This is a genomic window from Leucobacter sp. CX169 (genome assembly GCF_017161405.1).
Classification (GTDB): domain Bacteria; phylum Actinomycetota; class Actinomycetes; order Actinomycetales; family Microbacteriaceae; genus Cx-87.
Genome location: NZ_CP071051.1, coordinates 1,322,863 through 1,437,773, shown reverse-complemented (window position 1 = coordinate 1,437,773; position 114,911 = coordinate 1,322,863). Strand labels below are relative to the sequence as shown.

101 protein-coding genes, 9 tRNA genes and 1 other RNA gene (2 of these 111 only partly in view) are annotated in these 114,911 nt (G+C 66.5%); 41 read left to right on the top strand and 70 right to left on the bottom strand.

Features of this window, described 5'->3' with window-relative positions; all coding sequences use genetic code 11:
- The 4 genes in view from JW030_RS06465 to pgl are tightly spaced (each overlapping or abutting the next) and all read left to right on the top strand, a layout consistent with a single transcriptional unit that may run on beyond the window.
- Positions 1–1,229, top strand: the 3' portion of a protein-coding gene (locus JW030_RS06465) for a glucose-6-phosphate isomerase (RefSeq protein WP_188044772.1). The gene continues 430 nt to the left of window position 1, outside the view; the window shows 1,229 of its 1,659 coding nt (coding positions 431–1,659); the start codon falls outside the window, past its left edge; the stop codon is at positions 1,227–1,229.
- A complete protein-coding gene (gene zwf, locus JW030_RS06460) occupies positions 1,226–2,752 on the top strand; it encodes a glucose-6-phosphate dehydrogenase (protein ID WP_188044773.1) in 1,527 nt (508 codons plus the stop codon). Before JW030_RS06465 ends, zwf begins: the two co-directional genes overlap by 4 nt.
- Complete coding sequence (locus JW030_RS06455; protein WP_188044774.1) at positions 2,749–3,774, top strand: glucose-6-phosphate dehydrogenase assembly protein OpcA; 1,026 nt, start codon at positions 2,749–2,751, stop codon at positions 3,772–3,774. Before zwf ends, JW030_RS06455 begins: the two co-directional genes overlap by 4 nt.
- Positions 3,771–4,490: a 6-phosphogluconolactonase gene (gene pgl / locus JW030_RS06450; protein ID WP_241095590.1), complete on the top strand. Its 720-nt coding sequence runs from the start codon at positions 3,771–3,773 to the stop codon at positions 4,488–4,490. The genes JW030_RS06455 and pgl overlap by 4 nt, the downstream gene beginning before the upstream one ends.
- Before the next feature lie 94 nt (positions 4,491–4,584).
- On the opposite strand, the gene JW030_RS06445 is transcribed toward pgl, so the two are convergent.
- The 10 genes from JW030_RS06445 to uvrA form a co-directional block, all read right to left on the bottom strand.
- On the bottom strand, positions 4,585–4,950 hold the full coding sequence (locus tag JW030_RS06445) for an RNA polymerase-binding protein RbpA (protein WP_188044775.1): 366 nt from the start codon (positions 4,948–4,950) through the stop codon (positions 4,585–4,587).
- Between the two features lie 69 nt (positions 4,951–5,019).
- Positions 5,020–5,271, bottom strand: coding sequence for a preprotein translocase subunit SecG (gene secG / locus JW030_RS06440; protein ID WP_188044776.1), 252 nt, complete (start codon positions 5,269–5,271; stop codon positions 5,020–5,022).
- A gap of 97 nt (positions 5,272–5,368) precedes the next feature.
- Entirely contained in the window at positions 5,369–6,157 is a 789-nt protein-coding gene (gene tpiA / locus JW030_RS06435) for a triose-phosphate isomerase (RefSeq protein ID WP_188044777.1), read from the bottom strand.
- Positions 6,154–7,356: a phosphoglycerate kinase gene (gene pgk, locus JW030_RS06430; RefSeq protein WP_188044778.1), complete on the bottom strand. Its 1,203-nt coding sequence runs from the start codon at positions 7,354–7,356 to the stop codon at positions 6,154–6,156. The genes tpiA and pgk overlap by 4 nt, the downstream gene beginning before the upstream one ends.
- Before the next feature lie 46 nt (positions 7,357–7,402).
- Positions 7,403–8,419 carry a type I glyceraldehyde-3-phosphate dehydrogenase gene (gap, locus tag JW030_RS06425; RefSeq protein WP_188044779.1) on the bottom strand — a complete coding sequence of 339 codons (1,017 nt, stop codon included), beginning with the start codon at positions 8,417–8,419 and terminating at the stop codon, positions 7,403–7,405.
- Positions 8,420–8,552: 133 nt separating this feature from the next.
- Positions 8,553–9,182, bottom strand: coding sequence for a superoxide dismutase (locus JW030_RS06420; RefSeq protein ID WP_188044780.1), 630 nt, complete (start codon positions 9,180–9,182; stop codon positions 8,553–8,555).
- A 145-nt stretch (positions 9,183–9,327) separates the two neighbouring features.
- Positions 9,328–10,302, bottom strand: a complete 975-nt coding sequence (whiA, locus tag JW030_RS06415; protein WP_188044781.1) for a DNA-binding protein WhiA — start codon at positions 10,300–10,302, stop codon at positions 9,328–9,330.
- Positions 10,303–10,411: 109 nt separating this feature from the next.
- A complete protein-coding gene (rapZ, locus tag JW030_RS06410) occupies positions 10,412–11,287 on the bottom strand; it encodes an RNase adapter RapZ (RefSeq protein ID WP_188044782.1) in 876 nt (291 codons plus the stop codon).
- Positions 11,284–13,209 (bottom strand): excinuclease ABC subunit UvrC, encoded by a 1,926-nt coding sequence (gene uvrC / locus JW030_RS06405; protein ID WP_188044783.1) that lies wholly within the window; start codon positions 13,207–13,209, stop codon positions 11,284–11,286. The genes rapZ and uvrC overlap by 4 nt, the downstream gene beginning before the upstream one ends.
- A complete protein-coding gene (gene uvrA / locus JW030_RS06400) occupies positions 13,209–16,121 on the bottom strand; it encodes an excinuclease ABC subunit UvrA (protein WP_188045023.1) in 2,913 nt (970 codons plus the stop codon). The genes uvrC and uvrA overlap by 1 nt, the downstream gene beginning before the upstream one ends.
- A gap of 127 nt (positions 16,122–16,248) precedes the next feature.
- On the opposite strand from uvrA, the gene JW030_RS06395 reads away from it, so the two are divergent.
- Both JW030_RS06395 and JW030_RS06390 read left to right on the top strand, forming a co-directional pair.
- Positions 16,249–16,833 (top strand): GNAT family N-acetyltransferase, encoded by a 585-nt coding sequence (locus JW030_RS06395; protein WP_188044784.1) that lies wholly within the window; start codon positions 16,249–16,251, stop codon positions 16,831–16,833.
- A gap of 32 nt (positions 16,834–16,865) precedes the next feature.
- Entirely contained in the window at positions 16,866–17,264 is a 399-nt protein-coding gene (locus JW030_RS06390; protein ID WP_188044785.1) for a VOC family protein, read from the top strand.
- Position 17,265: 1 nt separating this feature from the next.
- Here the strand turns inward: JW030_RS06390 and JW030_RS06385 are convergent, their stop codons facing one another.
- The 10 genes from JW030_RS06385 to JW030_RS06340 all read right to left on the bottom strand — a co-directional run bounded on the left by JW030_RS06385 (position 17,266) and on the right by JW030_RS06340 (position 30,978).
- Positions 17,266–17,883 carry a GyrI-like domain-containing protein gene (locus JW030_RS06385; protein WP_188044786.1) on the bottom strand — a complete coding sequence of 206 codons (618 nt, stop codon included), beginning with the start codon at positions 17,881–17,883 and terminating at the stop codon, positions 17,266–17,268.
- A gap of 12 nt (positions 17,884–17,895) precedes the next feature.
- The gene (uvrB, locus tag JW030_RS06380; RefSeq protein WP_188044787.1) at positions 17,896–19,965 is read right to left on the bottom strand and encodes an excinuclease ABC subunit UvrB; all 2,070 of its coding nucleotides are present in this window, start codon (positions 19,963–19,965) and stop codon (positions 17,896–17,898) included.
- A gap of 117 nt (positions 19,966–20,082) precedes the next feature.
- Entirely contained in the window at positions 20,083–20,499 is a 417-nt protein-coding gene (gene ndk / locus JW030_RS06375; RefSeq protein ID WP_188044788.1) for a nucleoside-diphosphate kinase, read from the bottom strand.
- An 82-nt stretch (positions 20,500–20,581) separates the two neighbouring features.
- Complete coding sequence (locus JW030_RS06370; protein WP_241095589.1) at positions 20,582–21,040, bottom strand: DUF4233 domain-containing protein; 459 nt, start codon at positions 21,038–21,040, stop codon at positions 20,582–20,584.
- Positions 21,037–22,398: a folylpolyglutamate synthase/dihydrofolate synthase family protein gene (locus JW030_RS06365; protein WP_188044789.1), complete on the bottom strand. Its 1,362-nt coding sequence runs from the start codon at positions 22,396–22,398 to the stop codon at positions 21,037–21,039. Before JW030_RS06365 ends, JW030_RS06370 begins: the two co-directional genes overlap by 4 nt.
- Positions 22,395–25,751, bottom strand: a complete 3,357-nt coding sequence (gene ileS, locus JW030_RS06360; RefSeq protein ID WP_188044790.1) for an isoleucine--tRNA ligase — start codon at positions 25,749–25,751, stop codon at positions 22,395–22,397. Before ileS ends, JW030_RS06365 begins: the two co-directional genes overlap by 4 nt.
- Before the next feature lie 218 nt (positions 25,752–25,969).
- On the bottom strand, positions 25,970–27,574 hold the full coding sequence (locus JW030_RS06355) for an ABC transporter ATP-binding protein (protein ID WP_188044791.1): 1,605 nt from the start codon (positions 27,572–27,574) through the stop codon (positions 25,970–25,972).
- A complete protein-coding gene (locus tag JW030_RS06350) occupies positions 27,571–28,362 on the bottom strand; it encodes an ABC transporter permease (RefSeq protein ID WP_188044792.1) in 792 nt (263 codons plus the stop codon). The genes JW030_RS06355 and JW030_RS06350 overlap by 4 nt, the downstream gene beginning before the upstream one ends.
- On the bottom strand, positions 28,359–29,348 hold the full coding sequence (locus JW030_RS06345; protein WP_188044793.1) for an ABC transporter permease: 990 nt from the start codon (positions 29,346–29,348) through the stop codon (positions 28,359–28,361). The genes JW030_RS06350 and JW030_RS06345 overlap by 4 nt, the downstream gene beginning before the upstream one ends.
- Before the next feature lie 10 nt (positions 29,349–29,358).
- Complete coding sequence (locus JW030_RS06340) at positions 29,359–30,978, bottom strand: ABC transporter substrate-binding protein (protein WP_188044794.1); 1,620 nt, start codon at positions 30,976–30,978, stop codon at positions 29,359–29,361.
- Between the two features lie 110 nt (positions 30,979–31,088).
- On the opposite strand from JW030_RS06340, the gene JW030_RS06335 reads away from it, so the two are divergent.
- The 4 genes from JW030_RS06335 (at position 31,089) to JW030_RS06320 (ending at position 35,182) form a co-directional block, all read left to right on the top strand.
- Complete coding sequence (locus JW030_RS06335) at positions 31,089–31,706, top strand: TetR/AcrR family transcriptional regulator (RefSeq protein ID WP_188044795.1); 618 nt, start codon at positions 31,089–31,091, stop codon at positions 31,704–31,706.
- 122 nt (positions 31,707–31,828) lie between these two features.
- Positions 31,829–34,420 carry a valine--tRNA ligase gene (valS, locus tag JW030_RS06330; RefSeq protein ID WP_188044796.1) on the top strand — a complete coding sequence of 864 codons (2,592 nt, stop codon included), beginning with the start codon at positions 31,829–31,831 and terminating at the stop codon, positions 34,418–34,420.
- A 2-nt stretch (positions 34,421–34,422) separates the two neighbouring features.
- Positions 34,423–34,704, top strand: coding sequence for a Fe-S oxidoreductase (locus tag JW030_RS06325; protein ID WP_188044797.1), 282 nt, complete (start codon positions 34,423–34,425; stop codon positions 34,702–34,704).
- The gene (locus JW030_RS06320) at positions 34,688–35,182 is read left to right on the top strand and encodes a hypothetical protein (RefSeq protein ID WP_188044798.1); all 495 of its coding nucleotides are present in this window, start codon (positions 34,688–34,690) and stop codon (positions 35,180–35,182) included. Before JW030_RS06325 ends, JW030_RS06320 begins: the two co-directional genes overlap by 17 nt.
- A 67-nt stretch (positions 35,183–35,249) precedes the next feature.
- Here JW030_RS06320 and clpX read toward each other — a convergent pair whose 3' ends face one another.
- The 7 genes from clpX to JW030_RS06285 all read right to left on the bottom strand — a co-directional run bounded on the left by clpX (position 35,250) and on the right by JW030_RS06285 (position 40,523).
- Positions 35,250–36,518, bottom strand: a complete 1,269-nt coding sequence (gene clpX, locus JW030_RS06315; protein ID WP_188044799.1) for an ATP-dependent Clp protease ATP-binding subunit ClpX — start codon at positions 36,516–36,518, stop codon at positions 35,250–35,252.
- An 81-nt stretch (positions 36,519–36,599) separates the two neighbouring features.
- The gene (locus JW030_RS06310; protein WP_188044800.1) at positions 36,600–37,268 is read right to left on the bottom strand and encodes an ATP-dependent Clp protease proteolytic subunit; all 669 of its coding nucleotides are present in this window, start codon (positions 37,266–37,268) and stop codon (positions 36,600–36,602) included.
- Between the two features lie 25 nt (positions 37,269–37,293).
- Positions 37,294–37,878 carry an ATP-dependent Clp protease proteolytic subunit gene (locus JW030_RS06305; protein WP_188044801.1) on the bottom strand — a complete coding sequence of 195 codons (585 nt, stop codon included), beginning with the start codon at positions 37,876–37,878 and terminating at the stop codon, positions 37,294–37,296.
- Positions 37,879–38,031: 153 nt separating this feature from the next.
- Positions 38,032–39,555, bottom strand: coding sequence for a trigger factor (tig, locus tag JW030_RS06300; RefSeq protein WP_188044802.1), 1,524 nt, complete (start codon positions 39,553–39,555; stop codon positions 38,032–38,034).
- A gap of 60 nt (positions 39,556–39,615) precedes the next feature.
- Positions 39,616–39,690: transfer RNA gene (locus tag JW030_RS06295), tRNA-Pro, on the bottom strand.
- Between the two features lie 159 nt (positions 39,691–39,849).
- A tRNA-Asn gene (locus tag JW030_RS06290) sits at positions 39,850–39,922 on the bottom strand.
- Positions 39,923–40,028: 106 nt separating this feature from the next.
- On the bottom strand, positions 40,029–40,523 hold the full coding sequence (locus JW030_RS06285; RefSeq protein WP_188044803.1) for a Dps family protein: 495 nt from the start codon (positions 40,521–40,523) through the stop codon (positions 40,029–40,031).
- A 139-nt stretch (positions 40,524–40,662) separates the two neighbouring features.
- Here JW030_RS06285 and JW030_RS06280 point away from each other — a divergent pair, with 139 nt between their 5' ends.
- Positions 40,663–41,244: a gamma carbonic anhydrase family protein gene (locus JW030_RS06280; protein ID WP_188044804.1), complete on the top strand. Its 582-nt coding sequence runs from the start codon at positions 40,663–40,665 to the stop codon at positions 41,242–41,244.
- Between the two features lies 1 nt (position 41,245).
- Here the strand turns inward: JW030_RS06280 and JW030_RS06275 are convergent.
- From JW030_RS06275 to recO, 7 genes are all read right to left on the bottom strand, one after another.
- Positions 41,246–41,319 (bottom strand) — tRNA-Gly (locus tag JW030_RS06275).
- A gap of 172 nt (positions 41,320–41,491) precedes the next feature.
- Positions 41,492–42,340, bottom strand: coding sequence for an ATP-binding cassette domain-containing protein (locus JW030_RS06270; protein ID WP_241095588.1), 849 nt, complete (start codon positions 42,338–42,340; stop codon positions 41,492–41,494).
- 58 nt (positions 42,341–42,398) lie between these two features.
- On the bottom strand, positions 42,399–44,255 hold the full coding sequence (dnaG, locus tag JW030_RS06265; protein WP_188044805.1) for a DNA primase: 1,857 nt from the start codon (positions 44,253–44,255) through the stop codon (positions 42,399–42,401).
- A 309-nt stretch (positions 44,256–44,564) separates the two neighbouring features.
- Positions 44,565–45,839 (bottom strand): deoxyguanosinetriphosphate triphosphohydrolase, encoded by a 1,275-nt coding sequence (locus JW030_RS06260; RefSeq protein WP_188044806.1) that lies wholly within the window; start codon positions 45,837–45,839, stop codon positions 44,565–44,567.
- Entirely contained in the window at positions 45,832–47,019 is a 1,188-nt protein-coding gene (gene dusB / locus JW030_RS06255; RefSeq protein ID WP_188044807.1) for a tRNA dihydrouridine synthase DusB, read from the bottom strand. The genes JW030_RS06260 and dusB overlap by 8 nt, the downstream gene beginning before the upstream one ends.
- 45 nt (positions 47,020–47,064) lie before the next feature.
- On the bottom strand, positions 47,065–47,859 hold the full coding sequence (locus JW030_RS06250; RefSeq protein ID WP_188044808.1) for an isoprenyl transferase: 795 nt from the start codon (positions 47,857–47,859) through the stop codon (positions 47,065–47,067).
- A 25-nt stretch (positions 47,860–47,884) separates the two neighbouring features.
- Entirely contained in the window at positions 47,885–48,658 is a 774-nt protein-coding gene (recO, locus tag JW030_RS06245; protein WP_188044809.1) for a DNA repair protein RecO, read from the bottom strand.
- Between the two features lie 83 nt (positions 48,659–48,741).
- Here recO and JW030_RS06240 point away from each other — a divergent pair, with 83 nt between their 5' ends.
- Positions 48,742–49,542 (top strand): trimeric intracellular cation channel family protein, encoded by an 801-nt coding sequence (locus JW030_RS06240; RefSeq protein ID WP_188044810.1) that lies wholly within the window; start codon positions 48,742–48,744, stop codon positions 49,540–49,542.
- On the opposite strand, the gene ruvC is transcribed toward JW030_RS06240, so the two are convergent.
- From ruvC to JW030_RS06210, 6 genes are all read right to left on the bottom strand, one after another.
- Positions 49,543–50,148, bottom strand: coding sequence for a crossover junction endodeoxyribonuclease RuvC (gene ruvC / locus JW030_RS06235; RefSeq protein WP_188044811.1), 606 nt, complete (start codon positions 50,146–50,148; stop codon positions 49,543–49,545). It lies immediately after the preceding gene.
- An 11-nt stretch (positions 50,149–50,159) separates the two neighbouring features.
- Complete coding sequence (locus JW030_RS06230) at positions 50,160–50,924, bottom strand: YebC/PmpR family DNA-binding transcriptional regulator (RefSeq protein WP_188044812.1); 765 nt, start codon at positions 50,922–50,924, stop codon at positions 50,160–50,162.
- An 83-nt stretch (positions 50,925–51,007) separates the two neighbouring features.
- The gene (locus JW030_RS06225; RefSeq protein ID WP_188045026.1) at positions 51,008–51,571 is read right to left on the bottom strand and encodes an HIT domain-containing protein; all 564 of its coding nucleotides are present in this window, start codon (positions 51,569–51,571) and stop codon (positions 51,008–51,010) included.
- Between the two features lie 38 nt (positions 51,572–51,609).
- Positions 51,610–53,532 carry a threonine--tRNA ligase gene (gene thrS / locus JW030_RS06220; protein ID WP_223159826.1) on the bottom strand — a complete coding sequence of 641 codons (1,923 nt, stop codon included), beginning with the start codon at positions 53,530–53,532 and terminating at the stop codon, positions 51,610–51,612.
- A 144-nt stretch (positions 53,533–53,676) separates the two neighbouring features.
- Positions 53,677–53,752: transfer RNA gene (locus tag JW030_RS06215), tRNA-Val, on the bottom strand.
- Positions 53,753–53,928: 176 nt separating this feature from the next.
- Entirely contained in the window at positions 53,929–54,948 is a 1,020-nt protein-coding gene (locus tag JW030_RS06210) for a hypothetical protein (RefSeq protein WP_188044814.1), read from the bottom strand.
- Between the two features lie 194 nt (positions 54,949–55,142).
- Between JW030_RS06210 and JW030_RS06205 the strand changes: the two genes are divergently transcribed.
- The 3 genes from JW030_RS06205 (at position 55,143) to JW030_RS06195 (ending at position 56,142) form a co-directional block, all read left to right on the top strand.
- Positions 55,143–55,215, top strand: a tRNA-Gly gene (locus tag JW030_RS06205).
- Positions 55,216–55,273: 58 nt separating this feature from the next.
- Positions 55,274–55,348 (top strand) — tRNA-Val (locus JW030_RS06200).
- Between the two features lie 98 nt (positions 55,349–55,446).
- Positions 55,447–56,142 (top strand): Pr6Pr family membrane protein, encoded by a 696-nt coding sequence (locus tag JW030_RS06195; RefSeq protein ID WP_188044815.1) that lies wholly within the window; start codon positions 55,447–55,449, stop codon positions 56,140–56,142.
- Here JW030_RS06195 and JW030_RS06190 read toward each other — a convergent pair.
- Entirely contained in the window at positions 56,108–56,482 is a 375-nt protein-coding gene (locus JW030_RS06190; RefSeq protein WP_188045027.1) for a GntR family transcriptional regulator, read from the bottom strand. The two genes, JW030_RS06195 and JW030_RS06190, sit on opposite strands and share 35 nt — an antisense overlap.
- A gap of 191 nt (positions 56,483–56,673) precedes the next feature.
- Between JW030_RS06190 and JW030_RS06185 the strand changes: the two genes are divergently transcribed.
- The 4 genes from JW030_RS06185 to JW030_RS06170 all read left to right on the top strand — a co-directional run bounded on the left by JW030_RS06185 (position 56,674) and on the right by JW030_RS06170 (position 57,491).
- Positions 56,674–56,746 (top strand) — tRNA-Gly (locus JW030_RS06185).
- A gap of 44 nt (positions 56,747–56,790) precedes the next feature.
- Positions 56,791–56,864: transfer RNA gene (locus tag JW030_RS06180), tRNA-Cys, on the top strand.
- A 17-nt stretch (positions 56,865–56,881) separates the two neighbouring features.
- Positions 56,882–56,953 (top strand) — tRNA-Val (locus JW030_RS06175).
- Between the two features lie 175 nt (positions 56,954–57,128).
- Complete coding sequence (locus JW030_RS06170; protein WP_188044816.1) at positions 57,129–57,491, top strand: VOC family protein; 363 nt, start codon at positions 57,129–57,131, stop codon at positions 57,489–57,491.
- Positions 57,492–57,505: 14 nt separating this feature from the next.
- On the opposite strand, the gene JW030_RS06165 is transcribed toward JW030_RS06170, so the two are convergent.
- The 4 genes from JW030_RS06165 to zapE are packed head-to-tail and all read right to left on the bottom strand — an operon-like array spanning position 57,506 to position 61,358.
- Entirely contained in the window at positions 57,506–58,876 is a 1,371-nt protein-coding gene (locus JW030_RS06165; RefSeq protein WP_241095587.1) for an MFS transporter, read from the bottom strand.
- On the bottom strand, positions 58,873–59,664 hold the full coding sequence (locus tag JW030_RS06160; RefSeq protein WP_188044817.1) for a glycerophosphodiester phosphodiesterase: 792 nt from the start codon (positions 59,662–59,664) through the stop codon (positions 58,873–58,875). Before JW030_RS06160 ends, JW030_RS06165 begins: the two co-directional genes overlap by 4 nt.
- A gap of 35 nt (positions 59,665–59,699) precedes the next feature.
- Positions 59,700–60,293, bottom strand: coding sequence for a type II toxin-antitoxin system PemK/MazF family toxin (locus JW030_RS06155; protein ID WP_241095586.1), 594 nt, complete (start codon positions 60,291–60,293; stop codon positions 59,700–59,702).
- 3 nt (positions 60,294–60,296) lie between these two features.
- Positions 60,297–61,358: a cell division protein ZapE gene (gene zapE, locus JW030_RS06150; RefSeq protein ID WP_188044818.1), complete on the bottom strand. Its 1,062-nt coding sequence runs from the start codon at positions 61,356–61,358 to the stop codon at positions 60,297–60,299.
- A gap of 150 nt (positions 61,359–61,508) precedes the next feature.
- On the opposite strand from zapE, the gene JW030_RS06145 reads away from it, so the two are divergent.
- Both JW030_RS06145 and JW030_RS06140 read left to right on the top strand, forming a co-directional pair.
- The gene (locus JW030_RS06145; RefSeq protein WP_188044819.1) at positions 61,509–62,411 is read left to right on the top strand and encodes a sulfurtransferase; all 903 of its coding nucleotides are present in this window, start codon (positions 61,509–61,511) and stop codon (positions 62,409–62,411) included.
- The gene (locus JW030_RS06140; protein ID WP_188044820.1) at positions 62,408–62,851 is read left to right on the top strand and encodes a SufE family protein; all 444 of its coding nucleotides are present in this window, start codon (positions 62,408–62,410) and stop codon (positions 62,849–62,851) included. The genes JW030_RS06145 and JW030_RS06140 overlap by 4 nt, the downstream gene beginning before the upstream one ends.
- Before the next feature lie 25 nt (positions 62,852–62,876).
- Here the strand turns inward: JW030_RS06140 and JW030_RS06135 are convergent, their stop codons facing one another.
- A complete protein-coding gene (locus JW030_RS06135) occupies positions 62,877–64,112 on the bottom strand; it encodes a S9 family peptidase (RefSeq protein WP_188044821.1) in 1,236 nt (411 codons plus the stop codon).
- Positions 64,113–64,227: 115 nt separating this feature from the next.
- Here JW030_RS06135 and JW030_RS06130 point away from each other — a divergent pair, with 115 nt between their 5' ends.
- From JW030_RS06130 to JW030_RS06115, 4 genes are all read left to right on the top strand, one after another.
- Positions 64,228–64,866 carry a DUF3000 domain-containing protein gene (locus tag JW030_RS06130; protein ID WP_188045030.1) on the top strand — a complete coding sequence of 213 codons (639 nt, stop codon included), beginning with the start codon at positions 64,228–64,230 and terminating at the stop codon, positions 64,864–64,866.
- Between the two features lie 7 nt (positions 64,867–64,873).
- A complete protein-coding gene (locus JW030_RS06125) occupies positions 64,874–66,061 on the top strand; it encodes an HRDC domain-containing protein (protein WP_188044822.1) in 1,188 nt (395 codons plus the stop codon).
- A 114-nt stretch (positions 66,062–66,175) separates the two neighbouring features.
- A complete protein-coding gene (locus JW030_RS06120; protein ID WP_188044823.1) occupies positions 66,176–67,378 on the top strand; it encodes a thiolase family protein in 1,203 nt (400 codons plus the stop codon).
- Between the two features lie 5 nt (positions 67,379–67,383).
- Complete coding sequence (locus tag JW030_RS06115) at positions 67,384–69,516, top strand: 3-hydroxyacyl-CoA dehydrogenase NAD-binding domain-containing protein (RefSeq protein ID WP_188044824.1); 2,133 nt, start codon at positions 67,384–67,386, stop codon at positions 69,514–69,516.
- 165 nt (positions 69,517–69,681) lie between these two features.
- On the opposite strand, the gene dxs is transcribed toward JW030_RS06115, so the two are convergent.
- The 5 genes from dxs to dut form a co-directional block, all read right to left on the bottom strand.
- Complete coding sequence (gene dxs / locus JW030_RS06110; RefSeq protein ID WP_188044825.1) at positions 69,682–71,598, bottom strand: 1-deoxy-D-xylulose-5-phosphate synthase; 1,917 nt, start codon at positions 71,596–71,598, stop codon at positions 69,682–69,684.
- 98 nt (positions 71,599–71,696) lie between these two features.
- Entirely contained in the window at positions 71,697–74,366 is a 2,670-nt protein-coding gene (gene acnA / locus JW030_RS06105; RefSeq protein WP_188044826.1) for an aconitate hydratase AcnA, read from the bottom strand.
- A gap of 212 nt (positions 74,367–74,578) precedes the next feature.
- Positions 74,579–75,337: a DUF3159 domain-containing protein gene (locus tag JW030_RS06100; RefSeq protein WP_241095585.1), complete on the bottom strand. Its 759-nt coding sequence runs from the start codon at positions 75,335–75,337 to the stop codon at positions 74,579–74,581.
- The gene (locus JW030_RS06095) at positions 75,334–75,981 is read right to left on the bottom strand and encodes a DUF3710 domain-containing protein (protein WP_188044827.1); all 648 of its coding nucleotides are present in this window, start codon (positions 75,979–75,981) and stop codon (positions 75,334–75,336) included. The genes JW030_RS06100 and JW030_RS06095 overlap by 4 nt, the downstream gene beginning before the upstream one ends.
- Positions 75,982–76,046: 65 nt before the next feature.
- Positions 76,047–76,502 (bottom strand): dUTP diphosphatase, encoded by a 456-nt coding sequence (dut, locus tag JW030_RS06090; protein WP_188044828.1) that lies wholly within the window; start codon positions 76,500–76,502, stop codon positions 76,047–76,049.
- Between the two features lie 77 nt (positions 76,503–76,579).
- Between dut and JW030_RS06085 the strand changes: the two genes are divergently transcribed.
- A complete protein-coding gene (locus JW030_RS06085) occupies positions 76,580–77,026 on the top strand; it encodes a DUF3093 domain-containing protein (protein ID WP_188044829.1) in 447 nt (148 codons plus the stop codon).
- 65 nt (positions 77,027–77,091) lie between these two features.
- Here the strand turns inward: JW030_RS06085 and JW030_RS06080 are convergent, their stop codons facing one another.
- Positions 77,092–77,382 carry a DUF4193 domain-containing protein gene (locus JW030_RS06080; protein ID WP_188044830.1) on the bottom strand — a complete coding sequence of 97 codons (291 nt, stop codon included), beginning with the start codon at positions 77,380–77,382 and terminating at the stop codon, positions 77,092–77,094.
- A 214-nt stretch (positions 77,383–77,596) separates the two neighbouring features.
- On the opposite strand from JW030_RS06080, the gene sepH reads away from it, so the two are divergent.
- Entirely contained in the window at positions 77,597–78,829 is a 1,233-nt protein-coding gene (sepH, locus tag JW030_RS06075) for a septation protein SepH (protein ID WP_188044831.1), read from the top strand.
- A 10-nt stretch (positions 78,830–78,839) separates the two neighbouring features.
- On the opposite strand, the gene JW030_RS06070 is transcribed toward sepH, so the two are convergent.
- The gene (locus tag JW030_RS06070) at positions 78,840–80,030 is read right to left on the bottom strand and encodes an alkaline phosphatase family protein (protein ID WP_188044832.1); all 1,191 of its coding nucleotides are present in this window, start codon (positions 80,028–80,030) and stop codon (positions 78,840–78,842) included.
- Between the two features lie 130 nt (positions 80,031–80,160).
- On the opposite strand from JW030_RS06070, the gene JW030_RS06065 reads away from it, so the two are divergent.
- Complete coding sequence (locus JW030_RS06065; RefSeq protein WP_188045032.1) at positions 80,161–82,695, top strand: DNA topoisomerase (ATP-hydrolyzing) subunit A; 2,535 nt, start codon at positions 80,161–80,163, stop codon at positions 82,693–82,695.
- A 181-nt stretch (positions 82,696–82,876) separates the two neighbouring features.
- On the opposite strand, the gene JW030_RS06060 is transcribed toward JW030_RS06065, so the two are convergent.
- Together JW030_RS06060 and JW030_RS06055 are read right to left on the bottom strand one after the other, a co-directional pair.
- On the bottom strand, positions 82,877–83,437 hold the full coding sequence (locus JW030_RS06060; protein WP_188044833.1) for a hypothetical protein: 561 nt from the start codon (positions 83,435–83,437) through the stop codon (positions 82,877–82,879).
- Positions 83,438–84,187: 750 nt separating this feature from the next.
- Entirely contained in the window at positions 84,188–86,260 is a 2,073-nt protein-coding gene (locus JW030_RS06055; RefSeq protein ID WP_188044834.1) for a type IIA DNA topoisomerase subunit B, read from the bottom strand.
- A gap of 203 nt (positions 86,261–86,463) precedes the next feature.
- On the opposite strand from JW030_RS06055, the gene JW030_RS06050 reads away from it, so the two are divergent.
- The gene (locus JW030_RS06050; protein WP_188044835.1) at positions 86,464–86,688 is read left to right on the top strand and encodes a hypothetical protein; all 225 of its coding nucleotides are present in this window, start codon (positions 86,464–86,466) and stop codon (positions 86,686–86,688) included.
- Positions 86,689–86,866: 178 nt separating this feature from the next.
- Here the strand turns inward: JW030_RS06050 and JW030_RS06045 are convergent, their stop codons facing one another.
- Positions 86,867–88,303 carry an RNA polymerase sigma factor gene (locus JW030_RS06045; RefSeq protein WP_188044836.1) on the bottom strand — a complete coding sequence of 479 codons (1,437 nt, stop codon included), beginning with the start codon at positions 88,301–88,303 and terminating at the stop codon, positions 86,867–86,869.
- A 157-nt stretch (positions 88,304–88,460) separates the two neighbouring features.
- Positions 88,461–89,414 (bottom strand): proteasome assembly chaperone family protein, encoded by a 954-nt coding sequence (locus JW030_RS06040; protein ID WP_188044837.1) that lies wholly within the window; start codon positions 89,412–89,414, stop codon positions 88,461–88,463.
- 111 nt (positions 89,415–89,525) lie between these two features.
- Between JW030_RS06040 and JW030_RS06035 the strand changes: the two genes are divergently transcribed.
- From JW030_RS06035 to JW030_RS06020, 4 genes are all read left to right on the top strand, one after another.
- On the top strand, positions 89,526–91,070 hold the full coding sequence (locus JW030_RS06035) for a leucyl aminopeptidase (RefSeq protein ID WP_188044838.1): 1,545 nt from the start codon (positions 89,526–89,528) through the stop codon (positions 91,068–91,070).
- 95 nt (positions 91,071–91,165) lie between these two features.
- The gene (lpdA, locus tag JW030_RS06030; RefSeq protein WP_188044839.1) at positions 91,166–92,539 is read left to right on the top strand and encodes a dihydrolipoyl dehydrogenase; all 1,374 of its coding nucleotides are present in this window, start codon (positions 91,166–91,168) and stop codon (positions 92,537–92,539) included.
- A gap of 48 nt (positions 92,540–92,587) precedes the next feature.
- A complete protein-coding gene (locus tag JW030_RS06025) occupies positions 92,588–94,090 on the top strand; it encodes a 2-oxo acid dehydrogenase subunit E2 (protein WP_188044840.1) in 1,503 nt (500 codons plus the stop codon).
- An 894-nt stretch (positions 94,091–94,984) separates the two neighbouring features.
- Positions 94,985–95,698 carry a DUF4191 domain-containing protein gene (locus JW030_RS06020; RefSeq protein ID WP_188044841.1) on the top strand — a complete coding sequence of 238 codons (714 nt, stop codon included), beginning with the start codon at positions 94,985–94,987 and terminating at the stop codon, positions 95,696–95,698.
- Positions 95,699–95,760: 62 nt separating this feature from the next.
- On the opposite strand, the gene JW030_RS06015 is transcribed toward JW030_RS06020, so the two are convergent.
- Positions 95,761–96,204 carry an RDD family protein gene (locus JW030_RS06015; protein WP_188044842.1) on the bottom strand — a complete coding sequence of 148 codons (444 nt, stop codon included), beginning with the start codon at positions 96,202–96,204 and terminating at the stop codon, positions 95,761–95,763.
- Positions 96,205–96,340: 136 nt separating this feature from the next.
- Here JW030_RS06015 and glnA point away from each other — a divergent pair, with 136 nt between their 5' ends.
- Both glnA and JW030_RS06005 read left to right on the top strand, forming a co-directional pair.
- Positions 96,341–97,765, top strand: coding sequence for a type I glutamate--ammonia ligase (glnA, locus tag JW030_RS06010; protein WP_188044843.1), 1,425 nt, complete (start codon positions 96,341–96,343; stop codon positions 97,763–97,765).
- Positions 97,766–97,971: 206 nt separating this feature from the next.
- Complete coding sequence (locus JW030_RS06005) at positions 97,972–98,109, top strand: hypothetical protein (protein WP_188044844.1); 138 nt, start codon at positions 97,972–97,974, stop codon at positions 98,107–98,109.
- Positions 98,110–98,168: 59 nt separating this feature from the next.
- Here the strand turns inward: JW030_RS06005 and JW030_RS06000 are convergent, their stop codons facing one another.
- Entirely contained in the window at positions 98,169–98,600 is a 432-nt protein-coding gene (locus JW030_RS06000; RefSeq protein WP_188044845.1) for a VOC family protein, read from the bottom strand.
- A 61-nt stretch (positions 98,601–98,661) separates the two neighbouring features.
- On the opposite strand from JW030_RS06000, the gene JW030_RS05995 reads away from it, so the two are divergent.
- A complete protein-coding gene (locus JW030_RS05995; RefSeq protein ID WP_188044846.1) occupies positions 98,662–98,898 on the top strand; it encodes a helix-hairpin-helix domain-containing protein in 237 nt (78 codons plus the stop codon).
- Between the two features lie 264 nt (positions 98,899–99,162).
- Here the strand turns inward: JW030_RS05995 and JW030_RS05990 are convergent, their stop codons facing one another.
- From JW030_RS05990 to JW030_RS05975, 4 genes are all read right to left on the bottom strand, one after another.
- Complete coding sequence (locus JW030_RS05990; protein ID WP_188044847.1) at positions 99,163–99,411, bottom strand: hypothetical protein; 249 nt, start codon at positions 99,409–99,411, stop codon at positions 99,163–99,165.
- Positions 99,412–99,675: 264 nt separating this feature from the next.
- Positions 99,676–102,786, bottom strand: a complete 3,111-nt coding sequence (locus tag JW030_RS05985; protein WP_188044848.1) for a bifunctional [glutamine synthetase] adenylyltransferase/[glutamine synthetase]-adenylyl-L-tyrosine phosphorylase — start codon at positions 102,784–102,786, stop codon at positions 99,676–99,678.
- Between the two features lie 11 nt (positions 102,787–102,797).
- A complete protein-coding gene (locus JW030_RS05980) occupies positions 102,798–104,135 on the bottom strand; it encodes a glutamine synthetase family protein (RefSeq protein WP_188044849.1) in 1,338 nt (445 codons plus the stop codon).
- 88 nt (positions 104,136–104,223) lie between these two features.
- A complete protein-coding gene (locus JW030_RS05975) occupies positions 104,224–104,427 on the bottom strand; it encodes a methionine aminopeptidase (RefSeq protein ID WP_188044850.1) in 204 nt (67 codons plus the stop codon).
- A gap of 40 nt (positions 104,428–104,467) precedes the next feature.
- Between JW030_RS05975 and map the strand changes: the two genes are divergently transcribed.
- Positions 104,468–105,337: a type I methionyl aminopeptidase gene (map, locus tag JW030_RS05970; RefSeq protein WP_188044851.1), complete on the top strand. Its 870-nt coding sequence runs from the start codon at positions 104,468–104,470 to the stop codon at positions 105,335–105,337.
- A gap of 57 nt (positions 105,338–105,394) precedes the next feature.
- On the opposite strand, the gene JW030_RS05965 is transcribed toward map, so the two are convergent.
- The 7 genes from JW030_RS05965 to JW030_RS05935 all read right to left on the bottom strand — a co-directional run bounded on the left by JW030_RS05965 (position 105,395) and on the right by JW030_RS05935 (position 110,586).
- The gene (locus tag JW030_RS05965) at positions 105,395–105,574 is read right to left on the bottom strand and encodes a hypothetical protein (protein WP_188044852.1); all 180 of its coding nucleotides are present in this window, start codon (positions 105,572–105,574) and stop codon (positions 105,395–105,397) included.
- A gap of 135 nt (positions 105,575–105,709) precedes the next feature.
- Positions 105,710–106,079: RNase P RNA component class A (gene rnpB, locus JW030_RS05960), an RNA gene on the bottom strand.
- Between the two features lie 36 nt (positions 106,080–106,115).
- Complete coding sequence (locus tag JW030_RS05955; protein WP_188044853.1) at positions 106,116–106,844, bottom strand: zinc ribbon domain-containing protein; 729 nt, start codon at positions 106,842–106,844, stop codon at positions 106,116–106,118.
- Positions 106,845–106,875: 31 nt separating this feature from the next.
- Positions 106,876–107,730: a Nif3-like dinuclear metal center hexameric protein gene (locus JW030_RS05950; protein WP_188044854.1), complete on the bottom strand. Its 855-nt coding sequence runs from the start codon at positions 107,728–107,730 to the stop codon at positions 106,876–106,878.
- Between the two features lie 154 nt (positions 107,731–107,884).
- Positions 107,885–108,544: a methionine ABC transporter permease gene (locus JW030_RS05945; RefSeq protein WP_188044855.1), complete on the bottom strand. Its 660-nt coding sequence runs from the start codon at positions 108,542–108,544 to the stop codon at positions 107,885–107,887.
- On the bottom strand, positions 108,544–109,572 hold the full coding sequence (locus tag JW030_RS05940) for a methionine ABC transporter ATP-binding protein (RefSeq protein WP_188044856.1): 1,029 nt from the start codon (positions 109,570–109,572) through the stop codon (positions 108,544–108,546). Before JW030_RS05940 ends, JW030_RS05945 begins: the two co-directional genes overlap by 1 nt.
- Positions 109,573–109,671: 99 nt before the next feature.
- Positions 109,672–110,586, bottom strand: coding sequence for a MetQ/NlpA family ABC transporter substrate-binding protein (locus tag JW030_RS05935; RefSeq protein WP_188044857.1), 915 nt, complete (start codon positions 110,584–110,586; stop codon positions 109,672–109,674).
- A 253-nt stretch (positions 110,587–110,839) separates the two neighbouring features.
- Here JW030_RS05935 and JW030_RS05930 point away from each other — a divergent pair, with 253 nt between their 5' ends.
- The 4 genes from JW030_RS05930 to JW030_RS05915 form a co-directional block, all read left to right on the top strand.
- Positions 110,840–112,276 carry a glyceraldehyde-3-phosphate dehydrogenase gene (locus JW030_RS05930; protein ID WP_188044858.1) on the top strand — a complete coding sequence of 479 codons (1,437 nt, stop codon included), beginning with the start codon at positions 110,840–110,842 and terminating at the stop codon, positions 112,274–112,276.
- A 141-nt stretch (positions 112,277–112,417) separates the two neighbouring features.
- Positions 112,418–114,091 carry a DNA-3-methyladenine glycosylase 2 family protein gene (locus JW030_RS05925; protein ID WP_188044859.1) on the top strand — a complete coding sequence of 558 codons (1,674 nt, stop codon included), beginning with the start codon at positions 112,418–112,420 and terminating at the stop codon, positions 114,089–114,091.
- Entirely contained in the window at positions 114,088–114,633 is a 546-nt protein-coding gene (locus JW030_RS05920; protein WP_188044860.1) for a methylated-DNA--[protein]-cysteine S-methyltransferase, read from the top strand. Before JW030_RS05925 ends, JW030_RS05920 begins: the two co-directional genes overlap by 4 nt.
- A 115-nt stretch (positions 114,634–114,748) precedes the next feature.
- On the top strand, positions 114,749–114,911 hold the beginning of the coding sequence (locus JW030_RS05915) for a universal stress protein (RefSeq protein WP_188044861.1). 686 nt of this gene lie beyond the right edge of the window; only the first 163 of its 849 coding nucleotides appear in the window; its start codon is at positions 114,749–114,751; the stop codon falls past the right edge of the window.

The window sequence follows — 114,911 nt, the reverse complement described above, 5'->3', positions numbered from 1 at the left end:
AGACGCAGAGCCACCGCGAGACATTTGAGGCGGCGTTTGTCGCTCAGGGGCTTGACCCTGCCGCCAGGATCATCGTCGTCACCGATCCCGGCTCGCCGTTCGAGGCCTCAGCGCGGGAGCGCGGGAACCGCGTCTTTCTCGCGGACCCGCACGTCGGCGGACGCTACTCCGCACTCACGGCGTTTGGGCTCGTCCCCTCCGGTCTTGCCGGCGCGAACATTCGGGCGCTCCTGGCCGAGGCCACCGCGTGCCTCGGCGGACTCGCGCTTGACTCAGAGGAGAATCCGGCGCTCCGCCTCGCGGCCGCACTTTACGCGGGACTCCCCAGCCGCTTCGCGCTCGTGCTTGCACCAGGCGCCGAACCCGGAGGCGCGCACAGCGACGCTGCGACCGACTGGGGCCTGCCCGACTGGATCGAGCAGCTCGTGGCAGAGTCGACGGGGAAGCTCGGCCTCGGCGTGCTGCCGGTGGCGGTCCACCCGGGCTCACCCGAGACCGTCGGGCATCTCCCGTCAACCGCACAGCTGGTTTCGGTATCGCCCCTTCCCTCACACGCGAGTGGCGACCGCCTTGCTGGGCCCCTCGGCGCCCAGTTCCTTTGCTGGGAGGCCGCGACCGCCGTGCTGGGCCGTCTCATGAACATCAACCCGTTCGACCAGCCCGACGTCGAGTCCGCGAAGACGGCCACCCGCGCGCTGCTCGGGCAGGGCGTTCGTGATGAGCCGGTGCTGGGCCCCCTGAGCGACGTCGCTGGCGCTGCGATCCTGCGCGCCCCCGCCGGTGAGTTGCCCGCCGACGCGACGTCCGTATGGAGAGAGCTCTTTGCCCAGCTTCCCGCGAGTGGCTATCTCGCGGTCCAGGCCTACCTCGACGCAGGATCCCCGCTGGCGCCAGAGCTCGAAGGTTTGCGGGAAGAGCTCGCCGAACGGCTCGACGTGCCGGTCACGCTCGGCTGGGGCCCGCGATTCCTCCACTCCACCGGCCAGCTGCACAAGGGCGGTCCCGCAGTGGGCGTTTTCCTGCAGCTCACCGACGAGGTGCGGGAAGACCTGGCCATCCCCGGCTCCGCGCAGAGCTATCACGAGCTGTTGACGGCGCAGGCCGCCGGTGACGCGAGCGTGCTCGTCGAGCGTGGCCGGCCAGTCGTTTCGCTGCGGCTTGCCGACCCGCTTAGCGGGGTGCGTGCGCTGCGCGCCGCGCTCCAGGCGTTGCCGGGGTCGGCCCGATGAGCGAAACTCCGTCCGCGGAGAATCGCCTGCGCTCGCCGGGAGACGTTCGTCTTGACCGGGTTGCTGGCCCCTGTGCGATCGTCCTCTTCGGTGTCACGGGCGACCTCGCTCGCAAGAAGCTTCTCCCGGCGATCTACGACCTCGCAAATCGCGGGCTCCTCCCACCAGGCTTTGCGCTCGTCGGGTTCGGCAGGCGCGAATGGTCGGACGAACAATTCGTCGATGTCGTCCGCGAGTCGGTACGGGAGCATTCTCGTACCGAGTTCGACGCTGACGTGTGGGAGCAGTTCCGCACGGGCATTCGCTTCGTCAACGGCTCGTTCGAAGACGCTGAGGCGTACGCCCGCATGCGGGTCGTGCTCGAGGACCTCCGTAGGGAACGTGGCACCGGTGGAAACACTGCGTTCTACCTCTCGGTGCCGCCCAGCTCCTTCCAGGTCGTGGGCGGGCACCTGCGTGACGCAGGCCTCGCCGAAGCCGACGATGACGCCTGGCGGCGCGTCGTCATCGAGAAGCCGTTCGGTCACGATTTGCCGAGTGCGCAGGAGCTCGGACGGGCCATCGACGCCGTATTCCCCCCGGAGCATGTCTTCCGCATTGACCACTATCTCGGCAAAGAGACGGTGCAGAACATCCTCGCGTTGCGGTTCGCAAACGTGATGTACGAGCCAATCTGGAATTCGGAGTATGTCGACCACGTACAGATCACGATGGCCGAGGACATCGGGGTCGCCGGGCGGGCCGGCTACTACGACGGCATTGGGGCCGCGCGCGACGTGATCCAAAATCACCTGCTGCAGCTCCTTGCGCTCACCGCCATGGAACAGCCAGCCTCGCTGGGAGCAGACGACCTCAGGGTCGAGAAGGAGCGCGTCCTCGGTGCAGTCGTGCTGCCCGAAGACCTTGCCGCCTCGACCGCTCGCGGTCAGTACGCCAGCGGCTGGCAGGGCGGCGAGTATGTCCGGGGGTTTGTCGAGGAGGACGGAATGGCACCCGACTCGCGGACCGAGACGTTTGCCGCGATCACTCTCGGTATCGACTCCCCGCGGTGGCGCGGCGTCCCCTTCTACCTCCGCACCGGCAAGCGGCTCGCGCGACGCGTGACCGAGATTGCCGTGGTCTTCAAGAAGCCCGCCTTTGCGATCGTCGCTCCCGAGGCGCTCGGAAACAACGCCCTCGTCATCCGGATCCAGCCCGATGAGGGTGTGACCACGCGCTTCAGCTCGAAGGTTCCGGGCCCCGGAAACCAACTGCGCGACGTGACGATGGACTTTGGCTATAGCCACGCCTTCACCGAGGCGAGCCCCGAAGCCTACGAGCGTCTGATCCTGGACGTCCTGCTCGGCGAGCCGCCATTGTTCCCACGGCAGCGCGAGGTGGAGCTCTCCTGGCGGATTCTTGACCCCATCGAAGCCGAGTGGCGTCGCACCGGAGCACCCGAGCAGTATGCGTCGGGAAGCTGGGGCCCGGAGGGGGCCGCCGCAATGCTTGCCCGTGACGGCCGCGTCTGGAGGCGACCATGATCGAGACGATTTCCGACACCACGATTAGCGGGCTCAGCCGACGAATGGTGGCGCTGCGCATCGAGGGCGGCGCGACTACCCTCGGCCGCGTGCTCACCCTCGTCATTCCGTGCACGCTGGACGGAGTCGAAGAGGCAATCGAGGCGGCGAACTTCGCCTCTCGCGAGCACCCGATGCGCGTCATCCTGATCGCGCTTCCGGGCATCGAGCCCGGCGGGCGGCCTGGCCCGGGGGTCTCGCAGCTCGCCCTCGTGCCCCGTGAGCCCAAAGACGGTCTGGACGCGGAGATTCGTGTGGGCGGCGATGCCGGCGCGAGCGAGGTCATCGTACTGCTCCCGCGAGGCGCCGTCGCGGCGGCGCCCGACCGGCTCGTGTCAGGGCTGCTGCTCCCGGACGCGCCGGTCGTCGTGTGGTGGTCTGATATCTGGCCCGATCACGCCGCGGAGACGCCCCTCGGCCGCCTTGCGCAGCGCAGGATTACCGACTCGGGAGCGTTTCTCGACCCGGCCGATCGCCTCCGCGCCTTGGCGCACGATTCGCAGCCGGGCGACACCGACCTCGCCTGGGCCCGCCTCACCCTCTGGCGCGCGCAGCTCGCCGCGGCACTCGATAATGCCCCGCACTGCACGATCAGTGATGTGACCGTGAGTGGCACCCCCGATTCGTCGTCCACCACGCTGCTCGCGGCCTGGCTGCGGCTGCAGCTCGGCGTGCCCGTCCACCGGCGCGAGATGCCCTTCGACGCCGGCGTCACATGGGGTATTCACTCAGTCGTCATCCACTCCCCCGACGGCGACATCTCAATTACGCGTAGTCACGGCGCGTTCGTCGCAATCGAGCAGCCCGGGCACCCCCGGCTTGAGGTGCCGCTTCCGCGCCGCCCGCTTCGGGAGTGCCTCGCGGAGGACCTCCGCCTGCTCCGACCAGACGAGCTCTATCAGCGCGTCGTCACCGAGGGGGTCCCGTTGCTGCTCGGAGACCCCACCACCGACATCCTGATTCTGCCGGAGGGACTCGCATGATGCGCCTCGAGACTGCACCGGATCAGGAGGCTCTCGCCGCCTCGATAGCCACCGCCGCACTCGGCGTGCTCGTCGAGGTACAGCGCGACGGTCGGGTGCCGGTATTCGTGTTGACTGGCGGCAGCATGGGTATTGCCGCGCTCGCGGCGATCGCGCGTGACGCAACCGTGAGCGCCGTTGACTGGTCGCGCGTCGCACTGGTCTGGGGGGACGAGCGCTGGCTGCCCGCAGGCGACGCGGAACGCAACGAGCTCCAGGCGGACGACGCGCTGCTACGTGCGCTTCCGCTCGACCCTGCGCTGGTGCATCGCGTTGACGCCTCGGACGCCGGTTTCAGCCTTGACGCGGCCGCCGAGCGGTACGCGTCGATTGTGGATTCGCTCGGGCGCATCGATCTGGCTCTCTTCGGAGTCGGCCCGGACGGGCACGTCGCGTCGCTCTTCCCCGGACGAGACGACCTCCTGCTCGACGGGCTAGGCGTGCCGTCGGCACTTCCCGTCCGCGACTCCCCCAAGCCGCCCCCCGAGCGCGTGACGCTCACGCTCGACGCCATCCGGCGAGCGGATCGGGTGTGGCTGCTTGCGGCTGGCGCGGGCAAAGCCGAAGCAGTTGCGCAGATTCGCGTTCCTGGTCCGGAGCCGCTCCCAGCCGCACGGATCTCGGGTCTCGTCGAGACGGTCCTCTGGGCGGACACCGAGGCGCTCAGTACGTCATAGTGGGGTCGCGCACAAGCGCTGCGCCGACCAAAAAGCCGACGCGCACCGCGGCCCGAGGGCCAGGGTGCGCGTCGGCTGAGTGACAGCGAGTACGCTAGGCGCGCTTTGCCGTACCGCGGCGCTCGCGAAGCTTCTGCAAGGCGGCTTCGAGTAACTCGACGGCCTCCTCCTCGGTACGTCGCTCCTTCACGTAGGCGAGGTGCGTCTTGTAGGGCTCCGGCTTGGACAGGCTCGGAGGGTTCTCCTTGTCGCGACCAGCGGGCAGGCCGGACTGCGGGCAATCGATCTGGTCGGGGATCTCCTCGTCAGGAACGTCCGACGAGAAGTGGCGAATCGTCTCGTTGCCGAGTGCGTCCCAGTACGAGACCGCGTTGCGCTCGGCGTGGAATCCGTGATCCTTCTCGCCCATTGGACCTGACCCGACGCGGGCCCCACGAATTGCGTTGCTCCCAGTAGCCATGCGGAGACTCTCCCTCTAATGATGCGGATGCGCCGAAACGACGGCGAACGGCGAAAGTGTTACGTGCGTTTAGAAAACGCTAAAACGGGCGATGAGGCCCAGTCCCACGATGGACACGAACCACGTGATCGAGACCACGATCGTGATGCGGTTGAGGTTGCGCTCTGCGACGCCCGACGACCCAAGGCTCGACATCATGCCGCCACCAAACATGTCGGAGAGGCCGCCACCGCGGCCCTTGTGCAGCAGGATGAACAGGATGAGCAGGAGGCTGGTGATGACCAGCAGCACCTGCAGAATCACCTGGAAAACGAGGAGCACGTCGGGGAACCCTTTCGTGGAAGTGTAGAGCGGCGCAGCGCGCCACTGACCTAGTATAGCCGTCGCCCGACGCAATCATCGGGCGACGGGCAGTGAACTACGCCGTGACGTGCTTTCTGAACTGCACGATGCGGGTGAATTCGTCGATCTTCAAGCTTGCTCCACCGATGAGTGCGCCATCGATGTCGGGCTGGGACATGAAGCCCGCGATGTTCTGGCTGGCGACCGAGCCGCCGTAGAGCACGCGAACGCGCTGGGCATCGTCTTCTCCGCGCAACTCGGAGATCTTCTCGCGCAGCGCGCGAGCGACCTGCTGCGCCTGTGCGGGAGTCGCCGCTTGGCCGCTGCCGATCGCCCAGACAGGCTCGTACGCCACGACATACTCCGCGCCTTCGGGCAGTCCCGCAAGCGACGCTTCGAGCTGGGCGACGGGGACAGCCGACGCGCCATGCAGTTCGAGGTCCTCCGCGGTCTCTCCGATGCAGATGACCGGTACCATGCCCGCGCGGCTGGTCGCGACGGCCTTTGCCGCCACGATCGCGTCGTCTTCGTGATGGCCCGCGCGGCGCTCCGAGTGCCCGACGATGACATAGTGGACCTCGAGCTTGGCGAGGAACGGCGCGGCAATGTCGCCCGTATACGCGCCCGACTCGTGCGGCGACACGTCTTGCGCACCGAGGCGCAGGGCGAGCTTGTCGGCGGCAAGGAGAGTCTGCACTGAGCGAAGGTCAGTGAACGGCGGAAAGACCGCCACCTCGACGTCGGAGTAGTTGTGCTTGACGTCACCCAGACCCCACGACAGCTTCTGCACGAATGCGATCGCCTGCAGGTGGTCGAGATTCATCTTCCAGTTGCCCGCAATCAGCGGGACACGTGCATTACTCACGCGAGTACCTCCAGTCCAGGCAGCTGCTTTCCCTCGAGGAACTCGAGGCTGGCGCCGCCGCCAGTAGAAATGTGGCCGAACTGATCATCGGCAAATCCGAGTGCGCGCACGGCGGCCGCGGAATCACCGCCACCGACGACCGTGAAGCCGCTTGTTTCGGTGAGGGCGCGCGCGACCTCACGCGTACCGTTCGCGAATGCGGGCATCTCGAAGACGCCCATGGGACCGTTCCAGAACACCGTCGCTGATCCCATGATTGCCTCCGCAAACGCACGAGCGGAATCGGGACCGATGTCGAGACCGATGCCGGCAGCGCCGAAGGCGCTCGACTCGATGTCATGCGCCGGGACGATCTCGTGCGCGGCATCGGCGGCGAACGCCTCTGACACGACGACATCGGTCGGCAGCACGATCCGGACGCCGCGGCGCTCGGCCTCGGCGAGATACCCCCGCACCGTCTCGATCTGGTCGGATTCGAGCAGGCTCGCGCCCACGCGATATCCCTGTGCCGCAAGGAAAGTGAAGAGCATGCCGCCACCGATGAGCAGCGTGTCGACGCGCTCAATCAGGTGCGCGATGACTCCGAGCTTGTCGGACACCTTCGAGCCCCCGAGGACCACCGTTGCCGGGCGTGCGGGCGACACCGTCAGGCGTTCGAGCACCTCCAGCTCGGCCTGCACGAGACGGCCCGCAGCGGAGGGCAGGATCTCAGCGAGTTCGGTGACGCTGGCCTGTCGGCGGTGCATGACGCCGAACCCGTCTGAGACGAATGCGGTACCAAACTCGGCGAGCTTCGCGGCAAACGCGTGCCGCTCGCCTGTGTCCTTACTCGTCTCCCCCGGCGAGAAGCGCAAGTTCTCGAGGAGCGCTACCTGGCCCGCCTCGAGGCCAGCCACTGCCTTTCGGGCCTCGTCGCCGACGGTGTCGGCGGCGAATGCGACGGGAGCGTCGAGCAGTTCGGCGAGACGCGCGGCGACGGGGCGCAAGGAGTACCGCACCTCGGGCGCCCCAGCGGGACGCCCGAGGTGGCTGATCAACACAACCCTCGCACCGGTTGCGGTGAGCTCACGGATCGTCGTGAGTGACGCCCGGATCCTGCCGTCGTCGGTAATGACACCGTCGCTAAGCGGGACGTTGAGGTCACATCGGACGATGACCGTCTGGGTGCTGAGATCACCGAGAGATTCGAGGGTTCGCATGCCGAAAGCACTCCTTCTGCGGAAATGAAATGAAACGGGACGCTGACTAGCTCGTCGCAGGCAACGTGTCCGCGACGTACTCAGCCAGGTCCACGAGCTGGTTCGAGTATCCCCACTCGTTGTCGTACCAGGCCGAAACCTTGACAAGCGGGCCGCTCACGCTCGTGAGGCCCGAGTCGAAGATCGTTGGGTGGGGATTCTGCACGATATCTGACGATACGAGCGGATCTTCGCTGTATTGCAGGATACCGGACAGCGAACCGCCAGCGGCCGCGAGGTAGGCAGCGTTGATCTCCTCGACGGTCAGCCCGTCGCGCGTGATCACGGTCAAATCGACAATGGAACCCGCGGGAATCGGTACCCGGTAGGAGGAACCGTTGAGCTTTCCGCTGAGCTCGGGGAGCACGAGGCCGATGGCGTGTGCAGCGCCGGTCGAAGTGGGGACGATATTCACCGCTGCAGCCCGCGCGCGTCGGAGGTCGCGGTGCGGGCTGTCCTGCAGCACCTGATCCGCTGTATAGGCGTGTGCCGTCATCATCGTTCCGTGCTCAATACCGAACGCATCGTTCAGTACCTTCGCGAGAGGGGCGAGGCAGTTGGTCGTGCAGGAAGCGTTCGAAATGACGTGATCGTTCGCGGGGTCGTAGACGCCCTCGTTCACGCCCATCACGATCGTCGGAGCGGGACCGTACGCCGGCGCCGAGATCAGCACCTTTCGCGCTCCCGCGGCGAGATGCGCCGACGCATCCTCCACCTTCGTAAAGTGACCGGTCGACTCAATCACGATCTCGACGCCGAGCTTTGCCCAAGGAAGGTTCTTCGGGTCGCGCTCAGAGAAGACGTCGAAACGATCGCCGTTCACCGTGATGCTCGACTCGTCGTGCGTGACCTCGGCATCGAGGACACCGCCGACCGAGTCGTACTTCAATAGGTGTGCCAGCGTCTTCGTGTCGGTGAGGTCATTCACCGCCACAATGTCGAGATCAGCCCCCTGTGCCAGAGAAGCTCGGAGGAAGTTTCGACCAATGCGGCCGAATCCGTTGATTGCGATACGTGTGCCCATTCACGTGCCTTTCAACTCGAAGGTGAGTGTTACATGACGATGCCGCCGGGCGGATGCCCTGGCGACCGATCGGCGGGTTTCCGCCGAAAGCAAAGCGGGCCGGCCCCAGAAACTGGAACCGACCCGCGAAGTACTATGCGCCGAGCTGAATCAGCCCGCTCGACTGCGTACGCGCGGCCTCGAGCCGCTTCGCGACGTCCTGCCAGTTCGCGATGTTCCAGAATGCCTTGACGTAGTCAGCGCGGACGTTGAGGTAGTCGAGGTAGTACGCGTGCTCCCATACGTCCAGCATGAGAAGCGGAACCGTTCCAGCGGGGAGGTTGCCCTGCTGATCGAACATCTGCACGACGTTCGCGCGCTGTCCCAGCGAGTCCCATGCGAGGACCGACCAGCCGGAGCCCTGCACGCCCATCGCGGTCGCGGTGAAGTGTGCCTGGAACTTTTCGAAGCTGCCGAAGAACTCGTCGATAGCCGATGCGAGCTCACCCTCGGGGCGCCCGCCGCCGTCCGGCGACATGTTGTTCCAGAAGATGGTGTGGTTGACGTGACCGCCGAGGTTGAACGCAAGGTCCTTCTCAAGCTTGTTCACGTTTGCAAGGTTGCCGCTCTCGCGGGCTTCAGCCAGAGCGTCGACTGCGGCGTTCGCGCCGGTCACATAGGCCTGGTGGTGCTTGTCGTGGTGCAGCTCCATGATCTTGCCGCTGATGTGCGGTTCAAGAGCGGAGTAGTCGTAGGGAAGTTCAGCGAGCGTGTACGCAGCCATGATGCCGTTTCTCCTTTAATTCAGTGTCCTTCCACCCTATCGCGATGCCTATCCAAATGGGTTCGCTTCGAGCGCACAGAAACGGCCGAACACCCGGAATAATCCAGGTGTCCGGCCGTTTCTCGCACGAGGGTGCGTGACGCCGTTAGCTCATGTCGTCGGGAAGCCCGGCGTCGGTCCCCGGGATGCCCTGGGTCTCCGCCGCCTTGTCGGCCATCGCGAGCAAGCGGCGAATGCGTCCTGCCACGGCATCCTTCGTGAGCGGCGGATCCGCCTGCGCGCCGAGCTCATCGAGGCTGGCCTCGCGGTGAGCGAGCCGCAGATCTCCGGCATAGCGGAGGTGATCGGGCACCTCGTCGCCGAGAATCTGGAGTGCACGCTCAACGCGCGAGCAGGCGGCGACGGAAGCCTGCGCCGAACGGCGAAGGTTCGCGTCGTCGAAGTTCACGAGTCGGTTCGCGGTGGCGCGGGTCTCGCGCTGCTTGCGCAGGTCTTCCCAGGCAGCGAGGGCCTGAGGCGCACCCATCAGGCCGAGCATGCGACCGATCGCCTCGTCATCACGCACCATCACCTTGTGGATGCTGCGGATCTCGCGGCTCTTCGCGGGAACGCCCAGGCGTCCGGCCGCACCAACGAGGGCCATCGCGGCCTCGTTCGACGGGCAGACGACCTCCAGGCTGGCCGAGCGGCCGGGCTCAGTCAGGGTGCCACGGGCCAGGAATGCTCCGCGCCAGATGGCCGCAAGCTCTTCGCGCCCACCGGTGGTGAGCCGGTTCGGCAATCCGCGGATCTGACGACGGTGACCATCCAGCAGGCCGATCTGGCGCGCGAGGGTCTCGCCGTCCATGACGCGGACCAAGAATCCGGGAGCGCCCGGACGGGTGCTGGCGGGGTGGTGCTGGATCGCTTCGGAGCGAACGCCGTAGAGCTCTGCAAGCGCCCGGCGCAGACGCTGAACGATCTGCGGCGTGTGCAGTTCGGACTCGAGCGCGATCCGGCCCGAGATGGTGTGCAAACCGCCAGAGAAGCGGAGCACGGTCGTCGTTTCTGCGACTCGAACGCTGGTTTTTGCGGCAGCAAACTGCACGAGTTCGGTCTTCACGTCGGCCGTCGGTGACACTGCGGCTTCCTCTCTCACATGGGTTTGTTCCGGGTGGCCCGGAACATCATTTTGAGCCCCACGAGTATCCGTAGGGCAAAGAATAGTCGGGCGAGCGTTGCCCGTGGGATTATTCGCGACCGAGGTCGCGGTGGCGCACGCTCACGTGCACCCCAGGCAGCGCCGCGAGGCGGTCTGCCAGCTCCCGTGCCATGGCAACCGAGCGGTGCTTACCGCCGGTGCAACCAATTGCGAGCGAAGCGTGCCGCTTGTTCTCTCGCTGATACCCGGCAAAAACGGGGGCGAGTGCGGCCACATAGTGGTCGAGAAACTCTGCGGCACCCTCCTGCGCGAGCACGTACGACTTTACCTCGGGATCGACGCCCGTACGTGCACGTAGCTCCGGCTCCCAAAACGGATTGGGGAGGAATCGCATGTCAGCAACGATGTCCACATCGGTCGGAGAGCCATACTTGAAGCCGAAACTCTGCACGGACAATTGCAGCCCGGGGGTGTCGTCGTCGGAGAACAGTTCGCGGGTCGCGGTCGAGAGTTCGTGCACGTTGAAGCGCGAGGTATCGATGACTACATCGCTCGAGGCGCGCAGTTCTTGCAGCCGTTCGCGCTCGAGCACGATCCCATCGCTGAGCGTGCCTTCTCCCTGCAACGGGTGCGGGCGACGGACAGCCTCGTAGCGACGCACGAGGACGTCGTTGGTCGCGTCGAGGAAGACCACGCGGACCGTAGCGTTCGCCCGAAGGTCTCGCACCGTCTGCTGGATGTCGTCGAAGAGGTCGCGGCCGCGAACATCGACCACCGCGGCGATCTTCGGCAACGCTCCCCCTGAGCGGTCTGCCATGTCGGCCAACGTCTTGAGCATCGGGAGCGGCAGGTTGTCGACGACGTACCAGCCGAGGTCCTCGAGCGCGTTCGCGACGGTGCTCCGACCGGCACCCGACATGCCGGTCACGATCAGGATCTCTTGCTCGGACTGCAAGGCATTCACGGGCTGTCCTCCTCGTCCGGCGTCTGGGTGGTGCGGTCGTCCTCTAGCGTACCCTCACTCGGGCTGCCAAGATGCCGAACTATTGACGCCGCCAGCTGCATTCCCACCCCGGGCGCCGCGGCAATCTCCTCGAGGCTGGCCGTCCGTAGTCTGGCGACCGAGCCGAAGTGACTGAGGATAGCCTTCACGCGCTTGGGACCGAGTCCCGGGATCTCGGAAAGCTGACTGGAGATGCTCGCCTTCCGAGTCTGACGCTGAAAAGTAATCGCGAATCGATGCGCCTCATCGCGGACGCGCTGCACCATAAACAGTGCCTCACTCGACCGAGGCAGGATTACTGGGAACGGGTCCCCCGGCAGCCACAGTTCTTCGAGACGCTTCGCGACCCCGCAGAGCACGACATCGGTGATTCCCTGCTCCTCGAGGGCGCGTGCCGCGGCCTTCACCTGCGGCTCGCCGCCATCGACGATGAGCAGTTGCGGCCGGTCGCGGTAGCGGCTCACCGGGAGCTCTGCGGCGTCTTGAAGCTGGCGGAGTTGAGCGGCCCGACGGCTGACCACCTGGTAGATCGAATCGGTGTCGTCGGTCGTCTGCTCGATGCGGTACTTCCGGTACGCGCCTTTCGCGGGGAGGCCATCTTCGAAGACCACGAGGGACGCCACCACGCCCGTGCCCTGCAGATGCGAAACGTCGATGCACTCGATGCGGAGCGGGGCCTCGGTCATCCCGAGGGCGGATTGCAACTCAGCGAGGGCGTCGCTGCGGGCCGCGAGATCCGCCGTTCGTTTGAGCTTCGAACGAATGAGGTGCTCCCCCGCGTTGAGCACCGCACGATCCATGAGCTGCGCCTTGTCTCCCCGCTCGGGCACGCGGAGACGCACGCGACCCCTGCCCGGGCGCTTCAGTGACAGCGCGTCCTCGAGCGCCGAAGCGTCGTCGGGCAGCGTCGGCACCAAGATCTCGCCGGGCGGCTCGTGGTCACCCTCGTACGCTGACTGAACGACCTGCTCGAGCAAACTTCCAGGGGAATCGTCGAGTTCGACATCGACGATCCAGCTGCGCTCGCCACGCACCCTGCCGCCACGGATGATGAACTGGTGGGCCGCGGCCGAGAGCTCGTCATGACGCAGCCCGAATACGTCGAGGTTCACATCGGTGCGGAGCACCACCGCGTTGCGCTCAAGGACGTGCTCGACCGCCTGTACCTGGTCCCGCAGCCGGGCGGCCTCCTCATAATGCTGCTCGCGTGCCGCCTCCTGCATCTGCTCACGCAGCTCACGCAGGTGCACGCCGTCGTTCCCCGCGAGGAAGGCGACGAGCTGTTCGATCCGTTCCCGGTGCTCCTCGAAACTGACCTTCCCCGAGCAGGGACCGTGGCACCGCCCGATCTGCCCAGCGAGACAGGGTCGGCCCGACGAAATCGCGCGCCGGTAGTCAGCCTCGTTGCAGGTGCGCACCGGGAAGGCCTGCTGGAGCAGCGACACCGTCTCCTTCAGTGCCCATACTTTCGGGTACGGCCCGAAGTAGCGCGCGCCACGAATCTTTTCGTTGCGCGTGATCAGTACGCGCGGTGCGTCGTCCGCGAGCGTGATCGCCAGGTACGGGTACGTTTTGTCGTCCTTGAACTGCACGTTGAAGGGCGGGCTGAACTCCGTGATCCAAGTGTGCTCGAGCACGAGCGATTCCGTGTCGGTCGCCACGACCGTCCAGTCGAGACGCTGCGCGAGCATGAGCATGCGCTGGGTGCGCGGCTGCAGCGCATGCAGCGGCTGGAAGTAGTTTGCGAGGCGTTGGCGCAGGTTCTTCGCCTTGCCGATGTAGAGCACGCGCCCGTACTTGTCCGAGAACCGGTACACGCCGGGCGCGGTCGGGATCTCTCCCTGCGCCGGCCGAAAACTCGCCCGGTGGTCGGTTTCGGCCATCACGACTTCTTGGGCCGGCCCGCGCGCTTCTTCGGCGAGACACTCTGCGCCGGATCAATGCCGTCGCGCGCAAACATTTCCGCGAGGAAGCGCCCGGTGTGGCTCTCGGGAACCAGCGCAAGCGCCTCGGGCGTTCCGGTCGCGAGGACCGTGCCGCCGCCGGATCCACCCTCCGGGCCGAGATCGATGACCCAGTCGGCCGCCATGATGACGTCGAGATTGTGCTCGATGGTCAGGACGCTATTGCCCTTCTCCACGAGGCCATTCAGCACGATCAGGAGCTTGCGGACGTCCTCGAAGTGGAGGCCAGTCGTCGGCTCGTCAAGGACGTACAGGCTGCGTCCATTTGACCGCTTCTGCAGCTCAGTCGCGAGCTTAACGCGCTGTGCCTCGCCACCCGACAGTGTGGTCGCGCTCTGGCCGAGGCGCACGTAGCCGAGCCCGACATCCACCAGGGTCTTCAGGAATCGGTGAATCGAGGAGATCGGCTCGAAGAACTGCTCTGCCTCGGCGATCGGCATCTCGAGGACCTCAGAGATCGACTTGCCCTTGTACTTCACCTGTAGCGTCTCGCGGTTGTAGCGAGAACCGCCGCAGACCTCGCACGCGACGTAGACGTCCGGCAAGAAGTTCATCTCGATCTTGAGCGTGCCGTCGCCCGAGCAGGCCTCGCAGCGGCCGCCCTTCACGTTGAAGCTGAAGCGGCCCGGAAGGTACCCACGAATCTTCGATTCCTGGGTCTCGGCGAACAGATTGCGGATCTTGTCGAACACACCCGTGTAGGTAGCGGGATTCGAGCGCGGCGTGCGGCCGATCGGCGCTTGATCGACATGCACGACCTTGTCGAGGTGTTCCAGGCCGAGCACTCGGGTGTGCCGCCCGGGCACGAGACGCGCGCCGTTGAGCTGGTTCGCGAGAACCTTGTACAGGATGTCGTTGACGAGGCTCGACTTTCCCGAGCCGCTCACGCCGGTGACGGCCACGAAGACTCCCAGCGGGAACGTCGCGTCGACGTTCTGGAGGTTGTTTGCGCGCGCGCCCACGACAGTCAGCTCGCGGCCCGGTTCGATCGGACGCCGCGCGTGCCGCGCCTCGATCCTGCGCCGGCCGGCGAGGTAGTCACCCGTGAGTGACCGTTTGTTCGCGAGCAGGTCGGCGTAGCTGCCGGAGTGCACAACTGTGCCCCCCTCGACTCCGGCCCCGGGGCCGATATCGACGATCCAGTCCGCCGCTCGGATCGTGTCTTCGTCGTGCTCGACCACGATGAGGGTGTTGCCGAGCTCGCGCAGTTTCATGAGCGTATCGATGAGGCGTCGGTTATCGCGCTGGTGCAGGCCGATACTGGGTTCGTCGAGCACATACAGCACGCCGGTCAGGCCTGAGCCAATCTGTGTCGCGAGCCGGATCCGCTGCGCCTCTCCGCCGGAAAGCGTGCCTGCGGCGCGGGCGAGCGTCAGGTAACCGAGGCCGACCTCGATCAGGAAGTCGAAGCGCAGGCGAATCTCGCGGAGCACCTGCGCGCCGATTTTCGCCTCGCGCTCGGTCAGCTGGACATCCCGGAAGAAGCGCTGGGCCTCGAGCAGGCTGAGCTCAGTCACGGAGGCGATGGAGCTGCCGTCGATCGTCACCGCCAGGACCTCGGGCTTGAGGCGCTGCCCCTGGCACGCATGGCAGGGAACCTCACGCAGGAACTCCGCCCAACGCTCGCGGCGATTGTCCGACTCGGCCTCCGCGTACTGGCGCTCGATGAACGGGATGACGCCCTCGAACCCCGAGGAGTACTTCACCTCGCGGCCGAAACGGTTCTTCCAGCGCACGTTGACCTTGAAGTTGTTGCCGCGCAGGACGGCCTCCTGGACCTCTTCGTGCAGCTCACCCCAGGGCGTGGATAGGTCGAACTCGAGGTCGCGTGCGAGCGCGGCCAGTAGCTTTTCGTAGTACTGATACAGGCTCTTGCCCTGGCTGGTCCAGGGGATGATGACACCCTCGTCGATCGAGAGTGCCGGATCGCCGAGCACCAGCTCGTCGTCGACCGACATGCTCGTCCCGAGTCCTGAACAGGTCGGGCAGGCGCCGAAGGGAGCGTTGAAGGAGAATGTGCGCGGCTCAATCTCGGTGAGCTGCACCGGGTGCTGGTTCGGGCACGAGAGCTTCTCGGAATAGAGGCGGCTGCGTGCAGGATCTTTCGCATCGAGGTCGATCCGGTCAATCTCGACGATGCCGTTGGAGAGGCGCAGCGCGGTCTCGAGCGAGTCGGTGAGTCGGCCGAGCATGTCCGGGCCCGCGACCAAGCGGTCGACGACGACCGAGATGGAGTGTTTGATCTGCTTCTTCAGCTTCGGCGGGTCCGACAGCTGGATGACCTCGCCGTCGACGACCGCGCGGGCATATCCGCTCGCCGCGAGCTCCGTGAACAGGTCGACGAACTCGCCCTTCTTCTGCGTCACGACGGGAGCGAGCACCTGGTACCGGGTGCGCTCGGGTAGCTCCATCAGCTGATCAGCGATCTGCTGGACGGTCTGCGACGAGATCTTCTCGCCACAGACGGCACAGTGCGGGATGCCGACTCGCGCCCAGAACAGGCGCATGTAGTCGAAGATCTCGGTGATGGTGCCGACCGTCGAGCGCGGGTTGCGGTTCGTCGACTTCTGGTCGATCGAGACCGCCGGGCTCAATCCCTCGATGAAGTCGACGTCGGGGCGGTCCACCTGGCCGAGGAACTGACGCGCATACGCGCTCAACGACTCAACGTAGCGGCGCTGCCCCTCCGCGAAGATCGTGTCAAACGCGAGGCTCGACTTGCCGCTGCCCGAGAGACCGGTGAACACGACCAGAGAGTCGCGCGGGATCGCGACGTCGACGTTCTGCAAATTGTGGACGCGTGCGCCCTGGACGCTGATTTCCGAGTGCATCGAACTGGAACGAACGGGGGCTGCTGGGGGCTGAATGCTCACCCGTTCATCCTATGGGCCAAAGCTGAGATTCGAAAGTGTGTTCGATCGTGTCGCCGGTGTGCTCTTCCCCCGTTACTGTGAGCACATGAACAGCCACGAGACCCCCACTCTTGCCGGTAGTCGCGTCCGCCTCGAGCCGCTCGGCCCGCAGCACCGAGACGATCTCGCCGATTCGGTGGGCCCAGGTGAGCTGTGGCGCACCTGGTACACGAGCATCCCGTCGCCCGAGGAAATGCTCGCCGAGATCGAGCGCAGGAGGGAGGCGCAGGCTGCTGGAACCCTCGCGCCCTGGGCGATCATCGACGCCGATCGCGATCGTGCAGTCGGCATGACCTCGTACCTGAATCTCGCGCCGGCGAACCGCCGGTTGGAGATTGGGTCGACGTGGATCGGTCGGTCTGTCCAGGGCACCGGGATCAACGCCGAGGCCAAACTGCTGCTGCTGACGCGCGCATTCGACGAGCTGGACTGCCTGGCCGTCGAATTTCGCACCCATTGGCATAACCAGCAGTCGCGTGCAGCGATCGCGCGACTGGGCGCACATCAAGACGGTGTGCTGCGCAAGCACATGATCCTCGGGAACGGGACAGTCCGAGACACGGTCGTCTTCTCGATCACGGACGACGAATGGCCGGTCGTGCGGCTGGGGCTCGAGGCGCGCCTGCCCTAGCAAAAGGGCACGCGGGGGCCTACGCTCAAAGCATGAGTCTTCGTTTCAACTTCATCGGAATCGTCACCCGCGACCTGGCCGCCTCCCTCGAGTTCTACCGCGCTCTGGGGCTCGACATCCCAGACGGTCAGGACGACGCGGATCACGTTGAGATCGCGCTGCCCGGGGGCATGACGCTCGCCTGGGACCCGATTGAGACCATTCTCGGGTTCGACCTCAGCTACGTGATGCCCGCGGGCAGCCACCGCATCGCCTTCGCCTTCGCGGCGGACAGCCCGGCGGAGGTGGACCGCACAGTCGCGGAACTGTCCGCCGCAGGCCACAAGGTGCACACGGAACCGTTCGACGCCCCGTGGGGCCAGCGCTATGCGACGCTGCACGACCCGGACGGCAACGCCGTCGACATTTACGCGCTGCTTCCCGCTGACTGAGCTATGACTCGCGCACCGGCTGCCGGAGCAGGGTGCGCTGCTTGTCCGGAGTGACCCTGCGGAAGTCACTCAGGTAGATCTCGTGGTGCTTTCCCGCGAACTCAAGTCCGTTCGCGGGAATGAACTCTTCATGCATCGTCGCGAGGATCCCGCCCTCCTGCTCAAAGGAGCCCACGTGCAGGGTCTGCACGCAGCGTCCCTCGTGCAGGGTCTCCAAGCGCAACTTTCCCAGAGCCGCAGGAGGGTGGTCCTTCGCGGTGACGGCAGCGACCGACTCGGCCACCTCGTCTGCGCCGAGCCAGTCGGGCACCATGATCATGAGCGTCCAGTCCCACTTGGACTGGTCTCGCGCCGACGTAAACACCGTCTGGTCCTCAGCCCACCACAGGCCCTCCAGCGGCGGAACCACGTAGTCGAGGTTTCGCGACTTGCTGGCAAACTTGAGCGCATATGCGAGCGGGAACAGCGCCTCGATCGCCTGGGTAAACGCGGGCTCGGTGTTGGGATTGCCGTGCCCGTCGACCATCAGGTACTGCCGCGGCGGCACGTCAATCACGCGGAACACGTGCGGTCGCGCCTGAAACGAGTCGAGCGTTTTCTTGAAATCGATCTTCGACACGGCATCCCCTCGCTAGCGGTGGCCAGCGGCGTCCATTTGACGCAACTCGCGCTTGAGATCGGAGACCTCGTCACGCAAGCGCGCGGCGAGCTCGAATTTGAGGTCCTCGGCCGCGGCGAGCATTTGCGCGGTGAGGTCCGCCACGAGTGATTCGATTGTCGCCGAGCCCTCCTCCGCGATCGCACCGGCGCGAGCGGCGACCTTGCTTTTCGGGCGCTGCGCCGCCCCGTGGCGTGACGAAAGCACCGCCTCAGTGTCGGCGGCCTCGCGGTTGAGCATCGCCGTGATATCGCCGATCTTCTTGCGCAGCGGGGTTGGGTCGATGCCGTGCTCGGTGTTGTACGCCACCTGGCGCTCGCGGCGACGATTCGTCTCGTCGATGGCCTGCTGCATCGAACGCGTGACGCGGTCCGCGTACATGTGTACCTCGCCCGAGACGTTACGTGCGGCGCGCCCGATGGTCTGAATGAGTGAGGTGCTAGACCGGAGAAAGCCCTCCTTGTCGGCGTCGAGAATCGCGACGAGCGACACCTCCGGAAGGTCAAGTCCCTCGCGAAGCAGGTTGATGCCGACGAGCACATCGAACACGCCCGCGCGCAGCTCGGTGAGCAGCTCCACTCGACGCAGCGTGTCTACGTCCGAGTGCAGGTAGCGCACCCGCACTCCGGCCTCCTCCATGAAGGTGGTGAGTTGCTCCGCCATCTTCTTGGTGAGTGTCGTGACGAGCACACGCTCGTTCTTCGCGGCGCGCACGCGCACCTGCTCGAGGAGGTCATCGATTTGGCCTTCGCTCGGCTTGACGACGATCTCCGGGTCAATGAGCCCGGTCGGGCGGATGATCTGCTCGACCACGCCGTCGGCGAGCTCCAGCTCGTACTTCCCCGGCGTCGCCGAGAGGTACACGATCTGTCCGACCCGGTCTTTGAACTCTGAAAACTTCAGTGGCCGGTTGTCGAGCGCACTCGGTAGCCGGAACCCGTGATCGACGAGGGTGCGCTTGCGCGACGCGTCGCCCTCGTACATCGCGCCGATCTGCGGCACGGTGACGTGCGACTCGTCAATGACCACAAGGAAGTCGTCGGGGAAGTAGTCGAGCAGGCAGTGCGGCGCCTCCCCCGGCTGCCGGCCGTCCATGTGCATCGAATAGTTCTCGATGCCCGAGCAGAAGCCGATCTGCTCCATCATCTCGAGGTCGAAGGTCGTCCGCATGCGCAGCCGTTGTTCCTCGACGAGCTTGTTCTGCCGTTTGAGCTCATCGAGGCGCTGGTCGAGCTCGAGGCTGATGCTGCCCATCGCCCGGTTCATTACCTCGCGGCTCGCGACGTAGTGCGACCCCGGGAACACCGAGACTGAGTCGACCTGTTTGATGACTTCACCCGACACGGGGTGCAAATAGTACAGGGCCTCGATCTCGTCTCCGAAGAACTCGATTCGGATGGCGAGCTCCTCGTACATGGGGATAATCTCGACCGTGTCCCCGCGCACCCGGAAGTTGCCGCGCACAAACTCGATGTCGTTGCGCTGGTATTGCATGTCGACGAAGCGCCGCAGGAGGACGTCGCGATCGAGTCGGTCACCCACGACCAGCGGCACCATCGCCTCGTAGTACTCCTCCGGCTTGCCGAGGCCGTAGATGCAGGAGACGGTCGAGATAACCACGACGTCGCGTCGGCTGAGCAACGAGTTGGTCGTCGAGTGTCGCAGACGCTCGACCTCGGCGTTTACCGAAGAGTCCTTCTCGATGAAGGTGTCGGTCTGTGGGACGTACGCCTCAGGCTGGTAGTAGTCGTAGTAGGAGACGAAGTACTCGACCGCGTTGTTCGGCATCAGCATGCGGAACTCGTTCGCGAGCTGCGCCGCGAGTGTCTTGTTGTGGGCCAGGATCAGCGTCGGGCGCTGGACCTGCTCGATGAGCCAGGCAGTGGTTGCCGACTTGCCGGTACCCGTCGCGCCGAGCAGCACGATATCGGTTTCGCCGGCGTTGATGCGGCCCGCGAGCTCGGAAATTGCCTGCGGCTGATCACCGCTCGGTTCATACTCACTGATGACCTCGAAGGGCCGTACGCTGCGCGTGGCTTCCATCCCGCCAGTCTACGAGCCGCCACCGACATTCTTCTCCGAAACCGGGTGCCGGGATCCTGTAGGGACGAGAACGGGGGCCGCGGCGCAACGCCACGGCCCCCTCGCAAGAAGCGGTGGTTACGCGAACCAGAGCGCGAGCTCGCGCGCGGCGGACTCGGGTGAGTCGGAGCCGTGAACGAGGTTCTGCTGCACCTTCACGCCCCAGTCACGGCCCAGATCGCCGCGGATCGTGCCGGGAGCTGCCGTCGTCGGATCGGTCGTGCCGGCGAGCGAGCGGAAGCCCTCGATGACGCGGTGACCGCTCAGGCGGATCGCAACCGACGGGCCGGAGCCCATGAACTCGAGCAGTGGCTCATAGAACGGCTTTCCCTCGTGTTCCGCGTAGTGCGCGGCGAGCAGCGCACGATCGGGGGCGACCAAGCGCAGGTCCACCAGCGTGTAGCCCTTGCTCTCGATGCGACGGAGGATCTCCCCCGTGAGTCCACGGGCAACCCCGTCCGGCTTGACCAGGATGAGCGTCTCTTCGACCTGCATTGCGGCCCCTTTCACTGCATGAAAATCTTGGGATGTGGCCGCTTTCGCGGCCGGAACGATTCTATTCGGTTGGTGTGTGATCTCACGCCGCCTGATGCGCCGCGGCCGACTGCCGGTCGAGGCGGGCGCCGACCACCATGCAGTACACCCACAGCGCCGTGAAAATGACGACGATGATGAGCGACGGCGGGAGCACGAACCCGGCGAGGAACATGAGACCGTGCACCACCCAGCCGAGCGTGAGCCCCACCTTGCCGAGACGCATCGTCCCGAGCGCGACGAGGATCACGGCGCACAGGCCGAGGCCGCCCCAGATACCGAGTTCCCGGGGCTCAATCACCCCGAGACCGAAGACGGTCATGCCGGCGAGGAAGACGACGAAGAGCTCGAAGCCCAGCACGATTGACCCTAGAGCGCGCTGCGTCGAACGACGCGCGCCCCGGCCCCCGGCGAGGTGCATCGCTGCCCCCGCGCCCATTGCCTCGGACGGCGAGAGCACAAGCTCCTCGCCGTCGTCGGGCTGCATCACCGGGTCGCTCACAGTGCGACCCCCCAATCGCCGGCGCGCGCAAGCGAGAGTGCCTCGCCCGCGAGCACCACCGAACCAGTGACGAGGACGGCGCGGCCGGGTGCTTCAAGGGCCCAGTCGCGGGCCTCGGTGAGCGCTTCGGTGAGCGAGTCGGTTTGCGTGACGCTGAGCTCACCCAGCTCGGCGTCCGCAATATCGAGCAGCTCACCCACCTCGAGGGCGCGGGGCGAATCGGGGCGCGTCAGGATCATGCGGGCCGCGATGGGCGCCAGCGCCGAGAGCACGCCCGACGCATCCTTCTCCCCAAATATCCCGACGACGACCGCGAGCTCGCTGAACGAGAACGACTCGCGCACCGCCTCCGCGAGCGCGCGGGCACCGTGAGGGTTATGGGCGGCGTCCACATAGACGATGGGCTCGGTGCCAATGAGCTGCAGCCGGCCGGGGACGGTGAGCTGTGCGAGCCCCTCGTCGAGCACGGCCTCGGGCACGGGACGTGCGCCCCCGAAGAATGCCTCGACCGCGGCGATCGCGACGGCGGTGTTCGCCGACTGGTGGCTGCCGTGCAGCGGGACAAACGCGGGGTCATAGCTGGCACCGGACGGGCCGACGACGTCGATCTGGCGACCGCCGACCGCGAGTCGGTCACCCGACAGCTGGAAATCCCGGCCGAGGACGTGCAGTGCGACGCCGGTCTCCTCGGCGCGCGCGACGAGCTCGGCGAGCGCCTCGGGATCCTGCTCGGCGGAGACCGCGATCGCGCCGGCTTCGCCCATTCCCGGCTTCAGAATGCCGGCCTTTGTGCGCGCGATCTCGGCGATCGTGTCGCCGAGGATGCCGACGTGGTCGAGCGCAATCGGCGTGAACACGGCGACGGTCGCGTCGGCGATGTTACTCGCGTCCCATGCGCCGCCCATGCCCACCTCGATGACGGCCACCTCGACGGGCGCGTCCGCGAACGCGAGGAACGCCAGCACCATCAGCGCCTCGAAGAACGTGACCCGGGACTGGCCATCGGCCTCGAGCTCGGCGTCCAGCACCTCGAGTGGCAGGGCAAGCTCCTCCCAGGCGGCGGCCAGCGCGTCTGGGGCGATCGGGTCGCCATCGATGCGAATGCGTTCCGTGAACTGCTCGAGATGCGGGCTCGTGAAGAGGCCCGTGCGCAGGCCATAGGCGCGCAAGATCGACTCGATGGCGCGGCTCGTGCTCGTCTTCCCGTTCGTGCCCGCGACCTGGATCACGGGGAACGTGGCCTGCGGCGCACCGGCGAGGTCGGCAAGCCGGCGCACGGGCTCCAGCCGGGGGCGCGGGTGCGCCTCCCCGACTCGTTCGAGTAGTGCGGCGTAAACCTGGGCGGCGTGATGGGTCATCGTCCGGCCTCCTCATCCTGCGTGGACTTCTGAATCGTGATGCCGATGCTGGCCTTGCCGGCGCCGAGCGCCGGCGCGACGCTCGCGGAAACAATCTGGTCCGTGCGGCCGTTCGTGCCGGCCGGGACCGTGTGCACCTCGTCGACCGCCGAGACGGAAAACTCGGTCGCGAGCGTCTCGCCTGCGATGAGCGCCGCGTGCGTCTCGAGGGCCGACGCGAACTCCGCGGTCGCCGCCAGCGCCAGCACGATGCGGTCGCTCACCTCGAGGCCGGCATTCTTGCGCGCCTCCTGCACCGCGCGGATCGAGTCGCGGGCGATGCCCTCCGCCTCGAGCTCCGGAGTCGTGTCGGTGTTGAGCAGCAGGAAACCGCCGCCCGGCAGCAGCGACAGCGCGGGCGCGTCGGCCTCGTCGTCGCCGCCGACCCGGAGGGTCAGTTCGTACTCACTCGGCTCAAGCGGGATGTCCCCGGCAATCACGACGCCGTCGACCTCCGACCAGTTGCCAGCCTTCGCTGCCTTGATCGCTTCCTGCACGCGCTTCCCGAGGCGCGGCCCGGCGGCGCGCGCATTGACGGAGAGCTGGCTGGTGATCCCGTGCTCGGCCGCACTGTCCTCAGTCTGCAGGGTCAGGCGGACGCTCTTCACGTTGAGCTCCTCGCGCAGGATCGCCGCGAACGGCTCGATCCTGCCCGGGTGTGCGGTCACGACGGTCAGCTCGGCGAGCGGGAGGCGCACGCGCAGCGAGTGCTGCTTGCGCAGTGCCAGCGCCTGCGAGGTGATCTGACGGACCTCGTCCATCGCGGCAACCAGCTCGGGGTCGACGGGGAACTCTGCGGCGTCCGGCCAATCCGTCAGGTGCACGGAGCGCCCGCCGGTCAGGCCCTGCCAGATCTCCTCGCCGATCAGGGGCATCATCGGTGCGGCCACACGCAGCGTGGTCTCGAGCACCGTGTAGAGCGTGTCGAATGCCTGCTGGTTCGCGGGGTCCGCCTGGGTCCCACCCCAGAAGCGGTCGCGCGAGCGCCGCACGTACCAGTTGGTGAGCACCTCCGCGAAGTCGCGCAGGTGCGCGGCGGCGGCGGTCGAGTCGAGTCGTTCGAGCGCCGCACCGACCTCGGTCACGAGCGTCCCGGTTTTCGCCAGAATGTAACGATCAAGCGGATCGGTCGAGGACGTCGAACGAGTCGCCTCGGCGCCGTCCGCGTTCGCGTACATCCCGAAGAACGTCCAGGCGTTCCAGATCGGCAAGATGAACTGGCGGACCCCCTCACGGATGCCCTCCTCGGTAACGACGAGGTTTCCGCCGCGCACAACCGGGCTCGCCATCAGGAACCAGCGCATCGCGTCCGAGCCATCGCGGTCAAAGACCTCGTTCACGTCGGGGTAGTTCTGGAGCGACTTCGACATCTTGTTGCCGTCCGAGCCCAGCACAATGCCGTGGCTGATGACGTTCTTGAACGCGGGCCGGTGGAAGAGTGCCGTCGCCAGCACATGCTGCACGTAGAACCAGCCGCGGGTCTGCCCGATGTACTCGACGATGAAGTCGGCCGGCTGGTGTGTGTCGAACCATTCCTGGTTCTCGAACGGGTAGTGCGCCTGCGCGAACGGCATGGACGCGGAGTCGAACCAGACGTCGAGCACGTCCTCAATGCGACGCATCGTCGACTGGCCGCTGGGGTCGTCGGGGTTCGGACGTGTGAGCTCATCAATGAACGGCCGGTGCAGGTCATCGGGACGCACGCCGAAGTCCGCCTCGATCTCGTCGAGCGAGCCGTAGACGTCGACGCGCGGGTACTCGGGGTTGTCGCTCTTCCACACCGGGATGGGCGAGCCAAAGTAGCGATTGCGGCTGACGGACCAGTCACGGGCTCCCGCAACCCACTTACCGAACTGCCCGTCCTTCACGTTCTCCGGAACCCAGGTGATGTCCTGGTTGAGTCGCTCCATCTCGTCGCGGATCTCGGTGACGCGGACGAACCAGCTCGAGACCGCCTTGTAGATCAGCGGCGTACGGCAGCGCCAGCAGTGCGGGTACGAGTGCTCGTAGGAGGCCTGGCGGAGCAGGCGGCCAGCGTCCCGCAGCGCGCGGGTGATTCCGGGGTTCGCATCGAAGACCTGCTCGCCCACGAAATCGGTCACCGCGGGCAGGAAGCGCCCCCCATCGTCCACCGAGAGAATCGTGGGGATGCCGGCGGCGTCGGTGGCTTCCTTATCGACCTCGCCATAGGCGGGCGCGAGGTGCACGATACCCGTGCCGTCCTCGGTCGTGACGTAGTCGGCGAGCAGGATCCGCCAGGCGTCGCCCGTCCCCCACTCGTCGGCGTCAGAGAAGTAGTTGAACAGCGGCGCGTACTGCACGCCTGCGAGCTCGGTGCCGACCAGCGTGCGCTCGATCGCCGCCTGCGCGTCCTCGGCGCTCGCGTACCCGAGCTCCTTCGCGTGGGCGGCGACCCGCGCGCTCGCCAGGACGTACCGGTCTGCCGCGGCGGCGGCCCCCTCGGGGCCCGCGGGCAGGACCGCGTACTCAACCTCGGGGCCAACGGCCAGCGCGAGGTTCGTAGGCAACGTCCAGGGGGTCGTGGTCCAGGCAAGCGCGGCGGCGCCCTCGAGGCCGAGCTCGGCTGCGCGCGCGCCCTGCAGCGGGAACGTGACCGTGACGGTCTGATCCTGACGCATCTTGTAGACGTCGTCGTCCATCTTGAGCTCGTGGTTCGACAGTGGCGTCTCGTCGCGCCAGCAGTAGGGCAGCACGCGGTAGCCCTCGTAGGCGAGCCCCAGGTCGTAGAGCTGCTTGAAGGCCCAGATGACCGACTCCATGTAGTCGAGGTCGAGCGTCTTATAGCCCTTGTCGAAGTCGACCCAGCGGGCCTGGCGGGTGACGTACTCCTGCCACTCCTTCGTGTACTGCAACACCGAAGACTTTGCCTGCGCGTTGAATGCCGCAAGTCCCATCTCGTCGATCTCGCGCTTCTCGGTGATGCCGAGCTGCTTCATCGCTTCGAGCTCCGCCGGGAGGCCGTGCGTGTCCCAGCCGAAGCGACGCTCGACGTGGCGGCCGCGCATCGTTTGGAAGCGCGGGAACACGTCCTTGGCATAGCCGGTGAGCAGGTGGCCGTAGTGGGGCAGGCCATTCGCGAAGGGCGGGCCGTCGTTGAACACCCATTCGGAGGCACCTACGCGTTGCGCGATGGACTCCAGAAAGGTGTCGTCCGCCTGCCAGAACGCGAGCACCCGCTCCTCGATCGTCGGGAAGGAAGGAGACGGCGTCATCCCGAACGCCGCGCCGGGGGCGTGCTCGGCCGCGTGCTTCGGTCCGGTGGACGGTACGGGGCGTGGCTTGGGGTACGTCATTGCGTCGGGTGCTCCTGGCTCGAACGGCGATCTGGATCTCGCCGGGACGAGCCCGAGATTCTCGGCCCCGCGGTACCACCCCGCGTTGCCCGTTCCAAGGAACAGGCCACTTCATTTCAGCGATGACGGGCCGTGGCCGTTCGGATCTACTGAGCGGCACGCCGCTGTTCTCCCGAAGACTCCCCGGTGATGGCCGGATCTCAGTCGTTCCGAGCAGTCTACCTCGTATTCTCCGGCCTCGCTGGGAGGCTGGCGGCCGCGAGCAGCTCGAGCGTGAAGTCGTGGGCGGGAGAGCCCAGTACTTGGGTCGCGTTGCCCTGCTCGACGACCTCGCCGGCACGCAGCACGATCACCTCGTCCGAGACCCGTCGCACCGCCTCGACGTCGTGCGAGATGAAGACCATCGCAACGCCGGTTTCGCGTTGCAGGCGCTCCAGCAGGTCCAGCACGCGACCGCGCGCCGTCGCGTCGAGCGCGGACACGGCTTCGTCACAGACGAGTACCTCGGGGTTCGTTGCGAGGGCCCGCGCGATGGCGACCCGCTGCGCCTGGCCTCCCGACAGCGTGTCGGCGCGGCGCCGCGCGAGCGCCGGATCGAGGCCAACCTGGGCGAGGAGTTCGTCGCAGCGTGCGCGCAATCTGGCCCGACTGCACGGGCGACCGGCGGCCTCGCCGCCGCGTGCCCGCAGCGCTTCACACAGAATCGCGCGGACACGGGCGCCGGGCGAGAACGACGCGACCGCGGACTGGGGTACGAGCTGGATACGGTGACGCAGCGGTCGTTTCGCGCGCTCGGGAAGCCCACTCCAGGCGCCGCCGCCGAGTCGCACCTCGCCGGTGGCCGCCTGACGGGTGCCGAGCAGCGCCGCGGCCAGGCTGGTCTTGCCGGCACCGGATTCGCCGAGCACGCCGAGCGTCCGTCCCGGGGCAAGCGCGAAGGACACGCCGGCGATCGCGGTCCCGTTCGCGCCCGGGTGGGCGACGGACAGCCCTCGTGCTTCGATCGCGGGCAGCTCCCCGCGCGCGTCCGAGTAGCGAGGACGCGCATGCGGCGCGGATTTCGCGGCGTCGAGCAGCGCGATCGTGGTCGGATGCTTCGGGCTACGCAGGAGTGTCGCGGGAGGGCCCGACTCGACGATCCGGCCGCCGCTGACCACGAGCACCCGGTCGGCAATGCGGCCCACCGCCCCGAGATCGTGAGAAACCAGGAGCAGTCCGAGATTGCCCTCCTCGAGCTGCGCGCGCAACATCTCGAGTACTCGGCGCTGGACCGTCGCGTCGAGCGCGGTCGTCGGCTCGTCGGCGACGAGCAGTCTCGGTGACGCGACCAGCCCCCCGGCGATGAGGGCGCGCTGACGCATGCCTCCGGACAGCTCGTGGGGCCAGGACCGCGCGGCGATTGCCGCATCCGAGAGCCCTGCTCGTGCCAGCGACGCTTCCGCCGCAGCCGCACGTTCCACTCGCCCGCCGAGGTGATGGCGACGCAACGTCGCGGCGGTCTGGGCGCCGACCCGCATGAGTGGATCGAGGGCCCCGAGCGCGTCTTGGTGCACATACCCAGCATCGACGCCGCGCACGCGCTGCCAGGCGCGCTCTGGCGCTTGCCGCATGTCGTGGCCCAGCACTTCGTGTGTGCTGGTCTCGGCGCGGAGGCCAGCAGGCAGCAAGCCCAGCGCGGCACGAGCAATCAGGCTCTTGCCTGAACCGGAGTCGCCCACCAAAGCGACGCACTCCCCCGCCGCCACGTGCAGGTCGACGCCGGCCAACAGCTCCTGTGAGTCGGCGAACACCCGGAGCTCATTGATTCGGAGCAGGTCGCTCATGCTCGGTCCTCCCGTGCCGCTCGAGCGAGCACCGTCAGCGCGCCGACGGTCACGACCAACGCGAGTCCAGGGAAGACGACGATCCACCACCCGCGACTCACGAAGCCCTGCCCCTCGGCGAGCATGGCGCCCCAGTCCGGGCTCGGCGGAGCGATGCCCAGTCCGAGGAAGGTCAAGCCGGCGATGGACAACATCGCGAATGCGGCCCCCGCGGCGGCGAGCGAGCCAAGCGGCCGGGCCACGCGCGGCAGTACATGCACGAAGAATCGCCGGGACGGTCCGGCCCCGACCAGCCGCGCCGCCTCAACCGCCGGTGACCCGATCACCTCGCGCGCCGACAGGGCAGCGACCCGGGCGTAGCCGGGAAACGCCGCGACCGCGACCGCGATGGCGACTCCCGTGGGCCCGGCTCCGATGACCGCCACCAGCAACAGGGCGAGAAGGAACTCCGGGATCGCAAGTGCGACCTCGGTCACTCGCAAGAACAGCGCGCGCACCGGGCCAGGCCCGAACGCGCTCAACAGGCCCAGCACCCCGCCGCAGACGAGTGCCGCTGCCGTCGCGGCGAGCCCGGAAAGCACTGTGCTCGCGGATCCGTGCACGATGCGCGCCCACATGTCACGCCCGACCTGATCGGTGCCGAGCAGATGGCCGGGCCCCGGCGCCGTGAACGCGGCCGACGGATTGGTCGCGAGCGGGTCGACCGAGGTCAGGACTGTTGGGGCGAAGACTGCGATGGCGACCGCAGCGAGGAGGCACGCCGCAACCCAGCGAAGCGCGCGTTTCATCGCGCCACCGCGCGTCGTGAGCCCGGGCGCGGGTCGGCCCAGGTGACCACTGCGTCGACGAGAATGCCGACAACCGCAAACAGGCACGCGCTCAGGACAATCAGTCCGAACACGACGGGAAGATCGCGGCTCAGGATCGCTGTGAGGGTGACCTGTCCGAGGCCCGGCCGGGAGAAGACCCGTTCGACCAGGACGGCACCCCCGAGCACGCCGCCGACGATCGTGCCCGTGATCGCCGCGGTCGCGGGCACCGCATGGCGAAGGCCGTGTCGGGAGACGATCTCCAGCCGCGACGCGCCACCGGCGCGCGCAGTCAACGCGTACCCGCTCCGCTCCGCTCGATCGAGTTCCCCGGACACAAGCTGGCCGAGAAACCCAGCCACCGGGATCGCGATCGCGATTGACGGCAACACCAGCGAGGCGAACCCTAGGCTTCCGCCCGGGGGGAACCAGCCGAGACCAAAGGAGAAGACGGTCAGCAGGAGAAATCCGATCCAGAAGCTGGGCAGCGTGACGGCTAGCACTTCGAACGTCGCGACCACCGCGCCTCTCGCTCGCCCCGTGCGCGTACCGGTTCGGAGCAACGCCTGGCCCAGGACGACCAGGAGGAGGGCAAACAGTAACGAGAGCGCCGTGAGCTGCAGGGTGGGGGTGAGCTGGCGCGCGATGATTTCCGAGACGTCAAGCTGCTGTTGATACGAGCGGCCGAGGTCTCCGCGCAGCAGATCGCCCATCGTCGCAAGATACTGCTGCAGGAGGGGGCGATCCAGCCCCAAGTCCGCGCGGATCGCGGTGCGCTGCTCGGCGCTCGTGGACGATAGTGGCCCCAGCATCACGTCGACGGGGTCGCCCGGGATGGCCCGCATGGCGAGAAACCCGACCGTCGCGGCCGCCCACACGGTGACGACGGCCACGGCGAACCGCCCGGAAAGCCAGCGCAGCGCGCCACGTTCCGGGCGACCCCACCGTGGTCGTCGTTGGGTCATCCCTCGTAGCCTAGGCGCCGGCCGCGGCAGGTCCCGCGAGCACCGGCCAACCGAATCCGTCGAAGAACAGTCCATCGACGTGCTGCGCGTGTGCAGTCAATACGCCAGGCGAGTACAGGGGCAGGATCCACACCTGTTCGGCGTTTTGCACCTGCAGGTCCCGATACTGCTGGGCACGAACGGCAGGATCCTGCTCGGCCGCGGCTGCGTCGAGTGCCGCATCGAGCGCGGGATCGGCGACGTGCGAGGCGTTCTGGAAGCCCTCGGAGTGGAGGTGGTTTCGCAGCACGTCGCCGTCAGTCGCGGCAAAGCCCCAATCGGTGAGGTCGAAGTCCCCTGCACCGTAGGTCTCGTTGTATGCGCCGGGCTCGAGGATCTGGTGGTCGACCTCGACCCCGATGCCGCGCCAGCCGTCGATCAGATACGCCGCGAGGCTCAATCGGTCCTCGGGGAACGGGGTCCAGGACGCCCAGGTGAGGGTCAGGCGCTCGCCGTCCCGGGTGCGGATCCCGTCGTCGCCAATGGTGTCCCATCCGGCTGCATCGAGCAGCGCTCCCGCGCGCTCGGCATCGAACTCCGCGCTGCCGTCAAGCTCGCTCGCGTAGACCCCGGGGGTGCTCGGGCTCAGCACGCTCTCGGCGCGCGTGAACTGACCGGCGAAGACACTCTCTACCGCGGCGTCGATGTCGACGCCTAGCCCGAGCGCCTGGCGCACTCGTGCGTCGTCGAGCGCACCGTGCTGCACATTGAGATACAGCGAGTAGGGCACGCCGGGGCTCGGCACCGCCGAAACGTCGAATCCGGCGGCGGTCAGCTCGCTCGCGGTCGACGGGGTCAACTCGCTCGCGAGGTCGGTCTGGCCGGCGCGGAAGCTCTCGGCGCGAATCTTGGCGTCTGGGACGAGCGACACCTGCAGCTTGGTTGAGGTGTTCGCATCTGCGTCGAGTTCTGCGGGCGCCCAGGCGTAGTTGGGGTTGCGCTCGTAGCTCAGGTGATCCCCGGCAACCTGCTCAGTGAGCACCCAGGGGCCGCTGCCGACCGTGACGCCGGGCCCGCCCGTCGCCAACTTCTCGGGCGAATCGGCGAGCGCCTTGGGCGAGTACATGCCCAGGAACGCGGTCGACGCGTTCGTCAGAAACGGGGTAAAGGGCTGGCTGAAGACGACGTCGACGGTGTCATCGTCGATCACGACCGTCTCGAGGTAGTTATCGCCGCCCAACAGGTCAGCGGCCTGCGCCGAGGCCGTGTCCTCCGCCACCACGTGGTCGAAGTTGGCTTTGACGGCCGCCGCGTCGAACTTCTCACCGTCGCTAAAGGTGACGTCGTCGCGCAGATCGAGCGTGACGTGCGTGCCGTCCTCACTCACGGTCCAGTCGGTCGCGAGCCAGGGGTGGAGCACGCCCTCAGCGTCGAGATACGTCAGAGAATCAAGCGAGAGGCGGCCGACCATGGCGCTGACGTCGAGCTGACTCTTATGCGGGTCCATGTGGCCATTCTCGAGGTTCGCGCCACCGAGCGCCCAGCGGATGGTTTCCCCGGATCCGCCTTCCGACGGGCCCGCACAACCGGTGAGCAGCAGTGCCCCCGCAGCGACTGCGGTGACGAAGGCAAAGGGACTTCTGTGTGACATGACCGACCAACTCCAGAGCGCGAAAGATGAATGACATTAGTTAATGTACTGCGCACATTAAAGAACGTTGCTACTGTAACAGCAGCGAATACCGGAGGGGGCATAGGCTCATGCAGGAGACACCCGGACTCCCGACGACGCGCCGGGGCCGCCCCCCGGCCACCGACGCGGCGACGCTGCAGGACGCCGCGTACGAACTGTTCACCCTGTACGGCTACGAGCAGACGAGCATCGGCGATATTGCCCAGCTCGCGGGCGTGAGCCGAAACACGTTCTTCAACTACTTCAGCGGCAAGACGGACGTGTTCTGGCTCCAGGTCGACGCCGCGCTCGCGGCGCTTCCCGAGGCGCTCACTCGGACGGCCCAAGACCTTCCCCCCGTTGCAGCGATCGGCGAGGCCGTGGCGGACTGCGTCGCTGGCTGGGATGCGGGGAAAGTGCCCTGGGTGCTGACCCAATTTGACGTGATCGGCGCCCCAGATGCGGTCCGCGAGAGCGGCATGTCGCGATTCATCGAGGCGTCCTCGCTGCTCACCAGTTTCGCGGCGACACGCCTGGGACGCGCCGAACGAGACCTCCTCCCTGCGGTCATCGGCGCGACGACGACGGCGGGGATTGTCGCCGCCGCACGATCCTGGGCAGAGGCCGGGCCAGCGCGTGGACACGTGCAGGCATACCTCTTGCGCGCGCTCGCCCCACTCGCCGATGGGTTCTCTGCAGCGACGTAACCGGGCGACGCCTGCGAAATGAGTGGGTAGACTATTCGGGTTGACCATTTGGCACCACGGGTCCAGTCCCGCAGACACGGTGCCGTCCACATCGATCCCCACCGGAAACCGGAGCAGCGCACATGAGCCCCACCCCCGACAAGCCCGCACTCGAAGGACTTGAGCAGAAGTGGGGAACGGTCTGGGAGGACAAGGGGACCTATCGCTTCGATCGCGAAGGCGCCACGCGCGAGTGCATCTACAGCATCGACACTCCTCCGCCGACGGCCTCGGGATCGCTCCACGTAGGCCACGTGTTCAGCTACACCCACACCGATACCGTCGCGCGGTTCCAGCGCATGCAGGGCAAGCGCGTCTTCTACCCGATGGGGTGGGACGACAACGGACTGCCGACCGAGCGTCGCGTCCAGAACTACTACGGCGTGCGCTGCGACCCCAGCCTCCCCTACATCGCAGACTTCGTCCCGCCGATCACCGGCGGCGACAATAAGGGCGGCAAGGCCGCCGAGCAGCAGCCGATCTCTCGCCGCAACTTCATCGAGCTGTGCGAGACGCTGACCGAGGAAGACGAGCGACAGTTCGAGGCGCTCTGGCGCACCCTCGGCCTGTCAGTCGACTGGAAGCAGAGCTACCGCACCATCGGGAGCGACTCGATTCGCGCGTCGCAGCTCGCCTTCGTGCGCAACGCCGCTCGCGGCGAGGCATACCAGGCGATGGCCCCGACCCTGTGGGACGTCACGTTCCGTACCGCGGTTGCGCAGGCCGAGCTGGAGGATCGCGAGCAGCCCGGCGCCTACCACGCGCTCGCGTTCGCGCTGCCGGACGGCGGCGAGGTCCTCATCGACACGACCCGTCCCGAGCTCCTTCCCGCGTGCGTCGCCCTGGTGGCCCACCCCGACGATGAGCGCTACCAGGCGCTCTTTGGCAAGACCGTCCGCACCCCGCTCTTCGGCGTCGACGTCACGGTACACCCGCACCCGCTCGCCCAGCCCGATAAGGGCACCGGCATCGCGATGGTGTGTACTTTCGGTGACATGAACGACGTCATCTGGTGGCGCGAGCTCGATCTCCCCGCCCGCGGAATCCTCGGCTTCGACGGACGCGTGCAGTCAGAAGCCCCCGAGGCCATCACGAGCGAGGCCGGCCTTGCTGCCTACGGCGAGCTCGCGGGCAAGACCGTGTTCAGCGCTAAGAAGAGCATCGTCGAGCTGTTGACCGCGAGCGGAGACCTGCGCGGAGAGATTCGTTCGATCACCCACCCGGTGAAGTTCTTCGAGAAGGGCGACCGCCCGCTCGAGATCGTCTCGACCCGCCAGTGGTACATCAAGAACGGATCCCGCGACGAGGGTCTCCGCGAGCGCTTGCTGGCCCACGGCCGCGAGCTCGAGTGGCACCCCGAGTTCATGCGCGTGCGCTACGAGAACTGGGTCGAGGGCCTTGCCGGTGACTGGTTGATTTCGCGCCAGCGCTTCTTCGGCGTTCCCCTGCCCGTCTGGTACCCGCTCGACGCCGACGGCAACCAGGTCTTCGATGCGCCGATCGTGGCACCCGAGGCCAGCTTGCCGGTTGACCCGTCCAGCGAGGCACCCGCCGGGTACACGGAGGATCAGCGAGGCGTCCCCGGTGGATTCATCGGCGAGCTCGATGTGATGGACACCTGGGCGACCTCCTCGCTCACTCCGCAGCTCGCCGCCGGCTGGGAGCGGGACCCTGAGCTCTACAACCTCGTGTACCCCTTCAGCCTGCGCCCGCAGGGCCAGGACATCATCCGCACCTGGCTCTTCAGTACTGTGTTGCGCTCGGAGCTCGAGTCGGGCACGCTCCCCTGGGCCCACGCGGGTATTTCGGGCTGGATCCTCGACCCCGACCGTAAGAAGATGTCGAAGTCGAAGGGCAACGTGGTCACGCCGGCCGGTCTGCTCGAACAGCACGGTTCTGACGCAGTGCGTTATTGGGCTGCCTCCGCAAAGCTCGGCGTCGACGCGGCGTTCGACCCGCAAAACCCCACGCAAATCAAGATCGGCCGTCGTCTGGCCATCAAGGTGCTCAATGCCACCAAGTTCGCCCTGAGCTTCCCGTTCTCGGGCGAGGGCGATGGCGTCACCGAGCCGCTCGACCGCAGCATGCTGGCGGCCCTGGCAGAGGTCGTCGACGCCGCCACCAAGGCGTTTGAGGGTTACGATCATGCCCGCGCGCTTGAGTTGACCGAGTCCTTCTTCTGGACGTTCTGCGACGACTACCTCGAGCTTGTCAAGGAGCGCGCGCACGGCGGCGAAGGCCAGGCTCAGGCCTCGGCAGTCGCGGCACTCCGCGCGGCGCTGTCGATCTTCCTGCGACTTTTCGCCCCGTTCATCCCGTTTGCAACGGAGGAAGCATGGTCGTGGTCGAACGACGACTCGGTGCACACCGCGGCGTGGCCGAAGCGTGCCGAGCTTGACGCCCTCACCGGCTCGGACGCCGACCCGACGATCCTGGATCTGGTGGGTGCGGCCCTGATCGGCATTCGACGCGCGAAGACGGATGCGAAGGCGTCGCAGAAGACCCCCGTGCGCTCGGCGGTCATCAGCGCGACGGACGAGGATCGCTCGCGCGTCGAGCTTGCCGCTGACGACCTGCGCGCCGTAGGCCGCATCGCGGACCTCACGTTCGAAGATGGCGGCGCCGACGGCATTGCCGTGACCCGCATCGAGCTTGAAACCGTTCCGGAGGCCTAGTCATGCAACTCGGTGCACGCTGGACGGTGGGGGCTCCCCCGCACCGTTCCGTGCCCGCCGTGCTGCACGAGGCGATCGTCGAGGTCGAGGCTGAGGCTGGCCGGCCGAATGCCTCATGGACGCTGACCTGGCTTGAGGGACGGCCCCGACTTTCACTTGAGGGCGAACTGCGTCTCACCCTCAACGGCTCGGGCGACCCGGTGCACGTCGCGCCGGGATCAGCGTCCCCCCTCGCACACGCACTCCCTACGATCGATGAGGATGATGATGACTGGCTCGGCTAACCGCACCCCGCTTGTTCGTTCCGCAGCGCTATTGAGCGCCGTTGTGCTCGCACTCGGACTGTCCGCGTGCGCCCCTGAACCGGACGCGATGCCGACGGGAAAGTCGAACCCGGAGGCTACCACCGAGCCGAGTTGGCCCGAGGCAGATGCCGAAGAAACGGACAAGAACCGCATGCTCCCGGTGACCTTCCCGGGAGCCTTCGTGCCACTTCCGGCGAACCCAGACGTCGACAACGCCGGCGAACGCGGCGAGGGATCCTGGTTTGTGGTGTTGCGCGCGGACTCACTCGATGCAGCAAGCGCGATGCTCGATCAGATTGCGACGGACGGCGCCTTCACGGTGACCGAGGACATCGAAACCGGTGACGGTGGGCGCAGCGCCACGCTCACGGTCGACGACTACGTCGTACATGCTCTGACGCTCACCGAGGGCAAGCAGGCGCTGCTCAGCCTGGATGTGAGCAACACGCAGGTCTAGCGCACTCCACGCGGGGGTATCGCAAGGCGCCTTGCGTCGTCGGATAGACGATGCAAGGCGCCTTGTATTACGCCGAGGCGCGGCCGCGGGCGGCCAGGATGCGCGGGGCGGCTTCGCCCAGCACCGACTCGCGCGTCACGATCACCTTTGCGGCGTCTTCGCTCGACGGGATGTCGAACATGACCGGGCCGAGGACGTCTTCGAGAATCGCCCGGAGACCTCGCGCGCCCGTCTTGCGGGCGACTGCCAGTTCGGCGATCGACTCGAGCGCGGCTTCCTCGAACTCAAGGCTGACACCGTCGAGCTCGAACATCCGCTGGTACTGACGCACGAGCGCGTTCTTCGGTTCGGTAAGAATACGAGTGAGCGCCGACACGTCGAGCGGGTCGACCGTCGCCACGACGGGAAGCCGCCCAATGAACTCAGGGATCAGACCGTACTTGTGCAGGTCCTCGGGAAGGACCTCCGAGAACAGCTCAGACTCGTCGCGCTTCGTCGAGAGGGCGGCACCGAAGCCGATTCCGCCCTTCCCGACGCGATTTGCGATGATCGTCTCGAGGCCAGAGAAAGCGCCCGCGACGATGAACAGCACGTTCGTGGTGTCGAGCTGAATAAACTCTTGGTTCGGGTGCTTACGCCCGCCCTGCGGCGGGATGGAAGCGACGGTGCCCTCGAGAATTTTGAGGAGCGCCTGCTGCACGCCCTCTCCCGAGACATCCCGCGTGATTGAGGGGTTCTCCGCCTTACGCGCGATCTTGTCGATCTCATCGATGTAGATGATGCCCGTCTCCGCGCGCTGCACGTCGAAGTCGGCCGCCTGCAGCAGCTTGAGGAGGATGTTCTCGACGTCCTCCCCCACATAACCTGCCTCGGTGAGCGCGGTCGCGTCCGCCACTGCGAAGGGGACTCCGAGCTGTCGGGCGAGTGATTGCGCGAGATATGTCTTGCCGCAGCCGGTCGGGCCGACCATCAGAATGTTCGACTTTGCGATCTCGACCTCTTCAGCGGCCGCTTCGGCGCTCGACAGGCTCTGCATCGCACGGACACGCTTGTAGTGGTTGTAGACCGCGACCGCGAGGGACTGCTTCGCTCGCTCCTGGCCGATGACGTACTGCTCGAGGAAATCGTAGATTTCGCGAGGCTTCTTCAGCGTGAACTCAGTCGACTCGGTCGTACCGCTCTCGGAAAGCCGTTCCTCGATGATCTCGTTGCACAGGCCCACGCACTCGTCACAGATGTAGATCTGCGGTCCAGCGATGAGCTGCTGCACCTGCTTCTGCGATTTTCCACAGAAGGAACACTTGAGCAGGTCTCCGCTTTCGCCGATCTTTGCCATGATATCCCTCCGATTTTCGTCTGGCACGAGCCTAGCGCGCCGCACCGACATCGAGTGACGTCAGCGCGGCGCGCCGAGGAGCTAGGCTCCGGTGACCGCCGCCGGGTTCTTCCGGCTGGTGAGCACCTGGTCGATCAGCCCGTACTCGAGCGCTTCCTGCGCGCCGAGGATCTTGTCACGATCGATGTCCTTGTGTACCTCCGCGACCGTGCGCTTCGAGTGGTCCGAAAGCGTCTGTTCGAGCCATTCGCGCATGCGCAGGATCTCAGCAGCCTGGATCTCGATGTCCGATGCCTGGCCCTGAGCTCCACCGCTGGACGGCTGGTGGATGAGCACGCGGGCGTTCGGGAGCGCCAGGCGCTTGCCGGGCGTTCCTCCGGCCAGCAGTACGGCGGCGGCCGATGCCGCCTGCCCGAGGCAGACCGTCTGGATGTGGGGCTTGATGTACTGCATCGTGTCGTAGATCGCCGTCATCGCAGTGAACGAGCCACCCGGTGAGTTGATGTACATGATGATGTCGCGCTCGGAGTCCTGGCTCTCCAAAACGAGAAGCTGAGCCATGACGTCATCCGCAGACGCGTCGTCGACCTGCACACCGAGGAAGACGATCCGGTCCTCGAACAGCTTCGCGTACGGGTCCTGACGCTTGTACCCGTAGGCGGTGCGCTCTTCGAAGGTGGGCAGGATGTAGCGCGAGCTCGGCATCGCGAGACCGCTTCCGCCAGCGGAGGGAAGGTGCGGGGTAATCATTCGCTAGATCTCTTTCTCTCGCTGCTTACTTGCTCGTGCCGCCGCCACCGATGACATCGGAGGCAGAGTCACGGATGTAGTCGACGAAGCCGTATTCCAGCGCTTCGTCGGCGGTGAACCAGCGGTCACGGTCGCCATCGGCGTTGACCTGCTCGACCGTCTTACCGGTCTGGTCAGCGGTGATCTGCGCGAGGCGGTTCTTCATCGAGACGATGAGCTGAGCCTGCGTCTGGATGTCGCTTGCGGTGCCGCCAAAGCCGCCGTGCGGCTGGTGCAGCAGCACGCGGGCATTCGGGGTGATGTACCGCTTCCCCTTGGTGCCCGCGGTCAGCAGGAACTGACCCATTGAGGCGGCCATTCCAATGCCGACCGTCACGATGTCGTTCGGGACGAACTGCATCGTGTCATAGATCGCCATGCCGGCCGTGATCGAGCCACCGGGTGAGTTGATGTACAGGTAGATATCTGCTTCGGAATCTTCCGCCGCGAGCAGCAGGATCTTCGCGCAGATCTCGTTTGCGTTGTCGTCACGGACTTCTGACCCCAGCCAGATAATCCGGTCCTTCAGCAGTCGCTCGAACACACTGTTCGGCATCGTCGGTTCTGCCATGCTGCGCTCCGTTTCGATAAAGGGTGCTTGGTATTGAGGCTAACGAATCCCCGGCCCACATTCGGCCATGTTCGCCCTGGGCACACTGTCCTGAATACGAAGGATCCCCCGCTCCTTGCGGAACGAGGGATCCTGTCGAATCGAAGAGACGGATTACTCCGCGGCGGCCGCCTTCGGAGCAGCCTTCTTCGCGGGGGCCTTCTTGGCCGGAGCCTTCTTCGCAGGGGCCTCGGCGTCGTCTGCCTTCGGAGCAGCCTTCTTCGCAGGAGCCTTCTTCGCGGCGGGCTTCTTGGCGGGGGCCTCGGCCTCAGCCTTGTCAGCCTTCTTCGCGGGGGCCTTCTTGGCCGGGGCCTTCTTGGCGGGAGCGGCAGCCTCTTCGGCCTCCTCTTCCTCCGAGCGATCTACCGAGGTGAACTCGCTCAGGTCAACCTTGTTGCCGTCCTGGTCGACAACCTCGGCCTTGGCGAGGGCGATCGCGAGGGCCTTGTTGCGGGTGACCTCTCCGACGATCATGGGGAGCTGGTTGCCCTGCTCCAGCGCCTGCACGAACTGTGCCGGCTCCATGCCGTACTGCGAAGCCGACGAGAAGATGTACTGCGACAGCTCGTTCTGGGTGATCTGGACCTTCTCGAGGTCAGCGAGCTCGTCGAGCAGAAGCTGCATCTGCAGCTGCTTGGTGCTCGACTCGGTGACCTCTGCACGGTGCTCGTCGTCCTCGAGGCGGTTCTCGCCCTCCAGGTGACGGTGAACTTCCTGCTCAACGAGCTCTTCCGACACGGGGATCTTGGCGCCCTCAATGAGCGCATCCGTGAAGAGGTCCCGCGCCTGGCGGCCCTGTGCGAATACGGCGGTCTGCGAGACCTGCTCGGTGAGGCTTGCGCGCAGCTCGTCGATCGTGTCGAACTCGCTGGCCAACTGAGCGAACTCGTCGTCTGCAACGGGAAGCTCGCGCTCCTTCACCGCGGTGACGGTGACCGAAACCTCGGCGTCCTTGCCCTCGTGCTCGCCGCCCAGCAGCTGCGACGTGAAGGTCGTGGACTCGCCAGCCGTCAGGGTGTCGATTGCCTCATCGATGCCCTCGAGCAGGTTGCCTGCGCCGACCTCGTAGGAGACGCCGTTTGCCTGGTCGACGTCGTTCCCGTCGATGCGCGCTACCAGGTCGAGCTCGACAAAGTCACCCTTGCTCGCTGCGCGCTCCACCGTGACGAGCGTGCCGAAGCGCTCGCGCAGGGCGTCGAGCTCTGCGTCAATGGCGGTCTCGTCGATCACGGCGTTGTCGACCGTGAGCTTCATGCCGTCGTACTTGGGGAGGGTGAACTCGGGGCGAACCTCAACCTCAAAGGCGAGGACAAGAACGCTCTTCGGGTCCTTCGCATCGATCCAGGTCTCGACGTCAGCGGTCGGGCGGCCCATGGGACGCACGTCAGCCTCGGTTACAGCGATCTGGAAGAAGTCGTCGAGCGACGAGTTGACAGCCTGCTCGATGACGGCGCCGCGGCCCACACGCTGATCGATGATCGGCGCGGGCACCTTGCCCTTGCGGAAGCCAGGAATCGAGACCGTCTCGGCGATCGTCTGGTACGCCTTGGTCAGGTGGGGAGCCAGCTCATCCTGAGTGATCGAAACGCTGAGCTTTACGCGCGTCGGGGTGAGCTTCTCGGCGGTGGTCTTCGGCATTTTGGCCTCTCCATTTGTCATCAGGTCGTTGATACGTCTGCGGGCACGATGTGACCCGAGTCGGGGTAACAGGATTCGAACCTGCGACCTCCCGCTCCCAAAGCGGGCGCTCTAGCCAAGCTGAGCTATACCCCGGATCATGACGCATCCGATCCCGCGCGTTCGCACACGGAATCTTTCTCCGCGCACCCGAGAACACGCAGGCAACCCGAGACAGTCTAGCGGATACAGAGGGCACGCGGGCGCATTGCAAAAAACGAAAGAGCCCCCACCGCGAACGGTGAGGGCTTGCCGCTCCCCCGATTGGACTCGAACCAATAACCTGCCGGTTAACAGCCGGCTGCTCTGCCAATTGAGCTACAGGGGAATGCTGCCGAAGCAACGCCACAAACTCTACCCGGGGCACAATTGTCGCGCAAATCGGGCCCGCACACCGCGCGTGGCGAGCGGGCCCGACCCGGAATTCGGAGGATCTACTCGGCGACGTGCGCGAACAAGAACCAGCGGTCCTTGTCGAGCTGCTGAGCGATGGCGATTGCGATGTCCTGGCTCACGAGGTCGACGTCGTCGAGTTCCTCGACCGCACGGTTCACGGTCTTGATTGCGGCGTCAAGCTGCGCCACAACCTCCGCGATCGTCACCGACGACTGCTGGAAGCCAGGTGACAGCTCAGGGACGCTCGTCTGCTTCGCAACCGTTCCCAGTCGGGCGTCAAGCGGCAAGCCCAGCGCGACGATCCGTTCGGCGGCAGTGTCTGATGCGTCTTGCGCGTGCGCCACGATGTCATCAAGCAGTTCGTGGACACCAATGAAGTTGGCACCGCGCACGTGCCAGTGAGCCTGCTTGCCACCCACCGCGACGGCGATGAGGTCGTGCACGACCGGCGTCAGGAACTGCGCGACACCCGCTGCGAGGTTCGGATCGGCAACGGTAGCGGGAAGCGTGGTCTTCGTCTTTGTGGTGGTCATCGGTGAGGACTCCTTCAGCACATCATGTTTCTGTCGGGTGAACAGGATCAACGCTACGCTGATCTCAGCGGATTACAAGCAATCTGAGGCTTACCTACATGCAGGAAAGCCTTGCCTGTGTCGCGGAAAAGGAGCCGAAATGGAGCCGAGCCAGGTGTGGGCGCTGAGCGCTTCCCAGTCCCCCGAAATCCACCCGAGTGCATGGATCGCCCCGAGCGCGGTCGTCATCGGCGCCGTCGAACTCGGTCCGGACGCGAGCGTCTGGTACAACGCTGTTCTGCGGGGCGATTCGGACCGCATCGTCATTGGCGCGCGCAGCAATCTGCAGGACGGCGTCGCCGTCCATGTTGACCGAGGGCATCCCGTCACACTCGGTTCCGACGTGTCGGTGGGGCACAACGCAATCGTGCACGGTGCGACCGTGGCGGATGGCTGCCTGATTGGTATGGGCGCCACGATCCTGAGTGGCGCCATGATCGGCGCCGGATCCCTCATCGCCGCGGGCGCTCTCGTCGCTCAAGGAAAGGTGATTCCACCGGGTTCTCTGGTGGCCGGGGTCCCCGGAAAGGTCGTTCGGCAGCTGAGCGCCGAGGAACGGGCCGGCCTCATCACCAACGCGGCACTGTACCTGGGGCACGTGCACACGCACCGGGCGGCACATTCCGCCAGAGAGGAGAGCCTGGCGAGGAGTGACCAGCGGAGTCAAACTCACGCTGAGTAATTGGAGGGGCTGACGGGAATCGAACCCGCATCATCTGTTTGGAAGACAGAGGCTTTACCACTAAGCTACAGCCCCGAATCCGGCGCAATGTCACCGGAGTTGAGTATTCAATTGTTTCGTATCCCGACACCTTCTTGGATTCGAAGGGCGCCTTGCAGCGCCGCAGATCAGTCTAGTACACACCCTGGCGCGGCATCGACCAGGCACGGCTTTTCAACGAAGCCCCGGGCGCGTCGCCACGTCAGGCTCAGTCGCCCGCGATCTCGTCGTACGCGGTCGCCCGGAGGGCCTCAGCGAGCTGCTGCACATAGGTGTGCGAAGCGTCGCGAAACACGTCGTTGATCTGCCCACGGCCCACCGCCCGGCCGTGCTGCATCACGATGACCTCGTCCACGAGTGCCTCGAGCATGCCAATATCGTGGCTGATGAGGAGCATGGTCGCCCCGGTGCGCTCCCGGTACCAGTTGAGCAGGTTGATGATGCGAGGCCGGTTGTTCGCGTCGACCCCCAGGGTCGGCTCGTCAGCGACCAGGAGCGCCGGATCCATGATGAGCGAGCGCATGACGGCGACGCGCTGACGCTGCCCCTTCGACAGCTCAAACGGGTAACTCTGCAACATCGTAAGCGGCAGCGCGAGGAGATCCATCATCTCGGCGATCGTCTCACCGAGCGCCTCGCGGTCAAACTTCTTCGACCGCTCCATCACGGGCTCGCAGACAATATCGCCGACGTTGAGATCGGGCGGCAACGTGGCACCCGCGTCCTGCCCGAGATGACCGACAAACGCTGTGAGACGCCCGCGATTGCGTCGACTGATCTTGCGCAGCGGCTGGCCGAGGACGGTCGCCTCGCCGCCGATCGCGGTGATGTGCGCTGATTTCTGCACCGGATCGGTCGCGCGTCCCGCGAGGAAGCGGGCGAGCGTGGACTTTCCTGAGCCGCTCTCCCCCAGCACCGCAAGGGTCTCGCCGCGACGAAGGGTGAGGCTCATCCCCTCAACGGCCTGGAACTCTTTGCCGCCCCCGTGTGCGGGGTAGGCCAATGACAAGTCTGAGACCACTACTGCGGGGTCGGCGTCGGGCTGAACATCGGTCACGACCGGGCTCCTTCGGGGCGGGATACGGGCAATCGGGAGTGGAAGCAAGCGGTGTACGTCATGACTCCCTCAATCCTCGTCGAGCCTGTTCGAGTGCTACCAGCTGCTCCTGGATTCGGCGAGAGTCCGCCTCTCCCGCGTGCCCAGCCCGCTGCAAGCGGGCGACGAGCTCGGACTTCAAACTCAGGAGATCCCGTTCTAGCAGTGACACCACGACATCGCGCGCATACGCCGCGAGCTGGTCGGGCTTTCGCTGTGGCATGGGCGCGATCGCGAGCTCGGTCACGAGGCCTTGGTACGGGCCTGGCGCTGCGTCCACGACGCTCGCGAGCCATTTGGCATCGCTTCCAGCGGGGAGTTGTGTGCCAATCGCATCACGCACGACCCGCAGGTTCGGGTCGTCGACCTTGGCGGTCACGGCCTGCGCAAGGAGCTCAGCGCCGATCGCCTCGGGCTGCTGCATCATTGCCATCAGGGCATCGCGTTCCAGCCACGTGCTCGGATTGTTTGGGAGCGCAGACAGGCTGGCGCGACGCTGCTCCGGCGCCACGAGATCCGGATCCTGCGCGTGCGACGGTGTCTGAAGGGTGCCCTTGCCGCGAGATTCGGCGGCGCGGACCGCCCGCTGCACCTCGGCGATCTCGGCGCCAAGCATGCGCGCGAGCTCGCGGGTGTACCCGGGTTTCAACGACGCATCGCGAATCTCGGCGACGATGGGCGCAGCTGCGCGCAGCGCGGAGACGCGCCCCTCGACGCTGTTCAGGTCGAACCGACCAATGGCCTGACGGAGCGCGAATTCGAAGAGCGGGACGCGGCGAGTAAAGAGGTCCCGCAGGGCTTCATCGCCCCGGTGTAGCCGCAGGTCACACGGATCAAATCCGTCGGGTGCGACCGCCACGTATGTCTGGGCGGTGAAGCGCTTCTCATCGCTAAAGGCGCGAAGCGCGGCCTTCTGCCCGGCCTCGTCCGGGTCAAACGTAAACACGACCTCACCTGCGGTGTCATCGCCCATGATGCGGCGGAGCACCGTGATGTGGTCGCTGCCAAACGCGGTGCCGCAGGTCGCGACCGCCTCCTCGATACCGGCGAGGTGGCAGGCCATCACGTCGGTGTACCCCTCGACCACGACGACTCGTTTGCCGCGCGAAATGGCGCGCTTGGCGAGGTCAAGGCCGTACAGGACCTGGGACTTGTGGTAAACCGGCGACTCTGGCGTGTTGAGGTATTTGGGACCCTGGTCGTCGTCATGCAAGCGGCGGGCGCCGAAGCCAAGAACTTGCCCGCTGGTGTCGCGGATCGGCCAGATGACCCTGCCGCGGAATCGATCGTACGCGCCACGGTTGCCTTGCGAGAGTAAGCCTGCCGTGAGCATCTCCTCCTGGGAGTACCCCTTCACGGCCAGATGCTTGGAGAGCCCGTCCCAACCCCGTGGCGCGTAGCCGACACCGAACGTCGCCGCCGCCGCTTGATCGAACCCCCGACCGGCGAGGAACGTCCGTGCGATCTCTGCCTCCGCGCCCGCGAGCTGCTCCACGAAGAACGCAGCCGCGTCCTGGTTCGCGGCGAGCAGCCGGGCCCGGTTCGGGCCGTCGTCGCGCTTCTCGCCGCCCTCTTCGTAGGTGAGCGTGTAGCTGATCCGAGCGGCAAGGCGCTCCACCGACTCAGTAAAACTCAGGTGGTCCATGCGCTGCACGAACGTGATTGCGTCACCCGATTCGCCGCAGCCGAAGCAGTGATAGTAGCCGAGGTTCGGCCGCACGTGGAAGCTGGGGCTGCGCTCATCGTGGAACGGGCAGAGACCCTTCATTGAGTCCACGCCGGCTGACTTGAGAGCGACGTGATCGCCCACCAGATCACCCAGATTCGTGCGCTGTTTCACCTCATCGATGTCGCTCGCGCGGATCCGCCCTGCCATAACTACCGAGTCTAGTCGCGCGGGGCCCGCCCAGCCGTGAACTCGGTCAGACGGGGTGGCTGGGTTTCCGGGCCTCGGCTCGCGCGTGACCTTGAGCCGCGACGACCGCGCCACCGCGGTCGTGTGGGGTTGGGTCCCTTACAGGCGGCCCTGCGGGGCCACTACCGCTCGCGGCAAACGCTGTGCGTTTGCTTCACACGAGGCGACGCTGTGGCGTCGCTACCGCTGGTCGCAAAGGCGATGCCTTTGCATCAGACCTGGCGGCCCTGTGGGGCCGCTACCGCTCGTGGCAAACGCTGTGCGTTTGCTTCACACGAGCGGTACATCGCACAACCGCTTGTGCCAGGCGATCGCCGACTGATCTGTCAGCGAGGCGAGTTGATCGACCACGGCGCGCCGGGCGGCGCCCTCGCTTTCCGCCGCACGGAAGTCGGCGGCAAAGGCAGGATCCAGCTCGCCCGGCCCCGCCGCCCACAACGCCTCGAGGAGGTCAAGCAGGAGCTCGCGCTGCCGGCGATACGTCGGCTGACGGTGCCCGCTCGCCATGACGAACGCCGCGACGATGCCCTTGAGTACCGCGATCTCCGCGCGCACCTCGCGCGGCACGATCACGTCGGCTCCGTAGCGTGCGAGCGGCCCGGGCGCGGCGTGCTCGCGGGTCGCCTGAATCGAGGCACGAGCGAAGCGTCCGATCATGTCGCTCGTGAAGTTCTTCAGCTGGGCCTGATTGGCGCGGCTTCCCTCCCACGTTGACAGCCAGGTCGGAGCGGACTCGATGCGGTCGAACGCGGCCGCGAGCTCGTCGCTCGTGAACTTTCCGCCCGCCCACTCCGAGATTGCGCGGATCAGCGCACCGTGACCCGAGCGCAGGGTGAGCAGCTCGGGGTCGATGTACCCGCTCACGACGGCGTCTTCAAAGTCGTGTACCGAGTACGCGATGTCATCGGAGAGATCCATCACCTGCGCCTCGACACAGCGTCGCCGCTCCCCCACGCCAGTCCGCACCCAATCAAAGATGTGCGCGTCGTCCTCGTAGTACCCGAACTTCACGCGACCCTCGGCATCGTCGATCTCGGGCGCCGAGCGCGGCCAGGGATACTTGCAGCTCGCGTCGAGCACCGCGCGCGTCAGGTTCAACCCAACGCTCGCGCCCGAGGCATCGAAGCGCTTCGGCTCGAGGCGCGCGAGCACCCGAAGCGTCTGCGCGTTCCCCTCGAACCCACCAAAGCCGGTCATCCACTCATCGAGCGCCCGCTCGCCGTTGTGCCCGAAGGGCGGGTGGCCGATGTCGTGGGCGAGGCAGGCGGTATCGACGACGTCTTGCGCAAGGTCGAGCGATACGGCAAGCTCGCGGCCAATCTGTGCGACCTCCAGCGAGTGCGTCAGCCGATTCCGGGCGAAGTCGATGCCGGCGGTGGGGCTGAGCACCTGCGTCTTCGCGGCAAGCCGTCGCCAACCGCTCGAGTGCAGCACTCGGGCGCGATCGCGCGCGAAATCATTGCGGACGCCGCTGTGCTGCTCGGGCACGAAGCGTTCCTCGGCGTCGGGGCCATACCCCAGTGCAGCGAACTCGCCGCTACCCACCGCTATCGTCCCGCTCCGCCTCTGCGAGGTCGATGAAGTCAATGTTCTCGCTCGTCCGGCTGTCGAGCCAGCCCGCCGGAAGGACTGTGCGCTTCGGCGCGCCAGCACGGCCACGCGGCCCCTCGGCGCCCTCACCGGGGTACGGCGACTCGCGGTCCATGGTGGCGAAAATCTCGTCCATCTGTTCGAGCGATTCGACCATCGCCAGGGAACGACGAAGGTCGCCTCCCACGGCGTAGCCCTTGTAGTACCAGGCAACGTGCTTGCGAATGTCGCGGCAGGCACGATCCTCCTCGCCGTCGAAGAAGTCAATCAGCAGCTCAGTGTGCCGACGCATGGCGTCCATCACGACGCCGAGGGGCGGGCGGGCGGTCAGCGCTTCCGCCTCTGCCACGGTCATCTCGCCATTACGCGCCTTGAAACTTGCCGCCAGGTCGCCGAACAGCCACGGGCGGCCGAGGCAGCCACGCCCGACCACGATGCCGTCGCACCCCGTCTCGTCCATCATGCGCACCCCATCGGCGCCCGACCAGATATCGCCGTTGCCCAAGATTGGGACGCTCGTGATGGCCTCTTTCAGCGTCGCAATGGAGGACCAATCGGCCTGACCCGAGTAGTGCTGATTTGCGGTACGTCCGTGCAACGCGATTGCGGCGACGCCGGCGCCCTCAGCCGCGCGCGCGGCGTCGAGATAGGTGAGGTGATCGTCGTCGATCCCCTTGCGCATCTTGATGGTCAGCGGAATATCGCCGGCAGCACGTACCGCCTGTTCAACGATTGCGCGAAACAGGTCCTGCTTCCAGGGCAGGGCCGAGCCGCCGCCCTTTCTCGTCACCTTGGGCACCGGGCAGCCAAAGTTCAAGTCGATGTGGTCCGCGCGGTCTTCCGCGACGAGCATGGTGACCGCCTCCGCGACGGTCTTCGGGTCGACGCCGTACAGCTGAATCGACCGCGTTGTTTCGCTCTCGTGGTGCTGAATCAGGCGCATCGAATCGGGCGTGCGCTCAACCAGCGCTCGGCTCGTGATCATCTCGCTGACATAGAGGCCTGCGCCGAATTCGCGGCACAGCCGACGAAAGGCGGTGTTCGTAATCCCAGCCATCGGCGCGAGGACCACGGGAGTGTCGAGGGTCAACGGACCAATGCGCAATTGCTGCTGGGGAACGGTGGCTGTACTCACCGGTCTATTCTCGCAGACAGCGCCCGCGGCGCGCTCCACCCACGCTCAGCTGGCAGGATCCTGCCCTGGTGTGTCAATCGCCCCGCCGAAGCGACGCTCGCGCGAGTGATATTCCTGAATGCCGCGCCACAGGTCTGCGCGGCCGAAGTCGGGCCACAGCGTATCGAGGAACACCATCTCCGCGTAGGCGGACTGCCACAGCAGGAAGTTGCTCGTGCGCTGCTCACCCGAGCTCCGCATAAAGAGGTCGACGGGCGGAAGCTCCGGCACATAGAGGTGCCGTTCGATCGTCCGCTCGGTGATCCCGCCGGGGGTGAGTCGTCCGGCCTTCACCTCGGCCGCGATCTCGCGCACGGCATCGGTGATCTCGGTCCGCCCGCCGTAGTTGACGCACATGGTGAGTGTCAGTCCGGTGTTGTGGCGGGTCGCGTGCTCGGTGTCGCGCAGCTCCTTGAGCACGGACCCCCACAGGCGGGGCTTGCGCCCGGACCAGCGCACGCGCACGTTCCAGGCGTCGAGCTGCGCCCGCCGGCGCCGCAGCACGTCCCGGTTGAAGCCCATCAGGAAGCGCACCTCCTCGGGAGAGCGACGCCAGTTCTCGGTCGAGAACGCATACACGCTGAGGTGCTTGACGCCCGCCTGGATTGCGCCGGCCACGACGTCGAGCAGGACCTGCTCGCCCATCTTGTGGCCCTCCACCCGAGGGAGGCCGCGGCGATTGGCCCACCGGCCATTGCCGTCCATGACGATGGCGATGTGCTCGGGTACCTTGCCCTGCCAGCTCGGGGGCTCTCCCCCGGTCCAGTCGACCGGCACGATCTCTTGTGGCGCGCGCTGCATGGGTCGATGTTAGCGGGCTGGGGAACTAGCGGGGGCCAATTCCCGCGCTCCGCACCGCTCCTGCGCCACCCCGCCTGCCGCCTTCGCCGGTGTTCATCGAGCGGAGCCCCCGCTCGAGATGCCACTGGGTGTACGCCGCGGTGAACCCCTCCGCCTGGGTGCGCGCGCCATCAGGCGCGGCGCGGGCCGCTGGCCAGTCCCCGGTGAGCAGGGCCCCCAACAAGTCAACCGTGAGCGGCCCAAGGCGCGGCGCCCCGGGCACGGCGCACGCATCGCACACGACACCGCCCAACTCAATCGCGGCGGCCGTGTGCGGGCCGGGCGCGCCGCAGCGGACGCACTCGTCAAACCCGGGAGCCCATCCCGCAAGGCCAATCGCGCGCAGCAGGTAGGCATCGCGAACGAGCGCCCACGGGTTCTCGCCCGCCGCGAGCGAGCGGAGCGCGCCCACGAGCAGGACGTACTGCGAGTGTGCCGGGGCGCCCTCGCTCAGGCGCTCCGCCATCTCCACCATGATGTTGCCGGCCCGAAACACGTCGTAGTCGGCGCTGATCTGGGCACCGTACGCGCCCAACGTCTCGGCCTGGGTGATGGTGTCGAGCGTGCGGCCCTCGTAGCACTGAATGTCGGCGACCATGAACGGTTCGAGCCGTGCTCCGAACTTCGACGACGTTCGCCGCACCCCCTTCGCGACGGCGCGAAGCAGCCCGCGCTCGCGCGTGAGCAGCGTCACGATGCGGTCCGCCTCGCCCAGCTTGTGGGTTCGCAGCACCACACCTTCGTCGCGATAGAGGGGCATTCCCCCAGTATGACGGGGCTTCCCGGGCACCACCTGCGGGCGCGCCGGGCACAGATTCCGTCGCGATCCCGCAGAATAGAGGGGTGCTCGACGAGACCTTCCAGACCCCGATCGCCATCGACCTCATTGCGGTGGGTGTCGGCAGTTTGCAGGGCGCCATGTTCGCCGCGGGGTTCAAACGAATCGACCTGCTCGGAGTCGCGATCATCGGCATCGCATCGGGCATCGGCGGCGGCTTCCTGCGCGACGTCCTGCTGAGCGTCACCCCGATGGCGTTCTCGAACAACTGGTACCTCCTGACAGCGACGATCGCCGCGCTCGTCGGCATGTTGCTGCAGCGACTCCTGCAGCGAGTCGACCCCGTGATCACGCTACTCGACGCCGTCACGATTGGCTTGTTTGGCGCGATCGGCACCACCAAGGCGCTCGCGATGGGGCTGCCGACCGTTCCTGCACTCTTCATCGGAGGCGTCTCTGCCGTCGGCGGCGGCGTGCTGCGCGATCTCATGCTCAACATCCCGATCGCGCTCATGCACGTCGGCTCGCTGTACGCGATCGCGAGCCTCGTCGGGACCGGAGTACTCGTGACACTCCTGGCCTTCGGAGTGGATGTGTTCGTCGCGGGGATCATCTGCGTCGTGGTGACCACCGTGTTGCGTCTCCTCGCCGTGCGATACGGCTGGAGCCTGCCCGAGCAGCGCGCCCTGAGCCGCTTGCGCCGGCGGAAGGAACGCGAGGCCGAGGCCACCATCGAGGCGATTCAGACCCAAGCGATCCGCACGATCCCGCCGATCGCCCCGATCACCGCCGAGATGCCAAGTGCGGGCCCAACTCCCCCGCAGGATCCCGGGCCAGCCGCGCCGGGGGCACACCCGGCTCGGTAGCTACTTGCGGGCCCCTCGGCGCTCGGCCTCGCGCCACGCGCGCTGAGCCGGGGTCTCCCCGCCCGGCGTCACCGGGATCCGGACCTGCGCGGAAATGCCCGAACGGGGCGCGCCGACGACAGCCGCGCCACCGCGTCCGAGCTGCCAGGCATGGGTGATCGCCAGGGCGAGGGCATCGGCCGCGTCCGCCGGCTTGGGCGGGGCGTCGAGCCCCAGCAGCCGGGTGACCATGCGCGTCACCTGGCCTTTGTCTGCATTGCCGTACCCGGTCACCTGAGCCTTCACCTCGCTGGGGGTGTACATCGTCACCGGGATCCCGCGTTGGGCCGCCAGGAACATGACGACACCGCTGATCTGTGCGACCCCCATCACACTGGGCAGATTCTGCTGAGCGAAGACGCGCTCGATCGCCAGCGCGTCCGGGCGATTGCCGTCTAAGATCCGTCCGATCGCCTCGCCGAGCATCAACAGACGCTCCGGCAGGGGCGTATCGGCGGCACTCGTCACCACCTCGACATGTTCGAAGGTCACCTTCCGGCGGGGAGAAACAGAAACGACACCGACCCCGCACCTGGTGAGGCCGGGGTCGATGCCGATAATGCGCATAGCGGTGGTGACTACTCGTCTTCCGCGAGCTCGGCCTGCACGGCGTCCGTGAGGTCGAAGTTTGCGAAGATGTTCTGCACGTCGTCGAGGTCCTCAAGCGCGTCGATCAAACGGAACACCTTGCGGGCCGTCTCAGCGTCAATCTCGACCTTGAGGTTCGGTACGAACTCGGCCTCGGCGGAGTCATAGTCGATCCCGGCCTCCATGAGTGCGGTGCGGGTCGCCACCAGATCGCTCGCCTCGGTGAGGACCTCGAAGGTCTCGCCGTTCGGTGCGGCGTTGACTTCCTCCGCGCCTGCCTCGAGCACGGCCATGAGAATGTCGTCCTCGGTCGTCCCCTCGGCGGGGATCGTGATGACACCCTTCCGCGTGAAGTTATAGGCGACGCTGCCCGGGTCTGCCATGTTGCCGCCATTACGGCTCATGGCCGTGCGGACCTCCGCGGCGGCGCGGTTCTTGTTGTCCGTGAGGCACTCGATCAGCAGCGCGATGCCACCCGGAGCGTAGCCTTCGTACATGATCGTCGTGTACTCGACGGCATCGCCGGTGAGACCTGCGCCGCGCTTAATTGCGCGATCGATGTTGTCGCCGGGAACCGAGTTCTTCTTCGCCATCCGCACAACCTCGGCGAGGCCGGGGTTGCCCTCAAGGTCAGCGCCGCCGATGCGGGCGGCAACCTCGATGTTCTTGATGTACTTCGCGAAGGCCTTCGCGCGACGCGAGTCGATGATGGCCTTCTTGTGCTTGGTGGTGGCCCATTTGGAGTGTCCGGACATTGAGAATCATCCTCTTCTGGTGTCAGTACGGTCTAGATTACGTCAGTGCGGCGTCGCCTCACGTGAATTCGGCGACGCGAGCCCTAGGGCTCGGGCCAAGCCGCGGCAATCGACGCGCGAACGTCGCCGAGCAGCTGCGGGAGCGCCTTCGTCTTCGCGATGATCGGAAGGAAGTTCGCGTCGGACTTCCAGCGCGGCACGATGTGCTGGTGCAGGTGCGCGGCGATGCCGGCCCCTGCGACCTCGCCCTGGTTCATACCGAGGTTGTACCCGTCGTTTCGCGAGACCTGCTTCACCACGCGCATCGCAATCTGCGTCAACGCGCCGATCTCGGCGACCTCTTCGGCAGTCGCGAGGTCGTACGTCGAGAAGTGCCGATAGGGGCAGACGAGCAAGTGCCCGCTGTTGTACGGGAACAGATTCAGCAACACGAACGCGTGCTCGCCGCGGGCCACGATCAACGATTCCTCGTCTGACATCGACGGCGCCACGCAGAACGGACAATCGTCGCGGTCGGGCTGTTGTCCATCAGTGATGTACACCATGCGGTGCGGCGTCCAGAGCCGCTGGAACTCATCGGGCACCCCGGCAAGGTGGGCGGAAGCGGCGAGCGCGGAATCGGCTGCCGCCTCGCGCGATGCCTCCATGTCGGGGTGCTCCGAGTCGTCCATATACGAACCGAGGGTTAGGCGTCCCATGCCGTGAGCACCTGCTCCTTGGCGGCGATCGCACCGAGAATCCGCTCGATCGCATCGTCGACCGAGACGCCATTCATCTGCGTGCCGTCGCGGAAGCGGAAGCTCACCGTGCCGCCATCGCGGTCCGCCTCGCCAGCGATGAGCTGGAAGGGGACCTTTTCCTTCGTGTGGTTGCGGATCTTCTTCTGCATGCGATCGTCGCTGTGATCGACGTGGGCGCGCACACCCTTCGCCTTCAGCCGGTCGATGATCTCCTGCAGGTAATCGCCAAACTGATCGGCGACGGGAACGCCCACGACCTGCACTGGCGAGAGCCAGACCGGGAAGGCTCCCGCATAGTGCTCCAGCAGGATCGCGAAGAAGCGCTCAATCGAACCCAGCAGCGCGCGGTGAATCATGACGGGCTGCTTGCGCGTCCCGTCGCTCGCGGCGTACTCAAGCTCGAACAGCTCGGGCTGGTTGAAGTCCAGCTGCACGGTCGAGAGCTGCCAAGTACGGCCGATCGCGTCGCGCGCCTGGACCGAGATCTTGGGACCGTAGAAGGCCGCGCCGCCGGGATCGGCGACGAGCTCCAGGCCAGATTCCAGTGCGACCTCGCGCAGCGTCTCGGTCGCCTCGTCCCACTGGGCGTCCGTGCCGACCGACTTCTTCGGGTCGCGCGTCGACAGCTCGAGGTAGAAGTCATCGAGGCCGTAGCCGCGCAGCGTCTCGAACACGAACTCGAGCTGCTTCTTCACCTCGTCCTTGACCTGCTCGTCGGTGACGTAGATGTGCGCGTCGTCCTGGGTCAAGCCGCGTACCCGAGTGAGGCCCGCCAACGTGCCGCTCTTCTCGTAGCGATAGACCGTGCCGAACTCGGCAAGGCGCAGCGGGAGCTCGCGGTACGAGCGGCCGCGCGCGCGGAAGATGAGGTTGTGGAACGGGCAGTTCATGGGCTTCAGGTAGTAGTCCTGGCCCTGCCGGGTGACGTTGCCGTCGGCGTCCTTGATCTCGTCAAGGTGCATCGCCGGGAACATGCCGTCCTTGTACCAGTTCAGGTGCTGGCTGGTCTCGAACAGCGAGCCCTTCGTGATGTGCGGGCTATTCACGAGCTCGTAGCCGTTCGCGAGCAACTGCTCGCGCATGAACGACTCGATCTCGTGTCGGATGATGCCGCCCTTGGGGTGGAACACCGCGAGCCCCGAACCGATTTCGTCGGGGAAGCTAAAGAGATCGAGCTCGCTGCCAAGGCGGCGGTGGTCACGCTTCAGCGCTTCTTCGATGCGTCCTTGATAGGCGCGCAGCTCGTCCTTCGACGGCCAAGCGGTGCCATACACGCGCTGGAGCTGGGGGTTGTGCTCACTGCCGCGCCAGTACGCCGCAGCAGTGCGGGTCAGTGCCCAACCGTTGCCGATCATGCGGGTGTTCGGCAGGTGCGGTCCGCGGCAGAGGTCCTTCCAGCAGACCTCGCCGGTCTTCGGATCGACGTTGTCGTAGATCGTGAGCTCGGCGCCGCCGACCTCGACGCTCTCGTTGTCCGAGCCAGCGTCGGAGCCGCCCTTCAAACCGATGAGTTCGAGCTTGTAGGGCTCGTTCGCGAGCTCTGCCCGGGCCTCGTCCTCGGTCACGACACGGCGCATGAAACGCTGGCCCTGGCGGACGATTCGGTCCATCTCCTTCGAGATCGCCTTCACGTCCTCGGGAGTGAACGGCTCGGCCGGATCGAAGTCGTAGTAGAAGCCATCCGTGATGGGCGGGCCGATGCCCAGCTTCGCCTCAGGGTTGATGCGCTGCACAGCCTGAGCCAACACGTGCGCCGCAGAGTGGCGCAGGATGTTCAGCCCGTCGGGTGAATCGATCGTGACCGCCTCGACCGTGTTCTCGTCAGTGACGGTGTGCGCCAGGTCGCGCAGCTCGCCGTCGACGCGCATCGCGACGACAGAACGGTCAGTGAACAGGGAGAACCCATCGGCCACGGGGGCACGCTCCTTCTGAGGGAATGAAATTGGTCGATTTGATCCTATCGCCTGGCACACGCAAAACGCCCCGCGGCATGAGCTGCGGGGCGTTTCTCGTGGTGGGCGATACCGGACTCGAACCGATGACCTCTTCCGTGTGAAGGAAGCGCGCTACCAACTGCGCCAATCGCCCGTCTCGCCGAGCGCAGCACCCTGCGGTGCTGGACTTCGGCGGCGCCCCGAATCAAATCCGTGCGCCTGTGACTCGATCGATCATACACGGGGCGTTCGGCGCCGTCGTACTCCGGCCCACTTCCCGGGCGAGTCGCATGCAGTGCCGGGATCCTGCCGGTAGCACGTCAGCAGCAGCTACTCCTCAGCCCGGTCTCCAGGGGGCGCGAGCCCACTGTCGATCTGCTGATCGAGGTCCGCTGAGGTCTGTCCGATCTCCTCGAGCCGCGCCCGCTTCTCGTCGAACCGAGCGACCTCTGCCTGGATGGCCGCGAGCTCGGTGTCGAGCGCGAGCCGTCGCTGTTCCAGGTCAGACATAATGCGGTTGAACTCCTCGACATTGCTCGAGAACTCGAAGTTCTCGTTGCGTCGCTTGAACTCTCGCGCGTCGACGTTGAAGGCGTCGACCGCAGCTGAGTACGCTGCATTGCGCTGTTCGACATCCGCGCGAATCGCTTCGAGCTCAGCGGTAAGCGCGTCGGCCTCCTGCTGCAGCGCCACAAACAGGCCGTGGTAGTCGTTGAACAAGCCGACAATCTGCGACCGATCCTCGAACCAGCGCGCATAGTGTTCCTCGAGCCACTCGGGTAAGTCCGCGACCTCGGTACCGAGGACCGAGTGCAGCTCGTTCGCAAACCCTGATCGCGACAGCCCCTCGTAGACCTGCATGCGCGCCGCAAGCGCCGGGTCGTTCTGGGCGAGGGTTTCGTACTCCTGCTCGAGCCGTCGGTCGAACTCTTGCCGCTCGCTCTCCCTCATGCGCGCGTGCGTCGCGTGCAGCAGCTCGTGAGCGGCGGTGACCTCGACGATCCCGCCGAGACGCTCGTCGGTCACCTCGAAGAGATGAATGTTGCCGTCGCTGAAGCAGCCGAGGACGTGCCCGCCATCGACGTGATCAACCCGCGAGCATTGTTCATTGAAATGCTGGCTGCTCTCGAGCGTCGGCTGCGTCGCGAAAAACACGATCGATCCCGCCTCGGTGAGGTCCAACCGATCGGCGAGCTGTGTGATCGCTGGCGGCGCGTCGAAGCCGGCCGCAGCGATCCTGTCAGAGATCTGCTGCCTGTTGACGTATGCCGTAACGGCAATCACCAGGATCAGCACCGTCGCGATCGTCCATCCGATTCGCGCCAGCACCCGCCGCTTACCCGTAGCCATGCGGCAAGTATTCCGGAACGGCCCGCGCGAAACCTGATCCCTCGCCGCACAGCGTCATAGTGATGGTTCGCCACGCCCGAGCCGAGCACAAAAATCCCGGAATTCCGGTGCAAACACGGCGTTCGGTCGCAGGATTTGGTGAGGCCCGAACAGTCGGGCTAAAGTAATCCAGGTACGCAGCAATGCGGACAAATGCGGACGTGGCGCAGCTGGTAGCGCACAACCTTGCCAAGGTTGGGGTCGCGAGTTCGAATCTCGTCGTCCGCTCGAGTGTAGTGAGTTTTCTCATTCACTTTATTGAATTGATATAGTTGTACTTGAGTTTGAGCGATTGGCGCAGCGGTAGCGCGCTTCCCTGACACGGAAGAGGTCGCTGGTTCGATCCCAGTATCGCTCACCATGAAGACCCGGCCCTGGCCGGGTCTTTTTTTGTCTACGTTTCGCGCTGGCTCCCCCGCCCCAGTCGCGCGCGCATGAGGCGGAGCTAGGCTGACCGCCATGCCCGAGTCACCCCCACGCCCAGCCGTTCTCCGCGCCGTCGGCTACGTTCGCGTGGGATTCGGTCTCGTCGTTCTCGCGGTGATCGGGTACGCCTACCTGCTCAGCATTGCGGCTGGCCGGGCGAATCCCATTGACTATTTTGGATACTTCACCAATCTCACGAGCCTCCTGACGAGCGTCGTGCTCGTCGTGACCGGGGCGCGGAATCTGCGGGGCATTGCCTCGCCCACCTGGCTCGTGTCGTTCCGCGCGGTAGCCACGGTCTGCATGCTCGTCGTCGGAGTGATCTACAACGTGCTCGTGCCTGGCACCGGCACAGCGCCCTTGTGGGCGAGCGTGATCCTGCACCTCCTATTTCCGCTCTACACCCTGCTCGACTGGGCGCTGGTCGGAGATCGGACGGCGCTCCCGTGGCGGCGCCTGTGGATCGTGCTGCCCTACCCGCTGCTCTGGCTCTCCGTCGTCCTCATGCGCGGGGCGACCGACGGATGGGTGCCCTACGGGTTCTTGCTTCCCTCGCAGGGCCTCATGTCTCTGGCAATGTATTGCGGCGGACTGCTGGTGGCGCTCCTCGCGGCGGGCGCGTTGACCTGGGGGTGCGGGAGGTTGCCCGGCGTCGGCCCGTTTACACGCGACGCCATTGCCCCGAGCACAGAGCTCAGCCTTGCTGCCCGCTCCGGTTCGAACGCGTGACATAACGAGCAACATCGTCACGCCCAAACCCCAGCGCCGCCATGGCATCGACATACTCGCGCGTTAAAGAGAGTGCGCGTGCGTGGGTGTCAGGTTCGTTGAGGATTGACGAGACGATCGTGCCGTTTCGGCCCATCGTCTGCACGAACCCGTCGGCCTCGAGCTCTCGATAGCTGCGCGCAACCGTATTGGCCGCGAGGCCGAGCTCTTCGGCAAGCCTTCTCACCGGAGGCAACTTGGCGCCAGGCCCCAACTCACCGCCCCGAATCTGAGAGAGCAGCTGATCCTTCAGCTGCTCGAACGGCGGCGTCGCCACACTCTGGTCAATCTTCAGCTTCATCTGGGCTCCCGTCAGGCCGAGTCTAATCATCCAGAGCAGAGAAGCGGCACCCCACGTTTCGATCACCGAGAGGGACGGAATCGTGGGTGAGCGTGCCGCGACTCCCCCGGGATTGAAATAAAAGGTGGCCGATTTGCGGCGACCAGAAATCTCCGGCTAAGGTAGACAGGTACGCAGCGATGCGGACACATGCGGACGTGGCGCAGCTGGTAGCGCACAACCTTGCCAAGGTTGGGGTCGCGAGTTCGAATCTCGTCGTCCGCTCTAGTGAATGAGTAACATCATTCGCTCGTGGTGGCAACCACGACGGTGGCGTGGCCGAGAGGCTAGGCACCGGCCTGCAAAGCCGTTTACACGGGTTCGAATCCCGTCGCCACCTCCATACAACTTCATAGTTTTGAGCGATTGGCGCAGCGGTAGCGCGCTTCCCTGACACGGAAGAGGTCGCTGGTTCGATCCCAGTATCGCTCACGAAGAGAAAGCCCCTGAGAAATCAGGGGCTTTCTGCGTTGCAGTGGGGGCGCTTCCTTCACACGGAAGAGGTCATTCGCTTCCATCGGGACTCACCCCTTGTGTATCGCCGCAGACCGTCGCAGACTGGCAGGCACGCGCGTCCGCGCACACCATCCATCTCGCAGGAGGCACCGTGATCGGCATCTTGCACGCGATCGTCCTTGAATCCGCCAGCCCCGAAGAGCTCGCGAAGTTCTACCAGCAGATCCTCGGCGGCGAAGTCTTCGTCGAGGACGACGGCTGGGTCGAGCTCGTCTCGGCTGACGGCGACCCACGGCTCTCATTTCAACTGAGCCCAGGGCACATCCCGCCGGTCTGGCCTGGCGACGACGGGGACCAGCAGTTCCACCTCGACATCCACGTCGACGACCTCGCGGTGGCCCACGACGCGCTCCTCGCGGTTGGCGCACGCCCGGTGGACCGCCCCGACGGGAAGATCACCGGCTTCCGCGTCTATCTCGACCCGTCGGGGCACCCGTTCTGCACCGTCGACTAGACATCCATCCGGGGCTATCGCGACGCCTCTGCCTGGCGTCCGTCTCGGACGAACAACATCGCCACAAACCCCGCAACGAGAATCAACGCGATCCCGAGGATCCCCCAGTACTGCGTGTTTGCCTGCCCCGTCACCCAGGCGCCGAGGCCGATGGCAAGCCCGAAGAAGATCGGTGCCAGGAACGAGATCGCTCGCCCCGTCGTCGCGTAGAGGCCGAACATCTCGCCGGCCTTCCCCTCGGGAATGGCACGTGCGAGGTAGGAACGTGACGCCGACTGCGCCGGGCCCACGAACGCAGTCATGGCGAGCCCCAGCGTCCAGAAAACAATCTGCCCACCGTCGTGCAGGAAGAAAATCGCCGTCGCCAGGATGCAGAGCGCACCCAGCGAGATCAGAATCACCCGCTTGGGGCCGATCTTGTCGTCCAGCAAGCCGAAGAGCATGGTGGAGACGCCAGCAACAATGTTCGCCGCCGCCCCGAAGATGATGACGTCCCCCACGCCGAAGCCGAATGAGCCGGCGGCGAGCACCGCACCAAAAGTAAATACCCCGGCAAGGCCGTCGCGAAAGAGCGCCGAGGCCATGAGGAAGTAGACCGTGTTGCGGTCGCTCCGCCACAGGCGAGCGATCGACTGTCCCAGCAGCTTGTACGAGGCCAGGATCCCGACGCGCTTGACGACTGCCTTGGGGCGATCGCGCAGCACGAGGAAGGTGGGAATCGTGAACACCAGGATCCAGACACCGCACAGCAGCATCGACACGCGAATGTTCATGCCGTTCTCGCCGGTCACCCCGAACAGTCCCACGTCAGGGCTGATGAACGCGAAGTAGAGCGACAGGAGTGCGACGATGCCGCCGATGTAGCCGAGTCCCCAGCCGAATCCCGAGACTCGTCCGATGGTCTGTTTCGTCGAGACCTCCTCGATCAGCGCGTAGTAGTTCACATTCGCGATCTCACCGACGATGGAAACGACCGCGAGGATCCCGAGGCCCCACCAGAGGTACCCGGGTTCAGGCCGGATAAAGAACAACGATGCAGCCAGCAGCGCAATCAGCCACGTTTGCCAGCGGAGGTTCCGTACGGTGCGCCCGGTGCGGTCTGAGTTCTGCCCGAGGACGGGCGCGAGCAAGGCGACCGCCAGTCCGCCGAGCGCTGTGGTGAGCGCAAGCGCTTGAGACGTCGCGTTCTCGGTTCCGAACGACACGCCGGTGATGTAGACGCTAAACACGAACGTGATGATGACCGTGTTCAGCGGCTGCGTCCCCCAGTCCCAGAGGGCCCAAGCGGCAACTGCCTTCCGCGCTGGGGCCCGATCCCGTGAGGGAGGACCGACCTGGGCGGCGCCCTGAGCGCCTGCCTCTTCCTGTGCGTCGATGCGGTTCACGCGTTGCCTTCCCAGAGGTTTCGGTCGATGAGTACGTCTTTGAGCGTGGCGATGTCGTCAGTGACGAGCCCGTCCACGCCGAGATCAATGAGTCGTTCCATGTCAAGCCGATCGTTGACCGTCCACACGTGCACTGCGGCGCCACGCCGGTGAGCGGCGTCGATCATGCGCCTTCCGACGATCCGTAGCCCCGTCCGCGGGTCACGCTCGGGCACTTGAAACACGCTCCCGGTGAGCGGCCAGGCCGAGCGCACGCCGGGGAGCAGGCTCAGCACGCCGACCTCGAGTGGCGGCGCCGAGGTCGCCACCCGTCCGCCCGACAATCGGCGAAATGATCGCAGGCGCCCGCCGCTAAAGCTGCCCACGCAGACTCGGTCCCAGGCCGCAGCGCGCCCCAGCACATCGATGAGGGGTTGTTCGACCCCGGGCGCCTTGAGGTCGACGTTGAAGCGTGCCGTCGGAAACGCGGCAAGGAGTTCGTCGAAGCGCGGGATGGGCTCGGCTCCCCCGATGCGCGCGCGGGCAATTTCGTCCCACGTCAGGTGGGCGATCCGTCCAACGTCATTGGTCACTCGATCGAGCGCGTGGTCGTGAAACGCCACCAGCACCCCGTCTCGGGTGACGTGCACGTCGGTCTCGAGGTAGCGGTATCCCGCGTCCCACGCGGACGCGAAGGCGCGCATGCTGTTCTCAAACTCAGCGGGGGCCGCCTGGCTGAACCCGCCACGGTGCGCCAGCGCTACGAAAGGAACGTCAAGGTAGGCAGGACGCGTCCTCTGCTGCGGCATGGACTCATGTTAGCGGGATCAAGACCCCAGAAGCGCTAGGCGGCGAACCCGTGTAGCGCCGCCACTCGCCCGACCACCCGAGTGAAGCGGTCGCGACTCAGCACGTGTCCTTCGCGTCGCATTCCCCCATCAGTCAAGCGAAGCACCCGGTCCGGGGCCAGGAAGCTCTCGCGTCCCTGGCTGTCCCAGCCGCCGGTGCCGACCGAGACGTAGCCATCGTGCTGCTTGGTGGTCAGGAAACAACCTGCGACCGACGCGCCGTCAATGCGGGCGATCACGAGCACGGGACGGTCCTTGCCGCGGCCGTCGTGCTCTTCAAAGGGCACCCACGTCCACACGATCTCCCCCGGGTCAGGGTCGCCATCGGCGCTCGGGGAATAGCTCGGGCGGAGGGCGCGCACTTCGGCGGCAGAGAGATCGCGGGTCGCGCCCTCCCCGAACTGCCCGGGACTTTCGAACTCTGTCGCCCGATACCCGGCAGGATCCGTCCGCGGCGCCGTGGGCAAGTTGGAGCCAGCCGTGCCGACTGAACCCGCGGACGTGGCACCATTCTTTGGCTTCGCCAGCCCCTGGAGCAGGTCGCGGAGCGCGCGGCCGACCGCGTACCAGCCGCTTCCCTGGCCGGCCATGGCCTACGCCTGACCCGTGGTGAGCGCGTTCAGGCGGGAGACGCAGCGCAGATACTTCTTGCGGTAGCCGCCATCGAGCATCCCGCCACCGAAGATCGTGTCGAGCGGAATCCCGGTGGCCCGAATCGGGATCTGCGCGTCATAGACTCGGTCGATGAACGCGACGAAGCGCAGGGCGTCGGTCTGATCGGTGAGCTCGTACACGTCGCGCAGACCGATCGCTCGCACGCCGTCGAGCAGCCGAACGTAGGTCGACGGGTGGATCGTCGAGAGGTGACCGAGCAGACCACGGAAATCGTCATCGGTCACGCGGTCGCCCGCAGCAACGGCGTCGGCGAGCGCGAACTGGTACTCGTCGGCGCTGAGGGTCACCGAGTGGCCGGTGACGTCACGCTGTCGATAATCAGAACCGTCGATCCTGATCGTCAGGAACTGGTCGGACATCGCTTGAATCTCGCGCAGGAAGTCAGCCGCAGCGAAACGCCCTTCGCCGAGCGCATTCGGCGGGGTGTTCGACGTCGCTACGATGCGCGAACCGCTCGCGACGAGCTCGCCGAGCAAGCGGGTCATCAACATCGTGTCGCCCGGGTCGTCGAGCTCGAACTCGTCGATGCAGATGAGCCGGGCGCCCTGCAGCACGCCGACGGTCGCCGCGTACCCGAGCGCGCCGACGAGAGCGGTGTACTCGATGAAGGTGCCGAAATACTTGCGCCCGGTCGTCGCGTGCCACGTCGCGGCGAGCAGGTGCGTCTTGCCGACGCCGAAGCCGCCATCGAGGTACACACCCGGCTTCGCGGGCGCCACCTGTTGCGGCGCGGACTTCTTCCGTCCGAAGCCGAGAAATCCGCCGCCGCCGCGTTGAATTGCCGCGACGGGAGCCGCAAACGCCTGGAGCACGTCGCGTGCCTCGGCCTGCGAGGCGTGATCGGGATCCGGCCGGTACGACTCGAATGTCGCAGTGTCGAATTGCCGGGGCGGGACGAGGGTCGAGACGATCTCGGCTCCGGAAATCGTTGGCGTGCGGTCAACGAGTCGAGCAGCGGAGTGCTGGGCGTCGTGCGTCATCGTGAGGCTGGTGACCCTTCGGGCGTGGGCGGAGAAAGTTCAGGGAAATACAGGCGGAGGGCCTACCGTTGAGAACAGTGTCCCCGCCCTCGGTAGTGTATCCGCTCCCTCGCGGGCTCCCGCCGCACCTAGACCTCGGAGGATCACCAGATGCCCATCGCGCCAGACCCGCACCCCTCGCTCGCCCAGTACGCGCACCCCGAACGACTGGTCACCACCGATTGGCTCGCGGCGCATCTCGGTGAAGAAGGGCTTGTCGTCGTGGAGTGCGACGAGGACGTGCTGCTGTACGAGATGGGCCACATCCCGGGCGCCGTCAAGCTGGACTGGCACATCGACCTGAACGACCCCGTCGAGCGCGATTTCCTGGGCGGCCAGGCGCTCGCCACCCTGCTCTCCGAGCGGGGCATCACCCGAGACGACACGATCGTGATTTACGGCGACAAGAACAATTGGTGGGCCGCGTACGCGCTGTGGATCCTGTCGCTCTTCGGACACGAGGACGTGAGGCTGCTCGACGGCGGGCGCGACGCCTGGCTCGCCGAGGGCCGTGCGATGACCCGGGAGCGCACCGAGCGGGAGGCGACCGATTACCCGGTGATTTCCCGGGACGACGATCAGCTCCGCGCCTACCGCGACGACGTCCGGGCGCACCTGGGTCAGCCGCTCATCGATGTGCGTTCCCCCGCCGAGTACACCGGAGAGCGCACGAGCGCGCCGGACTACCCGGAAGAGGGCGCGCTGCGCGCAGGCCACATCCCGACCGCGAAGAACGTGCCCTGGGCGCGCGCCGTGGCCGAGGACGCTCGTTTTCGCAGCTTCGCCGAGCTCGAGGCGATCTACCGCGACGAGATAGGCATCCACCCCGGCGACGAGGTCATCGTGTACTGCCGCATCGGAGAACGCAGCGCGCACACCTGGTTTGTGCTCACCCACCTGCTGGGCCAGGATTCCGTCCGCAACTACGACGGATCGTGGTCGGAGTGGGGTTCGCTCGTCGGCGCCCCGATCGCTCGCGGCGTTGATGCGGGGCTCGTGGCGGTGCGCCGATGACCGCCCTCGCTCCCTCGCTCGCCGAAATCCGCGACGGCTTCCTCGAACTCGAGGGACAGGAACGCCTGCTGTACCTCCTGGAGTTTTCGGACGAGCTGCCTGAACTGCCGACTGAGTATCAGGATCACCCCGAACTGCTCGAGCGTGTTGAGGAGTGCCAATCGCCGGTCTTCTTGATCTCCGAGGTCGACGCCGCCGCGGAGCACTTCCGCCTGGTCGCCTCGGCGCCCGCTGAATCGCCGACCACCCGCGGGTTCGCGTCGATCCTGGTGCAGGGCCTCGCCCCGTTGACACCGCGAGAGGTCCTCGAGGTGCCGGTCGACTTCCCGCAGGAGCTCGGACTCACCCAGCTGGTCTCGCCGCTGCGCATGCGCGGCATGACCTTCATGCTCGCGCGCATCCAGCGGCAGGTTCGCGAGAAGCTCGCGCTCGCCTCTTAGCCTGGGCAGGATCCGCCTGACGGCCTCAACCCGCAGGCAACTGCTCGAGGAACGCCCGCGTCACGTCATCCCAGCGTTCGGGCTCGACGTTCCACAGGCGCACGTGCTCGCCCCGTGCCCGGTGAAGCGTGACCAGGTCGGGTCGCAGCGCGGCGAGCTCGCGCGCCGGGCCCTCGGGCACGAACGTGTCGCCGGGGCTGCAGTGGATGAGGGTCGGGACGCGCAGGCGCCGCGCAAACGCGCGCGGAGTCAGCTCCCGCAGCGGAATCCCGCCGGGCACGCCGCTGCGCACGAGCCCAGTCTCAAGCAGCCACGCGCCCAGCAGGCCGAACAGGCGCGGGGCACGTGCGAGCCGCGTGTGATGGACCACGAGCTCGGGCCAGTGCAGCGCGGGTGAATCGAGCACGACTGCGTCGATGAGTGACGCGTGCTCGGAGCGGCTGGCGGCGAGCAGACACGCCGTGGCGCCCATCGACCAGCCAAACAGGGTGATCTGGGCCGCGCCGCGTTGCTTCGCCTCCGCCATCGCCGCAGCAACGTCTTCCCACTCTGCCGCACCAAATCCATATCGTCCGTTGATAGCGGCTGTCGAGCCGGGGTCGCCCCGATAACTGATCACGAGGCTCGTACGCCCGGTCCGCCGGGCGACGCGCACGCCGCGCAGCGTCTCCGCGGGCGATGCACCCCGCCCATGCACGTGGATCGCCCAGTGGGTACGGTGGTCGGGACTCTGGTCGCCGTCTGCCGGAATCAGCCAGGCGGGCGAGACTCCCCCGGCGACCGGGATCAGGATGGTTTCTGCTCGGGCATCGAGCCCGGTGGCCCCGGAGTACCACCAACCGGTGATCCGGCCGACCGCCCCGGCACGCAAGTGTCCTCGATCGACCCCGATAAGTTCGCGCTCTACCCAGGCATGCGGTTCTGCAGTGCCCGGCGCGCTCTGACGCACGATGGCGCCGAGCTGCGCATGCCCCGGTGTGACCTCGTCCTGGTCGAACAGGAATGAGTATTGGGCGCCCGGCAAGCCGGCGTCCTCGCCGCCCAGCCGCACGACGCGGCGTGGATCCTGCGGGCGCCCCGAGAGCGCGAGCACACGCACCGGAGCCGCGGCACGACGACTCGGCACCACCATGCGGCGCGCAACATGCACGCCCGCAGCCACACATCCCGCCAGCGCGGCAAGAGCGGCGGCGGAGAAGCCGAGCCGGACGGGACGGAAACGGCACACAGCGAGGTACTGGCTTAGGTTCCTGCGGCGCATCCCACTCCCATCTTCGCAATTGCTCTCTGCGGCAGCTCCACCCCTTCACGACGTGCGAGAATCCCGGCGTGGCGAGCGAGCGAGCTTCACAGGAAACTCTAGTGTTCCCAGTGTGATGGCGACGATCGGTGCGGCTCCAGCCGCCTTTGACCGCGCGGTAGCGCAGCTGCGCACAGCGGTGTTCCGTAGCGAGCTTTCGGTACGCGAGATTCCCGCCCCCGAGCGCATCGCCCCCGAATCATTCGCGATTGCCGCCGACGTGCGGCTCGGCTCCGAAACATCTGAGGGCGACTCCCCCTACGGCGCAGGACGGTTCATCCTCATGCACGATCCGGAACTCGCAGCGGACTGGGGCGGGCCGTTTCGCATCGTCTGCTTTGCGCAGGCGCCGCTCGAGATTGAGATCGGGCTCGATCCGTTCCTCGCCGACGTAGCTTGGTCCTGGCTCGTCGATGCGTTGGAATCCCGCGGCGCGGAGCTCACGTTCGCGTCAGGCACCGCCACCAAAACGCTTTCGACTGGGTTTGGGGCGCTCGAGTCGGAGGGTGATGGCGCACAGATTGAGCTTCGAGCATCGTGGACTCCGCTCGGAACCGACTTCGCCGCGCATGCCGAGGCCTGGGGAGAACTTCTCACCATGCTCGCCGGTCTGCCCCATCAGGAGGGGGTCGCCTCGCTCGACGCCATGCGACTGTCTGCCCGACACCCCGGATCCCGTGCCGGACGGCCGCACCCCGTCCCGCGCGTAGACTAGACCAGTCATGGTTGAACAGTCCGAACTGAACACTTCCTGGTCGATGGTTACCTCCGCGGAGGAACTCGACCGAGCCGCACAATCGCTGGCGGGGGGTCACGGCCCGATCGGGGTCGACGCGGAGCGCGCCTCCGGGTACACGTATCGCGCGAACGCCTATCTGGTGCAGGCGTCGCGCCGGGGATCAGGGACGTTCCTCTTCGACCCGACCGAGATCACCGACTTCGCTCCGCTGTCCGACGCAATTGGCGATGACGAATGGATCTTCCACGCCGCGAGCCAGGATCTCGCCTGCCTCGCCGAGATCGGCCTCGTCCCCTCGCGCATCTTCGACACTGAGCTCGCGACTCGCCTACTGGGCTTCGACCGTGTCGGACTCGGGGCCGTAGTCGAGCGCCTCCTCGGTATCAGTCTCAAGAAGGCGCACTCCGCGGCGGACTGGTCCACCCGGCCCCTCCCCGAATCGTGGCTTGAGTATGCCGCGCTCGACGTCGCACTGCTGCCTGATCTGCGCGACGCGGTGGCGGCGGAGCTCGCCGAGCAGGACAAAGAGGCGATCGCCTTTGAGGAGTTTGAGGCGGTGCGCACCAAAGCGCCGAAGGCCCCGGCCACCGAGCCTTGGCGCAAGCTCGCCGGCGGCGGGCGGCTGAGTAGTCAGCGCGGTCTCGCGATCGCGCGGGAGCTCTGGACCGCACGAGACACCCTGGCGCGCGAGCGCGATGTCGCCCCCGGTCGACTCTTCCCCGACGCCTCATTGATCGCCGCGGTCAAGGCGAACCCTCGATCCCAGGGCGAGCTGGCCGCCATGAAGGCGTTCCATGGGCGAGCCAGCCGCAGCGAGCTTCCGCGCTGGTGGGCAGCGATCCTGCTGGGGAAAACCACCGACGATCTGCCCAACCTTCGCGTGACCGGCGAAAAACCCATTCCGCACCACCGCGGCTGGGCGGAGCGACACCCGGAGGCTGCCGCCCGCCTCACGGCCGCCCGCGCTGCGGTCGAGGCCGAGGCTGAGGCGCGCCAGGTGCCCATTGAGAACCTGCTCACTCCCGACTTGCTGCGCCGCCTCGCCTGGCAGCCGCCCGCCGAAGTCACGCCCGACACGGTGAATACAGCTCTCGCCGATCTCGGCGCTCGGCCGTGGCAGCGTGAGGCAACATCCACAATTATTGCCGCTGCTTTTGTAGAGGTTGCATAAAACAGGCCCATCCCTATGAACGCTCTCCGTACGGTTCGCGCGGCGTCGCCCGGGCGGAGCGCAAGCTTCATATGATGGTGAGTACAGCAACATTCACCATGTGATGGAGGCAAAGTGGCCGCAATGAGAGACGTCGTATTTGTCGATGGGGTTCGCACCCCGTTCGGCCGTGCAGGCGAAAAGGGCATGTACTGGGGCACGCGCTCTGACGACCTCGCAGTGAAGGCACTGCAGGGTCTGATCGAACGTAACCCGAACCTGCCGACGGATCGCATCGACGACGTCGGCATCGCCGCGACCACCCAGCAGGGTGACCAGGGGCTGACGCTCGGCCGCACCGTGGCGATCCTCGCAGGGCTGCCCCTCACCGTTCCCGGGTTTGCTCTCGACCGGATGTGCGCGGGAGCGATGACCACCACCGCGTTCCTCGGCGGCGCGATCGGCGCCGGCCAGTACGACATCGCCGTGGCCGGCGGCGTCGAGCACATGGGCCGGCACCCGCTTGGCCTCGATGCCGACCCGAACCCGCGCTTCGTCGCGGAGAAGATCGTGAGCGCCGAGGCGCTCAACATGGGGCTCACGGCCGAGCGACTGCATGACCGCTTTCCCGCGCTCACCAAGGAGCGCGCCGATCGCTTCGGCATGCTCAGCCAGCACAAGGTGCAGGCGGCGTATGACCGCGGGGACATTCAGCCCGATCTCATCCCGGTAGCGACACGAAGCGCGAACGGCTGGGGCCTGGCCACCGAAGACGAGGGTCGCCGTCCGCAGACCACTATGGAGGGCCTCGCGGCGCTCAAGACCCCGTTCCGCCCGCACGGCCGCGTGAGCGCGGGAACAGCCTCGCCGCTCACCGACGGTGCGACGATGGGCCTGCTTGCCGGGGGCGACACCGCCCGTGAGCTCGGCCTGGGCGCCAAGATGCGCATGGTGGGCTTCGCCTTCGCCGGCGTGCAGCCCGAGGTGATGGGTCTTGGCCCGGTCCCCTCCACCGAGAAGGCCCTGCGCCGCGCCGGTCTCTCAATCGATGACATCGGCCTGTTCGAGCTGAACGAGGCGTTTGCTGTTCAGGTCCTCTCGTTCACCGACCACTTCGGCATCTCCGACGACGACCCCCGGGTCAACCCGTGGGGCGGGGCAATCGCTGTAGGACACCCGCTTGCCGCGTCGGGCACACGCCTGATGATCCAGCTGGCCCGCCAGTTCGAGCAGCGCCCCGATGTGCGTTTCGGCCTGACCGCGATGTGCGTGGGACTGGGCCAGGGCGGCAGCATCATCTGGGAAAATCCGAACTTTGACGGCAAGAAGGGCAAGTAACTCAGTTGACTGACTACAACTCCATCGATTTCACCCCCCTCATCGAGGCGAGCGCCGACGAGGTCATTACCGAGTCCTTCGTGCGCGACGTGGTGCTGCCCACGGGCGGTACGCTCGCACTCATCACTCTCGACAACGGCCGTGACCACACGCGCCCGAACACGCTTGGACCGCGCACCCTGCAGGGCCTTGCCGCCGTGCTGGACGCGCTGACGGCTCGCGCCGCCGCAGGCGAGATCACCGCGGTCGCCATCACGGGCAAGCCGTTCATATTCGCCGCGGGCGCGGATCTCTCGAAGGTGCAGGCACTCGGCACTCGCGAGAACGCCTTGCTCATGGCGCAGTTCGGCCATCACGTGCTCGGCAAGCTGCACACGCTCGGGGTGCCCTCGTTCGCCTTCGTGAACGGCCTGGCCCTGGGCGGCGCGATGGAGATCGCGTTGCACTGCGACTACCGCACTGTCGACTCTTCGGCCGCGGCACTTGCATTCCCCGAGGTTTTCCTCGGCATCATCCCGGGCTGGGGCGGCGCGACGATCGTCCCGAACCTCATCGGAATCGAGAATGCGCTCGAGGTCATCGTCTCGAACCCGGTCAAGAACAACCGGATGCTGAAGCCCGCTCAGGCGCTAAAGCTCGGCCTCTTTGACGTCTCCTTCGGCTCGGCGAGCTACCTCGAGGAATCACTGCGCTGGGCCGACGGCGTATTGAACGGCACGGTGAAGGTCGATCGCCCGAACCAGCCCGGCAAGCTCGAACGCCTCACCAAGTGGGACCTCGCGATCAAGATCGCGCGGGACACGCTAAAGGCCCGCCTCGGCACCGCTGCGAAGGCGCCGTACGTCGCCCTCGACCTCATGAAGGCCGCAAAGGACAACGACCGCGTGCGCGGCTTCGAGCGCGAGGACGAGGCGCTGGCGGAGCTCATTTCGGGCGACCAGTTCCACGCCTCGATCTACGCGTTTGACCTCGTGCAGAAGCGCGCGAAGCGGCCTGCGGGTGCTCCCGACAAGGCGCTTGCGCACCCCGTCCGCAAGGTCGGCGTGATCGGTGCCGGCCTCATGGCCAGCCAGTTCGCGCTGCTCTTTGTGCGCAAGCTCCGGGTGCCGGTCGTCATCACCGACCTCGACCAGTCACGCGTCGACAAGGGGCTCGCCTACATTCGCGAGCAGATTGACGCACTGCAGGAGAAGGGTCGCCTCACATCGGACGACGCGAACCAGCTGCGCGCGCTCGTGCACGGCACCACCGACAAGTCAGAGTTTGCCGATTGCGACTGGGTCATTGAGGCGGTCTTCGAGGAGCTCGGCGTCAAGCAGGCCGTGTTCGCCGAGATCGAGCCGATCATCTCCGAGACCGCGGTGCTCGCGACCAACACCTCGTCACTCTCGGTTGAGGAGATCGGAGCGAATCTGGCTCACCCCGAGCGTCTCGTCGGCTTCCACTTCTTCAACCCGGTCGCCGTCATGCCGCTGATCGAGGTGGTCAATACCCCGGCTACCAACGACGCGACCCTCGCCACGGCGATGGTGACGGCGCGCAATCTCGGCAAGAACGCCGTGATCACGGCTGATCGTCCGGGCTTCGTGGTGAACAGGCTGCTCGCCAAGGTTATGGGTGAGGCTGCGCGCGCGCTCGACGAGGGTACCCCGCTGCCGGTGGTCGAACAGGCTCTCGCGCCGATCGGCCTGCCGATGGGCCCGTTCGAGCTCATCGATCTCGTCGGCTGGAAGGTCGCGGCACACGTGCAGGACACGATGGTGGCGGCGTTCCCCGAACGCTTCTACGCGTCGCCGAACCTGCACGCCATCGCCGAGCTCGACGAGCCGCTCGTGAAGAGCAAGATCGGCAAGGTCGAGGACCTGTCCAAGTCGGCAAAGAAGGCCCTCACCTTCGGCAAGACGCCGGTCGATGCGGCAGAGATCCTGCGCCGCGTCGAAGACGAGCTGGCCGGCGAGATCAAGATCATGCTGGACGAGAAGGTCGTCGCCGCCGCCGAGGACATCGACCTCTGCCTCATCCTAGGCGCGGGTTGGCCGTTCCAGGCGGGCGGGGCGACACCGTACCTTGACCGCGTGGGCGCGAGCCAGCGCGTGTTCGGCGCGGACTTCCACACGCCTCGGATCGCCGGCGTCTAACCGCGCGAGAATGCCCTCTGGCGGGCGGCCCCCACATTGGGCCGCCCGCCAGACGCATCTCTCGGGAGCTGGCGTGGTGGACGGCGCAACCATCACGTTCGCAACGTTGCGACGGACATCCCCTCGGTTCGTCCGAGTGGCCGCCCCGGGGAATGACGATCGAGACTACTCGGGGCGGGCGATCGGAATGCGCGCGCCACGGACCTGCGCCTCAACGTCGCTGGCAATTTGCTCGGCAGTCAGCCCGGCGTCCTCCAGCAATTGACCGCGGGTCGCATGCCCCGGGAATTCGTCGGGGGTACCGAGTTCGCTCACCGCAGTATCTACACCCGCATCGCGCAGCGCCTGGCGGATCCGAGTGCCGATACCGCCGACACGAATGCCGTCCTCGATACTAATCAGCAGGCGGTGCGCCCGCGCCATCTCGACGACCGACGTGCGCACCGGCACGACCCAGCGGGGATCGATCACGGTGCAGGTAATTCCCTGCGCCTCGAGCAGCGCAGCCGCACCGATCGCGAGCTCCGACATCGGGCCGACCGACACGAAGAGCACGTCACGGGGAGTGGTCTCGTCGCTCGCGCTCCCCCGCAGCACATCCACGCCGTCGTAGGTGCGTCGAAGGGCGGGGCTATCGGGAGCAACCGTCCCCTTCGGGTAGCGCAGCACAGTTGGCGCGTCAGTGACCTGCACGGCCTCGGCCAGCAGCTCCTTCAGGCGCGTGGCGTCGCGGGGGGCGGCGATCCGAATGCCGGGAACAATCTGCAGCGTCGCGAGGTCCCAGACGCCGTTGTGGCTCGCGCCATCCGGGCCAGTCAGTCCGGCGCGATCGAGCACGAAGGTGACCCCAGCGCGGTGCAGCGCGACGTCCATGAGGAGCTGATCGAACGCGCGGTTCATGAACGTCGCGTAGATCGCAATGACCGGGTGGAGTCCGCCGTAGGCCAGACCCGCCGCGGACGTGACCGCGTGCTGCTCGGCAATTCCGACGTCAATCACACGATCGGGGAACTCCTCGGCCAGGCCGTCGAGACCCGTGGGGCGGAGCATCGCTGCGGTGATGCCGATCAGCCGCTCGTCTTCCCGCGCGAGCTCAAGAATCGTGTCGCGGAACACACTGGTCCAGCTGGTGCCGCCCTTCGCGTCGAGCGAGATCCCGCTGTCGGGGTCGATCGCGCCGATCGCGTGGAACTGATCGGCCTGGTCGCGGCGCGCGAGCTCATAGCCGCGGCCCTTCTCGGTGATGACGTGCACGAGCGTCGGGGCGCCGTAGGCCTTCGCCTGCTCGAGCACCCGCTCAAGGGCGGGAAGGTCGTGGCCGTCGACGGGCCCCAGGTACTTGATGTCGAGATTCGAGTACAGGTGCTCGTTGTTCGCGGCGCGGCTCAAAAAGCCCTGCACGCCGCCGCGGACGCCGCGGTAGAGCGAGCGTCCCGGCGCGCCCAGGCGATCGAACAGCCGTTCGCTCCCCCGCTGCAGGTCGCGGTAACTGCCCTGCGTGCGGACGGTGTTGAGGAACCGTGCCATGCCGCCGATGGTCGGCGCGTACGAGCGCCCGTTGTCGTTGACGACGATCACGAGGTTGCGCGAGTTATCGTCGGTGATGTTGTTCAGCGCCTCCCAGGTCATTCCCCCGGTGAGGGCGCCGTCGCCGACGACCGCGATAACGTGACGATCGGCCTGACCGGTGCGCGAGAACGCGCGCGAGATACCGTCGGCCCAGCTCAGCGAGCTCGAGGCGTGCGAGCTCTCGACGATGTCGTGTTCCGACTCTGAGCGCTGGGGGTAGCCCGCGAGTCCGCCACGCAGCCGCAGCTCGGAGAAATCCTGCCGACCGGTGAGGAGCTTGTGCACGTAGCTCTGATGCCCCGTGTCGAAGACGATCGGGTCGCGCGGCGATTCGAATACGCGGTGCAGCGCGATCGTGAGCTCGACCACCCCCAGGTTGGGGCCCAGGTGGCCGCCGGTGCGGGTGACCTCCGCGATCAAGAACTCACGGATCTCCGCCGCGAGCTGTCGACACTGCTCCACACTCAGCCCGTCTAAATCGCGGGGTGAGTGGATGCTTTCAAGTATGCGCACGCGGTAGCTCCTGGGTGTGCCCGGGAAGGAAAACGGGCCTCTCACCATCCTAGCGAGAGGATGGAGAGAGGCCCGTTCAGTAAGCGAACGCGTTCAGACTAGACCAGCGAGCGAAGCACGTACTGCAGGATCCCGCCGTTGCGGTAGTAGTCCGCCTCGCCCGGGGTGTCGATGCGCACGACGGCGTCAAACTCAACGCTCGTGCCCGACTCGTGCACCGCGGTGACGTGGACGGTCTTCGGCGTGACGCCCTCGTTCAGCGCTGTGATTCCCGAGATCGAGAACGTTTCGGTGCCGTCGAGGCCGAGCGTGTCGGCGCTCTCACCCTCGGGGAACTGCAGCGGGATGACGCCCATGCCGATGAGGTTCGAGCGGTGGATCCGCTCGAAGCTCTGCGTGATGACCGCCTTGACGCCGAGAAGGCTCGTGCCCTTCGCCGCCCAGTCGCGGGACGAACCCGAACCGTACTCCTTGCCACCGAGCACGACGAGTGGAATGCCCGCTGCCTGGTAGTTCTGTGAGGCGTCGTAGATGAACGACTGCGGGCCGCCCTCCTGCGTGAAGTCGCGGGTGTAGCCACCCTCGACGTCGGTGAGCAGCTGGTTACGCAGGCGGATGTTCGCGAAGGTGCCGCGAATCATGATCTCGTGGTTGCCACGGCGCGAGCCGTACGAGTTGAAGTCACGGCGACCGATGCCGTTCTCGATCAGGTACTGACCAGCAGGGGTCTCGGCCTTGATGTTGCCGGCCGGGCTGATGTGGTCCGTGGTGACCGAGTCGCCGAGCTTCGCGAGCACGCGGGCGCCCGAGATGTCGGTAACCGGAGTCGTCTCCATGGTCATGCCATCGAAGTACGGAGGCTTGCGCACGTACGTCGACTCGTTGTCCCACTCGAACACGTTGCCGTCCGGCGTCGGGAGCGAGCGCCAGTGGTCGTCGCCCTCGAAGACCGAGCCGTACTTGTCGACGAACATGTCGGTGTCGATCGACGAGTCGGCGGTCTGCTGCACCTCGAGCGTGTCGGGCCAGATGTCCTTGAGGAACACATCGTTCCCCTCCTGGTCCTGACCGAGCGCGTCGGTCTCGAAGTCGAACGACATCGAGCCGGCGAGCGCGTACGCGATGACGAGCGGCGGCGACGCGAGGTAGTTCATCTTGATGTCCGGGTTGATCCGGCCCTCGAAGTTTCGGTTGCCCGAGAGCACCGAGGTGACGGCGAGGTCGTGACTCTGCACCGCGTCCGAGATCTCCTCGTTCAGCGGGCCAGAGTTCCCGATGCACGTCATGCAGCCGTAACCGACCAGGAAGAATCCGAGATCCTCGAGGTAGGGGGTGAGGCCTGCCTTGTCGTAGTAATCGGTGACTACCTTGGAGCCAGGCGCGAGGGTCGTCTTGACCCACGGCTTGACCTTGAGGCCCTTAAGGGCGGCATTCTTCGCGAGAATTCCGGCCGCCAGCATGACGGAGGGGTTCGAGGTGTTCGTGCACGAGGTGATGGAGGCGAGAGTGACCGCGCCGTGATCGATCGTGAACTCGCGACCCTCAGCGTCCTTCACGAGGGCCGGGTTCGCGGCCTTCGCGTAGTTCTCCAGATCGGTGGCGAACTGCTCCTTGGCGCGCGAGACCTCGATGCGGTCCTGCGGGCGCTTCGGGCCGGCGATCGACGGGACGACGGTCGAGAGGTCGAGCTCGAGCGTCTCGCTGAACTCGGGAGTCTTCTCGGGATCGAGCCACATGCCCTGTTCCTTGGCGTACGCCTCGACGAGTGCAACCTGCTCCTCGCTGCGGCCGGTCAGGCGCAGGTAGCCGAGCGTCATGTCGTCGATCGGGAACATCGCGGCCGTCGAGCCGAACTCGGGGCTCATGTTGCCGATGGTGGCGCGGTTCGCGAGCGGAACCGCAGCGACACCCGCACCGTAGAACTCGACGAACTTGCCGACGACGCCGTGCTTGCGCAGCATCTCGGTGATCGTCAGCACGATGTCGGTCGCGGTCACGCCAGCGGGAATCGCGCCCGAGAGCTTGAAGCCCACGACGCGCGGGATCAACATGGAGACGGGCTGGCCCAGCATGGCCGCCTCGGCCTCGATGCCGCCGACGCCCCAGCCGAGTACGCCGAGACCGTTGACCATGGTCGTGTGCGAGTCCGTGCCGACACAGGTGTCGGGGTAGGCCTGCAGCACGCCGTCAACCTCGCGGGTGAAGGTCACGCGTGCCAGGTACTCGATGTTGACCTGGTGCACGATGCCCGTGCCCGGGGGCACGACCTTGAAGTCCTGGAAGGCGCCCTGGCCCCAGCGCAGGAACTGGTAGCGCTCCGCGTTGCGCTGGTACTCGATCTCGACGTTCTTTACGTACGCGTCGGGGGTGCCGAACACATCCGAGATGACTGAGTGGTCGATGACCATCTCTGCAGGCGCGAGCGGGTTGATCTTCTCGGGATCGCCGCCCAGATCGGCCATCGCCTCGCGCATGGTGGCAAGGTCGACGACGCAGGGAACGCCGGTGAAGTCCTGCATGATCACGCGCGCGGGCGTGAACTGAATCTCCGTGTCGGGCTGGGCATTGGGATCCCAGCCTCCGAGCGCTTCGATGTGCGCCTTCGTGACGTTCGCACCGTCTTCGGTGCGAAGCAGGTTCTCGAGGAGAACCTTCAGGCTGTAGGGCAGGCGCTCAGAACCTGGTACCTGATCAATCCGAAAGATCTCATAATTGTTTGCGCCTACCGAGAGCGTGCTTTTCGCTCCGAAGCTATTGACCGCTGCCACGACCGTCTCCTGTCCGTGTTGTCGACTACTCGCGAGACTAGTGTGCACCTGTTCGCCCCGCCGCGCACGCTGAGCGTGCGTTCGGGAGCGTTCTCAGCGAAAACTATCTCGACGTCAAGATAACTATATCTCTTCTGCACCCGCGGACCTGACCGGCGCGCGGGGGCGCACGGCCCTGCAGGATCCCGGCTGCGCCGGAACACGCAGTGGCGTTAGGCCGCGTCGCGCTTTGCGATGGCCGCGCGGAGCACGAGCCATGTAAAGATCACCAAGAGCCCGTATAGCGGGACGCCCATCACGAGGCGAGCGACCCCGAGAGCGCCGACCTCACCCGCGAAATACAGCGGAAGCTGCACCGCGAGCCGCGCAAGGAACAGGACGAGCCAGCTCGCCGTGCAGAGCGCCGCGGCGCGGCGAATCACGCGGTCCTTGCGCCAGCCGATGAGATCTCCGTGAATCGCGCCGACGATGAATCCCAAGAGCGGCCAACCAATGATCAGCGAGGCGACGAGTGCGACCGACCAGGCCCCGTTCGTCCAGAACCCGGGAAGGAAATAGTCTTCGCCTTTTCCCGTCACGAGCGTGGTGACCACGCAGATACCGACGCCAATCAGGCCGGCGAGTGCGGACATTGCGGGTTGGCGCCGAGCTAGGCGCCACGCGCACGCGGCGATCGCGAGCACTGCGGGCGCCACGACGCTGAGGCGCGCGTCCTGCGTGAACACGTAGATCCCGAGGAACAGCATTCCGGGGAGGAGTGACTCGATCACACCCCGCACCCCGCCGATCGCTTCGAGGACCCCCTTCGCGGAGACCGCCTCACCGGAGAGCCCGGCGGCTACCGTGCGACCCAGCGCCCCGCCCACCTGCGGAAGGTGCAGGTGCTGCGCGGGCTCGGTCGGACCCGGCTCAGCAGGATCCTGGTCGGCGGCGTCGCCTCCCGCCGCAGGGCTGCCGGTGTCTCGAGTCACGCGTTCTGGGCGCCCTGCGCGCCTGCGGGCACGCGAAGAGCGAGCAGCTCACGCGGCGGCATCGGAGAGTCACCGCGCACCACGACAAGCTCGCGGTACAGCGACTCAATCTTGCCGGCTGCCACCGGGTCGTTTGCGCCGGCACCCGTGATCACTCCGCGGAGCACCCAGCGCGGTCCATCAACACCTATGAACCGCACCGCGGTCGTCCCGCCGCCACGCTCTTCTGTGACCGGAAGCGCCGCGAGAAGCTCGAGCCCGAGTGCGCCTTCACGCTCTTCTACCGTGGCGCCCTGCGACACCAGCTGCGTGGAGAGCTGCGCACGAATCTCGTGCCACAGGCCAGTCGATTTCGGTGCGGAGAACGCCTGCACCTGCAGCGTAGAGTCGGCATAGTCGAGCGAGACCGCGACAATGCGCTTCGTACTTTCCTCAACATCGAGGCGCATCTGCAGGCCCTCACGGGGCGCCACCTTGATCGACCCGAGGTCGACGTAAGGTCGCAAAGCGGGTACCTCGGCGACGTCGAACGGACCCTCGGCCTCGCGATCCTCGGGGCCTGACTTGCTCTCGTCGTACTCTGGGGCGCTCGGGTCGCGCACGTCGAGTGCGTCTGCCTGCGGATCCTGTGTTGATTCAGCCATCGGCTTCTTTGCTCCTTGCGATGAAACGGTGCCGGGCACACAAGCCCGGATGCTCTGGGGTGACGTTACCGCGCCGGGGCGAGGTCCTGGCTAATTCCGGTCGATCCGAACCCACCCTCGCCTCGAGCGCTGCCCGGGAGCGTCTCCGCGGGCACAAAGCGGGCCCGCGAGACGGGCATGATGATGAGCTGGGCGATCCGGTCCCCCGGCGCGATCGGGAAGGCGGCGCTGCGATCAGTGTTCAGGAGCGTCACCTTCACCTCGCCTCGGTAGCCGGCATCGACGGTGCCCGGGGAGTTCAGCACGGTGATGCCGTGCTTGGCGGCGAGGCCGCTCCGGGGCACGACGAATGCCACATAGCCATCCGGCAGGGCAATCGACACGCCCGTGCCGACGAGCGCGCGCTCGCCCGGCTCAAGCACGAGAGCTTCGGTGCTGCGCAGATCGGCACCCGCATCGCCCGGGTGGGCATACACAGGGGGCGAGTCGGCGCGAATAAGTACCTCGACAAGATCAGTCACCCGCACAGGTTACCGGATCAGGCTCGCCGCGCGCCGACCTCCACGCCCACTCAGGCATCACCACGGATAATGGGAACATGACCTCGTACTCCGAGCGGCTGTGGCCGACTCCGTGGCTCTTCGTGGCCACCCTGCTGATCTTGCCCGCCGTCGCACTGGCGCTGACGCCCATCAACGTGACGGTGGCCATCATCTCGGCCATCCTCTCGTATCTCATCGTGGGGGCAATCATGCTGCTCTCTGCACCGAAGATCTCGATCGTTGACGGCGTGTTCACTGCCGGCCCTGCACGGATCCCCGTAGCGATGCTGGGCGCCGTGGACGAGTTGAGCGACACCGAGCTGCGGGTTGCCATCGGTCCCGGCTGCGACGCTCGAGCGCACCTCCTGATTCGGGGCTGGATCCACTCGGGCGTGCGCGTCGAGATCACTGATCCTGCGGATCCGGCCCCGTATTGGGTACTCACGACGCGTCGCCCAGCCGAGCTTGCCGCTGCCATCAACAAAGCCCGGTCCGCGACGTAAATCCGTCGCTGACCGGGCTTTGAGAATGGGCGTGCCTGCACCGCAGGCGCGCCCATCAGTGTCTTCTAGAGCGAGCACTCCCGGCAAACCGGGCCGAGGTCACTGTCGTGATCAAGCTGCGAGCGATGCCGCACCAGGAAGCAGTTCACGCAGGTGAACTCGTCCTCCTGCTGAGGCAGCACAACCACATCGAGATCCATGTCCGACAGATCGGCACCCGCGAGTTCAAAACCCGGGTTGTCCGAGTCCTCGGCGTCAATTGACGACGAAGCCTTGTCGGGAACACGTTCCTTCAGCGCCTCGATTGAGTCGGATTCTTCCTCGGACTTGCGCGGCGCGTCGTAATCGGTGGCCATTCTCTCCTGCAATCCGCGCCTCTTCGGCGCACAATATATCGAGCGGCCATAGTTTGCCTGAAGAAATCCAACTTGGCAAACTCCCGGACCGATAAATTCACAGATCCGGTTCTTCGGCCGGGCAAGTTTCGGTGCCTCGCCGCGTCAATCCCCCGGTTTACCGCCGGTCCGTGCGATGCTTGGGCCCGTAGAACGCTGGGAGGAAGTGGATCGCATGCAAGAGCTTCAATTCGCGCGACGCGAGGACGACGCCCTAATCGTCACGAATGACGCCGGGGAGCAGTTCCGGATCGCCATAGACGAGTACCTGATCTCTGAAATGAAGCAGGTCGCGCGTCCGACACGCTCGGGACCCCGGGTGAAGCCGCGTGAGATCCAGTCACTCATCCGCGCGGGCAAGACCCGTGCAGAGGTCGTCGCCGCGACCGGTGCGGACGAGTCTGACGTCGAACGGCACGAAGGGCCGGTCCTTGCCGAGCGCCAACACATCCTCGACAGCGCGTTGGTCGTCCCCGTGCGCGCCCAGGGCGAGCAGGACGAGGAAACCCCCCAGACGTTTGGCGGCGTCATCAACGCACGCCTGAGCGGCCTCGGTTCTGACGGCGTCCAGTGGACGGCCTGGCGCGATCCGGCCGACGGTTGGATGATCAGCCTCACTTTCCGTTCTCGCGAAGTGGACCACAAGGCCGTCTGGTCGTTTGAGCACCGCAAGGCGATTCTCGCGCCACTTACGAGCGATGCCGTGACCCTCTCCCAGCAAGGCGAGGTGGGCGATCGCCTTATCCCGAAGCTTCGGGCGGTTGACTCCCCCGGGCGCACCGAACGATTCGATTCAGGTGCGTTTGATCCGAACGCCCTCTACCCGGACGACAGCGTCGAGCAGTCCCCGCTCGCGGCCACGACTCCGTTACCGCGGGGAGTCGCCGGTGTGGGCCCCGACGAGGACGATCAGAGCTCCACCGGGGAATTCGCCCCGAACAGCGTCCCCTCGGCGCGTGACGCCGCCGCGGCAGCCATCGCCGCCCGCGACGATGTGAGCGCGGAGACGGCATACGAACGCCGCCAGGAAATCGAGCAGCGTGCGATCACTAGCCGCGAAGAGGCGCCAGCAGACCTCGGCCAGACCGCAGATCTGCTCGACGCTCTGCGCCGACGACGTGGGGAGCGCGAGAGCGCGCGTCCCGAGCGCGAACCCGAGGCTGCGCCCCTTCCGCGACTGCGCAGCGCGCACGACCTGACGCCCGTCTCCGCCCCACCCATCGCGGAAGAGACCGCTCCTGCACCCGCGGAGGCGCCGCAGAGCGTCGCTCCGCTCGTGACGAAGCGCGATCCTGCCCCTGTCCCCGCGCCTCCCAGCGAACCGAGTGGCGGAAAGAAGCGGCGCGCGTCGATCCCCAGCTGGGACGACATCCTGTTCGGCACGCGGAGCGAGGACGACCCCGCCTAGGCAGGTCTTCCTAGCGGGCGGCCTGCACGCGCGCGATGAACCCGCCCCCGGCAAACGCACCGGCGACCGCCAGCGGGATCCCCCGTTCATCGTCGGTGAAACTGCCGTGCTGGCCGACCATTGCGAGCGCTTGCTCATCGTCGGTGGACTGGTAGTACGCCACGGCTCCGCGGGCGGCGACGATCACGTCACCGAGGCGCTGCGCGACCACCGGATCCACCGGGCCGAACCAGCCACTCGAGACTGCCTCGTCTCGGGTCGCGATCCAGGCTCTGCCGCCCTCAACCGCTTCCCAACGCGCGGCCACGGCGGCGGCCTGGCGCGGATCCTGGAGGTAGAGCGAGCGCATGCGCGGCTCGCCGCCCACCATCTCGACGCCGTCGAGCAGTCCCGGCATCTGGTCCATCAGTAGCCGCCGGTGCTCGGGCACGTCCACCATGCCGTGGTCCGCGGTGAGGACGACGCCGATGCCGGGGGGCAGCGCGGCGAGAAACGATCCGAGAGCGGCGTCGAACTGTTCGAGCCGCTTCGTCCAGGCATCGCTTTCCCAGCCCGAGTGGTGCCCGGCCCGGTCGAGCTCGTCGACGTACAGATAGGCCAGCACCGGGTCGGTCCCGCGAACAAGCCGTGCCGCGGCGGCGAAACGATCCTCGATCGTCGCGCCCCCCACGTAGGTCGCCCCCGCGAGGATGGACGCCGTCAGGCCACTCTCGCGGTGCTGGGGCCGACCGATGGCATACGCGTTCACGCCGATGTCGAGCGCGCGAGCGAACAGCGGGGTCGCCCGCTGCCACTGTGCCGGATCCCCGATGCCGTCCCATTCGCTGAGCGTCGTGACGAGGCCGCGCTCGGGGTGCCGAATGCGGTAGCCGATCAACCCGTGCACTCCGGGCAGGCGGCCCGTCGTGAGCGCGGTGAGAGCTGCGGCAGTCGTAGACGGGGCAACCGTCTCGATGCGCTGTTTCTCCATCGCGTTCAGCGTGCGGGCATGCCCGCGACGGGCGCGAAAGTTCGCCCACCCGAGGCCGTCGACGGCGATCACGACCGCGGATCGGGCCGCGGGCAGCGCTGGGGCACCTGCGGTCGCGGGGGGCGGGCCGTCGGTCTCGGAGGACTGACCGTTTCCGAGCGCCAGACTCTCGAGCACGCTTGGCAGAATCGCGGCCAGCCTCGCGCCGCTGTCGGTGGGGATCGGTAGCATGAATCCCATCGTATCCGTGGGGTGCGGGCCGGAGCCCCGGCCGCATCGTGCGCGCGCCGAAGGGCGCGACCCCCGCCGCACTCGGCGAGCAATTCAGGAAGGCGTCGTGACGGAAACAAACGAACACGGGATGGATCCGGACTTTGAGGCCGGAACGGAGTCGGCACCGACCCTCGGGGCGCCCTCGACCGATGTCGCGGTGTACGACGACGCCGCCGTCGGCATCGGCGCGAACGAGCGCATCGAGGACATCGACATCTCGAACGAGATGCAGGGCTCGTTCCTCGAGTACGCCTACTCGGTGATTTACTCGCGCGCACTTCCCGACGCGCGCGACGGCCTCAAGCCCGTGCAGCGGCGCATTTTGTTCATGATGGACGACATGGGCCTGAAGCCCGAAAAGGGGCACGTCAAGTCGGCCCGCGTCGTCGGCGAGGTCATGGGCAAGCTGCACCCGCACGGCGACACGGCCATCTACGACGCGATGGTGCGCATGAGCCAGGACTTCGCAATGCGTCTGCCCATGGTCGACGGCCACGGGAACTTCGGCTCGCTCGACGACGGGCCCGCTGCATCTCGGTACACCGAAGCCCGCCTCGCTGGCGCGGCACTCGCGATGACCGAGTTCCTCGACGAGGACGTGGTCGATTTCGTCCCCAACTACGACAACCAGATCATGCAGCCGTCCGTGCTGCCCTCCGCCGTGCCGAATCTGTTGGTGAACGGCGCGAGCGGCATCGCGGTCGGCATGGCCACGAACATGGCCCCGCACAACCTCATCGAGGTCGCGGCCGGGGCAAAGCACCTGCTCGAGAACCCGGATGCGACACTCGAGGACCTCATGGAGTTCATCCCGGGTCCCGACCTCCCGGGGGGCGGCACCATTGTGGGCCTCGACGGCATCCGCGATGCGTATCGCACCGGTCGCGGCGCGTTCCACACCCGAGCGAAGGTGTCCGTCGAGTCACTGACCGCTCGCAAGTCGGGCCTCGTCGTGACGGAGCTTCCCTATCTCGTCGGGCCCGAGCGAGTGATCGAGAAGATCAAGCAGGGAGTCGACGCGAAGAAGCTCTCGGGAATCTCCGACGTCACCGACCTGACTGACCGCAAGCACGGCCTGCGCCTCGTGATCTCACTCAAGACCGGGTTCTCCCCCGACGCCGTGCTCGAACAGCTCTATCGGCACACACCGCTCGAGGACTCGTTCAACATCAACTCGGTCGCTCTGGTCGAAGGACAGCCGCAGACGCTCGGCCTGCTCGAGCTGCTGCGCGTCTTTGTGGCGCACCGACGCGAGGTCATCACTCGCCGAAGCCGATACCGGCTGAACAAGCGACGCGAGCGCCTGCATCTGGTCGAGGGCATGCTCATCGCGATCCTCGACATTGACGAGGTCATCCAGGTCATCCGCCAGAGCGACGACACTGACGCCGCGCGCACGCGCCTCATGCAGGTGTTCGACCTCTCCGAGCTCCAGTCTGAGTACATCCTTGAACTGCGACTGCGTCGCCTGACGAAGTTCTCACGTGTCGAACTCGAGTCCGAGCGCGACAAGCTGCGCGAAGAAATCGAACAGCTGCAGGCCATCCTGTCGAGCGACGCCCTGCTGCGCAGCGTCGTCGCCCGCGAACTCGACGAGGTCGCCGAGCGCTACGGGACGCCCCGTCGCACGGTCCTCACCGGCGCGGCGATCCGGCCCGCACGGGCGTCCTCGAAGGCGGTCGTGCTCGAGGTGGCGGACACCGACTGCACCGTCCTGCTCTCGGTCACGGGCCGCGCACTCCGCATCGACCGCGAGGCGGATGTCGCCGATTCGCTGCGCGGCCCTTCGCGCCCCGCGAAACACGGTGCGCTGCGTGCAAGCGTGGACGGCACGGTGCGAGGCGAGCTCGGCGCGATCCTGTCCGATGGCACCCTGCACCGCTTCACGCCGGTCGATCTGCCGCACGTGCCTGCCGCCAGCATCTCGTTTGCTGCGGGCGTGCCCATCGCCGATTACCTCGGCCTCACCGACCGATCGCTGCGCGTGGTGGGGCTCGTCCCCATCGACACGGACACTCCCATCGGCATGTTCACCGCCCAGGGCATCGTCAAGCGCGTGGTACTCCAGGATCTGCCGAAGCCCCCCTCGTTCGAGGTGATCGGCCTGAAGGACGGCGATCGCGTCGTGGGCGCGTTCGTGGCGGAAGATGGCGCTGAGTTCGCCGCCATCACGAGCGATGCGCAGTTGCTCCGCTTCCCGACTTCCGCGGTGCGTCCTCAGGGTCGCCCCGCTGGCGGCATGGCCGGCATTCGGTTCGCCGGCGACGCCACCGTGGTGTTCGCGGGGGCCATACCCGGGGGCACCCAGGCGCGAGTCGTCACGATCGCCGAGAGCTCGGAAACGCTTCCCGGCACCGATGTCGCGACCGCGAAGGTCTCAGACTGGGACGAGTACCCGGCCAAGGGCCGCGGCACCGGTGGTGTGCGCGCCCAGCGCTTCCTGAAGGGCGAAGACCGCCTCTCGTGCGCCTGGGTCGGAGTCGTGACGCCGGAGGGCCACGGCGAGCCGCGCGCACTCGCGCTCGACGGTGCACCACGCAGCCTGCCGCAGGAGCTCGGCAAGCGAGACGGATCGGGAACCCCGATCGACGGGGCAGCGGCCTTCATCGGTTCCGCGCCGTAGGCCTGAATTCACGGGGCGGGATCGTTGTTTCTGGGACCGCGTCCCGCCCTTTTGCGTCCCTTGGAACCCAGTTCCGCATAGCCCGAAGGGCGCTCTCGCGAAAACTTGGCACCGCGTCGTATCGTTCCCGAAAGCCTGGCGCGGCTTCGCCTCATTCCCGAAAACCTGGCACCGCGTCGTATCATTCCCGGGACCAGCCTCGCCGCGCGAAGGCCTCTTCGACCTGTCTCCGCAACACCTCGGGCCGACGATAGAGCAGCTCGGCCGTGACGCGAATCACCTCCCATCCCGCCTGCGCATAGTGCCGATACTTCTCGATGTCACGGTTCCACTGAGCCGTCTCGGTCCGGTGCTGGCCACCCTCGTACTCGAGCGCGAGCCGGCGTTCGGAGTACACCAGCTCGCTGCAGCCGAGCAGCTCACCGTCATCGCCGCGCACATCGAAATCAAGCTGGGGCGGAGGCAGCCCCCACTGCTGCAGCAGCACCCGCAGGTGACTCTCGGGCGCGGATGCGCTTTGATTCGATAGCTGTGGTAGGAGCTCCCGCAGCCGCGCGACGCCGATTCGCCGGCCAGCAGCAACAGCCGCGTCGAGTTCGGTGATCGTCGCAAGCGGCCGGGCGGGCACCCGCGACGTCCCGGGGATCCGGTGCTGACGAATCACCGCGTCCCCCAGCGCAACACCGTCGCGCATCGAGAGGGTCGGCGCAAGCATCGCCCAGGTCGACGCTGGGCCGCTCACGGGGACGCCCTGCGCCTCGGTGACGATGGTCGTCTGTGCGCTTTCCTCATGGGCCCATACATCCGTTCTCCGCAGCCGTCGCAATGGGCGGAAGCAAGCGACCTCGATTCGCGAAAGCCGATTCGTCGGTACCGGCAGGCCCCAGACAACTGCCGCTGAGGCGTGACTGAGGAAGTGTCCAGCCGGCAAGTACCTCCCCACAGCGAGGGCTCGCTCCAAATGTGACTGATACGCCCGCGCGGCAGGGTGCGGTGCTTCGAGTTCTGCCCGGAGCTCAGGAGCGGAGCGTCGCAGGTACAGCCCCCTGGACACGCGAATGAGGTCCGAGCTCTTCAGCCGCCGAGCCGGAACGCCATCGGCTCGCGCTTCCGCAGCACTAAACACCTGGCCCAGCTGGGCGGAAAGCGGACGCTGGGCTTCAGGCATCTTCCCATCTTGCGCGTCGCGAAGCCACACGCTGCGCGAGGTGAGGAATCTGTGGAGAACACGCTCGTTCCCCGGCTTGTGGACTAGATGCGGAGGTCGAGCGTCCCGGTCGCGAGGGCGTCAGCCCCAGTCGCCGCCCCCCGGACACTTTGTCACGGTTCCAGCCCGAATTTCGTCACCAACCGTCCGGGCAAGACCGCAGCGTTTCAACACCCAAGGTTCCCCGGACAACTACGCACCAAAATCAGGCGAAATCCGTCACCAACTGTCCGGGGAACGACGAGGTCGGGGTGGCCAGGCAGCCCCAGCCCCACCCCCACCGAACTACGCGTCGATGCGGTCGCGGTCCATCTCGTCGGCGTTGTCCACGATGAACTCCTTGCGCGGGGCCACCTCGTTGCCCATCAGCAGCTCGAACATGAGCGCTGCCTCGTGCGCGTCCGACACCCGCACTCGCCGCAACATTCGGTGCTCGCGGTCCATGGTCGTCTCTGCTAGCTGGTCGGCGTCCATCTCTCCCAGGCCCTTGTAGCGCTGGATGGGCTCGACGTACTTCTTACCCCGCTTGCGGAGGTCGGCGAGTAGGGACTGCAGTTCTTGCTCGCTGTACGTGTAAATAACGTCGTTGGGTTTGCGCCCGGCGTTTTGCACGATGACACGGTGCAGCGGCGGCACGGCGGCGAACACGCGGCCCGCCTCGAGCATCGGTCGCATGTACCGGAAGAAGAGCGTCAGGAGCAGGGTGCGGATGTGCGCGCCGTCCACGTCGGCGTCGCTCATGATGATCACGCGGCCGTACCGAGCCGAGGCCAGGTCAAAGTCGCGCCCCGAACCCGCCCCGATCACCTTGATGATGTCGCCACATTCGCGGTTGGAGAGCATGTCCGCGACAGAGGCCTTCTGCACGTTCAGGATCTTGCCCCGGATCGGCAAGAGCGCCTGGAACTCGCTGTCGCGCGCGGGGCGCGCGGTGCCGAGTGCGCTGTCGCCCTCCACGATGAAGAGCTCGGTGCCCTCGACCGACTTCGAACGGCAATCGATCAGCTTCGCAGGCAACGAGGAACTCTCGAGCGAGGTCTTTCGGCGCTGCGTGTCACGCTGCGCGCGCAGCGAGATCCGCGACTTCATCTCCGAGACCATCTTCTCGAGGACCGCGGCGCACTGGATCTTGTCGTGCCGCTTCGCCGAGCTGAAGCGCTCGTCGAGGTGCTTCGTCACCACCTTCGCGACGATGGCACGCACGGCGGCGGTGCCCAGAACCTCCTTCGTCTGCCCCTCGAACTGGGGCTCGGGAACGCGCACCATGATCACGGCAGTGAGACCGGTGAGGATGTCGTCCTTGTCGGGACGGTCCGATCCGGCCTTGAGCTTGCGGGAGTTCGTCTCGATCTGCTTGCGGAAGAACTTCGTGAGGCCCTGCTCGAAGCCCGCCACGTGCGTGCCGCCCTTGGGCGTCGCGATGATGTTGACGAAGCTCTTGACGTTGGTCTCGTACCCGGTCCCCCAGCGCATCGCGATGTCGATCTCACATTCGCGCTTCACCTCACGCGAGACCATGTTTCCCGCCTCGTCGATGACCGGCACGGTCTCCGAGAAATGACCCGTGTCGGTGATGCGCCAGGTGTCGCTCACCGGGCCGTCGGTCGCGAGGTAATCGACGAACTCCGAGATGCCACCCTCGTAGGCGAAGTGCTGGTGAGTCGTCTCCTCGCCGCGGGCGTCGACAATGTCAATCGCCAACCCGGGAACGAGGAACGCCGTCTGCCGCGCACGCGCGACGAGCGAGTCGGTCTCGAACTCGGCCTCGCGCAGGAAGATCTGGGGGTCTGCCCAGTACCGCACCCGGGTGCCCGTGACGCCCTTCTTCACCTTCCCGACGACGCGCAGCTCCGAGGCGTTCTCAAACGGGGTAAACGTGCTGTCGGGCGCATCGCCCGAGAAGATACCCGGCTCGCCGTGGCGGAACGACATCGCCCAGGTCTTGCCGTCCCGGTCCACCTCGACGTCAAGGCGCGCCGACAGGGCGTTCACGACGGACGCCCCTACACCGTGCAGGCCGCCAGAGGCGGCGTATCCCCCGCCACCGAACTTACCGCCGGCGTGCAGCTTCGTGAACACCAGTTCCACGCCCGAGAGGCCGCTCTTCGGCTCGATATCGACGGGAACGCCACGACCGTTGTCGCGCACGGTGACGCTGCCGTCGCTGTGCAGTTCGATGGAGATCTCATTGCCGTGCCCCGCGAGCGCCTCGTCGACGGAATTGTCGATGATCTCCCAGAGGCAATGCATCAGGCCTCGCGAATCGGTCGAGCCGATGTACATGCCAGGCCGTTTCCGCACCGCTTCGAGCCCCTCAAGAACGGTGAGATGGCGAGCGGAGTAACTGGATTCGGCCAAGGCGATGTGCTCCTTATCTGTGGCAACTTGTCCACCCTATGCGAACCCACCGACACCGCTCGTCAGGTTCACCGGCGAGTGCGGCTTCTGGGGCTCTCCGGCAGGATCCCGGCTACGCGCTGAGCGAAACACCCATCCGAAGAACCGAACACTCAGCAGAACATGCTTGGATTGCGAGTAAGCGAAAGCGAAGGGAGGACGCCATGACGACACTCGAAGATCAGGCAGCCGGAACCACCACGATTGACACTGTCCCGCTCACAGCGCTCGATCGCTGTGACAGCTGTGGCGCCCAGGCGTATGTCCGCGCCACGATGGGCGGCAGCGAGCTTCTCTTCTGCGCGCACCACGCGCGCAAGCACGAGGACAAGCTCAAGCCGCTTGCCGATTCCTGGCACGATGAGAGCCACCGGCTCAGCGCCAAGTAACGCTTCGCACCGGATCCAGCCGCGCTGATCCTGCGAAGTATCGCACAGGCGGGTCGGCTTCCCCTCGGGGAGGCCGGCCCGCCTTCTGCGTTGCATGACGAATCACATCACCCCCTCTCGACACGAAAGGCCCGCCCAGGGAACCCGGGCGGGCCTTTCGTGAAGAACGAGTGCCGATTTACTCGAGGTAGTCGCGCAGCGACTGCGACCGCGAGGGGTGGCGCAGCTTAGCCATCGTCTTGGACTCGATCTGGCGGATCCGCTCGCGGGTCACCCCAAACGTGTCGCCAATCTGGTCGAGCGTCTTGGGCATACCGTCGCCCAAGCCGAAGCGCATGCGGATCACGCCGGCCTCGCGCTCAGAGAGCGAATCGAGCAGGGACTCAAGCTGCTGCTGCAGCATCGTGAAGCCCACCGCGTCGGCCGGAACGACCGCTTCGGTGTCTTCGATGAGGTCGCCGAACTCGCTGTCGCCGTCCTCGCCGAGCGGGGTGTGCAGCGAAATCGGCTCGCGGCCGTACTTCTGTACCTCGATGACCTTTTCGGGGGTCATGTCGAGCTCGCGTGAGAGCTCCTCGGGCGTCGGCTCGCGGCCGAGATCCTGCAGCATCTGCCGCTGCACGCGGGCCAGCTTGTTGATGACCTCAACCATGTGCACGGGAATACGAATCGTGCGGGCCTGGTCGGCCATTGCGCGGGTGATCGCCTGACGAATCCACCAGGTGGCGTACGTCGAGAACTTGAAGCCCTTGGTGTAGTCGAACTTCTCGACCGCGCGGATGAGGCCGAGGTTGCCCTCCTGGATCAGGTCGAGGAACTGCATGCCGCGGCCCGTGTAGCGCTTCGCGAGCGAAACGACGAGACGGAGGTTCGCGCCCAGCAGGTGGGCCTTCGCCCGCTCGCCGTCGCGCGATACCCAACGCAGCTCACGCTCGAGGCGCTTCGGCAGGTCCTTCTCGGTCGCGAGCTTCTCGGCGGCAAACAGGCCCGCCTCGATACGCATCGCAAGCTCGACCTCTTCCGCCGCGTTCAACAACGCGACCTTACCGATCTGCTTGAGGTAGTCCTTGACCGGGTCGGCAGTCGCGCCAGGGATCATGGTCGAGATCTGCGGGGACTCTTCGTCGTCCGAGGCACGCAGCACGATCGCGCCGGTCGGCAGCGGCTCATCAGAAACCGTCGACTTGGTCTTCGCGCGCTCAGCCTCGGCCAACTCGCGCTCAGCCTCGGCAACTGCGGCCTCGTCGATCTCCTCGACCTCCGCGGCTGCCTTCTTCGTCGCACGCTTGGCAGCGGGCTTCTTCGCGGCGACTGCCTTCTTCGCCGCAGGCTTCGCGGCAGCGTCGCCCTCGGCCTCGGCCAAAGCCGCGGCTTCAGCCTTCGCCAGCTTCGCGAGAGCGGCCTTGGTCGGCGGCTTCTCGGCAGCAGACTTCGCCGCGGTCGTCTTCGTTGCGGTGGCCTTCGCCGTCGCAGCCTTGGTCGCAGCAGCCTTGGTGGTGCTGGCCTTCGCAGCGGGCGCCTTCGCCTGGGCCGCTACCTGTGCCTCGACCTGAGGTACCTCGGCGTTCGTCTCGGCCGTGGTTGCGGGCTTCTTTGACGTGGATGAAGTAGCCACTCAGCCACCTCTCTGCTCGGGGGTCCGGGGCATCTGGGGCTCTCGGTCGAGTCCCTGCGTTACCGGAAATACGGTCAAACTCAGAAAACCCATGTCAAGTCTCAGTTATTCCAACGCGAGAACGCGAGAAGACCAAGTTGACCGGGTTACGGCTCTATTATTGCACGTCTGAGGACGGACCCGGACCATCCGACGGCCCCGAGTCGTTCTTCCACGGCTGCTGCGCAAGGAAGTGCTCGAGCTCGCTCGCAAGCTGGTCGGCCGTCGGGATACTGCCGTCCTCGCTCATCAGCGGAGAACGCATCGACTGGTCCTCCATATACGTGTCGTAGCGGGCCTCGAGGTTGGCCACCATCTCGCGAGACTCTTCGTTGCTCGCGATCTGTTCATCGACCTTGGCCTGGAAATCGCGCACCTGCTCGCGAATGGGGTCGGTCGCAAAGATCAAGCCGGTCGCGGCCATCAGCCCCTCGAGTGCGCTCAGGAGCGTCGCGGGGTACTCGGTGTTGGCGAGGTAGTGCGGAACCAACAGCACCAGCCCGACGACCTCCTCGCCCAGCGAATGCAGGCGGTACTCCATGAGGTGCCCCACGGTGGCGGAGAGCCTCGTCGTCGGCCGCCAGGCGGACCGGGACTCGATGAGGTCCTCGCGCGAGCCGCTGACCGTATAGACGATGGGGCGCGTGTGCGGGATCGGCATCGGAATCGCGTGCACCCACGCCGTGACCGATACTTCGAACTCGTGCACGAGCAACAGCACCGCGTCGACGAACTGCTCCCAGCGAAAGTCGGGTTCGTAGCCCGTGAGCATCAAGAAGGGAGAGCCCATTGCATCATGCGCGAGAGACAGCGACAGCTCGTCCGGGCTGTAGTCAGTGAGGTGATCCTCGGCAAACGTAATCGTGGGGCGCCGAGCCCGGTAGTCAAGCAGCAGGTCGGCGTTAAACCGCAGCAGCTCCTCAGGCTTGCACTGTTCCCACAGTTGGCTCTCAAGCTGTGCGGTCGCGCTGCCCGCATCAGTGAAACCAGTGAACGCGACGACGAGCGGCAGCCCCTTGGGCACAAGCGCACGACGTTCGGGGTAGTCCGCAGAATACAGAGTCTCATTCACCCCTCCATCCTACGAACGGGGCCGCGCCCGTGGGCGGCTTCGGCTGTGCCATCAGCGAACGCTCTGCGGGAATACCCGCGTGGCGTCGCGGCCGCAACCTATGCTCGAAGCATGTCTCGCACGGTACAACTCAGTCGTTCATCCGATCAGATCTCAGTCTCCAACGGCACCGCAATCCTGGTGTTCGTGCGCGGGGGCGATTCTCCCGAGATCGTGACGTCCCCCGCGTTCACTGCGCAGGATCACGGAGCCGTCCCGCTCGACGCTCTGGGCGTGACGGGCGCGGCCGACCAACTCGTCCGCACCGCCCTCCCCGGATCGGCGGGTACGGTGCTGTGTCTCGTCGGGCTCGGAAAGCGCGACGATGCCGACGCGTATCGCGCCGCTGCGGGCAGCGCGATACGCCAGTTGAGCGGCATCACGACCATCGCGATCGCGGCACCCGGCGAAGATGCCGCGCCGGGCGTGGTCGCGGCGATCGCCGAGGGGGCGCTGCTGGGCGCCTATCGGTACGACGCATCGCGCGGGCTCAGCGCCCCGGAAGACGAGACGGTGTCGGTCCTGCTGCATGCCGCAGCGGATGTCGCCGCGGATCGCCGCGCTGCGGTGGTTTCGACCGCGATTGCCCGAACCAAGGACCTGGTCAACCTTCCCGGGAACGAGATCTACCCCGAGTCCTTCGTCGCCCATGTACTTCCTGAACTTGCCGAGGCCGGACTCGAGACCGAGGTCTGGGATGACGCCCGGTTGGCAGCGGAAGGGTTTGGCGCGATCGTTGCGGTTGGGCAGGGCTCCGAACGCGGACCGCGCCTCCTGCGCGTGGCCTACCGTCCGGAGGGTGCGAACCGCCACATCGCCCTCGTGGGCAAGGGAATCACCTACGACACCGGCGGCCTGTCGCTCAAGCCGGCAAACGCCATGCTGGGCATGAAATCCGACATGGCCGGCGCCGCATCGGTGCTGAGCGTGCTGCGCGCCGCCGCCGAGCTTGCGCTCAACGTTTCAGTCACCGCGTGGCTGCCGTTGGCGGAGAATATGCCCTCCGGGCGGGCGGTTCGACCCGGGGACGTGGTGACGGCGCGCAATGGCCAAACCATTGAGATTACGAACACTGACGCCGAGGGCCGCCTGGTCCTCGGCGATGCGCTTGCCGCGGCTAGCCTCGAGCAGCCGGACGAGATTATCGACGTCGCGACGCTGACCGGTGCTCAGCAAGTCGCCCTGGGCGATCGCACGACCGGCCTGATGGGCGACGACGAGCTCGTCTCCCGCCTGCACCGCGCCGGGCTCGCAGCGGGCGAGCTTCTGTGGCCGATGCCACTGACGGACGAGCTGCGTGGTGTCCTCAAGAGCGACATCGCTGACATCGTGAACGCCAACATGGGCAATCGCTCCGGCGGCATGCTCGTCGCGGGCGTCTTTCTGAGAGATTTCATCGGGAATGCCGCCGACGGGAACCCCATTCAGTGGGCGCATCTCGATATCGCGGGTCCCGCTATGAACGAGGGTGCGCCATACGCTTTCAATGGCGCTGGTGCCACGGGGGCGAGCATTCGCTCGCTCATCACCCATCTCGAAGCGGTCGCCGGCGCGAACAGACTGCCTCAAGATGGGGTATTCTCCGGACAGCTCGACGAATCTGAATCCCGAAAGTAGTAGGCTGGCACTGTCTGTGCGGCGTGCGATCGCCACCGCGCAGAAGTGCCGTCCGAACCGACTTGCACTTGCCGCGAATCCGAGGGAGATCCCACTTGGCCGAACAGAACTTTGATGTCGTAGTCCTCGGCGGAGGAAGCGCGGGCTATGCCACCGCGATCCGCGCCGTTGAACTCGGAATGACCGCTGCGGTTATTGAGAAGGACAAGCTGGGAGGCACCTGCCTCCACCGCGGTTGTGTGCCGACGAAAGCCATGCTCCACTCGGCAGAGGTCGCAGATGTCGCTCGAAACAGTGCAGAGTATGGCGTCCAGTCGACATTCACCGGTGTCGACATTCACGGCGTCTCCGCATACCGCGACGGCATTGTTGCGAAGAAGTTTAAGGGATTGCAGGGGCTCCTGAAGGCCCGCGGCATCACTGTCATTGCTGGCGAGGGTCGCCTGGTCGCTGCGAACACCGTGCAGGTCGGAACCGACCTCATTGTCGGAAAGAACGTCGTCCTGGCGACGGGTTCGTACTCGCGCAGCCTCCCGGGGCTCGAAATCGGCGGCCGCGTCATCACGAGCGAGCATGCGTTGCAGCTCGACACCATTCCGGGACGCGTAGCCATTCTTGGTGGCGGCGTCATCGGCGTCGAGTTTGCCAGCGTCTGGCGTTCATTCGGCTCTGAGGTCACCATCATTGAGGGCCTGCCCCACCTCGTTCCGAACGAGGAGGAGTCGATCTCCAAGCAGCTGGAGCGCGCATTCCGCAAGCGCGGGATCGACTACAAGCTCGGCGTTCGCTTCCAGTCCGTCACCCAGCACGATTCGGGCGTCGTCATCTCGCTCGAGGACGGCACCGTCGTCGAGGCCGAGTACTTGCTCGTTGCCGTTGGCCGTGGTCCGTCGACCCAGGGCATGGGCTTTGAAGCCGTCGGCGTGCAGATGGACCGCGGCTTCGTGCTCACCAACGATCGCCTCGCCACGAACGTTCCCGGCGTGTACGCAGTCGGCGACATTGTTCCTGGCCTGCAGCTCGCGCACCGCGGCTACCAGCAGGGCATCTTTGTCGCTGAAGAGATCGCCGGGCTCGCCCCGGTCGTCGTCTCGGACATCAACATCCCGAAGATCACCTACTGCGATCCCGAGGTTGCCTCGGTGGGTCTGACTCAGGCGAAGGCCGTCGAGGAGTACGGAAGCGACCGCGTCTCCGCATACGAGTACAACCTCGCGGGCAACGCGAAGAGCGAGATCCTCGGCACGGCTGGCACCGTCAAAGTCGTCCGCGTCAACGACGGCCCCGTCGTCGGCGTCCACATGATCGGGGCTCGCGTCGGCGAGCTGATCGGCGAGGCACAGATGATCGTGAACTGGGAGGCGTACCCCGAAGACGTTGCCCCCTTCATTCACGCACACCCCAGCCAGAATGAGTCGATCGCCGAGGCGATGCTCAACCTGGCTGGCAAGCCTCTCCACACGATGTAGTCGTGGCCACCCCTACTTTTTTCGAAACCACCAAGGAGAGTTCCCCCCATGAGTGAGTCCGTAGTTCTTCCCGCACTCGGCGAAAGCGTGACCGAGGGGACGGTGACCCGTTGGCTGAAGAACGTCGGCGACACGATCGCCGTCGACGAGCCGCTGCTTGAGGTGTCGACCGACAAGGTCGACACCGAGATCCCGTCGCCCATTGCGGGCGTATTGGAAGAGATCTTTGTTCAGGAAGACGAGACCGTTGAGGTCGGTGCCGTCCTCGCTCGCGTAGGCGACGGCAGTGGCGCTGGCGCCGCGGCCCCGGCGACCCCCGAGGCGGCTCCGGCAGCCCCCGAGGCTGCTCCGGCCGCCCCCGCTGAGCCCGTCGCGGCGGTTCCTGCACCTGTCGCGGAACCCGTCGTTCCTGCAGTTGCTCCGGTCGTTCCTGCGGCCGCACCTGTTGTTCCTGCTGCAACACCGGTCGTGCCGGCCGCAGCACCCGCCGTTCCGGTCGTTCCTGCAGCAGTGCCCGTTGTTCCGTCCGCAGCACCGGTCGTGCCTGCCGCAGCACCCGCCGTTCCGGTCGTTCCTGCAGCAGTGCCCGTTGTTCCGTCCGCAGCACCGGTCGTGCCTGCCGCAGCACCCGCAGCCGTGGGAGCCCCGGCCGCTGCGGACGCCGGCGCCTACGTCACCCCGATCGTACGCAAGCTTGCGCACGACCTGGGCGTCGACCTCGGTCGCGTCGTGGGCACCGGCGTCGGAGGCCGCATCCGCAAGGAAGACGTGCAGGCCGCCGCCAGCAACACGGGCGCCGCCGCCGTCTCGGCTCCGGCCCCCGTCGAGGTTTCGCCGCTGCGCGGAACGACTCAGAAGATGAGCCGACTGCGCAAGGTGATCTCCGAGCGCGCTGTTGCGTCGATGCAGGCCACCGCTCAGCTCACCACCTTCGTCGAGGTTGATGTGACGCGCATCGCTCAGCTGCGCCAGGCGAAGAAGGACGAGTTCCTGGCACGCACCGGATCGAAGCTGTCGTTCCTGCCGTTCTTCGCCGTTGCGGCAGCCGAGGCGCTGCGTTCAAACCCCGTGTTGAATGCAAGCGTTGAGGGCGACAGCATCGCCTACCACCCGTCGGAGAACATCAGCATCGCGGTCGAGACCGAGCGCGGCTTGTTGACGCCGGTGCTTCGTGATGCCGGCGACAAGAACATCGCGCAGATCGCTGGCGAGATCGCTGACCTCGCTGCCCGGACGCGCAGCAACAAGCTGACGCCCGACGAGCTCGCCGGTGGCACGTTCACCCTCACGAACACGGGATCGCGCGGCGCCCACTTCGATACGCCGCTCGTCTTCCTGCCCCAGTCCGCAATCCTGGGTACGGGTTCCGTGGTGAAGAAAGCCGGCGTTGTTTCGACCCCCGAGGGCGACGCGATTGCTGTCCGCTCGATGGTCATGCTCGCCGTGTCGTACGACCACCGCATCGTCGATGGTGCGGACGCAGCCCGCTTCCTCTCACAGATGAAGGCCCGCCTTGAGGGCGGCGACTTCGAGGCGCTTCTGGGTCTCTAACCGTTCAGAACGATTTACCTCGCGCCGCTCCCGGCGCACCACTGATGCCGCGTGCCCCTTCCGGGGTGCGCGGCATCGTGCGTCTCTGGCGATCCGCGGCGGGTGACGTCCGGGGCGGACCTTCTCCGGGCGCTTCCGACCCAAGCGCCCAAGGCGCCGGCGTAATTCGCGCACGAATCCGATACTCGGCACACTCGCGCGGTGATTCGTGCGCGGCACCGACACCGAGGCGGGCATCTCCCCGTGCGGCCTCGAGGGCTTCCAGCACGAGCCATCCGCCATCGGCGGGCTGCAGTTCACGAATCAGGGACCAGAGGTGACTCCGCGAGATCCCCAGGTCTACACACCAATCGTCATGCCCTTCTCTGCGGTGAGTGTGTGCGCGAAGCCGCGAGCGCATGGCCACATCGAGCGGCTCTCGGGCGACCCGCTGCAACCGGCCACCGGATATCGCGAGGTTCGCGGGCCGCAGCCCGCCGAGACACCACCCGTGATGCCGCGCTTGTTCCCCCACCGTGAGCAGCTCAAGAACCAGCCACGCGAGCTCCCCCGCACCAAGAAGCATCTGTCTCGGGCGGTTCGCGAGACTGCGTTGACCTGCGAAGAGCGTCGGAGTGCTCGTCGTCTGCCTACGTCGCATGCCAGTTCCCCCTACTCAGTGGTGACGACCCGTTCAGAAGGACCGCGCTCACCATCCAAGCGCCCAGCGCACTCGGCCGGGCCGCAGTGTCCCCGTCGGTGGAAAACTGTCGGTCGCCGATGTCTGTGGACGGCAACCTCTGTGGATGGCGACGCGGGCACCGGCGAACCCGGCCCGCTCTTGCCAATTCGCTGGGAGGCGAGAAGGCCATCGACGTGCGCGGCGACCGCGCGAATCGCGATACGCTAGAAGGTATGGCAAAGGATCCGGAAAAGAAGGCAGCGCGCGCGGCAAAGCAGCCCGGGCGCATCAAGCAGATGTGGCAGGTCTATCAGACCACCAAGCAGCACGATCGCAATCTGACGCTGTCACTACTGCTCGCGTTCATCGCACCCATCGTGGTCGGTGTGCTCGTTGCGGCGTTGCTGCCCGGAAACTGGATCTCCTGGGTGCTATGGACCATCACCGGAGTCTTGCTCGGCATCCTGCTCGTGATGATCGTGTTGGGTCGTCGCGCTGAGAAGGCCGCGTACCAGCAGATCGAGGGTCGCCCCGGTGCTGTGGGCGCGGTCGTGCAGGGGGCGCTCCGCCGCTCCTGGCGCGGATCCGAAACCCCCGTGGCGATGAACCCCCGCACGCAGGATGCGATCTACCGCGTCGTCGGACGCGGCGGCGTCGTCATCATCGCCGAGGGCCCGGCCGAACGCACCAAGCGCCTGCGCCTGGACGAGGAGCGCAAGGTTCGCCGCGTCCTTCCCAACGTGAAGATCACCCACATTCAGGTCGGCCCGGACGAGGGATCGGTGCCGCTGCACAAGCTTTCTCGCGCGCTCCTGAAGATCAAGCCGTCCTTGAACCGCAATGAGGTTCAGGCCGTGCACCTGCGACTAGCGTCACTGCAGTCCTCGCCGGTCGGCATCCCGAAGGGCATCGACCCCAACAAGGTTCGCTCGCAGCGCCCGCGCTAGACGACCAAACGAAGAAGGGCCCGGCAGCGATGCCGGGCCCTTCTTCGTTTCCCCACGACTGGTTAGCCTCGGATCAACACCGTGCCGGCGACCTTGTCGTGGAAACCGCGCTGGTCCGAGTCCCACACGACGACGGGAATGACGAGCACGATCAGCAACGTGCGCACGATCGGGCGCCACGGCCCGACCCAGCCGCCGGCAATCGGCACGACCCGCAGCCCCGCGATCCGGTGCCCGAGCGAGCCACCGATCGTGGGGATAAAAAGAATGTTGATGGCCGCAAAGATGCCGAGCGTCAAGAGCGAGGCGCGCGGATCCTGATTTCCAAACCCCACGAGAAACCCTGAGAGCACGGAGGCCAACAGCCAGTCGATGCAAATCGCGAGGATGCGGCGACCGATACGACCGACCGAGCCCGGCCCGCTCTCGGGGAGTCCCAATCGTTCACCGGGCCACTGACTCGGTACTAGGTCGCCGAATTTCTGGGCACGCTGCTCACTCACCATGGAAATGAGTCTACCGATTACCGGGATTTCGTAACCTGCGCGAAACACAGGGTAAACGCCGAAGAAACGGCCCTGCCCTAGGCTGAACGTATGGCGGCGCAGGTCTGGCGCCCACCACAGTCCCAAAAGGAGCAGAATGTTTCGCGAGCCCGCAGAAGTTCTCAGCTACATCAAAGAGCACGACGTCAAGTTCCTTGACGTTCGGTTCACCGATCTCCCTGGTGTGCAGCAGCACTTCAATGTCCCCGCCGCAAGCGTAGACCTGGACTTCTTTGTCACCGGTCAGATGTTTGACGGTTCGTCGATCCGTGGCTTCTCCGGAATCGCCGAGTCGGACATGCAGCTCATTCCCGACGTCACGACGGCGTACCTCGACCAGTTCCGGGCCGAGAAGACCCTCATCATGCTGTTCGACATCTTCAACCCGCGCACCGGCGAGATCTACTCGCGCGACCCGCGCCAGGTCGCAAAGAAGGCGGAGCGCTACCTCGCCTCGACCGGCATTGCTGACACCGCGTTCTTCGCAGCCGAGGCAGAGTTCTACATTCTCGACTCGGTCCGCTACGAGACCACCGCGCAGCGCACCTTCTATGAGATTGACTCGGAAGAAGCGCACTGGAACTCCGGCAAGAAGATGGAGGGTGGCAACCCCGGTTATACGACCTCGCAGAAGGGCGGCTACTTCCCCGTCTCCCCCACCGACAAGCAGGCCGACCTCCGCGACGATATCTCGCTGCGCCTGATCGAATCGGGTCTCATCCTCGAGCGCTCGCACCACGAGGTGGGCGCGCCCGGCCAGGCCGAGATCAACTACCGCTTCGACACCCTGGTCAAGGCTGCCGATGACGTCATGAAGTTCAAGTACGTCGTTAAGAACACGGCCGACCTGTGGGGCAAGACCGCCACCTTCATGCCGAAGCCCGTCTTCGGTGACAACGGCTCGGGCATGCACACCCACATGTCGCTGTGGGCGAACGGCGATCCGCTGTTCTATGACGAGAACGGCTACGGCGGTCTCTCGGACACCGCTCGCTGGTACATCGGCGGCATCCTGGCACACGCCCCGTCGCTGCTCGCGTTCACGAACCCGACCATCAACAGCTACCGTCGCCTGGTCAAGGGCTTCGAGGCTCCCGTGAACCTCGCCTACTCGGCGGGCAACCGCTCGGCGGCCATCCGGATCCCCCTGACGGGCACCAACCCGAAGGCGAAGCGCATCGAGTTCCGCGCTCCCGACGCATCGAGCAACCCGTACCTCGCGTTCGCGGCCCAGCTGATGGCAGGCCTCGACGGTATCCGCAACCGCATCGAGCCGATGGCGCCGATCGATAAGGATCTCTACGAACTGCCCCCCGAGGAAGCCAAGAACATCCCGCAGGTTCCCGGTTCGCTCGACGAGGCGCTTGTCGCTCTCGAGAACGACCACCAGTACCTGCTCGAGGGTGGCGTGTTCACCGAAGAGTTGGTCCGCACCTGGATTGACGACAAGCGCACGATGGAGATTCAGCCGATGGCGCTGCGTCCCCACCCGTACGAGTTCGAGCTGTACTACGGCATCTAGGAACACCTTCCAGCTGCGGGCAGATTCCTGCCTCTGCTGTGGACGCGCCCTACGGGCCCGAATCGCGCGAGCGAGGACGGCACGTAGGGCGCGTTTCGTTCTCCCCGGGTCACCTGGTCGGAGGACACCTGACGCAGTCTTCGGACGTGGACTCGTGGGCAGACAGTAGCCTCGGGTAAATCGTCCCGCCCGCAAAGGAACCCAACGTGTCGTACCACCCGTCGATGCAGTTGGCCACGCTGTCGGAGATTGCCCCCGGCGCCCACGGACGAATTTCCCAGCGGTCGGCATCGCTCGACGGCGTCGACGCGACCCAGGTCACCTTCCACGTCGGCGCGAAGTAGTCGGCGGATCTGCGGGACTACGCGGGCACAGTCTCCCCTGCCGCCCGGTCGGCGCGCGTTCAGCACCCGAGCGTGCGCGTGCCGGTCTTCGTCTGAAATCGAATCAGGTAGCCGTCAGGGTCGGTGACAAGAAACTGTTCGACCCCGACCTCCTCGGTGTCGGAGATCCGGTACCACTTTGACTCGGGCTCGACGAACAAGGGCCAGCCGGCGCCACGAAGCGACCGCAACACGGGGGCCAGATCGCTGATCTCGATCTGGAAGTTGATACCCCGGCCGAGCGGCGGTTCAAGCGGGGCCGTCTCCCAGGTGCGCCCCTCCCCGATCTCATCAAGCATCACGTGCGCGCTACCCAGCGAGAGGTAGGCGAAGCCTTCTTCGGGGCGCTGGTAGTCGATCTTGAACCCGCAGAGTCCGCACCAGAAGGCCATACTTCGGGGCGAATCCGTCACGAGCAGCTCCGGGACGAGCGAGGGCACCAGCTGAGTCATTTGCCCATACTCCCAGATCGACGCAGTTGAGTCGGCGCCTCCTCCCCCATACGCTCGATACATGTCCACTCGTGATGTGCCGGAAAGCCTGGGCAACCTGCCCAAGATCGGCCGACCCGCCACCTCCGCCTTGATCTCGGTGGGCGTGGGCTCACTTTCCGGGGTGGCCCGAATGTCTCGGGGTCAGCTCCTGGCGCTCCACGGGGTCGGGCCGAAGGCGGTCAGGCTGCTAGCTGACGCGCTCGCGGAGGCGGGACTCAACTTTGCCGACGACGAGTCGACGCCTCCATCAACGTGAGCCGTTCCAGCAAAGTTTCCGAGACATTCCGCGGCCACTGGGCTAGGGTCGGCCTTGAGCCCATGCATTCTCATCAAAGGAGTAGGAATGTCCGGAAAAGATCGCGGTCAGAAGAACACGAAGAAGCCAGCGAAGCAGACACTCAAGGAAAAGCGTGTGGCGAAGCACACCAAGTCCGAAGAGGCAGACCAGAAGCGCTCGTAGGAGCGTGCAGGATCGGGCCGTGTTGTCGCGGGGAACACCCCCGGGCGGCACGGCCCATCTTTATGCCTTTCGGCGGGTCTTCCTGCGATAGATCCACACACCGCACAGCAGGCCACCCGCGGCGATCACTAGCGCGATGAGCATGAAGACGATGTACCGTGTCTCGGTAACGTCACCCTCGTACGGTTGGGCATCTGACCAGTCAAGCGAGAGCCGGACGAACACAGCTGCTAGGACGAGGCCAGCCAGCGCAACCCCGGCCGCCGCGAGGATCGCGGCACCTCGAACTCGAACGCGTTCTTTCTGCATCCCCGCAGCTTACGCGAAGCGAGATCGCAGTCGACGCACGCCCCTGAACTAGAGCAGTCCGGCCTCAGCAACTTTGCTGGGGCCGGACTGCGAGGCGACTCAGGACTCGAGATCAGACTCGAGTTCGTCCGCGTCCTCGGCGAGGATCGCGTCCAGGAATGACTGGAGGTAGTTCATAACGATCAGGTTACGCTCAGCCGGGGCCTGGGTCTAGACCTTCGGGAAAACTTTTCCAGAACGCCAGGTGAACTTCTGTTCGTGCCGCTACGCAGCCGGGAACACGTCCGGCGCTCGCCCATAGAACTCACGCTCAAAAACGGCGCGTGCTCGGCGAGTCGCTGCAAAATACCGTTCCTCAAGTTCCGTCGTCGACTGCGTGGGCAAGCCCAGGATCCGCCCGACGCCGTCCAGGTCCGCCCGTTCGCGCGGTAACAGGTCAGAGCCCCGCCCCGACCACAGTCGATTCGCTGACCGAATCTCCCCCGCGAGCTTCCAAGCCGTCTCGAGCGTTTCACGGGACGCCTCGTCGAGGAGTCCCGCTCGCACCGCGGCAGCGAGGCCGCCCACTGTCGACGCGGTCCGCAGCTCGGGAAGCGCGGCGGCATGCTGCAGTTGCAGCAGCTGCAGCAGCCATTCCACGTCGCTGATCGCGCCGGGTCCCAGCTTGAGATGTCGCAGCGGGTCAGCGCCTCGCGGGAGTCGCTCCGCCTCGACCCGCGCCTTGATGCGACGCACCTCGCGCGCCTCGGATTCGCCGAGGGCCTCGGGGTAGCGTATTTCGTCTGCCAGCCGCATAAAGTCGGCGCCGAGATCCACATCGCCGGCGACGGCGCGGGCCCGCAACAACGCCTGCGCTTCCCAAGTCAGCGACCAGCGCTCGTAGTAGCTGCGATAGCCCGTGAGGCTGCGGACGAATGGTCCGTTCTTCCCCTCGGGGCGCAGATCGAAGTCGAGGTCGAGTGGGAACCGTGGGTCTGCGGCGAGCATGCGCAGCTCAGCGATGACGCGGGCGGCCTCGTTCGCCGCTCCCTCCACGCCCTCCGGGGCACGGAACACCGCGAGCAGGTCGATGTCTGAGGCGAACCCGAGCTCGGCTCCCCCGTATCGCCCCATCCCAATCAAGGCGATCTCGAGGCCGGGCACCGACTGACGCTCAGGCTCCGATCGGATCGCTGCCAACAATGCCTCGAGGAGTGCGGTGTGTGCAGCGTCGAGACCCGCCGATACGGCCTCTGGACCGTTCACCCCGACCAGCTGGCCGAGGGCGGTGCGCAGTACTTCCCGGCGGTGAATGGTCCGTAGGCCAGGGGCCGCCGCCGCCGCGGTGTCACGGCGCGCCGCAAGGGCGAGCATCTCTTCCCGCAGCGGCGCGAGCGGCACCGGCCGCAGCAGCGCGTCGTGCTCGAGCCACGCCGCGGACTCCGGGATCGTCTCCATCAGTTCGCCGGCAAAACGCGAATTCGCCAGCACTCGTGTGAGGCGCTCCGCGGCGCCCGCGCTGTCGCGCAGGAGGCGCACAAACCAGGAGGAATTCTTGAGTCCCTCGCTAATGCGACGGAAGGCGAGCAGGCCGTAGTCGGGGTCGGCCCCCTCCGAGAACCAGTGCAGCAGCACCGGCATGAGGTTTCGTTGCACGAGAGCCCGGCGCGAGGTGCCGGACGTGAGGGTGCCCAGATGGCGCATCGCCCCGTCCGGGTCGCGGAAGCCGATCGAAAGCAGGCGCGCCCTGGCGGCCTCCGTGCCGAGCACGAAATCCTCATCCGGAAGCTCGGCGACGGCGGAGAGCAGCGGAGCGTAGAAGACTTTGAGATGCAACTCGCGCACGCGCCGCTTGGTCTCTTCCCAGCGCGCGCGGAGCGCCTCGGCGTCGGGAGCCAGCTGGCTGGCGCGCGCCAGCACGCGCAGACCGTCCGGGTCTGTCGGCATGAGCGCGGTACGACGCAGGTCGCGCAGCTGGAGTCGATGCTCGAGCACGCGAAGCTCACGATATGCCTCGGCGAGCTCGTCGCCATCGGCGCGGGCCACGTAGCCGCCGTCCACGAGGGCCTCGAGCGCGGGGATCGTGCCCCGCCGGCGCAACCGCTCGTCGTACTGGCCGTGCACGAGCTGCAGCAGTTGCACGCTGAACTCGACGTCACGCAGCCCGCCAGGGCCGAGTTTGAGCTGCACCTCGAGCGCGCCATCCTCGATGTGCTCGGTGACTCGTTCGCGCATACGTTGCACGGAGCCGACGAAATCGTCGCGAGAGCTTGAAGCCCAGACCAGGGGCCGCGTACGGGCGACGTAGTCTTCGCCCAGGGCAAGGTCCCCCGCGAGGGCACGCGCCTTCAGCAGCGCCTGGAACTCCCACGTGCGCGCCCAGCGCTCGTAATAGGCAAGGTGAGAGCTGAGGGTGCGCACGAGGGCGCCTTGACGGCCCTCGGGGCGCAGGTTCGGATCAACTTGCCAGAGCGGTGGCTCCATCGAGAAGTCGTGGATCGCTCGCATCATCTCGCTCGCGAGCCGGGTGCCGATCCGAATGGCCTCGTCGGTGTCGAGAACGTCTGGGTCGGCAGACTCCACCACAAAGATGACGTCGACATCCGACACCACGTTCAGCTCGCGCGCGCCGCACTTGCCCATCGCGATGACGGCGAGTCGGGTGAGCGCGACCCGATCCGGGGCGATGGGCAGTCCCGCGCCCCCGTCGCGGGATAGCGTCGCCGCGGCGACCGCGAGCGCGGCCTCGATCGCGGCGGCCGCGAGGTCGGAGAGTGCCGCCGCGACCTCTTCAAAGGCCTCGGGGGCTGCAGGGCCACGCGCGAGGTCTTCCAGCACAACCTCTGCCAGCAGCTCCCGATAGCGCACGCGCAGGGCCCGCCAGCCGGCCTCTCCCGACAGGATCCCGGCGTCCTCGGCGGCGACCGCGGGGCTGGTCGCGCGCGCGGGATCGGCCCCGACCGAGCGCAGGAGCTCGCCGCGCAGCTCCGCAGCGCCGGGAAGGCGGCCGCCGCGCAGCAGAATCTCGAGCAGGTGTTCGGGATGGCGGGTGAAAAAGTCCCCGAGCGCGGGTGAGGCGCCCACGAGGAGGGAGAGGGCCTGGAGCGGCGTGTATCCCGCGTGCGATCGTTCCAGGGGCCCGTCGTCCACCGGATCATGCAGGGAGATCTCCTGCATGAGCTCTGGCTGCGCCTCGGCGAGTGCGCGCAGGCGCACGAGTGCGACGTCCGGGTCGGCGGCGTGCGACAGCGCCGCAAGCCAGCGGTCCTCGGCGATGCCACTCGCCGCGGCGAGCTCAGCCAGGCTGTCGCGCGCGGCGGTGAGCTCGACAAAGCCCGCCCGTGCGATCCGCGTGAGTGTTCCCGTGCGGGCGCCGCGCCCACGCTGCTCTGCCATGCGGCCCCGGGTTAGACGGTGCCGAGCATTGACGAGAGCTCGAACGGCGTCACCTGGCGGCGGTACTGTTCGACCTCCTCGCGCTTGTTGCGAATCGAGTATGCGAAGACTTGCTCGCCCAGGGTTTGCGCCACGAGCTCAGAGTTCTCCATGATGGCGACGGCATGCTCGAGACTCGAGGGCAGGGGGTCAAAGCCGAGCGCGCGGCGCTCGCCATCGCTGAGCTCCCAGAGGTTGTTCTCGGCCTCGGGCGGCAGCTCGTACTCCTCCTCGATACCCTTGAGCCCGGCCGCGAGCAGCAGCGAGAACGCGAGGTACGGGTTCGCTGCGCTGTCCATGCCGCGGTATTCGACTCGGGCGCTGCCGCCCTTGCCGGGCTTGTACATCGGCACGCGCACGAGCGCGGAGCGGTTGTTGTGTCCCCAGCTGACGAACGACGGGGCCTCGTCGCCGCCCCAGAGCCGCTTGTAGGAGTTCGTGTATTGATTCGTCACGGCCGTGATCTCCGGCGCGTGGCGCAGGATCCCGGCGACGAAACGTCGGCCGGTCTGCGAGAGCTGATACTTCGCACCGGCATCGTAGAACGCATTCACATCGCCCTCGAACAGCGAGAGGTGCGTGTGCATGCCGGATCCCGGCTGGCCCGCGAACGGCTTGGGCATGAATGTCGCGTGCACGCCCTGACTGATCGCGACCTCCTTCACGACGGCGCGGAACGTCATGATGTTGTCCGCGGTCGTCAACGCGTCGGCGTATCGCAGGTCGATTTCGTTCTGGCCATGGCCGGCCTCGTGGTGGCTAAACTCCACCGAAATCCCGAGATCTTCCAGCATGCCGACGCTCTCGCGGCGGAAGTCGTGCGCCGTGCCCCCGGGCACGTTGTCGAAGTAGCCCGCCCGGTCGACGGGCTGCGGTCCCTCGGGGCCAAACTCGAGCGAGCGCAGCAGATAAAACTCGATTTCCGGGTGCGTGTAGAACGTGAATCCCAGCTCGCCCGCGCGCGCCAGGGTGCGCTTGAGCACGTTGCGCGGATCGGCGACGGCGGGCTCGCCGTTCGGCGTGTGAATGTCGCAGAACATCCGGCCCGTCGGGTCGATCTCCCCGCGCCACGGCAGAATCTGGAAGGTAGCCGGATCGGGAATCGCGAGCAGGTCAGACTCGTAGGCCCGCGTGAGCCCCTCGATCGCCGAACCGTCGAACCCGATTCCCTCTGAGAACGCGCCCTCAACCTCGGCCGGCGCGAGCGCCACCGATTTCAGAGTGCCCGCGACATCGGTGAACCAGAGGCGCACGAATTTTACGCCGCGCTCCTCGATCGTACGGAGGACAAAGTCTCGCTGCTTGCTCACGCCAGATCCCTTCGATTGAGCTCCAGACTAGCGTTTCTCGCGCGCCAGATGGCGGCGGCGTGCAGCCGCGCTGCAACTCGCTTTGGAGTCAGTCCTCAGCGGCGTCTTCCTCGGCCCAGCGGCGCGCGCGCTCGGCGATCACTTCGGGTGCGCTCGCGGCTTCCTCGCGCGTGGCGAACGGGCCGATTCGCTCGATCGCAAGCGACTGCGGGCCTTCCTCGACCTCTCCGGTGCGCTCGTTGTACCAGTACTGCTCGGCAGGATCGTCAATACCCCAGTCACGCTTGCTCATGTTGGCCTCCTTTGCTGCGGTGACTCCTAAGCTAGTAGCTATGCCCTTCGACGCCAATGGTCATCTGGTCCCCGGTTCCGTCAGCCCCCGGCGGGCGGTGCCCAGCGAGATCGCTCGCCCTCCGTATGTCGGTCTCTCGGAGCCGCCGGCGTACACCGGCGACAACACCTACACCGAGGAAGAGATCGCGCGGATCCGGGCCGCCGGGCGCATCGCCTCGCGTGCCATCGATGCGGCCACCGAGGCGATCCGGCCGGGCGTCACGACGGAAGAGCTGGACCGAATCGTCCACGAGTACGTGATCAGCCACGGCGCCTATCCGTCGACGCTCGGGTACCGCGGGTTCCCGAAGTCGAGCTGCACCTCGGTGAACGAGGTCATTTGTCACGGCATCCCCGACGACACGGTGCTGCGCGAGGGCGACCTCATCAACATCGACGTCACGGCCTACCTTGACGGGATGCACGGCGATCTCAATCGGACCATGCGTGTCGGCGAGGTCTCCGAAGAGGTCAACCTCCTCATCGAACGCACCGAGGAGGCCCTGCGTCGCGGCATCAAGGCGGTCGCCCCGGGCCGCGAGGTGAACGTCATCGGCCGCACCATCGAGAAGTACGCGCAGCGGTTCGGGTACGGCGTCGTGCGCGATTTCACCGGGCACGGCGTCGGCTCGGCGTTTCACACGGGGCTCATCATCCCCCACTACGACTCCGCGCCGAACTTCTCCGACATCATCAAGCCCGGCATGGTGTTCACGATCGAACCGATGCTCACGCTCGGCGGGCACGCCTGGGATCAGTGGGACGACGAATGGACCATCACCACAAAGGACCGCTCGCTGACCGCACAATTCGAGCACACGCTCGTCGTGCGCGAGCGCGGTGTTGAGATCCTGACGCTGTCGGACTAGCCAGGGAACTCGCGTTGAGCGCTACCGCTCAGGCGCGCCCGAGCGAGCTGCGGCAGGTCAGAGGTTGTACGGGGCGATGGTCTTGTCGTCCTCGACCGGGTGCCGGACCAGAGCCGGGTCGGATTCGCCCTTTCGGGGGTCCTCGTCTCCGTCGAAGACTTCATCGGCTCCGTCCATGACCGGCTCGTCGATCGACTCGATGTCGTCGTGTGCAGAGTGGCGTTCCTGTGTCATCATGACCTCCCCATCAGCTACTGGTGCCGCCAGGGTAGACCGGGAACCCGGGAACGCGGACGACATTGCCAGGCAATTGCCGAGAAGCCCGATGGTTGCTGCGGACGCCCGCGGAGTCGCTGGACCGGGGCGGAACGTGAAATGGGCCGGATCATACGCCGGGTTCTGTCTCGCCGGCCTCGCGGCCGGTGCTGACGGTCATCTATCTCGCGGCACTGTTACCAGTACCCTCTAGCGGCCTACCCGAATGCTCAGCGGGGCGCGTCAACGCATTCTGTCTGGCCTTGCTCCGAACGAGGTTTACCTAGCCGCTCGTGTTACCACGAACGCTGGTGGGCTCTTACCCCACCCTTTCAGCCTTACCGAGGGGCAAGCCCCCAGGCGGTCTACTCTCTGTTGCACTTTCTCGCGGGTTACCCCGGGTGGGCGTTACCCACCGTTCTCCCCTGCGGAGCCCGGACGTTCCTCGGAGCCGCTTGCGCGGCTACGCGACCGTCTCACCGACCCATTTCATGCTTCAGTCTACGGCAGGTGGGCGCGGGATTTAGTCCTCGAAGTCGCGAATCAGGATCGCGCCGCTGCCCGGGCAGAACACGATCTCTTCAGGATCGCCGCCGCGGATCCCCGCGAGCTCGGCATCCGTCAGCGCCATGTTGCTTCCCTCGGACACGTTGCCGCGCAGACGCGCGGCGCCCATCCCGTAGCGGTTTCGCGTGTCCTCGTAGAGATCGAGGAGGTCGCGCTGTACCTCGGCCGCGAGCAGCGAACGCTGCTCGGCCGCCGCCGCGAGATCGCGGGCGATGTGTGCTTCAGCGACGGCAAGACGCTGCTCGAGCTCGGCGCGTCGGCGGTCAATCTCGGCAAGTTCGTTCGCGGCAGCGTCGAAGCTCGGCTGGGCCTGCTCGACTGCCTCCATGACCTCGAGCTCCTGCTCCTCAAGGGCAAGGCGTCGGCGCTCCAGCGAGTCAACTTCGTCCTGGAGCGACTGGGCTTCCTTGCTCGCGGTCGAAACCGCCATGCGCTCGGTGTTTCGGGCGCGGCGCTGGGCCACGACCTCGATATCCGACTCGATCCGCTTGATCTCGACGTTGCGGTCTTCGAGCTCGCGCTGTGCCGCCATGAAGCGGTCACGAACCGCCGCCGTCTCCCCCGTCAGGGCCGCAAGTTCGGCCCGCTCAGGGAGCTGTGCGCGACGTCTCTGAAGTCGCACCTGCTCGGTGTCGAGACTCTGGATGTCGAGGAGTACCCGCTGCTGTCGAACGCTTGCCTTCATGCGCCTAATCGTAGCCGGGAACGAGCTGGACTTACGCCGCCCTGCCGACAGTAAACGTCCAGGCGTCAGTGCGGCGCCCGCTCACCCGGAATTCGACACCCGGCAGGTGTGCGGCGAGGCGCTCGGCGGCACCGCGCAACCACAGCGATTCGCTCGCCCAGTGGGACACGTCAACGAGCGCCGGGCCACCCAGAACGACCGACTGCTCAAGTGACTCCTGGACGGGGTGGTGGCGCAAATCTGACGTGAGATAGACGTCTGCCCCGCGCACCAGCGGGTGTTCGAGCAGGCTGTCGCCAGCTCCCCCGCACAGCGCGATGCGGCGCACCATGCGATCGGGGTCGCCCGCGACGCGCACGCCACCGGCCGTCTCCGGCAGGATCCGGTGGGCACGCTCGGCGAACTCGCGCAGGCTGATTGCCGCGGGCAGTTCGCCGACGCGGCCGATGCCCGAGGCCTGATCTGCCCCCGGCTCGAGCGGCACCGAGTGATGGAGCCCGAGTGCGCGCGCCAACACGTCCGAGACGCCGCCCTCGGGCGCGTCGGCGTTGGTGTGCGCTGCCAACAGCGCGCAGTCGGCACGAATGAGGCTTGCCAGCAGCGCCCCCTTCGCGGTGTCTTCTGCGATCGTGTGCACACCGCGCAACAACAGGGGGTGGTGGACGAGCAACGCGTCGGCGTCCCACTCGACCGCCTCGTCGACAGTGGCGCGCACCGCGTCCACCGCGAGCAGCACGCGACGCAGCGGGGCCGCGTCGCGCCCGGTGACCAGGCCTACGCGGTCCCAGCCCTCCGCCGTCGCGGCGGGCCAGAACCGCTCGGCGATGCGGCGGAGGTCGGCGACGGTCACAGGGGCGGCCTCGGCTGCCTGGGCGAGATCAGTCATGAGGCGAGACTAGCCCGAAGTGAGACTCACTCGCTGGTCGCAGGGTCCGCACCGGTGCGCCGGATGACGCCCATCACGCCGTCACGCTGGTCGTTCCGCGGCTCGACATCTGGAAGAACCAATCGGCGCCCATGAGGACGACGTGCAGCGGCGCCTATCGACGCATCAGGCGACGGGCAAGCACGTTACCGAGCAACTGCACGAGCTGCACCATCACGATGATGATGAGCACCGCCGCCCAGGTGACCGCCGGGTTGAACTGGCGGTATCCGTACTGCAGCGCGAAGTTACCCAGGCCGCCGCCGCCGATCACGCCGGCCATCGCCGTCATGTCGATGACCGCGATGAACGCGAAGGTGTAGCCCAGGATGAGCGGGCCAAGTCCCTCGGGGATCAGCACCGTCATGATGATGCGGAAAGGGCCGGCACCCATCGCACGCGCGGCCTCGATGACGCCGGGCGAGACCGAGAGCAGGTTCTGCTCAACGAGCCGCGAGATGCCGAACGCCGCGGCGACCGAGAGCGTGAAGATCAGCGCGGGGTCGCCAATTCCCTTCCCGGTGACGACCCGGGCGACCGGCTGCAGCGCCGCGATCAAGATGACAAACGGAATCGGCCGGAAAAAGTTCACGAACAGATTCAGCACCCAGAACACGGCGCCATTCGCAAGCAAACCGCCCTGGCGGGATACCGTCAGGAACACGCCGATGATGAGGCCGCCGACGCCGCCGAAGAGCATCGCGAGCACGACGTAGATCAGCGTCTCAACAGCGGCCTCGCCGAACTTCGGCAAGAGTTCGATGATCTGGTCCATTAGCTCAGCACCTCGACCTCGGTCTGGGCCGCAAGGGCCGCGATGGCAATTTCCACTTCATCGGGCGCGCCGATGAGCTCGAGCGTGACACGGCCGAAACTTCGTCCGCCCACCTCGGTGACCCCGCCGTGCACAATACTGACGCCAATGCCCTGCGCGGCAAGGGTCTGGAACACGACGGGCTGATCGACGCCGCCATCCCGCAGCGTGACCGACACGAGCGCCCCGCGGTGCCGTTCGCGGAGCTCGGCGAGGTGGGCCGCGGTCGGGGTGGTCGGCAACGCCGTCGCCGCGAACTTGCGGGCAGTGTGCGTCTTCGGGGAGGAAAAGACGTCGAACACGTCGCCCTGCTCGACGGCGCGCCCCGAGTCCATCACGGTCACTCGGTGCGCGATCTCGCGCACCACGTCCATCTCGTGCGTAATCAGCAGGATCGTGATGCCGAGCTCCTGGTTCACCCGGCGCAGCAACGCCAGCACCTCCTGCGAGGTCTCCGGGTCGAGCGCGCTGGTCGCCTCGTCGGCGAGCAAGAGGCCCGGGTTCGTGGCGAGCGCCCGGGCGATGCCGACGCGCTGCTTCTGCCCGCCCGAAAGCTGATCCGTGTACGCCGTCGCTTTGCCAGACAGGCCGACAAACTCGATCAGTTCGGCGACGCGTGCCTTGCGCTCGGGTGCCGGCATGCCGGCAAGCGCGAGGGGGTACTCGACGTTCTTGGAGACGTTCTTCGAGTGGAACAGGTTGAATTGTTGGAAGATCATGCCGATGTTCGTGCGCACGTCGCGGACGCGTCGCTCGGGGAGCGAGCTGATCTCGTGCTCCCCCACCAGGATCCTGCCGCTCGTCGCGCGTTCCAGGCCGTTGACGAGCCGCAACAGCGTGCTCTTGCCCGCACCCGAATAGCCGATGACGGCGTGGATCTCTCCGGACGCGACGTCGATTGAGACGTCGTCGACTGCGACGACGGGTGAGGCGCCCTTGCCCCGGCCCGGGTACTGTTTCCCGACATCGATCAGCTGCACGCGAGTCATCGCGATCCCATCTGTTGCACTGCACTTACCTCGAACGCAGACGGGGCGTCCGACACCCGCCGAACACCCCGTCTGCTTCGATTCGGACTCGCGGCGAGTCTACTTGCCGAGCTGCGCCTTCGTGTCGGCCTCGACCTTGGCGAGGCTCGCCTTGAGGTCCTTGACCGGCGTCTGTAACAGCACCGCGGTGCCGCCCGAGTTCTCGAGCACGCCCGCCTGCACCTCGGGGTTCGTCTGGTAGATCTCGACGAGCTTGAGGTAGGTCGGGTTCTCGGCGTCCGCGGCGCGCGTCGCGAAGATGTTTACGTACGGCAGTGCGTTCGGATCCTCGGGATCGTCCAGCGCGATCGCGTCCGCAAAGTCCAGGCCCGACTTCGTGACGAAGTCGTTGTTCACGACGCCGGCGTCGACGTCCGGAAGCGCAGTCGCAACGAACGAGGCGTCGAACTCCTGCACGGTGACCTTCGACTTCGACGCGTCGATGTCGTCGGGCGTCGAGAAGATGGTCCCGCCGTCCTTGAGGGTGAGCAGCCCTGCCGACTGCAGCACGAGCAGCGCGCGGGCGCGGTTGCTCTCGTCCTGCGGGATCGCGACGACGCCACCCTCGGGGATGTCCTTGACCGAGTCGTACTTGTCCGAGAACACGGCGAGCGGGTAGATCGCGGTCGCGCCGATCGGGACCAGGTCGTCATCGTTATTCACGTTGTAATCGGCGAGGTAGACGATGTGCTGGAACTGGTTGAGGTCGACCTCGCCCTCCGAGACCGCGGGGTTCGGCTGGTTGTAGTCGGTGAAGTCCGTGAGCTCGACCGTGATGCCCTCTTCCGCCGCGGCATCAACGAAGGTCTGCCAGTAGGCATCGCTCGCGCCGACCACGCCGAGCGTGACCGTCTTCGAGACTGCCTCGTCCGCTGGCTTCTCGGCGGCATCCGCCGCACAGCCAGTGAGCGTCGCGGCAAGTGCCAGCGTCGCGAGCGAGGCGGCAACGGCCCCGCGCTTCGTGATCTTCAACATGTTTCCCCAATTCGTTTCGGCGCGAGCGGGGCCCGGAAGCCGACCGTCACGCGGATCCTGCCCCAGTGGACAGGAGATGTCGAGATCAAGACTGACGCAGGAACGCGACATCCCGAAAACCTATGACGCTACATGACACACGCGGGCATGAGACAATGGTGCGGTATGCCCTCGAGGCATTGGCGGGCAGGCCAGACCTTCGAACCACCGAACTCTTCGATCGCACTCACAGCAGTAGGGAAACTCACGACATATGGATCAGCGCGCCGACGCCCACCTCGAAGCTTGGAAGACCCGCGAAGAGCTCGCCGAGCGGATGATCCCGCTCATTGGCCAGCTGTACCGTGATCACGACGTCGTCATGTCGGTCCACGGCCGCTCGCTGGTAGGTCGCTCCGCGATCGACATCATCCGCGCGCACCGTTACGCCCGGAAGATCGACGAAGTTGAGCTGCCGCTCGAGGAGACCGTGCGCATCGTCGAGGCACTTGTGGCCGTCGACCCGCACCCCGTCTCGCTCGACCTGGCTCTGCTGGCCAACGACTTCCGCGCCTCCGGCGAGAGCGATCTTGAGTCGTTCCTGCGCACCCAGCTGGCGGCCGTCCCGTCGTCGACCGCCGGGGGCACCGACGTCGTGCTCTACGGCTTTGGCCGCATCGGTCGTCTGCTGGCCCGCATCATGATCGAGCACACGGGCAGCGGCAACGGGCTGAACCTGCGCGCCATCGTCGTGCGTAAGGGCTCGGAGAACGACCTCGAGAAGCGCGCGAACCTCCTGCGCCGCGACTCGGTGCACGGCGCGTTCCACGGCACGATCGAGGTCCTGCCGGAAGAGAACGTCATTCTCGCCAACGGCGTGCGCATCCAGGTCATCTACTCGAACGACCCCGCGAGCGTCGACTACGCCTCGTTCGGCATCAAGGACGCGATCCTCGTCGACAACACGGGCATCTGGCGCGACGCCGAGGGTCTCAGCCAGCACCTCAAGACCAACGGCATCGCGCGCGTGCTGCTGACGGCGCCGGGCAAGGGCGACCTCAAGAACATCGTCTACGGCATCAACAGCGACACGATCACCGCGGAAGACACGATTCTTTCGGCCGCCTCGTGCACGACCAACGCCATCACGCCGGTGCTGAAGGTCCTCAACGACCGCTACGGCATCCTCCACGGCCACGTCGAGACGGTGCACTCATTCACGAACGATCAGAACCTGATCGACAACTTCCACAAGGGTGACCGTCGCGGTCGCTCGGCGGCGCTGAACATGGTCATCTCCGAGACCGGAGCCGCGAAAGCCGTCGCGAAGGCGCTGCCCGAGCTCGCTGGCAAGCTGACCGGCAATGCGATCCGCGTTCCGACGCCAAACGTGTCGCTCGCTATCTTGAACCTCCAGCTCGAGAACGAGGTCGAGAAGGACGAGCTCAACGGGTTCCTTCGCGAGATCTCGCTCACGTCGCCGCTGCGCGCACAGATCGATTACCTCGAGTCGCCCGAGGTGGTCTCGACCGACTTCGTCGGCGCGAACCGCGCAGGCATCATCGACGGTCTCGCCACGATCACCACGGGCAAGAGCTGCGTGCTCTACGTCTGGTACGACAACGAGTACGGCTACAGCTGCCAGGTGGTCCGCGTCGTCGAGCAGCTCGCCGGCTCGCACCCCGCGCACCTGCCCGCGCTGAAGGCTTAGCCTGAGCCAGCACGACCGAGACGCGCCGTTCGCCCCTTGTGGCGGGCAGCGCGTCGTCGTTTGCGGCATGCAACGCAGCCGGGAACTGTCATGTCCGATTTCCGCGAGTGACTGCGCTCCGGGCCTGCTGTAATAGAACCCATGAACACCCCAACCGGCCCGCTCGCAGCGCCCCGCACGACTGGACCGCGCTGCGCACCGGGCGATCCGCTATTCGAGGAGCGCTACCGCGCGATCGATGCCCGCGACACCCGCTTTGACGGCCAGTTCTTCACGGCGGTGCGCTCCACCGGCATCTACTGCCGGCCGTCGTGCCCAGCCCGGACCCCCAAGCCGGCACACGTCTCGTTCTATCTCACCTCCGCCGCGGCGCACGAAGCGGGATTTCGTGCCTGCAAGCGCTGCCTGCCCGACGCGGCCCCCGGCACCCCGGAGTGGGATCTCCGCGGCGACCTCGTTGGCCGCGCGATGCGGCTCATCAGCGATGGCGTCGTCGACCGAGAGGGCGTGGACGGGCTTTCCCGGCGGCTCGGATACACCTCGCGCCAGGTGGGCCGGATCCTCGCCAGCGAGCTCGGTGCTCCCCCGCTCGCACTCGCACGTGCCCGGCGCGCGCAATCGGCGAGGGCCCTGCTCGTTGGCAGCGACCTCCCGATGGCGCAGGTCGCCTTCGCCGCTGGCTTCGGATCGGTGCGGCAATTCAACGACACCGTCCGTGAAGTCTTTGACTCTCAGCCCGGTGAACTCCGCGCGCGGTTTGGAGCCGCGCGAAGCGACACCCGGCCCGAGCCGGCTGACGCTACCGAGTCGACCGGACACGGTGTTCGGGCGCGCCTGGAACTCGCCCTCCCCGTGCGCTGGCCATTCGACGCCCCCGGAGTCTTCGCCTTTCTCGCCGCGCGTGCGGTGGCGGGGGTCGAGTCCGCGGATATTGAGAATCCCGGACGCCTGCGGTACGCCCGCACGCTCGCACTCCCCCGTGGTCCGGCGGCCTGCGAGGTCGTCGCGACCCTGTCCCGCGCCGGTGAATGGTCGCTGCGGGTGCGCCTTGAGCTCTCCGATGTCGCCGACGTCGCCCCTGCCGTCGCCCGGGTTCGGCGCTTGCTCGACCTCGACGCGGATCCCATGGCGATCGACGCTGCACTCTCCGCCGACCCCGTACTCGCGCCGCTGGTCGCACGGACGCCGGGAATTCGCGTACCGGGAGCGGCGGACCCGCACGAGCTGGTGGTGCGAGCCCTGGTCGGCCAGCAAATCTCCGTGGTGGCCGCGAGGGGGCATCTCAGCCGACTTGCGGCAGCCCTGGGGAGCCCCTACACCTCGGCTTTTTCGGGCCTCTCCCGCCTCTTCCCGGATCCCGCGCAGATTGCGGCCGGCCTGCCTGATCCGCCGCAGACCGGGCCCTTGGACCCCGAGCGTCCGTTGCGCCTCCCGCGGCAGTCCATTCGTGCCGTGGCCGCGACGGCCAGCGCGCTCGCGGATGGCACGCTGGCCGTGCACGTCGGGGCCGACGCGAGCGCGCTGCGGGACAGTCTGCTCGAGCGCCCGCGCATCGGGCCCTGGACGGCCGCCTACGTCGCCATGCGTGTGCTCGGCGATCCCGATGCCTGGCTCGACGGTGACGTGGCCCTCGTTGCCGGAGCACGAGCGATCGGCGCGATCGGCGCGGAGCCATCTGCTTCCGCGAGTCACCGCGCACTTGCCGAACGCGCCCTCGTTTGGGCGCCCTGGCGCTCCTATGCCTCGATGCACCTCTGGCGCTCCGCGGGCTCTGCGGCGCCACTCCCGCTCGTATCCCGGAAGGCACCACAGTGAGCCACACGTTGACGACGACAATTCCTACCCCCGACGGGTTGTTCACCCTGGTGGCAAACGACTCCGGGCTCCTCGCCTCGGGCTGGACAGAAGACGTAGCCTCTCTACTCGCGCTCGTACACCCCACGCTTCGGCCGGATCCTGCCGACGTCCGCGCGTTCGCCGCCGGTCGGACCGACCACGAGATCGCGTCCGCCGCACGCGCGGTAGACGCCTACTACGCCGGCGAGCTGGCCGCGCCAGGCGACATCACGGTCGTGCAGCAGTCTGGACCGTTCCGGATGGACGCCTGGGCCGCACTTCGCACCGTCGCCCCCGGCACCCAACTGACGTACACGGAGTACGCCGCGCTCTCCGGGCGGCCCGCCGCGGTGCGCGCCGCGGCGGCGGCCTGCGCCATGAACGCTGCAGCGCTCTTTGTGCCCTGCCACCGCATTCTGCGCACCGACGGCAGTCTCGGCGGCTTTCGATACGGCCTGGAAATCAAACAACGCCTCTTGAAGCGCGAGGGATCACCGGGGGAACTCGGCACACTGTTCTGAGGGCCGCATCCCGCGAAGAACTCGGACTTGATGGCCCGTTGTCAGCGCCAGTGGGCTAGCGTGAGAGGTGCAAGGGAAGCCTTGCAGGCAGACCCTCCGACACAAAGGATGCATCATGGCTGAGAAGATCATCGTTGGCGTAGATGGTTCGGAACAGAGCCGCGCGGCGCTGGACTGGGCGCTTGAGCGGGCCACCGCGCGAGGTGCCGAAGTTGAGCTGCTGCACGTGGCGGACGACTCGTTCCTCTCTGAGAGCGTCGCGTTCCTGTCCGAGGCGC

Coding starts and splice junctions, on each gene's coding strand:
- zwf (WP_188044773.1), top strand. CDS start 1,226: ATGAGCGAAACTCCGTCCGCGGAGAATCGCCTGCGCTCGCCGGGAGAC.
- JW030_RS06455 (WP_188044774.1), top strand. CDS start 2,749: ATGATCGAGACGATTTCCGACACCACGATTAGCGGGCTCAGCCGACGA.
- pgl (WP_241095590.1), top strand. CDS start 3,771: ATGATGCGCCTCGAGACTGCACCGGATCAGGAGGCTCTCGCCGCCTCG.
- JW030_RS06445 (WP_188044775.1), bottom strand. CDS start 4,950: ATGGCTACTGGGAGCAACGCAATTCGTGGGGCCCGCGTCGGGTCAGGT.
- pgk (WP_188044778.1), bottom strand. CDS start 7,356: ATGCGAACCCTCGAATCTCTCGGTGATCTCAGCACCCAGACGGTCATC.
- gap (WP_188044779.1), bottom strand. CDS start 8,419: ATGGGCACACGTATCGCAATCAACGGATTCGGCCGCATTGGTCGAAAC.
- JW030_RS06420 (WP_188044780.1), bottom strand. CDS start 9,182: ATGGCTGCGTACACGCTCGCTGAACTTCCCTACGACTACTCCGCTCTT.
- uvrC (WP_188044783.1), bottom strand. CDS start 13,209: ATGGCCGAAACCGACCACCGGGCGAGTTTTCGGCCGGCGCAGGGAGAG.
- uvrA (WP_188045023.1), bottom strand. CDS start 16,121: ATGCACTCGGAAATCAGCGTCCAGGGCGCACGCGTCCACAATTTGCAG.
- JW030_RS06395 (WP_188044784.1), top strand. CDS start 16,249: ATGAACAGCCACGAGACCCCCACTCTTGCCGGTAGTCGCGTCCGCCTC.
- JW030_RS06390 (WP_188044785.1), top strand. CDS start 16,866: ATGAGTCTTCGTTTCAACTTCATCGGAATCGTCACCCGCGACCTGGCC.
- uvrB (WP_188044787.1), bottom strand. CDS start 19,965: ATGGAAGCCACGCGCAGCGTACGGCCCTTCGAGGTCATCAGTGAGTAT.
- ndk (WP_188044788.1), bottom strand. CDS start 20,499: ATGCAGGTCGAAGAGACGCTCATCCTGGTCAAGCCGGACGGGGTTGCC.
- JW030_RS06365 (WP_188044789.1), bottom strand. CDS start 22,398: ATGACCCATCACGCCGCCCAGGTTTACGCCGCACTACTCGAACGAGTC.
- ileS (WP_188044790.1), bottom strand. CDS start 25,751: ATGACGTACCCCAAGCCACGCCCCGTACCGTCCACCGGACCGAAGCAC.
- JW030_RS06355 (WP_188044791.1), bottom strand. CDS start 27,574: ATGAGCGACCTGCTCCGAATCAATGAGCTCCGGGTGTTCGCCGACTCA.
- JW030_RS06350 (WP_188044792.1), bottom strand. CDS start 28,362: ATGAAACGCGCGCTTCGCTGGGTTGCGGCGTGCCTCCTCGCTGCGGTC.
- JW030_RS06345 (WP_188044793.1), bottom strand. CDS start 29,348: ATGACCCAACGACGACCACGGTGGGGTCGCCCGGAACGTGGCGCGCTG.
- JW030_RS06340 (WP_188044794.1), bottom strand. CDS start 30,978: ATGTCACACAGAAGTCCCTTTGCCTTCGTCACCGCAGTCGCTGCGGGG.
- JW030_RS06335 (WP_188044795.1), top strand. CDS start 31,089: ATGCAGGAGACACCCGGACTCCCGACGACGCGCCGGGGCCGCCCCCCG.
- valS (WP_188044796.1), top strand. CDS start 31,829: ATGAGCCCCACCCCCGACAAGCCCGCACTCGAAGGACTTGAGCAGAAG.
- JW030_RS06325 (WP_188044797.1), top strand. CDS start 34,423: ATGCAACTCGGTGCACGCTGGACGGTGGGGGCTCCCCCGCACCGTTCC.
- JW030_RS06320 (WP_188044798.1), top strand. CDS start 34,688: ATGACTGGCTCGGCTAACCGCACCCCGCTTGTTCGTTCCGCAGCGCTA.
- clpX (WP_188044799.1), bottom strand. CDS start 36,518: ATGGCAAAGATCGGCGAAAGCGGAGACCTGCTCAAGTGTTCCTTCTGT.
- JW030_RS06310 (WP_188044800.1), bottom strand. CDS start 37,268: ATGATTACCCCGCACCTTCCCTCCGCTGGCGGAAGCGGTCTCGCGATG.
- JW030_RS06305 (WP_188044801.1), bottom strand. CDS start 37,878: ATGGCAGAACCGACGATGCCGAACAGTGTGTTCGAGCGACTGCTGAAG.
- tig (WP_188044802.1), bottom strand. CDS start 39,555: ATGCCGAAGACCACCGCCGAGAAGCTCACCCCGACGCGCGTAAAGCTC.
- JW030_RS06285 (WP_188044803.1), bottom strand. CDS start 40,523: ATGACCACCACAAAGACGAAGACCACGCTTCCCGCTACCGTTGCCGAT.
- JW030_RS06280 (WP_188044804.1), top strand. CDS start 40,663: ATGGAGCCGAGCCAGGTGTGGGCGCTGAGCGCTTCCCAGTCCCCCGAA.
- dnaG (WP_188044805.1), bottom strand. CDS start 44,255: ATGGCAGGGCGGATCCGCGCGAGCGACATCGATGAGGTGAAACAGCGC.
- JW030_RS06250 (WP_188044808.1), bottom strand. CDS start 47,859: ATGCAGCGCGCGCCACAAGAGATCGTGCCGGTCGACTGGACCGGGGGA.
- recO (WP_188044809.1), bottom strand. CDS start 48,658: ATGCCCCTCTATCGCGACGAAGGTGTGGTGCTGCGAACCCACAAGCTG.
- ruvC (WP_188044811.1), bottom strand. CDS start 50,148: ATGCGCATTATCGGCATCGACCCCGGCCTCACCAGGTGCGGGGTCGGT.
- JW030_RS06230 (WP_188044812.1), bottom strand. CDS start 50,924: ATGTCCGGACACTCCAAATGGGCCACCACCAAGCACAAGAAGGCCATC.
- JW030_RS06225 (WP_188045026.1), bottom strand. CDS start 51,571: ATGGAGGCATCGCGCGAGGCGGCAGCCGATTCCGCGCTCGCCGCTTCC.
- thrS (WP_223159826.1), bottom strand. CDS start 53,532: ATGCGCGTCGACGGCGAGCTGCGCGACCTGGCGCACACCGTCACTGAC.
- JW030_RS06210 (WP_188044814.1), bottom strand. CDS start 54,948: ATGGCTACGGGTAAGCGGCGGGTGCTGGCGCGAATCGGATGGACGATC.
- JW030_RS06195 (WP_188044815.1), top strand. CDS start 55,447: ATGCCCGAGTCACCCCCACGCCCAGCCGTTCTCCGCGCCGTCGGCTAC.
- JW030_RS06190 (WP_188045027.1), bottom strand. CDS start 56,482: ATGAAGCTGAAGATTGACCAGAGTGTGGCGACGCCGCCGTTCGAGCAG.
- JW030_RS06160 (WP_188044817.1), bottom strand. CDS start 59,664: ATGCCGCAGCAGAGGACGCGTCCTGCCTACCTTGACGTTCCTTTCGTA.
- JW030_RS06155 (WP_241095586.1), bottom strand. CDS start 60,293: ATGGCCGGCCAGGGAAGCGGCTGGTACGCGGTCGGCCGCGCGCTCCGC.
- zapE (WP_188044818.1), bottom strand. CDS start 61,358: ATGACGCACGACGCCCAGCACTCCGCTGCTCGACTCGTTGACCGCACG.
- JW030_RS06145 (WP_188044819.1), top strand. CDS start 61,509: ATGCCCATCGCGCCAGACCCGCACCCCTCGCTCGCCCAGTACGCGCAC.
- JW030_RS06140 (WP_188044820.1), top strand. CDS start 62,408: ATGACCGCCCTCGCTCCCTCGCTCGCCGAAATCCGCGACGGCTTCCTC.
- JW030_RS06135 (WP_188044821.1), bottom strand. CDS start 64,112: ATGCGCCGCAGGAACCTAAGCCAGTACCTCGCTGTGTGCCGTTTCCGT.
- JW030_RS06130 (WP_188045030.1), top strand. CDS start 64,228: ATGGCGACGATCGGTGCGGCTCCAGCCGCCTTTGACCGCGCGGTAGCG.
- JW030_RS06125 (WP_188044822.1), top strand. CDS start 64,874: ATGGTTGAACAGTCCGAACTGAACACTTCCTGGTCGATGGTTACCTCC.
- JW030_RS06095 (WP_188044827.1), bottom strand. CDS start 75,981: ATGGCTGAATCAACACAGGATCCGCAGGCAGACGCACTCGACGTGCGC.
- JW030_RS06085 (WP_188044829.1), top strand. CDS start 76,580: ATGACCTCGTACTCCGAGCGGCTGTGGCCGACTCCGTGGCTCTTCGTG.
- JW030_RS06080 (WP_188044830.1), bottom strand. CDS start 77,382: ATGGCCACCGATTACGACGCGCCGCGCAAGTCCGAGGAAGAATCCGAC.
- sepH (WP_188044831.1), top strand. CDS start 77,597: ATGCAAGAGCTTCAATTCGCGCGACGCGAGGACGACGCCCTAATCGTC.
- JW030_RS06070 (WP_188044832.1), bottom strand. CDS start 80,030: ATGCTACCGATCCCCACCGACAGCGGCGCGAGGCTGGCCGCGATTCTG.
- JW030_RS06065 (WP_188045032.1), top strand. CDS start 80,161: ATGGATCCGGACTTTGAGGCCGGAACGGAGTCGGCACCGACCCTCGGG.
- JW030_RS06050 (WP_188044835.1), top strand. CDS start 86,464: ATGACGACACTCGAAGATCAGGCAGCCGGAACCACCACGATTGACACT.
- JW030_RS06035 (WP_188044838.1), top strand. CDS start 89,526: ATGTCTCGCACGGTACAACTCAGTCGTTCATCCGATCAGATCTCAGTC.
- JW030_RS06025 (WP_188044840.1), top strand. CDS start 92,588: ATGAGTGAGTCCGTAGTTCTTCCCGCACTCGGCGAAAGCGTGACCGAG.
- JW030_RS06020 (WP_188044841.1), top strand. CDS start 94,985: ATGGCAAAGGATCCGGAAAAGAAGGCAGCGCGCGCGGCAAAGCAGCCC.
- JW030_RS06015 (WP_188044842.1), bottom strand. CDS start 96,204: ATGGTGAGTGAGCAGCGTGCCCAGAAATTCGGCGACCTAGTACCGAGT.
- glnA (WP_188044843.1), top strand. CDS start 96,341: ATGTTTCGCGAGCCCGCAGAAGTTCTCAGCTACATCAAAGAGCACGAC.
- JW030_RS06000 (WP_188044845.1), bottom strand. CDS start 98,600: ATGACTCAGCTGGTGCCCTCGCTCGTCCCGGAGCTGCTCGTGACGGAT.
- JW030_RS05995 (WP_188044846.1), top strand. CDS start 98,662: ATGTCCACTCGTGATGTGCCGGAAAGCCTGGGCAACCTGCCCAAGATC.
- JW030_RS05990 (WP_188044847.1), bottom strand. CDS start 99,411: ATGCAGAAAGAACGCGTTCGAGTTCGAGGTGCCGCGATCCTCGCGGCG.
- JW030_RS05985 (WP_188044848.1), bottom strand. CDS start 102,786: ATGGCAGAGCAGCGTGGGCGCGGCGCCCGCACGGGAACACTCACGCGG.
- JW030_RS05975 (WP_188044850.1), bottom strand. CDS start 104,427: ATGAGCAAGCGTGACTGGGGTATTGACGATCCTGCCGAGCAGTACTGG.
- map (WP_188044851.1), top strand. CDS start 104,468: ATGCCCTTCGACGCCAATGGTCATCTGGTCCCCGGTTCCGTCAGCCCC.
- JW030_RS05965 (WP_188044852.1), bottom strand. CDS start 105,574: ATGATGACACAGGAACGCCACTCTGCACACGACGACATCGAGTCGATC.
- JW030_RS05955 (WP_188044853.1), bottom strand. CDS start 106,844: ATGAAGGCAAGCGTTCGACAGCAGCGGGTACTCCTCGACATCCAGAGT.
- JW030_RS05950 (WP_188044854.1), bottom strand. CDS start 107,730: ATGACTGATCTCGCCCAGGCAGCCGAGGCCGCCCCTGTGACCGTCGCC.
- JW030_RS05945 (WP_188044855.1), bottom strand. CDS start 108,544: ATGGACCAGATCATCGAACTCTTGCCGAAGTTCGGCGAGGCCGCTGTT.
- JW030_RS05940 (WP_188044856.1), bottom strand. CDS start 109,572: ATGACTCGCGTGCAGCTGATCGATGTCGGGAAACAGTACCCGGGCCGG.
- JW030_RS05935 (WP_188044857.1), bottom strand. CDS start 110,586: ATGTTGAAGATCACGAAGCGCGGGGCCGTTGCCGCCTCGCTCGCGACG.
- JW030_RS05930 (WP_188044858.1), top strand. CDS start 110,840: ATGGATCAGCGCGCCGACGCCCACCTCGAAGCTTGGAAGACCCGCGAA.
- JW030_RS05925 (WP_188044859.1), top strand. CDS start 112,418: ATGAACACCCCAACCGGCCCGCTCGCAGCGCCCCGCACGACTGGACCG.